The sequence below is a fragment of the Sphingosinicella xenopeptidilytica genome (assembly GCF_042676985.1).
GTDB lineage: Bacteria > Pseudomonadota > Alphaproteobacteria > Sphingomonadales > Sphingomonadaceae > Sphingosinicella > Sphingosinicella xenopeptidilytica.
Window position 1 is genome coordinate 54862 of the sequence record NZ_JBHTIK010000011.1, and the last position, 110067, is coordinate 164928.

At 64.6% G+C, this 110067-nt stretch carries 109 protein-coding genes, 2 tRNA genes and 1 pseudogene (2 of these 112 cut by a window edge); 46 read left to right on the forward strand and 66 right to left on the reverse strand.

All coding sequences use genetic code 11. The features are described from left to right. The 3 genes in view from pgmG to ACFQ00_RS14685 are tightly spaced (at most 38 nt apart) and all read right to left on the reverse strand, a layout consistent with a single transcriptional unit that may run on beyond the window. Positions 1 to 192 carry the beginning of a phosphoglucomutase/phosphomannomutase PgmG gene (pgmG, locus tag ACFQ00_RS14675; RefSeq protein WP_381492356.1) on the reverse strand. The gene continues 1188 nt to the left of window position 1, outside the view, so 192 of the gene's 1380 nt are visible here — the first part of the coding sequence; its start codon is at positions 190 to 192; the stop codon falls past the left edge of the window. A 38-nt stretch (positions 193 to 230) separates the two neighbouring features. After that, complete coding sequence (locus ACFQ00_RS14680) at positions 231 to 635, reverse strand: J domain-containing protein (RefSeq protein WP_381492360.1); 405 nt, start codon at positions 633 to 635, stop codon at positions 231 to 233. Further along, positions 635 to 1432 (reverse strand): division plane positioning ATPase MipZ, encoded by a 798-nt coding sequence (locus tag ACFQ00_RS14685; RefSeq protein WP_374598716.1) that lies wholly within the window; start codon positions 1430 to 1432, stop codon positions 635 to 637. The genes ACFQ00_RS14680 and ACFQ00_RS14685 overlap by 1 nt, the downstream gene beginning before the upstream one ends. 109 nt (positions 1433 to 1541) lie before the next feature. On the opposite strand from ACFQ00_RS14685, the gene panC reads away from it, so the two are divergent. From panC to ACFQ00_RS14705, 4 genes are all read left to right on the forward strand, one after another. Next, entirely contained in the window at positions 1542 to 2366 is an 825-nt protein-coding gene (panC, locus tag ACFQ00_RS14690; protein ID WP_381492365.1) for a pantoate--beta-alanine ligase, read from the forward strand. A 127-nt stretch (positions 2367 to 2493) separates the two neighbouring features. Continuing rightward, complete coding sequence (locus ACFQ00_RS14695; RefSeq protein ID WP_381492367.1) at positions 2494 to 3507, forward strand: sensor histidine kinase; 1014 nt, start codon at positions 2494 to 2496, stop codon at positions 3505 to 3507. Positions 3508 to 3595: 88 nt separating this feature from the next. Next, entirely contained in the window at positions 3596 to 3883 is a 288-nt protein-coding gene (locus ACFQ00_RS14700; protein ID WP_374598723.1) for an SEL1-like repeat protein, read from the forward strand. A gap of 123 nt (positions 3884 to 4006) precedes the next feature. Then, positions 4007 to 5380, forward strand: coding sequence for a diguanylate cyclase domain-containing protein (locus ACFQ00_RS14705; RefSeq protein ID WP_381492370.1), 1374 nt, complete (start codon positions 4007 to 4009; stop codon positions 5378 to 5380). On the opposite strand, the gene ACFQ00_RS14710 is transcribed toward ACFQ00_RS14705, so the two are convergent. The 5 genes from ACFQ00_RS14710 to ACFQ00_RS14730 are packed head-to-tail and all read right to left on the reverse strand — an operon-like array spanning position 5362 to position 8639. Next, the gene (locus ACFQ00_RS14710; RefSeq protein WP_381492373.1) at positions 5362 to 6504 is read right to left on the reverse strand and encodes a GNAT family N-acetyltransferase; all 1143 of its coding nucleotides are present in this window, start codon (positions 6502 to 6504) and stop codon (positions 5362 to 5364) included. The two genes, ACFQ00_RS14705 and ACFQ00_RS14710, sit on opposite strands and share 19 nt — an antisense overlap. Continuing rightward, entirely contained in the window at positions 6501 to 7247 is a 747-nt protein-coding gene (locus tag ACFQ00_RS14715) for a glycerophosphodiester phosphodiesterase family protein (RefSeq protein ID WP_374598729.1), read from the reverse strand. The genes ACFQ00_RS14710 and ACFQ00_RS14715 overlap by 4 nt, the downstream gene beginning before the upstream one ends. 10 nt (positions 7248 to 7257) lie before the next feature. Beyond that, positions 7258 to 7719 (reverse strand): RidA family protein, encoded by a 462-nt coding sequence (locus ACFQ00_RS14720; protein WP_381492375.1) that lies wholly within the window; start codon positions 7717 to 7719, stop codon positions 7258 to 7260. A 33-nt stretch (positions 7720 to 7752) separates the two neighbouring features. Beyond that, the gene (locus ACFQ00_RS14725; protein WP_381492378.1) at positions 7753 to 8364 is read right to left on the reverse strand and encodes an HAD family hydrolase; all 612 of its coding nucleotides are present in this window, start codon (positions 8362 to 8364) and stop codon (positions 7753 to 7755) included. Beyond that, positions 8361 to 8639 carry a DUF3572 domain-containing protein gene (locus ACFQ00_RS14730; RefSeq protein ID WP_381492381.1) on the reverse strand — a complete coding sequence of 93 codons (279 nt, stop codon included), beginning with the start codon at positions 8637 to 8639 and terminating at the stop codon, positions 8361 to 8363. Before ACFQ00_RS14730 ends, ACFQ00_RS14725 begins: the two co-directional genes overlap by 4 nt. Before the next feature lie 104 nt (positions 8640 to 8743). Between ACFQ00_RS14730 and ACFQ00_RS14735 the strand changes: the two genes are divergently transcribed. Further along, complete coding sequence (locus ACFQ00_RS14735; RefSeq protein WP_374598738.1) at positions 8744 to 9106, forward strand: response regulator; 363 nt, start codon at positions 8744 to 8746, stop codon at positions 9104 to 9106. Positions 9107 to 9142: 36 nt separating this feature from the next. Here ACFQ00_RS14735 and rpmG read toward each other — a convergent pair whose 3' ends face one another. Continuing rightward, the gene (rpmG, locus tag ACFQ00_RS14740; protein WP_121047764.1) at positions 9143 to 9310 is read right to left on the reverse strand and encodes a 50S ribosomal protein L33; all 168 of its coding nucleotides are present in this window, start codon (positions 9308 to 9310) and stop codon (positions 9143 to 9145) included. Positions 9311 to 9422: 112 nt separating this feature from the next. After that, positions 9423 to 10202 carry an arginase family protein gene (locus ACFQ00_RS14745; RefSeq protein ID WP_381492386.1) on the reverse strand — a complete coding sequence of 260 codons (780 nt, stop codon included), beginning with the start codon at positions 10200 to 10202 and terminating at the stop codon, positions 9423 to 9425. Positions 10203 to 10256: 54 nt separating this feature from the next. On the opposite strand from ACFQ00_RS14745, the gene ACFQ00_RS14750 reads away from it, so the two are divergent. Further along, positions 10257 to 10505, forward strand: a complete 249-nt coding sequence (locus ACFQ00_RS14750; RefSeq protein WP_381492389.1) for an Hpt domain-containing protein — start codon at positions 10257 to 10259, stop codon at positions 10503 to 10505. A 3-nt stretch (positions 10506 to 10508) separates the two neighbouring features. On the opposite strand, the gene rnr is transcribed toward ACFQ00_RS14750, so the two are convergent. From rnr to aroQ, 9 genes are all read right to left on the reverse strand, one after another. Beyond that, positions 10509 to 12719 (reverse strand): ribonuclease R, encoded by a 2211-nt coding sequence (gene rnr, locus ACFQ00_RS14755; protein WP_381492392.1) that lies wholly within the window; start codon positions 12717 to 12719, stop codon positions 10509 to 10511. Between the two features lie 40 nt (positions 12720 to 12759). Beyond that, a complete protein-coding gene (gene sugE / locus ACFQ00_RS14760) occupies positions 12760 to 13077 on the reverse strand; it encodes a quaternary ammonium compound efflux SMR transporter SugE (RefSeq protein WP_381492396.1) in 318 nt (105 codons plus the stop codon). A 139-nt stretch (positions 13078 to 13216) separates the two neighbouring features. Then, on the reverse strand, positions 13217 to 13396 hold the full coding sequence (locus tag ACFQ00_RS14765) for a hypothetical protein (RefSeq protein ID WP_121047770.1): 180 nt from the start codon (positions 13394 to 13396) through the stop codon (positions 13217 to 13219). Positions 13397 to 13401: 5 nt separating this feature from the next. Further along, entirely contained in the window at positions 13402 to 15987 is a 2586-nt protein-coding gene (topA, locus tag ACFQ00_RS14770) for a type I DNA topoisomerase (RefSeq protein ID WP_381492399.1), read from the reverse strand. A 35-nt stretch (positions 15988 to 16022) separates the two neighbouring features. Continuing rightward, the gene (gene arsC / locus ACFQ00_RS14775) at positions 16023 to 16406 is read right to left on the reverse strand and encodes an arsenate reductase (glutaredoxin) (protein ID WP_381492402.1); all 384 of its coding nucleotides are present in this window, start codon (positions 16404 to 16406) and stop codon (positions 16023 to 16025) included. A gap of 16 nt (positions 16407 to 16422) precedes the next feature. Continuing rightward, positions 16423 to 17916, reverse strand: a complete 1494-nt coding sequence (locus ACFQ00_RS14780; RefSeq protein ID WP_381492405.1) for an amidase — start codon at positions 17914 to 17916, stop codon at positions 16423 to 16425. A gap of 84 nt (positions 17917 to 18000) precedes the next feature. Then, on the reverse strand, positions 18001 to 19350 hold the full coding sequence (gene accC / locus ACFQ00_RS14785) for an acetyl-CoA carboxylase biotin carboxylase subunit (protein ID WP_381492407.1): 1350 nt from the start codon (positions 19348 to 19350) through the stop codon (positions 18001 to 18003). Between the two features lie 2 nt (positions 19351 to 19352). Next, complete coding sequence (accB, locus tag ACFQ00_RS14790) at positions 19353 to 19805, reverse strand: acetyl-CoA carboxylase biotin carboxyl carrier protein (RefSeq protein ID WP_381492767.1); 453 nt, start codon at positions 19803 to 19805, stop codon at positions 19353 to 19355. Positions 19806 to 19859: 54 nt separating this feature from the next. After that, a complete protein-coding gene (gene aroQ / locus ACFQ00_RS14795; RefSeq protein ID WP_381492409.1) occupies positions 19860 to 20300 on the reverse strand; it encodes a type II 3-dehydroquinate dehydratase in 441 nt (146 codons plus the stop codon). A 106-nt stretch (positions 20301 to 20406) separates the two neighbouring features. Between aroQ and thiS the strand changes: the two genes are divergently transcribed. The 3 genes from thiS to ACFQ00_RS14810 all read left to right on the forward strand — a co-directional run bounded on the left by thiS (position 20407) and on the right by ACFQ00_RS14810 (position 22176). Then, entirely contained in the window at positions 20407 to 21396 is a 990-nt protein-coding gene (gene thiS, locus ACFQ00_RS14800; RefSeq protein WP_381492411.1) for a sulfur carrier protein ThiS, read from the forward strand. Positions 21397 to 21490: 94 nt separating this feature from the next. Next, positions 21491 to 21673, forward strand: coding sequence for a CsbD family protein (locus ACFQ00_RS14805; protein ID WP_381492413.1), 183 nt, complete (start codon positions 21491 to 21493; stop codon positions 21671 to 21673). A 92-nt stretch (positions 21674 to 21765) separates the two neighbouring features. Then, entirely contained in the window at positions 21766 to 22176 is a 411-nt protein-coding gene (locus tag ACFQ00_RS14810; RefSeq protein ID WP_381492415.1) for a VOC family protein, read from the forward strand. 43 nt (positions 22177 to 22219) lie between these two features. Here the strand turns inward: ACFQ00_RS14810 and ACFQ00_RS14815 are convergent, their stop codons facing one another. The 3 genes from ACFQ00_RS14815 to ACFQ00_RS14825 form a co-directional block, all read right to left on the reverse strand. Then, positions 22220 to 24001, reverse strand: a complete 1782-nt coding sequence (locus tag ACFQ00_RS14815) for a tetratricopeptide repeat protein (RefSeq protein ID WP_381492418.1) — start codon at positions 23999 to 24001, stop codon at positions 22220 to 22222. A 101-nt stretch (positions 24002 to 24102) separates the two neighbouring features. Further along, positions 24103 to 24585, reverse strand: coding sequence for an RNA pyrophosphohydrolase (locus ACFQ00_RS14820; protein WP_381492421.1), 483 nt, complete (start codon positions 24583 to 24585; stop codon positions 24103 to 24105). After that, positions 24582 to 25568, reverse strand: coding sequence for an alpha/beta hydrolase (locus ACFQ00_RS14825; protein ID WP_381492423.1), 987 nt, complete (start codon positions 25566 to 25568; stop codon positions 24582 to 24584). The genes ACFQ00_RS14820 and ACFQ00_RS14825 overlap by 4 nt, the downstream gene beginning before the upstream one ends. Positions 25569 to 25759: 191 nt before the next feature. On the opposite strand from ACFQ00_RS14825, the gene ACFQ00_RS14830 reads away from it, so the two are divergent. Genes ACFQ00_RS14830 through ACFQ00_RS14840 form a run of 3 tightly spaced genes read left to right on the forward strand, consistent with a single transcriptional unit; the run spans position 25760 to position 28861 of the window. Continuing rightward, on the forward strand, positions 25760 to 27634 hold the full coding sequence (locus ACFQ00_RS14830; protein ID WP_381492426.1) for a 2-oxoacid:acceptor oxidoreductase subunit alpha: 1875 nt from the start codon (positions 25760 to 25762) through the stop codon (positions 27632 to 27634). After that, positions 27631 to 28653 (forward strand): 2-oxoacid:ferredoxin oxidoreductase subunit beta, encoded by a 1023-nt coding sequence (locus tag ACFQ00_RS14835; protein WP_381492429.1) that lies wholly within the window; start codon positions 27631 to 27633, stop codon positions 28651 to 28653. The genes ACFQ00_RS14830 and ACFQ00_RS14835 overlap by 4 nt, the downstream gene beginning before the upstream one ends. A gap of 31 nt (positions 28654 to 28684) precedes the next feature. Next, positions 28685 to 28861, forward strand: a complete 177-nt coding sequence (locus ACFQ00_RS14840; RefSeq protein WP_381492433.1) for a DUF4169 family protein — start codon at positions 28685 to 28687, stop codon at positions 28859 to 28861. Positions 28862 to 28960: 99 nt separating this feature from the next. On the opposite strand, the gene ACFQ00_RS14845 is transcribed toward ACFQ00_RS14840, so the two are convergent. Then, positions 28961 to 29347: a hypothetical protein gene (locus ACFQ00_RS14845; RefSeq protein ID WP_381492436.1), complete on the reverse strand. Its 387-nt coding sequence runs from the start codon at positions 29345 to 29347 to the stop codon at positions 28961 to 28963. A gap of 152 nt (positions 29348 to 29499) precedes the next feature. Between ACFQ00_RS14845 and ACFQ00_RS14850 the strand changes: the two genes are divergently transcribed. The 4 genes from ACFQ00_RS14850 (at position 29500) to ACFQ00_RS14865 (ending at position 32043) form a co-directional block, all read left to right on the forward strand. After that, entirely contained in the window at positions 29500 to 30318 is an 819-nt protein-coding gene (locus ACFQ00_RS14850; protein ID WP_381492438.1) for a hypothetical protein, read from the forward strand. Positions 30319 to 30389: 71 nt separating this feature from the next. Next, the gene (locus tag ACFQ00_RS14855; RefSeq protein WP_381492441.1) at positions 30390 to 30959 is read left to right on the forward strand and encodes an RNA polymerase sigma factor; all 570 of its coding nucleotides are present in this window, start codon (positions 30390 to 30392) and stop codon (positions 30957 to 30959) included. Beyond that, positions 30959 to 31441, forward strand: coding sequence for a hypothetical protein (locus ACFQ00_RS14860; protein WP_381492443.1), 483 nt, complete (start codon positions 30959 to 30961; stop codon positions 31439 to 31441). Before ACFQ00_RS14855 ends, ACFQ00_RS14860 begins: the two co-directional genes overlap by 1 nt. Further along, positions 31438 to 32043 (forward strand): hypothetical protein, encoded by a 606-nt coding sequence (locus tag ACFQ00_RS14865; RefSeq protein ID WP_381492446.1) that lies wholly within the window; start codon positions 31438 to 31440, stop codon positions 32041 to 32043. Before ACFQ00_RS14860 ends, ACFQ00_RS14865 begins: the two co-directional genes overlap by 4 nt. Here ACFQ00_RS14865 and ACFQ00_RS14870 read toward each other — a convergent pair. After that, positions 32040 to 32909, reverse strand: coding sequence for a D-amino-acid transaminase (locus ACFQ00_RS14870; protein ID WP_381492449.1), 870 nt, complete (start codon positions 32907 to 32909; stop codon positions 32040 to 32042). The two genes, ACFQ00_RS14865 and ACFQ00_RS14870, sit on opposite strands and share 4 nt — an antisense overlap. 85 nt (positions 32910 to 32994) lie before the next feature. On the opposite strand from ACFQ00_RS14870, the gene ACFQ00_RS14875 reads away from it, so the two are divergent. Beyond that, on the forward strand, positions 32995 to 34365 hold the full coding sequence (locus ACFQ00_RS14875) for a cryptochrome/photolyase family protein (protein ID WP_381492451.1): 1371 nt from the start codon (positions 32995 to 32997) through the stop codon (positions 34363 to 34365). Between the two features lie 50 nt (positions 34366 to 34415). Beyond that, on the forward strand, positions 34416 to 35678 hold the full coding sequence (locus tag ACFQ00_RS14880; protein ID WP_381492454.1) for a class I SAM-dependent methyltransferase: 1263 nt from the start codon (positions 34416 to 34418) through the stop codon (positions 35676 to 35678). A 66-nt stretch (positions 35679 to 35744) separates the two neighbouring features. Here ACFQ00_RS14880 and ACFQ00_RS14885 read toward each other — a convergent pair whose 3' ends face one another. From ACFQ00_RS14885 to ACFQ00_RS14895, 3 genes are all read right to left on the reverse strand, one after another. Beyond that, positions 35745 to 36722 (reverse strand): NAD(P)H-dependent flavin oxidoreductase, encoded by a 978-nt coding sequence (locus tag ACFQ00_RS14885; protein ID WP_381492457.1) that lies wholly within the window; start codon positions 36720 to 36722, stop codon positions 35745 to 35747. Positions 36723 to 36811: 89 nt separating this feature from the next. Further along, positions 36812 to 38167 (reverse strand): dicarboxylate/amino acid:cation symporter, encoded by a 1356-nt coding sequence (locus ACFQ00_RS14890; RefSeq protein ID WP_381492460.1) that lies wholly within the window; start codon positions 38165 to 38167, stop codon positions 36812 to 36814. A 14-nt stretch (positions 38168 to 38181) separates the two neighbouring features. Next, positions 38182 to 38255: transfer RNA gene (locus ACFQ00_RS14895), tRNA-Gly, on the reverse strand. 78 nt (positions 38256 to 38333) lie between these two features. On the opposite strand from ACFQ00_RS14895, the gene metZ reads away from it, so the two are divergent. Together metZ and apaG are read left to right on the forward strand one after the other, a co-directional pair. Further along, on the forward strand, positions 38334 to 39542 hold the full coding sequence (metZ, locus tag ACFQ00_RS14900) for an O-succinylhomoserine sulfhydrylase (protein WP_381492769.1): 1209 nt from the start codon (positions 38334 to 38336) through the stop codon (positions 39540 to 39542). Next, positions 39539 to 39946, forward strand: a complete 408-nt coding sequence (apaG, locus tag ACFQ00_RS14905) for a Co2+/Mg2+ efflux protein ApaG (protein WP_381492463.1) — start codon at positions 39539 to 39541, stop codon at positions 39944 to 39946. Before metZ ends, apaG begins: the two co-directional genes overlap by 4 nt. Before the next feature lie 2 nt (positions 39947 to 39948). On the opposite strand, the gene ACFQ00_RS14910 is transcribed toward apaG, so the two are convergent. From ACFQ00_RS14910 to ACFQ00_RS14925, 4 genes are all read right to left on the reverse strand, one after another. After that, the gene (locus tag ACFQ00_RS14910; protein ID WP_381492465.1) at positions 39949 to 40335 is read right to left on the reverse strand and encodes a hypothetical protein; all 387 of its coding nucleotides are present in this window, start codon (positions 40333 to 40335) and stop codon (positions 39949 to 39951) included. 86 nt (positions 40336 to 40421) lie between these two features. Beyond that, on the reverse strand, positions 40422 to 41348 hold the full coding sequence (locus ACFQ00_RS14915; RefSeq protein ID WP_381492468.1) for an Hsp33 family molecular chaperone HslO: 927 nt from the start codon (positions 41346 to 41348) through the stop codon (positions 40422 to 40424). Next, a complete protein-coding gene (gene argF, locus ACFQ00_RS14920) occupies positions 41327 to 42256 on the reverse strand; it encodes an ornithine carbamoyltransferase (protein WP_381492471.1) in 930 nt (309 codons plus the stop codon). The genes ACFQ00_RS14915 and argF overlap by 22 nt, the downstream gene beginning before the upstream one ends. A gap of 125 nt (positions 42257 to 42381) precedes the next feature. Next, entirely contained in the window at positions 42382 to 43248 is an 867-nt protein-coding gene (locus ACFQ00_RS14925; RefSeq protein WP_381492772.1) for an ABC transporter permease, read from the reverse strand. 78 nt (positions 43249 to 43326) lie between these two features. Here ACFQ00_RS14925 and ACFQ00_RS14930 point away from each other — a divergent pair, with 78 nt between their 5' ends. Then, entirely contained in the window at positions 43327 to 43920 is a 594-nt protein-coding gene (locus tag ACFQ00_RS14930; RefSeq protein WP_381492474.1) for a GcrA family cell cycle regulator, read from the forward strand. A 278-nt stretch (positions 43921 to 44198) separates the two neighbouring features. Here the strand turns inward: ACFQ00_RS14930 and ACFQ00_RS14935 are convergent, their stop codons facing one another. From ACFQ00_RS14935 to ACFQ00_RS14950, 4 genes are all read right to left on the reverse strand, one after another. Continuing rightward, positions 44199 to 44987: a hypothetical protein gene (locus ACFQ00_RS14935; protein WP_381492477.1), complete on the reverse strand. Its 789-nt coding sequence runs from the start codon at positions 44985 to 44987 to the stop codon at positions 44199 to 44201. A gap of 801 nt (positions 44988 to 45788) precedes the next feature. Continuing rightward, complete coding sequence (locus ACFQ00_RS14940) at positions 45789 to 46745, reverse strand: IS1595 family transposase (RefSeq protein WP_381492480.1); 957 nt, start codon at positions 46743 to 46745, stop codon at positions 45789 to 45791. Between the two features lie 71 nt (positions 46746 to 46816). Next, positions 46817 to 47884, reverse strand: coding sequence for an NAD(P)H-dependent flavin oxidoreductase (locus tag ACFQ00_RS14945; protein WP_381492483.1), 1068 nt, complete (start codon positions 47882 to 47884; stop codon positions 46817 to 46819). 46 nt (positions 47885 to 47930) lie between these two features. After that, positions 47931 to 49703 carry a PHA/PHB synthase family protein gene (locus ACFQ00_RS14950; RefSeq protein ID WP_381492486.1) on the reverse strand — a complete coding sequence of 591 codons (1773 nt, stop codon included), beginning with the start codon at positions 49701 to 49703 and terminating at the stop codon, positions 47931 to 47933. A 131-nt stretch (positions 49704 to 49834) separates the two neighbouring features. On the opposite strand from ACFQ00_RS14950, the gene ACFQ00_RS14955 reads away from it, so the two are divergent. The 8 genes from ACFQ00_RS14955 to ACFQ00_RS14990 all read left to right on the forward strand — a co-directional run bounded on the left by ACFQ00_RS14955 (position 49835) and on the right by ACFQ00_RS14990 (position 59039). Next, positions 49835 to 51049 (forward strand): LL-diaminopimelate aminotransferase, encoded by a 1215-nt coding sequence (locus ACFQ00_RS14955; RefSeq protein WP_381492488.1) that lies wholly within the window; start codon positions 49835 to 49837, stop codon positions 51047 to 51049. A 37-nt stretch (positions 51050 to 51086) separates the two neighbouring features. Then, a complete protein-coding gene (locus ACFQ00_RS14960; RefSeq protein ID WP_381492491.1) occupies positions 51087 to 52379 on the forward strand; it encodes a homoserine dehydrogenase in 1293 nt (430 codons plus the stop codon). A 55-nt stretch (positions 52380 to 52434) separates the two neighbouring features. After that, a complete protein-coding gene (gene glpX / locus ACFQ00_RS14965; RefSeq protein ID WP_381492494.1) occupies positions 52435 to 53412 on the forward strand; it encodes a class II fructose-bisphosphatase in 978 nt (325 codons plus the stop codon). After that, positions 53384 to 55174 carry a single-stranded-DNA-specific exonuclease RecJ gene (recJ, locus tag ACFQ00_RS14970; protein ID WP_381492497.1) on the forward strand — a complete coding sequence of 597 codons (1791 nt, stop codon included), beginning with the start codon at positions 53384 to 53386 and terminating at the stop codon, positions 55172 to 55174. Before glpX ends, recJ begins: the two co-directional genes overlap by 29 nt. Positions 55175 to 55277: 103 nt before the next feature. Continuing rightward, entirely contained in the window at positions 55278 to 55841 is a 564-nt protein-coding gene (ahpC, locus tag ACFQ00_RS14975) for an alkyl hydroperoxide reductase subunit C (RefSeq protein WP_374598827.1), read from the forward strand. A gap of 87 nt (positions 55842 to 55928) precedes the next feature. Continuing rightward, the gene (ahpF, locus tag ACFQ00_RS14980; protein WP_381492502.1) at positions 55929 to 57509 is read left to right on the forward strand and encodes an alkyl hydroperoxide reductase subunit F; all 1581 of its coding nucleotides are present in this window, start codon (positions 55929 to 55931) and stop codon (positions 57507 to 57509) included. 61 nt (positions 57510 to 57570) lie between these two features. Next, a tRNA-Glu gene (locus ACFQ00_RS14985) sits at positions 57571 to 57646 on the forward strand. Between the two features lie 163 nt (positions 57647 to 57809). Further along, positions 57810 to 59039 (forward strand): tyrosine-type recombinase/integrase, encoded by a 1230-nt coding sequence (locus tag ACFQ00_RS14990; protein ID WP_374597806.1) that lies wholly within the window; start codon positions 57810 to 57812, stop codon positions 59037 to 59039. A gap of 11 nt (positions 59040 to 59050) precedes the next feature. Here ACFQ00_RS14990 and ACFQ00_RS14995 read toward each other — a convergent pair. The 3 genes and pseudogenes from ACFQ00_RS14995 to ACFQ00_RS15005 all read right to left on the reverse strand — a co-directional run. Next, positions 59051 to 59182: pseudogene (locus ACFQ00_RS14995) on the reverse strand (AlpA family phage regulatory protein); the annotation flags it as partial. A gap of 300 nt (positions 59183 to 59482) precedes the next feature. Beyond that, the gene (locus tag ACFQ00_RS15000) at positions 59483 to 60697 is read right to left on the reverse strand and encodes an NnrS family protein (RefSeq protein ID WP_374597808.1); all 1215 of its coding nucleotides are present in this window, start codon (positions 60695 to 60697) and stop codon (positions 59483 to 59485) included. Beyond that, positions 60694 to 61212 (reverse strand): hypothetical protein, encoded by a 519-nt coding sequence (locus ACFQ00_RS15005; RefSeq protein ID WP_381492507.1) that lies wholly within the window; start codon positions 61210 to 61212, stop codon positions 60694 to 60696. The genes ACFQ00_RS15000 and ACFQ00_RS15005 overlap by 4 nt, the downstream gene beginning before the upstream one ends. Before the next feature lie 113 nt (positions 61213 to 61325). On the opposite strand from ACFQ00_RS15005, the gene ACFQ00_RS15010 reads away from it, so the two are divergent. After that, on the forward strand, positions 61326 to 62525 hold the full coding sequence (locus tag ACFQ00_RS15010) for an alginate export family protein (RefSeq protein ID WP_381492510.1): 1200 nt from the start codon (positions 61326 to 61328) through the stop codon (positions 62523 to 62525). On the opposite strand, the gene ACFQ00_RS15015 is transcribed toward ACFQ00_RS15010, so the two are convergent. Beyond that, positions 62522 to 63214, reverse strand: a complete 693-nt coding sequence (locus tag ACFQ00_RS15015) for a helix-turn-helix domain-containing protein (protein WP_374597814.1) — start codon at positions 63212 to 63214, stop codon at positions 62522 to 62524. The genes ACFQ00_RS15010 and ACFQ00_RS15015 overlap by 4 nt on opposite strands. Positions 63215 to 63426: 212 nt before the next feature. On the opposite strand from ACFQ00_RS15015, the gene ACFQ00_RS15020 reads away from it, so the two are divergent. The 9 genes from ACFQ00_RS15020 (at position 63427) to ACFQ00_RS15060 (ending at position 76504) form a co-directional block, all read left to right on the forward strand. Next, entirely contained in the window at positions 63427 to 66180 is a 2754-nt protein-coding gene (locus ACFQ00_RS15020; RefSeq protein ID WP_374597816.1) for a nitrate/nitrite transporter, read from the forward strand. Beyond that, entirely contained in the window at positions 66177 to 69914 is a 3738-nt protein-coding gene (locus ACFQ00_RS15025; RefSeq protein WP_381492514.1) for a nitrate reductase subunit alpha, read from the forward strand. The genes ACFQ00_RS15020 and ACFQ00_RS15025 overlap by 4 nt, the downstream gene beginning before the upstream one ends. Then, entirely contained in the window at positions 69911 to 71437 is a 1527-nt protein-coding gene (gene narH, locus ACFQ00_RS15030; protein ID WP_339708237.1) for a nitrate reductase subunit beta, read from the forward strand. Before ACFQ00_RS15025 ends, narH begins: the two co-directional genes overlap by 4 nt. Beyond that, on the forward strand, positions 71437 to 72141 hold the full coding sequence (gene narJ / locus ACFQ00_RS15035; protein WP_374597821.1) for a nitrate reductase molybdenum cofactor assembly chaperone: 705 nt from the start codon (positions 71437 to 71439) through the stop codon (positions 72139 to 72141). Before narH ends, narJ begins: the two co-directional genes overlap by 1 nt. Positions 72142 to 72144: 3 nt before the next feature. Beyond that, positions 72145 to 72846, forward strand: a complete 702-nt coding sequence (narI, locus tag ACFQ00_RS15040) for a respiratory nitrate reductase subunit gamma (RefSeq protein WP_374597823.1) — start codon at positions 72145 to 72147, stop codon at positions 72844 to 72846. Then, a complete protein-coding gene (locus ACFQ00_RS15045) occupies positions 72839 to 73651 on the forward strand; it encodes a peptidylprolyl isomerase (RefSeq protein WP_374597825.1) in 813 nt (270 codons plus the stop codon). Before narI ends, ACFQ00_RS15045 begins: the two co-directional genes overlap by 8 nt. Further along, positions 73648 to 74676: a GTP 3',8-cyclase MoaA gene (moaA, locus tag ACFQ00_RS15050; RefSeq protein WP_374597827.1), complete on the forward strand. Its 1029-nt coding sequence runs from the start codon at positions 73648 to 73650 to the stop codon at positions 74674 to 74676. Before ACFQ00_RS15045 ends, moaA begins: the two co-directional genes overlap by 4 nt. Before the next feature lie 80 nt (positions 74677 to 74756). Continuing rightward, positions 74757 to 75293 carry a molybdenum cofactor biosynthesis protein B gene (gene moaB, locus ACFQ00_RS15055; RefSeq protein ID WP_381492775.1) on the forward strand — a complete coding sequence of 179 codons (537 nt, stop codon included), beginning with the start codon at positions 74757 to 74759 and terminating at the stop codon, positions 75291 to 75293. A 26-nt stretch (positions 75294 to 75319) separates the two neighbouring features. Next, entirely contained in the window at positions 75320 to 76504 is a 1185-nt protein-coding gene (locus ACFQ00_RS15060) for a molybdopterin molybdotransferase MoeA (RefSeq protein WP_381492518.1), read from the forward strand. A 56-nt stretch (positions 76505 to 76560) separates the two neighbouring features. Here the strand turns inward: ACFQ00_RS15060 and ubiM are convergent, their stop codons facing one another. The 21 genes from ubiM to ACFQ00_RS15165 form a co-directional block, all read right to left on the reverse strand. Continuing rightward, the gene (gene ubiM, locus ACFQ00_RS15065) at positions 76561 to 77718 is read right to left on the reverse strand and encodes a 5-demethoxyubiquinol-8 5-hydroxylase UbiM (RefSeq protein ID WP_381492521.1); all 1158 of its coding nucleotides are present in this window, start codon (positions 77716 to 77718) and stop codon (positions 76561 to 76563) included. A 31-nt stretch (positions 77719 to 77749) separates the two neighbouring features. After that, complete coding sequence (locus ACFQ00_RS15070; RefSeq protein WP_374597833.1) at positions 77750 to 78484, reverse strand: anaerobic ribonucleoside-triphosphate reductase activating protein; 735 nt, start codon at positions 78482 to 78484, stop codon at positions 77750 to 77752. 1 nt (position 78485) lies between these two features. After that, positions 78486 to 80507 (reverse strand): ribonucleoside triphosphate reductase, encoded by a 2022-nt coding sequence (locus ACFQ00_RS15075; protein WP_374597835.1) that lies wholly within the window; start codon positions 80505 to 80507, stop codon positions 78486 to 78488. Between the two features lie 303 nt (positions 80508 to 80810). Beyond that, positions 80811 to 81032, reverse strand: a complete 222-nt coding sequence (locus ACFQ00_RS15080; RefSeq protein ID WP_374597837.1) for a helix-turn-helix transcriptional regulator — start codon at positions 81030 to 81032, stop codon at positions 80811 to 80813. Then, complete coding sequence (locus ACFQ00_RS15085; RefSeq protein ID WP_374597839.1) at positions 81029 to 81250, reverse strand: DUF2274 domain-containing protein; 222 nt, start codon at positions 81248 to 81250, stop codon at positions 81029 to 81031. The genes ACFQ00_RS15080 and ACFQ00_RS15085 overlap by 4 nt, the downstream gene beginning before the upstream one ends. A gap of 1 nt (position 81251) precedes the next feature. Continuing rightward, on the reverse strand, positions 81252 to 82346 hold the full coding sequence (locus ACFQ00_RS15090; RefSeq protein WP_381492527.1) for a TrbI/VirB10 family protein: 1095 nt from the start codon (positions 82344 to 82346) through the stop codon (positions 81252 to 81254). Beyond that, positions 82343 to 83131 (reverse strand): P-type conjugative transfer protein TrbG, encoded by a 789-nt coding sequence (trbG, locus tag ACFQ00_RS15095; RefSeq protein WP_381492530.1) that lies wholly within the window; start codon positions 83129 to 83131, stop codon positions 82343 to 82345. The genes ACFQ00_RS15090 and trbG overlap by 4 nt, the downstream gene beginning before the upstream one ends. Further along, positions 83128 to 83892 (reverse strand): conjugal transfer protein TrbF, encoded by a 765-nt coding sequence (gene trbF / locus ACFQ00_RS15100; RefSeq protein WP_381492534.1) that lies wholly within the window; start codon positions 83890 to 83892, stop codon positions 83128 to 83130. Before trbF ends, trbG begins: the two co-directional genes overlap by 4 nt. Positions 83893 to 83911: 19 nt before the next feature. After that, entirely contained in the window at positions 83912 to 85207 is a 1296-nt protein-coding gene (gene trbL, locus ACFQ00_RS15105) for a P-type conjugative transfer protein TrbL (RefSeq protein ID WP_381492778.1), read from the reverse strand. 133 nt (positions 85208 to 85340) lie between these two features. Further along, positions 85341 to 86081: a P-type conjugative transfer protein TrbJ gene (gene trbJ / locus ACFQ00_RS15110; RefSeq protein ID WP_381492539.1), complete on the reverse strand. Its 741-nt coding sequence runs from the start codon at positions 86079 to 86081 to the stop codon at positions 85341 to 85343. Positions 86082 to 86084: 3 nt separating this feature from the next. Further along, positions 86085 to 88520 carry a conjugal transfer protein TrbE gene (gene trbE, locus ACFQ00_RS15115; RefSeq protein ID WP_381492541.1) on the reverse strand — a complete coding sequence of 812 codons (2436 nt, stop codon included), beginning with the start codon at positions 88518 to 88520 and terminating at the stop codon, positions 86085 to 86087. Continuing rightward, positions 88514 to 88786 carry a VirB3 family type IV secretion system protein gene (locus ACFQ00_RS15120; protein ID WP_381492543.1) on the reverse strand — a complete coding sequence of 91 codons (273 nt, stop codon included), beginning with the start codon at positions 88784 to 88786 and terminating at the stop codon, positions 88514 to 88516. Before ACFQ00_RS15120 ends, trbE begins: the two co-directional genes overlap by 7 nt. After that, positions 88783 to 89106, reverse strand: a complete 324-nt coding sequence (locus ACFQ00_RS15125; protein WP_381492546.1) for a TrbC/VirB2 family protein — start codon at positions 89104 to 89106, stop codon at positions 88783 to 88785. Before ACFQ00_RS15125 ends, ACFQ00_RS15120 begins: the two co-directional genes overlap by 4 nt. Further along, a complete protein-coding gene (gene trbB / locus ACFQ00_RS15130; protein WP_381492549.1) occupies positions 89103 to 90092 on the reverse strand; it encodes a P-type conjugative transfer ATPase TrbB in 990 nt (329 codons plus the stop codon). The genes ACFQ00_RS15125 and trbB overlap by 4 nt, the downstream gene beginning before the upstream one ends. Further along, on the reverse strand, positions 90089 to 90487 hold the full coding sequence (locus ACFQ00_RS15135) for a CopG family transcriptional regulator (RefSeq protein WP_374597860.1): 399 nt from the start codon (positions 90485 to 90487) through the stop codon (positions 90089 to 90091). The genes trbB and ACFQ00_RS15135 overlap by 4 nt, the downstream gene beginning before the upstream one ends. After that, entirely contained in the window at positions 90484 to 92490 is a 2007-nt protein-coding gene (gene traG / locus ACFQ00_RS15140) for an IncP-type conjugal transfer protein TraG (protein ID WP_381492552.1), read from the reverse strand. Before traG ends, ACFQ00_RS15135 begins: the two co-directional genes overlap by 4 nt. A 347-nt stretch (positions 92491 to 92837) precedes the next feature. Then, positions 92838 to 94787, reverse strand: a complete 1950-nt coding sequence (gene rlxS / locus ACFQ00_RS15145) for a relaxase/mobilization nuclease RlxS (protein WP_381492554.1) — start codon at positions 94785 to 94787, stop codon at positions 92838 to 92840. A 231-nt stretch (positions 94788 to 95018) separates the two neighbouring features. Then, on the reverse strand, positions 95019 to 95381 hold the full coding sequence (locus ACFQ00_RS15150; protein WP_381492780.1) for a hypothetical protein: 363 nt from the start codon (positions 95379 to 95381) through the stop codon (positions 95019 to 95021). Positions 95382 to 95589: 208 nt separating this feature from the next. After that, positions 95590 to 96189 carry a lytic transglycosylase domain-containing protein gene (locus ACFQ00_RS15155; RefSeq protein WP_381492559.1) on the reverse strand — a complete coding sequence of 200 codons (600 nt, stop codon included), beginning with the start codon at positions 96187 to 96189 and terminating at the stop codon, positions 95590 to 95592. Next, complete coding sequence (locus ACFQ00_RS15160) at positions 96177 to 96761, reverse strand: S26 family signal peptidase (RefSeq protein ID WP_381492561.1); 585 nt, start codon at positions 96759 to 96761, stop codon at positions 96177 to 96179. The genes ACFQ00_RS15155 and ACFQ00_RS15160 overlap by 13 nt, the downstream gene beginning before the upstream one ends. Continuing rightward, complete coding sequence (locus ACFQ00_RS15165; RefSeq protein ID WP_381492564.1) at positions 96758 to 96985, reverse strand: helix-turn-helix domain-containing protein; 228 nt, start codon at positions 96983 to 96985, stop codon at positions 96758 to 96760. Before ACFQ00_RS15165 ends, ACFQ00_RS15160 begins: the two co-directional genes overlap by 4 nt. A 177-nt stretch (positions 96986 to 97162) precedes the next feature. Here ACFQ00_RS15165 and ACFQ00_RS15170 point away from each other — a divergent pair, with 177 nt between their 5' ends. Beyond that, on the forward strand, positions 97163 to 97375 hold the full coding sequence (locus tag ACFQ00_RS15170; protein ID WP_381492566.1) for a DUF5818 domain-containing protein: 213 nt from the start codon (positions 97163 to 97165) through the stop codon (positions 97373 to 97375). Positions 97376 to 97384: 9 nt separating this feature from the next. Here the strand turns inward: ACFQ00_RS15170 and ACFQ00_RS15175 are convergent, their stop codons facing one another. Next, positions 97385 to 98308, reverse strand: coding sequence for a HEPN domain-containing protein (locus tag ACFQ00_RS15175; RefSeq protein WP_381492569.1), 924 nt, complete (start codon positions 98306 to 98308; stop codon positions 97385 to 97387). 99 nt (positions 98309 to 98407) lie between these two features. After that, the gene (locus ACFQ00_RS15180; protein WP_381492572.1) at positions 98408 to 98725 is read right to left on the reverse strand and encodes a DUF736 domain-containing protein; all 318 of its coding nucleotides are present in this window, start codon (positions 98723 to 98725) and stop codon (positions 98408 to 98410) included. Positions 98726 to 99398: 673 nt separating this feature from the next. On the opposite strand from ACFQ00_RS15180, the gene otsB reads away from it, so the two are divergent. The 3 genes from otsB to ACFQ00_RS15195 are packed head-to-tail and all read left to right on the forward strand — an operon-like array spanning position 99399 to position 103242. Beyond that, positions 99399 to 100085 carry a trehalose-phosphatase gene (gene otsB / locus ACFQ00_RS15185; RefSeq protein ID WP_381492575.1) on the forward strand — a complete coding sequence of 229 codons (687 nt, stop codon included), beginning with the start codon at positions 99399 to 99401 and terminating at the stop codon, positions 100083 to 100085. Next, positions 100082 to 101878, forward strand: coding sequence for a glycoside hydrolase family 15 protein (locus tag ACFQ00_RS15190; protein WP_381492578.1), 1797 nt, complete (start codon positions 100082 to 100084; stop codon positions 101876 to 101878). Before otsB ends, ACFQ00_RS15190 begins: the two co-directional genes overlap by 4 nt. Next, positions 101875 to 103242 carry an alpha,alpha-trehalose-phosphate synthase (UDP-forming) gene (locus ACFQ00_RS15195; RefSeq protein ID WP_381492581.1) on the forward strand — a complete coding sequence of 456 codons (1368 nt, stop codon included), beginning with the start codon at positions 101875 to 101877 and terminating at the stop codon, positions 103240 to 103242. The genes ACFQ00_RS15190 and ACFQ00_RS15195 overlap by 4 nt, the downstream gene beginning before the upstream one ends. 630 nt (positions 103243 to 103872) lie before the next feature. Here the strand turns inward: ACFQ00_RS15195 and ACFQ00_RS15200 are convergent. Next, positions 103873 to 105018, reverse strand: a complete 1146-nt coding sequence (locus ACFQ00_RS15200) for a helix-turn-helix transcriptional regulator (protein ID WP_381492583.1) — start codon at positions 105016 to 105018, stop codon at positions 103873 to 103875. A 192-nt stretch (positions 105019 to 105210) separates the two neighbouring features. Between ACFQ00_RS15200 and ACFQ00_RS15205 the strand changes: the two genes are divergently transcribed. Genes ACFQ00_RS15205 through ACFQ00_RS15215 form a run of 3 tightly spaced genes read left to right on the forward strand, consistent with a single transcriptional unit; the run spans position 105211 to position 107139 of the window. Then, positions 105211 to 105798, forward strand: a complete 588-nt coding sequence (locus ACFQ00_RS15205; protein ID WP_381492585.1) for a hypothetical protein — start codon at positions 105211 to 105213, stop codon at positions 105796 to 105798. Positions 105799 to 105853: 55 nt separating this feature from the next. Further along, positions 105854 to 106276: a hypothetical protein gene (locus ACFQ00_RS15210; protein ID WP_381492588.1), complete on the forward strand. Its 423-nt coding sequence runs from the start codon at positions 105854 to 105856 to the stop codon at positions 106274 to 106276. A 53-nt stretch (positions 106277 to 106329) separates the two neighbouring features. Next, the gene (locus tag ACFQ00_RS15215; RefSeq protein ID WP_381492590.1) at positions 106330 to 107139 is read left to right on the forward strand and encodes a hypothetical protein; all 810 of its coding nucleotides are present in this window, start codon (positions 106330 to 106332) and stop codon (positions 107137 to 107139) included. A 266-nt stretch (positions 107140 to 107405) separates the two neighbouring features. On the opposite strand, the gene ACFQ00_RS15220 is transcribed toward ACFQ00_RS15215, so the two are convergent. From ACFQ00_RS15220 to ACFQ00_RS15230, 3 genes are all read right to left on the reverse strand, one after another. Further along, positions 107406 to 108506, reverse strand: a complete 1101-nt coding sequence (locus ACFQ00_RS15220; protein WP_381492593.1) for a sensor histidine kinase — start codon at positions 108504 to 108506, stop codon at positions 107406 to 107408. A 382-nt stretch (positions 108507 to 108888) separates the two neighbouring features. After that, entirely contained in the window at positions 108889 to 109533 is a 645-nt protein-coding gene (locus ACFQ00_RS15225) for an SOS response-associated peptidase (RefSeq protein ID WP_381492596.1), read from the reverse strand. A gap of 58 nt (positions 109534 to 109591) precedes the next feature. After that, a protein-coding gene (locus tag ACFQ00_RS15230; RefSeq protein ID WP_381492599.1) for a DUF305 domain-containing protein crosses the window boundary here: on the reverse strand, positions 109592 to 110067 show its 3' portion. 106 nt of this gene lie beyond the right edge of the window; 476 of the gene's 582 nt are visible here — the last part of the coding sequence; its start codon lies off the right edge, out of view; the stop codon is at positions 109592 to 109594.

Here is a 110067-nt window from a genome sequence, read left to right on the forward strand (position 1 = left end):
CGCCGCTTCCAGCGACGGCGAGGAATGGCGCCCGTCATAGCCGACCGCGACCTTGGTTCCGCCTGCGCGGCGCACGCGCGTGCCGAAGCCGCGCCCGATCGCGTAGGCGTCGTCCTCGCCCAGCGTTTCGCCGATGATGCCGCGGATATCGTATTCCCGAAGCGATGTCGGGTGGAAGTCGTGCCGGTCCAAGATACTGCCCTTGCTGAAAGAATCGCGAAGCTACGCTCTCAACGCTCCTTAGCGCGAAGATGTTTCAGGAGCGTATCCCTCGCCGCGTTGATCCGTGCCGAGGCTTCGGCGGAGCCGCCTTTGTCGGGATGAACCTCGGCGATCATCCGCCGCCACGCCGCATTGATCTCCACCGCGCCAGCGTCAGCCGAAATGCCGAGCAGCCGTCCTGCCTCCTCGGGCGTGATGTCCTGTCCTGAACGGGGCACGCGCTGGCCCAGCGCCAGCCACACCGTCACGCCGCCAACGATGAGCGCGCCCAGCCATTGTCCGATCAGCAACAGGCGCAGCGCGAGAGCAGCACCCGCGGCGATGCCGATCCAGCGCAGCCGCACCGGTGTCAGCGCACCCGTATACCACAGCGCGCCGAGCGCTCCCGCCGCAAGGGCGAGGACCACGATCATCAGCTGGCGAGGCTCTGTGCTTCCTCGGTTTCGGGGAGGGCAAGGCTCGTGATCAGCTCGCGCAGCTCGTTGCGCGCGGCGATGTGGCTCATGTTCACGTCGTCGATGACGCCGATGTCGAGCAGCGTCAGCCCGCGCGGGAAGAGTTCGCGGTAGATGACGCGTTCGGAAAGGCCGGGCGCGATGCGGAAGCCGATGCGCTTCGAAAGCTCGTCGAGCGCGCCGCCCACGCGAATCATATTCTTCGCGGCGAGCGAGGACATGCGGTTCCGCACCACCACCCAGTCCACCGATCCGCCGTCCGTCTTCGCGCGGGCCTTGCGCGCGTCCCAGATCAGCTCGGCATAGAAGCTCGGGCGCTTCACCTTGAACGTGTCCGGGTCGACCTGCCCGATGAGGTCGAAGTCGACGAAGCTGTCGTTCATCGGCGTGATCAGCGTGTCGGCGCGGCCGAGCGCGACGCGCGAAAGGGGGCTGTCGCGGCCGGGCGTATCCACCACGATCACGTCCACCACCGGTGCCCATGCGTCGAGCGTGGTGCGCAGCAGCGTTTCGCCGTGGCTGTCGTTGTCGTCGATCACTTGCAGGCGCGGCGTCTTGAGGCCGAGGCCATGGCCGTCCGAGAAGCTCTGCCGGTTTTCCATGTAGCGCGTGAAGGTGCGCTGCCGCGAATCGAGGTCGATGGCGGCGACCTTACGGCCGCTGTGCATCAGCGCGACGGCGATGTGGACCGCGGTCGTGGACTTGCCTGTCCCGCCTTTTTCATTGCCAAGAACGATGACATGGGCTTTGGCCATAAACGAACGCGCCCCCGATGGCTGGATTCCGTTTGATGGCGGACTGTTTCATTCACGGGCGCCGGGGAGTCAATCGAGGAGAGGCAAGATTCCGGAGGCTTTCGAAACCGTGCGGACGGTCGCGGCGCTTCGCGCGCGCGTACGCGAGTGGAACGCGGCGGGGCAGAGCGTTGCGCTGGTGCCCACGATGGGCGCGCTCCACGCCGGGCATCTCGCGCTCGTCGCGGCCGGTCTCGCCCGCGCCGACCGGGTCGTCGCCAGCATCTTCGTGAACCCCACGCAGTTCGGTCCGAACGAGGATTTCTCCCGCTATCCGCGCCGCGAGGCGGAGGATGCGGCGGCGCTGGCCGGGGCAGGGTGTCACCTCCTTTTCGCGCCCACGGTGGAGGAAATGTACCCGGCGGGCTTTGCCAGCAGCGTTCAGGTTGCGGGCCTCACCGCCGAGCTTGATGGTGCGCACCGGCCCGGCCACTTCGATGGCGTCGCGACGGTGGTTTCGAAGCTGCTCAATCAGGCCGGTGCCGATTTCGCCATGTTCGGCGAGAAGGATTATCAGCAGCTCCTCACGGTCCGCCGCATGGCCGCCGATCTCGATATCCCGACCGAGATCGTCGGCGTTCCCACCGTGCGCGAGGCGGACGGTCTCGCGCTCTCGTCGCGCAACGCCTATCTCTCGGCGGAGGAGCGCGCCCGCGCCGCGCTGTTCCCCAAGACGCTGATGGCGGCGCGCGACGCGATCCGTGCCGGAACGGCGGTCGAAACCGCGCTCGCGGAGGCCGACGCGGCGCTGCGTGCGGCGGGTCTCGTCCCCGATTATGTCGCGCTTCGCGATGCGGAAACGCTGTTGCCGGTGACCGTTCTTGATCGTCCGGCGCGCATCCTGTCGGCAATAAGACTCGGTTCAACGCGTCTTATCGACAATCTGGCTGTCTAAACGGCCTGAATCGGCCCGCGTTAACTTTTCATTAGCAATTCTCAATAACTATTAACGCCGTTGCAGGAGGCCCGGCGGACATCCTCGATTGTGCAGGATTCCAGCCGTTTGCAGCGGAGCATTCTCGATGCAGGACTGGCTGACGGATGTCATGGAACCCCCGGGGGAGGATCTTCCCGGCCGGGCGATCGATGCCGCGATCCGGCCTGCCGAGCTTCTCGCCCGCGCCGACATCGCGCTCTGCCTCACCGGCGGGGTCGCGGTGGTGATGGGGGCGGAGCCGGTCGGACGCATTTCCGGGCCCCAGCTTGCGCAGGTGCTTGCCCGCGCCGTTGGTGCGGGGGAGCGCGAGGCCCGCAGCGCGCGCGACGAGGTGCGCCGTCTCCGCCGCGACCGCCGGATGCTCGCCGCCAATCTCAGCCATGAACTCAAAACCCCGATCAACGCCATCGCGGGCTACAGCGAACTCGTCGCGCTCGGCCTCGAAAGCGGCCGCACTCATGCCGCCGCCAGCCAGAACGCGGTGATCTGGGAAGCCGCGCAGGGGATGCTCTCGACGCTCGATTCCATTCTCGATCTCGCGCGTATCGAGGCGGACGCCGCACCGCTCGACGAAAGCGAGGTCGATCTCCGCCAGCTCGCCGCGTCCGTGCTCCGTATGCTGGCGACCATGGCCGAAGCACGCGGCGCGAGTGTCGCGATCGAGATGGCGGCTGATCTGCCGTTTCTCCATGCCGACGCGCGGATGCTTCGCCAGATCCTCGTCAATCTCGCCAGCAACGCGCTCAAGTACGGCGGCGAGAAGGTGAAGCTCACCATCGCCGCGCGCGTCGACCGTGCCGATCGTATGCTCATCGAGGTGCGCGACAACGGCTCCGGCATGTCGCCCCGCGCGATGGAAACGGCGATGAAGCCGTTCGCGCGCGGGCACGACGACAAGGGTATGCTCGCCGGCAGCGGCCTCGGCCTGCCGCTCGTCAAGGCGCTCGCGGAGCTGCACGAGGCGAGCTTCAAACTGCTCTCGTCGCCGGGCCGGGGCACCCGTGCCGTCGTCACGATGCCGCCCGGCCGCGTCCGTCTGGCGCACGCTGGCCGTCAGGAGGCCTTCGCGTTCCGCCGGGCCAATTCGCTGTTCGGCTGATTCGCATCAGTGTTTCCGCCATTTTTCGGCGTTAACCATTTCTTGAACAAGGCACGCCAAATCTCCCCACGTTGAGGGGGATTTTCGAATGGCAAGTCATCCAGTCACTGAAGTCCAGTTTCTCCACGCGCAGATGGCGGCGGCGATGGCCGGCCAGCCGGACGCGTACTACGAGCTTGGCGTCGCTTATGCGGTCGGCAGCAGCGGCGTCGACATCGATCTTGTCGAAGCGCACAAGTGGTTCAACCTCGCCGCCATGTCCGGCGACGAGCGCGCCCAGCTTGATCGCAGCGAGGTCGCGGCATCGATGACGCCCGCCGAGGTCGCCGCGGCGCAGCGCGAGGCCCGTGCGTTCCTGATGCAGACACGCCACTAACTTTCGCCCGAATCACTGCAAGCCTGAGAAATCAGGCGCTTGGGGCTTGCAAATAAAGCGAAATGGCCGCTTGCTATACCTGCTGTCGTGAGCAGCAGGGGGACTGGCGCCTTGGCGACGCGGTTGTCTGGAAAAGTATCGGAAATCAAAGCATTTCCCGAAAAGTCTTCCGAGTCGCGTGAAGACGAGCTTGCTTGGCTGCGCGCCGAACTGGCGCGCGAGACGGCGCTCCGCCAGCGTTACGAAACCCAGATCAGGCAATTTTCAGCATCTCTGCCCGTCGTGATCTGGATGGCGGATGCGGATCGTCGCGTCCGTTTCGTCAGCGACAGCTGGTACGCGATTACCGGAACAAGCCCCGATCAGCACGAAAGCTGGGTTTTCACGATGCACGAAGAGGATCGCCTCATCGTGCCGGGCGAAATCCATGCCGCAGCGGAGCGGCAGGAGCGGTTCGCGATCGAATATCGTATCCTGAAAGCCGACGGCACGACCGCATGGGTGCTCAACGTCGGCGCTCCGAAGTTCGATGACCGTGGCCGTTACGACGGCTATGTCGGCGCCGTCATCGATGTCAGCGAGCGCCGCGCCGCCACCGAAACGCTGCAAGGCCTCGAAACGCGGCTTTCGCTCGCACTCGACGGCACCCGCGTCGGCGTGTGGGATTGGGACATCGCGTCGGGCGACATCTGGCTCAGCGACAGCGCGCTCGCGATTCAGGGCTATGCGAGCGAGGAGGTGAAGGGTCACGCCGCGGGCTTCGCCGAATATGTTCACCCCGATGATCTCGCGGAGCTTCTGCGCAGGATCACCGCGTGCCTCAAGGGCGAGCAGCCGATGGTGAACCTGGAGCATCGCCTGCGCTGCAAGGAAGGCGGCTGGGTGTGGGTCGCCGAGCGCGGCCGCGTCGTGGAGCGCGATGCGAACGGGCGTGCGCTGCGCATGATCGGCACGCGCACGGACATGACCGAGCAGCGCGAGCGCGATGATCGCCTGCGCTGGCTCGCCGCGCACGACGTGCTCACCGAGCTGCCGAACCGCGGCCGCTTTCAGGAGCTTCTGCTCGCCGCGATGCGGGAAACGGATGCGCGCGGCGGCCGCATGGCGCTGATGCTTGTCGATCTCGATCACTTCAAGGCGGTGAACGACGGCTTCGGCCACGATGCGGGCGACGCGCTGCTGCGCCGCGCCGCCCGGCGCCTGCGCGATGCGTTTACCGCAGGCTCGGTCGCGCGTCTCGGCGGTGACGAGTTTGCGATCATCCTTCCCGATGCCGGGCGGCACGGCGAGGAGGTGATGGCGCTCGCGGCGCAGGCGGTTCATGCCGGAACGACGAGCGGCGAAGACCCGACGGAAAGCACCGCAAGCGTCGGTATCGCCTTCTATCCCGATCACGCGGAAAACGCCGCCGATCTCGTCAAGGCGGCTGATGTCGCGCTCTACGCGGCAAAGCAGGCGGGCCGGGCCTGCGCCCGGCTCTATGAACCGCGCCGGTAGGGCGTGAAGCTCTCCATCGCGCGGATGTCCGCTGCGATCGCCGGGCGCTCGCGGTCCAGATACTCCTCGATCGCGCGCCTCAGCCCCGGGTGCTCGATATGGTGCGCCGAGGTCGTCACCACGGGCACATAGCCGCGCGCAAGCTTGTGCGGCCCCTGCGCCCCCGCCTCGACGCGGGCGAGGCCATGCGCGATCGCGTAGGCGATGGCCTGGTAGTAGCAGAGCTCGAAGTGCAGGAAGGGCAGGTCGCGCACCGCCCCCCAGTAGCGCCCGTAAAGGCAGTCCCCGCCGATGAAGTTGAGCGCGCCTGCCACGGGCGTGTCGCCGTCCATGGCGAGCACCAGCAGCACGCGCTCCGCCATGCGCTCGCCGATGAGGCTGAAGAACGCGCGTGTCAGATAGGGGCGGCCCCATTTGCGGCTGCCCGTGTCCTGATAGAAGTGCCAGAACGCGTCCCAGTGCGCCTCGCTGATGTCCGCGCCGGAAAGCGCGATGATGCGTAGGCCGCTCTCCGCCGCCTCCCGCCGTTCGCGGCGGATGGTCTTGCGCTTGCGCGAGGCGAGGCTGCCGAGGAAATCCTCGAAGCTGCCGTATCCGGCGTTGTGCCAGTGGAACTGCTCGGTATGCCGGATCAGCCACCCCGCCGCGTCGAACAGCGACACCTGCTCGGGCGCGATGAAGGTGGCGTGCGCGGACGAGATCTGCTGGCGTTCGCAGAACTGCTCGATCCCGGCGATCAGCGCGGGCGCGCAGGCTGCATCCTTCAGCAGCAGGCGAGGGCCGGTCGCGGGCGTGAACGGCACCGCCATCTGATACTTCGGGTAATAGCGCCCGCCCGCGCGCTCGAACGCGTCCGCCCAGCCGTGGTCGAACACGTACTCGCCCTGCGAGTGCGATTTCGCATAGGCGGGCGCGATGCCGAGGATGCCGCCGTCCGCATCTTCCAGCACCGCGTGCGCCGACTGCCACCCAGCGGCGGCAACTGCGCTCCCCGAATCTTCCAACGCAGTGATGAAGGTGTGCAGCGTGAACGGATTATTGTCTCCGGCACAGGCGTTCCAGTCGGGCGCGGAAATGTCCGAGGCCGATGTCACGATCCGGAAAGTCGCCGGCGTGCCGGTCATGCGTGTTCCGGGGCGTCCTCGAAAATGATCTGGTCGGCGTACGCCTGTGCCCGCCCGCGCTCCTCGTCGTCGCGCACCGTCCAGGTCAGCACCGGGCGGCCCTTGCGGCGCTGGCGCTCGGCAAAGCCGAAGGGCAGCGCCTTGATATCGCAGGCGATGAAGTGCGGGCGCGTGGCGCGGGCGGCGAGGTTGCGCGAAAGCCAGCCGCGCAGCCCCGCGTTGCCGCTGCCGTCCTTCGTCACCACGAGCCCGCGCACGGTCTGCGGGCTGTGCTCGCGGAACCAGCGCACGATGCGCGGATCGAACGACATCACCGCCGTCCATCCGTTCGAACCCTCCAGCGCCCGGCGCACCGCACGGCACAGGCTGCCATAGCCGCGCCGTCCCGGCGATTTCACCTCCACCAGCGTCGGCGCGCGGCCGCCGATCTCGCTCAGCACCTCGCGCAGCGTGCGGATCGGCTCATCGGTGCCGGAAAGGCGAAACGCGCCGAGTTCGCCCGTCGTCAGGTCGGAGATGCGCCCCCCGGCGTTGGCGAGGCGCGGCAGTTCCGCGTCGTGAAACACCACCGCGTCCTTGTCCTTGGTCAGCCGCACATCGAGTTCGATGCCGTAACCCGCCGCGATCGCGCGTTCGAACGCCGCCCGGCTGTTTTCGGGCACGCCCTTCGTGTCGTGAAGCCCCCTGTGCGCAAAGGGCTGGCGCGTCAGGAAGTCGAGATCGCGGGTCGTGTTTCGCAGCATCCGGTTCCGTTCAGACCTTAACGGCAATCACGGCATCGATCTCGACCGCAACGCCAAGCGGCAGGGCAGGGACGCCGACCGCGCTGCGCGCGTGCCGTCCCGCGTCTCCCAGAACCTCGACCATAAGGTCGCTGCATCCGTTGACAACCTTCGGCTGGTCAAAGAAATTCGCCGTGCTCGAAACGAATGCGCCGAGCTTCAGCACGCGCTCGATACGGTCGAGGCTGCCGAGTGCGGCCTGCGCCTGCGCAAGAATGCCGATCCCGCAGAGCCGCGCCGTCGCCTGACCGGCCGCAACATCCATGTCCTCGCCAAGCCGTCCGAGCACGAGCGTGCCGTCCTCGCGGAAGGGAATCTGGCCGGAGATGTAAAGCATGTTTCCATGCAGAACCGTCGGCACATAATTGGCCGCGGGCGCGGCGGCTTTCGGCAGCGTGATTCCAAGCTCGGCGAGACGGGCTTCAATACTCATGACCGGAGATTCCCCTTCGTTGCATTCAGGTCGTCAGCGCGCCGCCTGCCGCAGCAGGTACGGTAATGCCTGAGACCAGATATCGATCCGTGCGTGCGCATCGTCTGCGGCCGGGATCAGGGGCCTCAGCTCCGGATCGGCGACCATGTGCAGCCGGTGCACGTGCGGCGCGTCCCGCTTTACCGAACTGTGGTGCGGCGGCAAGTCGTCGATGAACACGGCGGCGTCGCGGCCATGTTCGCGCATCAGCGTGGTGACCGCGGGCCCCTTCGGCCCGTCGTTCACATAGACGGGGAAGGGCATCCCGAGCGCGGCGATCTGCGCGCGCCGGCGGTCGCGGTACGCGTCGCGGATGTTGGTGAGGATGACGATCTCGTAGGGATCGGAAAGCGCGGCCAGCGCCTCGACCGCGCCGTCCACGACCGGCTGACCCTCCATCGCGTCTGCGAAGAAGCCTTCGACGAGCGTACGCACGTCCTTCTTTTCGATGAGGCTGCCGTCCGTCTTGCGCCGGATGTTGCCGGAAAGCGCGAAGCTTTCGAAGTTGAGTTCGAGCGCGTGCGCGGTGTCGAGATAGGTGCGAAACGGTCCCGCGAAGTGCAGCAGCACCTCGTCGCAGTCGCAGATGAGAAGCGGCTTCGTCATTGCCCGAGCGCGCCGCGCGCCGCCGCGAGCCGTGCGGGCTCGGCTCCGATCGCTTCGGCGCAGGCGATGAAGTCGGCCTCGTGCGCGGCAAGGAAATCGAGCGTCGCGCCCAGCACTTCGGGGCTTCCGGCGCGTGCGCGCAGCGTTTCTGCGTCGAGTCCGGTCAGCGCCAGCAGGCGCGGCCCGAGCCGTTCGTCGCTTGCAACCCACGCCAGGGCGTGCAGCGCCATCACTTCGGCCTCCTCGCGGGTTAAGGCTGTTTGGTAAGAGGTCATTAACTCTGGACAATTAGGATTGTATCAACCATTCGCCAAGGCGATTGTTCGGCAGGCCGATCCGCGGGGCCATTATGCGCGGTCAGGTTTGCGAAGAGGGGACCATGCAGAAAACCGTCCTCGTCGTCGAGGATAACGACCTCAACATGAAGCTGTTCTGCGACCTTCTGGAAGCGCACGGCTATCGGACGATGAAAACGCGCGACGGGCGCAGCGTGCCCGATCTGGTGCGCGCGGACCGTCCCGATCTCATCCTCATGGATATCCAGCTCCCCGAGGTTTCGGGGCTCGAGGTCACCGGCTGGCTGAAAAGCGACGAGGCGCTGAGCGACATTCCCGTCGTTGCGGTCACCGCGTTCGCGATGAAGGGCGATGAAGAGCGCATCAAGGCCGGCGGCTGCGAGGCGTATATCGCGAAGCCGATCTCGGTGATGCGCTTTATCGAAACCGTCCGCCAGTACGCCTAGAGCGATCGGGCGGGAAGGGAAGGCGGCGGGGCCGCCTTACTTGATCTTCGCTTCCTTGAAATCCACATGCTTGCGCACGACGGGATCGTACTTGCGGAAGGTGAACTTCTCGGTCTGCGTGCGCGGGTTCTTCTTCGTCACATAGAAGAAGCCGGTGTCGGCCGAGCTGACGAGCTTGATCTTGACGGTTGTTGGTTTGGCCATGGCGCGGCAGTCCTTGCGCTTGATCTCAAGAGTTACAAAAAAGAACGCGGCGTCTGAGCGCCGCGCTTACGGGCGGGCTAATGCCGAAAACGTCCGGCAGAGTCAAGCGGCGTCACAGCATTCTGGCGGCCAGTTCCTTGACGAGACGAACCGCAACGCCTGCCGTCAGCATACCGATATCGCGCTCGGGGTTCAGCTCCACGATATCGGCGCCCACGATCTCGCCCGGCACGCGCGCGATCAGCGTCAGCAGTTCTCGCGTCGAAAGCCCGCCGGGCTCCGGGTGGGAAACGCCGGGCGCGAACGCCGGGTCGAGCCCGTCGAGGTCGATCGACACATAGACGGCCCCCTGGAGCCTTTCCCACGGCACGCGGTCGCATTCGTCGGCGCCCAGCATCGCGCCGCCCGCCGCTGCGCTCCGTGCGCGCTGCTCAGGCGTCGCGCTGCGGATGCCGACCTGCACGAGGTTCGCGATGCAGCCGTCGTCGAGTGCGCGGGCGAAGGGGCAGGCGTGCGACCAGCGGTCGCCGCCCAGCTCCTCGTAGAGATCGGGGTGCGCGTCGACATGCAGCACGTTCACCGGCCCGTGTGCGGCCTTCAGGGCGCTGAGGATCGGATAGGTCACCGAATGGTCGCCGCCGATGCTGAGCGGCCGGCGGCCGGCTTTGAGCGCGGCGGCAACCGTGGCGGCAATGATCGCGCGCGCCTCTGCGGCGTCCTCGGGCAGGTCGGGAAAGTGCCGGTCCCCGAACGCATCTGCAAGATCGACGCCGTCGATACTGTAGGGGCTGGAGGCCTCGCTGAACAGTAAGCCCCGCACGACCGCGGGGGCAAGTGCCGCGCCGCGCGCGTAGGAGGAACTGGCGTCCCAGGCGAATCCGAGCAGGCTCACGGGCATGGCAGCTGCTTAACCGTGTTCTAACGACTTTCCCACTAGGCTCGGGGCATGATCGACGAAGACTTCGAATCGCTGCATCAGGAGCTGTCCGACAAGCTGGAGGATATCCAGCTGCTTCTGCTCGCGGGAAGCCACGGCGAGGTGCGGCGGCAGCTGCATTCGCTGAAGGGGCTCGCGAAGGCTTTCGGCTTCAACGATTTCGCCGCCGAGGTCCACGCCGCGGAGGAAACGCTGACGAACGTCACCACGCTTCAGCCGCGCATCGATCGCATGTTCAGCCTGCTCGACGCGGCGTAGTTCCTACCGTTTCCGCCGCACCTTGCCCGTGCCCTTCGGCAGCGGAGGACGACCCTTGCGCTGCGGCGGCGGCCGCTTTCCGGCGCGCGGCGCCGGCCCATCCGGAAACTCGAAACGCAGCGCGCCGCTGATCGGGTTCGCGTCGGCGAGCCGCAGCTCCAGCCGTTGCCCGACATGGTAGGTCACGCCCGTCGTCAACCCCTCGATGGTCTTGGCGCTCTCGTCGAAGTGGAAGCGCTCCGCGCCCAGCATCGACATCGGAATGAGTCCGTCGCCGCCCACGCCCTCGACGCTCGCGAACAGCCCAAAGCGCGTCACCCCACTGATCCGCGTGCGGACGATCTGCCCCACGTGCTGCGCAAGATAGGCCGCAACGTATCGGTCGATCGTGTCGCGCTCCGCCTCCATCGCCCGCCGCTCGGTCATCGAGATATGCTCGGCGGTGCGGGGCAGGGCGCGCATCTCCTCGTCGGTAAGCCCGCCCTCGCCGAGTTTGTAGGCGCGCACCAGCGCCCGGTGGACGAGCGTGTCCGAATAGCGCCGGATCGGCGAGGTGAAGTGCGCGTAGCTGCCGAGCGCGAGCCCGAAGTGGCCGAGGTTGTCGGTGCCGTAGAAGGCCTGCGCCTGGCTGCGCAGCACCTGCTCGGAAACCTGCTCCAGCAGCGCCGGCTCGGTGATCCGCGCGAGCAGCCGGTTGAACGTCGTCGGCGTCACCACCTGACCCAATGACAGGCTGAGCCCGAGCGACTTCACGTAGTCGCCGAGCGCCACCAGCTTTTCCCGGCTCGGCTTTTCATGCACGCGGTACACGACCGGCGAGGCCTTCGCCTCAAGCGCCTTCGCCGCCGCGACGTTCGCCGCGATCATGAAGTCTTCGATCAGCTGGTGCGCGGGAAGCTGCTCGCGTACCCGGATTTCCGCGATGCGACCCTTCTCGTCGAGGATCACGCGCCGCTCCGGCATGTTGAGCGCCAGCGGATCGCGCCTGTCGCGCGCGGCCTTGAGCGCGGTCCAGGCCGTCCACAGCGGTCGCAACACGCTCTCCGTCAGCGCGTGCTCGATCTTCCCGTCGATCGCGTCCTGCACGGTCTCATAAGCGAGGTTCGCGACCCCGTGCATCACCGCCCGCGTGAAGCGCCACGCCTTCACAGTACCGTCCGCCGCGATCGTCAGGTGGCAGGCGAGCACCGCCTTGTCCGCGTTCGCGTTCAGCGAGCAGGCGTCGGTGGAGAGCGCCTCGGGCAGCATCGGCACGACGCGGTCGGGGAAGTAAACGCTGTTCCCCCGCTCGCGCGCCTCGCGGTCGATCGCGCTGCCGGGCCGCACGTAGAAGCTGACGTCCGCGATCGCCACGATCGCCTTGAAGCCGCCGGGATTGGCGGGATCGTCGTCTGACGCCGCCCACACGGCGTCGTCGTGGTCGCGCGCGTCGGCGGGGTCGATGGTGAGCAGCGGCAGGTTGCGCAAATCCTCGCGGTCCCCCAGCGGCAGTTTCGCCGCTTTCTCCGCCTCGGCCTCGGCCGCTTCGGAAAAGACGTTCGGAATGCCTTTTTCGTGGATCGCGATCAGCGAGAAACTGCGCGGCGCCATCGGGTTGCCGAGCCGCTGGACCACACGACCCGTTGCCCGCGCACCGCGCCCGGATTGCTCTGCGAGCACGAGGTCGCCCGCATCCGCCTCGCCAATATCCGTGATCTTAAGGTCGAAGCGCAGCTTCTTGTCGGTGGGCACCAGGTACCAGCCGGAAGGATCACGCCTCAGCACGCCGAGCAGCGCGTCTTCGGACGACGCGCCGATCTTCTTCATCACATGCGCAAGGTGCCCGCGCCCCGTCTCCTCGATGCGCGCGAGGATACGGTCGCCCATGGCAAGCGCCGCGCGCTTGCGCCCTTCGACGACGCGCACCTTCGGCGCGGGCGTATCGTTCGCCCAACTTTCCGGCACCGCCACGGCGCGCCCGCCTTCGATGCCGACGACCTTCAGCACCGTCACTTTCGGCAGCCCGCCGCCCTTGTGGAACGCACGTCCCGGCCCGCTGTCGAGCAGGCCTTCGTTCGCCATATCCTTCAGCATGGCTTTCAGCAGGATCTTGTCCTGCGCGGTCAGCCCGAAGGCCTTGGCGATCTCGCGCTTGCCGACAGGGGAGGAGGACTCCTCGACGAAGCTCAGGATCTGTTCGCGGGTGGGGAGGCCGGGGGTGGGACGTTTCGCCATTCCCACCCATGTCGGGCCTCGCGCTCCTCGCGGCAAGCCCTTACCGCGTCGAAAGCTTCATCAGCACGAGCCCGCCCACGATCATCAGGGCGGCAAGCACGCGCATCGGGCTGATGCTTTCGCCCAGCACCGCGACGCCAACCAGAAACGCGCCCACCGCGCCGATCCCCGTCCAGACGGTGTAGGCGGTGCCGAGCGGCAGCGACTTCATCGAGATGGACAGCAAGGCGAAGCTCGCGATCATCGCGACGATGGTGACGACGCTGGGCGTCAGCCGCGTGAACCCCTCCGACTGCTTCATCGAGAAGGCCCAGACGATTTCCAGAAGTCCCGCAATTCCAAGATACACCCAGGCCATGACGGCGCTCCTCTTCCAAAGAGCCGGGCCGTCCCGGACTTGATACCCATGAAGGGGGAGGACGTGGCCTCGCGGCGCCTATGTGGCGAGCGGCGAGGGGAGGGTCAAGCCACACATGCCCTGCACCGCCGGAATAGCGCTACCGCAACCGCGCGATGCTGAGTCCGTCCGCCTTGGCGCGGTCCTTCACCGATTCCTCGCTGCGGGTCAGCGCTTTCGCGATGGCTTTCAGCGCCATGCCCTTCTTGGCCAGCGTGTGCAGCTTGTCGATCTCGGCGGCGGTCCAGGGCTGTTTGTGACGTTCGAAGCGTTCAGCCATCGCCGCTACTTCGCCGCCTTCTTCTTCGCGGGGGCTTTCTTCGCCGCCGTCTTGGCCGGCGCCTTCTTTGCCGCGCCGCTCTTCGCCGGGGCCTTCCGCTTGCCCTTGCCTTTCGCTGGGCCTTTGGCGGCCTTCTCGTCGATCATCGTGGCGGCGGCTTCCAGGGTGAGCGCCTGCGGGTCGGTGCCCTTGGGCAGCGTCGCGTTGGTGGTGCCGTCGGTCACGTAAGCGCCGTAGCGGCCATCCATCACCTTGATCGCCGCGCCCGATGTGGGATGCGCGCCGAGTTCCTTCAGGGCTGCGGGCGCCTTGCGCTCGAAGCCCTTCTTCTGCTCGGCAAGCTTCACGACCGCGGCGTTCATGCCGACTTCGAACACCTCGGCGGTCGACGTCAGGCGCGCATATTTGCCGTCGTGCATCAGATAGGGGCCATAGCGCCCGATCGAGGCGGTGATCGGCAGCCCCGTCTCCGGGTGCGTGCCCACCTCGCGCGGCAGCGCGAGCAGCTTCACCGCCATGTCGAGTTCGATCGTCGCTGCGTCCACATCGCGCGGGATGGAGGCACGCGGCGGCTTTTCGCCTTCGCCGCGCTGGATGAACAGGCCAAAGCGGCCCGAGCGGATCGTGATCGGCTCGCCCGCGTCCTCGCCGAGCAGGCGCGGCTGGTCGCCGCCTTCGCCCGTGCCGTTGCCGTTTCCGTTCTCGCTCGCGAACGGCCGCGTGAAGCGGCACTCGGGATAGTTCGAACAGCCGACGAACGCGCCGAACTTGCCGGTCTTCAGGCTCAGCCGCCCGTTGCCGCACACCGGGCAGACGCGAGGGTCTTTCCCGTCGCCGGTATCCGGGAACAGCAGCGGCGCGAGGAACTCGTCGAGCGCCGTCGTCACCTCGGAGGGTTTCAGCTCCAGGATCTCGGAGGTCTTCGGCTGGAAATCCTTCCAGAAGGCGTGCAGCACCGCCGTCCAGTCGATACTCCCGGCCGAAATCTCGTCTAGCTGTTCCTCAAGCCCCGCCGTGAAGTCGTAGCTCACATAGCGCTCGAAGAAGCGTTCGAGGAAGGCGGTGACGAGCCGGCCCTTCTCCTCGGGGTGGAAGCGCTTCTGCTCGATGCGCACATAGGCGCGGTCCTTCAGCACCTGAAGGATGGAGGCATAGGTGGAGGGGCGCCCGATGCCGAGCTCCTCCATCTTCTTCACGAGGCTCGCTTCCGAATAGCGCGGGGGCGGTTCGGTGAAGTGCTGGTCGGCGTGCGCACCTGTGATCGCTGGCGTATCGCCCTTTTCGATCTTGGGCAGGCGCTTGCCGTCCTCGCCCTCTTCGTCCTCGGGGTCGTCGGCGGTTTCCTGATAGAGCGCGAGGAAGCCGGGGAAGATCGTCACCTGCCCGGTGGCGCGAAGGTCGGCGCGGCCGTTCTTGTCCTTCAGGTCCACGGTCGTGCGTTCAAGGTTCGCGGCCGCCATCTGGCTTGCGAGCGTGCGCTTCCAGACCAGTTCGTAGAGCCGGGCCTCATCGCCCGAAAGCCCGGCTTTCGCGGGGCGTCGACGCATGTCGACGGGGCGGATCGCTTCGTGCGCTTCCTGCGCGTTCTTCGCCTTCGTCGTATAGAAACGCGGCTTCTCGGGCAGGTGGCGCCCGGTAAAGTCCTCTGCGATCACGTCGCGCGCCGCGGCAATGGCCTCGGGCGCCATGTCGACGCCATCCGTCCGCATGTAGGTGATGAGCCCGCTTTCGTAGAGCGTCTGCGCGGTGCGCATCGTCTGCGTCGCGGAAAGCCCCAGCTTGCGCGCGGCCTCCTGCTGCAGCGTCGAGGTGGTGAAGGGCGGGGCGGGGTTCCGCGATACCGGCTTCTTCTCGACCGACGCGACCACGTAGTCGCCCGCCGCCACGTCGGCGCGCGCCTCGTTGGCCAGCGCCGAGTTGTTCAGCGAGAACTTGTCGAGCTTGTTGCCCTGCCAGTGCGTCAGCCGTGCCGTGAACGCCTGCCCCGCTGCGGTCTGGAACTGACCGTCCACCGTCCAGTATTCGCGCGTCTTGAACGCCTCGATCTCGCGTTCGCGTTCCACCACAAGGCGCAGCGCCACCGATTGTACGCGCCCCGCCGATTTCGCGCCCGGCAGCTTGCGCCACAGCACGGGCGAAAGCGTGAAGCCGACGAGATAGTCGAGTGCGCGCCGCGCCCGGTAGGCGTCGATCAGCGGCGTATCGAGCTCGCGCGGGGCGGCCATCGCCTGCGTCACCGCGCTCTTGGTGATCTGGTTGAAGGTCACGCGCTGCACCTTGGGCGGCAGCGCCTTCTTCGCCTTCAGATGTTCATAGAGGTGCCAGCTGATCGCCTCGCCTTCGCGATCGGGGTCGGTCGCGAGGATCAGCGTGTCGGCGCTCTTCGCGCTGTCGGCGATCTCTTTCAGCTGCCGCGAGCGGTCGGCGGAAACCTCCCACTTCATGCGGAAGTCGTGGTCGGGCTCGACCGATCCGTCCTTCGCCGGCAGGTCGCGGACGTGGCCGTACGAGGCAAGGACCTTGTAGTCCGAACCCAGATACTTGTTGATCGTCTTTGCCTTCGCCGGGGATTCGACGATCACGAGTTGCATACGAAACCCTCACCGACCTCAATGGGTCGGGGCCCTTACAGTGCTTTGCCGGGACGCCGCAAGTCCGGCGGCGGAAGAAACTCGGCGATCACCTCGGAAGGGCGGCAGAGTTTCGCGCGGTTTCCGTCGATCACCACGGGCCGGTTGATGAGGATCGGGTTCTCGTGCATCGCGGTGATGATATGCTCCTCGGAAACGCCGGGTTCGAGGAGGCCGAGCTCCTTCGCCAGCGGCTCCTTGGCGCGCAGGAGCTCGTGCGCCGCCATGCCCGATTTCCGCAGCACGTCCTCGATTTCCGTGCGGCTCGGCACGTCTTCCAGATACTCGCGGAGGTCGAAGGGGATGGCGTGCTCGTTCAGATAGTCGCGCACATTGCGGGCGGTGCTGCAGCGGGGATTATACCAGACGATAACGCGCATCACGCCTCCACTTCACTCAGATTTCGCCCGCCCAAACACCGGGCCTGCGATCATACCATAAAAGTTCGCGCTCGAGTTCATAGGCAAGCGCGATGAGCCGCGCTTCGCCGCCCGGCGCCGTCGCGAACTGGATGCCGATGGGGATGCCGTCCTTCGATTCGCCGATCGGCAGCCCGATCGAAGGCACGCCCGCCACGTTCTCCACGCCGGTGAAACCCGCGTAGGCGATCAGCCGCTCGCGCTGCTCGGGCCAAGGGATCGTCGGCGCGATATAGCCGATGGGCGCGGCGGGCTGGCCGAGCACCGGCGTCATGTAGATGTCGATGTCCTTGAACTGGGCGCGGTAGCTCGCCATCGCCTCGTCGAGCGCTGCGGTGGAGACCTGCATCTGCTCGGGCGTATAGGTTGCGGCCTGCGCCGCCATGGTCAGCGTCAGCGGTTCAAGGATTGTCGAAGGATCGACGCCGGGCGCCATTTTCGTGATCTCGGCAACCGCCTGTCCCGCGCCCGATTCCCACAGCGCCATGAAGGCGGGGATCACCACCTCGCCCTTGTAGGGCGCCGGCACGTCCTTCACCTTGTGGCCGAGCTTCTGGAGCAGCGCGGATGCCTCGCCGAAAACGCGCTGCACCTCTTCGTGGGGCAGACCGCCCGACGGGTGATTGAGCCGAAGCCCCACGCGCAGCCGGTCCTTCGACGGGCCGGTGACGAGCGGCGCTTCGGCGAAAGCCGCGCCTTCGCCCTTCGCCTGCGTCGCATGAAACCACGCCGCCGTATCGCGCACGGTGCGGGAAACGCAGCCCTCGACGCCAAGGTGTGTGGCGATATCCGGCGAGGCCGCATCGCCCGCCATCCGCCGCCGCGAGGGCTTGAGGCCGACGAGGCCGCAGCAGCTCGCCGGGATGCGGATCGATCCGCCGCCGTCGTTGGCGTGCGCGACCGGCACCACGCCCGCCGCCACCGCCGCGGCGCTTCCGCCCGAGGAACCGCCGGTCGAATGGTCGAGATTCCACGGGTTGCGCGTCACGCCCGTCAGCAGCGGTTCGGTGGTCGCGGTGATGCCGAACTCGGGCAGCGTCGAGCGGCCGATGGAAACGAAGCCCGCCGTCTCGATCGCCGCAGGATAGGCATCGGTCGCGTCGGCGACCGTCGCGGCAAGTGCCCGGCAGCCCTGCGTGTACGGCAGGCCCTTCTGGTGGACATTGTCCTTGATCAGCGTCGGCACGCCCGCAAGCGGGCCTTTCACGCCGTTCGCGGCGATTTCGCGCGCCCGCTCCAGGTTCGGGAACTTGACCGCGTTGATCTTGCCGTTCACCGATTCGAGCCGCCGGATCGCCGCCTCGACAAGCGCGGTGGGCTGCGTCTTGCCCTCGGCTACTGCCTTCGCCTGCGATACCGCATCGGTCCACTTCGTGGGCGGGGTCTTGGCCGCCGTGGTCTGGCGACAGGCGGAAAGCGCGGCAAGCGCCGCGCCCGTTTCAAGAAAACCGCGGCGTGAAACAAAGGCCATACGAAACCTCCCCCCGAGTCGGATGGCCGACTGTCTCAGCCGCCGCGTCGGGATGCAATCTGGCAGATTGGGAAGGTGGGCCGCTCAGCCCTCGCGCCGCTTCTCCAGCCAGCTTTCCAGCCACTTGATCGTGTAGTCGCCGTTCTGGAACTCCGGGTCTTCGATCAGGGCCTGATGGAGCGGGATCGTCGTTTTGGGGCCGGAGATGATGTATTCCTCCAGAGCCCGGCGCAGCCGCATCAGGCAGTCGTTGCGGCCCGATCCGTAGACGATCAGCTTGGAGATCAGGCTGTCGTAGTTCGAAGGGATGCGGTAGCCGTCGTAAAGCGCGCTGTCGACGCGCACGTGCAGCCCGCCCGGCGCGTGATAATGCTCCACCTTGCCGGGCGAAGGCGCGAACGTCGCCGGGTCTTCGGCGTTGATGCGGCACTCGATGGCGTGGCCCGAAAAGCGGATGTCGTCCTGCTTCACGGAGAGCGGCAGCCCCGCCGCCACGCGGATCTGCTCGCGCACCAGGTCGATGCCGGTGATCATCTCGGTGACGGGATGCTCCACCTGCAGCCGCGTGTTCATCTCGATGAAGTAGAAGCGCCCGTCCTCGTACAGGAACTCGATCGTGCCTGCGCCGCGATAGCCGAGGCCGGCGATCGCCTTGCGCACGATCTCGCCCATCTCCTCGCGCTGCGCGGCATTGAGCGCGGGCGAGGGGGCTTCCTCCAGCACCTTCTGGTGGCGTCGCTGCAGCGAGCAGTCGCGCTCGCCGAGGTGCACGGCATTGCCGTGCGTGTCGCCGAACACCTGGAACTCGATGTGGCGCGGGTTGCCGAGATACTTTTCAAGGTAAACGGTGTCGTCGCCGAACGCGGCCTTCGCCTCGGCGCGCGCCTGCGCGATCAGCGTTCCGAGCTTGTCGGGGCTGTCGACGACCTTCATGCCGCGCCCGCCGCCGCCCGACGCGGCTTTCACCAGCACCGGATAGCCGATCTCGAACGCGACCGTCTCGGCTTCCGAAAGGTCGGTGATCGGCCCATCGCTGCCCGGCACGAGCGGCAGGCCGAGGCGCGCCGCGGTGCGCTTCGCCTCCACCTTGTCGCCCATCATGCGGATGTGTTCGGGGCTCGGCCCGATCCACGCGAGCTTGTGCTCTTCCACGATCTCGGCGAAGCGCGCGTTCTCGGAAAGGAAGCCGTATCCGGGGTGGATCGCGTCCGCCCCCGTGATCTCGGCCGCCGAGATGATCGCGGGGATGTTGAGGTAGGATTCCGCCGCGCTCGGCGGGCCGATGCACACGGCCTGGTCGGCAAGGCGCACGTGCATGGCGTCGGAATCGGCGGTCGAGTGTACCGCGACCGTCTTGATGCCCATTTCATGGCACGCGCGGTGGACGCGAAGCGCGATTTCGCCGCGGTTCGCGATGAGGATCTTGTCGAACATCGTTATTCGATGACCACCAGCGGCTGGTCGTATTCCACGGGCTGTTCGTTCGCCACGCAGATCTTCACGACCTTGCCCGATTTCGGCGCCTGAATCGGGTTCATCACCTTCATCGCCTCCACGATCACCAGCGTATCGCCGGCGGAAACCGCAGCGCCTTCCTTGATGAAGGGGGCGCTGCCGGGCTCGGCGGAGAGGTACACTGTCCCCACCATCGGCGATTTCACCGCGCCGGGGTGGGACTTGAGATCGGTTTCAGCCGGCGCTGCAGCCGCCGGTGCCGTTGCGGCGGCCGCCGGAGCTGCTGCCACCGCCACCGGCGCCGCGGCGACAACGCCGCTGATCTGCCGCGCGACGCGAATCTTGCGCCCTTCGTCCTCCACCTCGATCTCGGTGAGGCCGGTTTCATCCAGCAATTCCGCGAGCTGGCGCACCAGCTTCGTATCGACGTTCATGCCCGTCTTACCATTGGTCACGTTGCGTCCCCGATGTTGTTGTTCTGTAAGGTCTTAAAGTTGTGCGGCGGCGTCCAGCGCCAGCGCATATCCGTGGATACCGAAACCCGTGATCGATCCCTTCGCGACCGGCGCCACATGGCTCAGGTGCCGGAAGGTCTCACGGGCGTGAGGGTTTGAAATATGGACTTCGATGACCGGAACCGCAATCGCCTTGATGGCGTCGCGGATCGCGATCGATGTGTGCGTATAGGCTCCGGCGTTCAGGATCACGGCCTTTGCCCCCCGCGAAGCCGCCTCGTGAAGCCAGTCGACGAGGTGCCCTTCGTGGTTCGATTGGCGCACGTCAATTTCAAGGCCGAGCTCTTTGGCGCGGTCCTCCAGCATCACCGCCACGTCATCGAGCGTGTCGGCGCCGTAGATCTCCGGCTCGCGCGTGCCGAGCAGGTTGAGGTTCGGTCCGTTGAGGACCAGCACCAGCGGCGTTTCTGCCATTCAAAGCCCCTTTGCCGTCCAATGCTCCCGAGCACTGGCCTGCGGCGAAAGCGGCCCTTATATGGACGCTCCGCGCGACAGGGAAGCCTGAGAAGAATAAGGACCGATGACCATCAGCATCACCGTGAACGGCGAACCGCGCCGCATCATCCCCGGCGCCAGCATCGCGGCGCTTGTCGCCGAGCTGGATCTTGATCCCAGGACCGTGGCCGTGGAGCGGAACCTCGAGATCGTGCCCAAGTCTGCCTACGCCGAAATCGCACTCGCGGACGGCGACCAGCTGGAGATCGTGCATTTCGTGGGCGGCGGCAGTGCCGGCGGCAGCGAAGACGATAGCTGGGAAGTTGCCGGACGCCGTTTCACCTCGCGGCTGATCGTGGGCACCGGCAAGTACAAGGATTATGCGGTGAACGCGGCGGCGGTCGAAGCCTCGGGCGCGGAGATCGTCACCGTCGCGGTGCGCCGCGTGAACCTCACCGATCGTTCGCAGCCGCTTCTCACCGATTATGTCGATCCGAAGCGTTATACCTATCTGCCCAACACGGCGGGCTGTTTCACGGCGGAAGACGCGATGCGCACGCTGCGCCTCGCGCGTGAGGCGGGCGGCTGGAATCTCGTGAAGCTGGAAGTCCTGGGCGAAGCGAAAACGCTCTACCCGGACATGGAGCAGACGCTCCGCGCCACGAAGGAACTCGTGAACGACGGCTTCGATGTCATGGTCTACTGCGCGGACGATCCCATCGCCGCGAAGAAGCTCGAAGACGCGGGTGCGGCGGCGATCATGCCGCTCGGCGCACCGATCGGCTCGGGTCTCGGTATCCAGAACCCGGTGATGATCCGCCTCATCGTCGAGCAGGCGAAGGTGCCCGTGCTCGTCGATGCGGGTGTCGGTTCGGCGTCGGACGCTGCGGTGGCGATGGAGCTCGGCTGCGACGGCGTCCTCATGAACACCGCGATCGCCGAGGCGAAAGACCCGGTGATGATGGCGCGCGCGATGCGCCACGCTGTGGAGGCCGGGCGGCTCTCCTACCGCGCAGGCCGGATGCAGCGGCGCCTCTATGCCGATCCGTCGAGCCCGCTCGGCGGCCTGATCTGACGCTTGCGACGAGCCGCGGAACTCCTCCGCGATCCCAAGCATTCTCCTGATGTGCGTATCCCCCGGCGCACAGGCAATTTCAGGAGTTAAAGTGATGGGCGAACTCAAGGATCGCGCGAAAGGTCTCGCCAACGAGGCTGCCGGCAACGTCAAGCAGGCCGTCGGCAAGGCCACCAAGAATCCGCGGCTCGAAGCCGAAGGTATCGCGCAGGAGCGCAAAGGCGAGATCCAGAACGCGAAAGGCAAAGTGAAGGGCGCCCTCGGCGACCGTCTCTGAAGCCTTTGTGCGTGAGGGAGGCGGCCGGGTCCACTCGGACCCGGCCGTTTTCCATGATATGATGCACGCTGCAAACACTTGCGGAGGCAACAATGACGGGCGCACCAGAACTTGTCGGCGTCACGCCCCACCTTACAATCCGGGACAACAAAGCCAGCGCCGCCATCGCGTTCTATGAGAAGGCGTTCGGCGCAAAGGAACTGTCGCGCCATCTCGACGACGACGGCGTGCGGCTGATGCACGCGCATCTCTCGCTTTTCGGCGGTGCGCTGATGCTGCACGACGATTACCCTGAGATGATGGGCGGCAAGCCGTCGGAGCCCCCGACCGGCGTCGTGCTGCATGTCGAGGTGCCCGATGCCGACGCGGCGTGGGAGCGCGCACTCGCGGCCGGTGCCACGGTGCGCTTCCCGCTCGACAACCAGTTCTGGGGCCAACGCTATGGTCAGCTCGCTGACCCGTTCGGTCACATCTGGTCGATCGGCGGTCCGCTGAAGCCCTGAGCCACGCTCTCCCTCTCCCCGTCGGGGAGAGGGGTTTAACCGGCTAAAGCTTCGCCATCGTCAGCCAGTCCTTCTTCCCCATCCACGCCTGAGTGAACGCTGCGCGCGTCGCGGTCGCGCCTGCCGCATCGCCCGTGCGCGCCTGCGTCTCGCCGAGTCCCCACAGCGCCCACGCATTGCCCGGATACTGCACCAGCGCCTTCTGGAACGCCGCCTCCGCGCCCTTGTAGTCGCCCGCCATGTAGAGCGCGCCGCCCAGCGACTGGTTCACCGGATAGTACCAGTAAGGCGGCTCGGTGTAGTTCACCCGCGTCTCCGCCTCTGCCCCCTTGCGGTAGAAGGCGACAGCCTCCTTGTAGCGCTTCTTCGCCATCGCCTGCCGCCCCAGTGCGACGTTCTCGGCGACCTCCAGCAGTGCTGGCACCGGCACCAGCCCGTCGGTCAACGGCTTCCAGTCGGTCTTGCGGCCGATCTCACGCATCGCATCAAGTTCCACCTTGAAGCCTTTGTCATTCCTTGCATCCGCCTGCGCCACCGCGCGCGCATAGCGCCACATCGCCTGCACATAGGGTAGGCGCGCGTCGGGTGCGGGCAGCGCCATGATCTCGCTCGGCGTCGCGAAATGCGCGTAGGCGAGATAGGGCGCCGCATCTACCGGCTGCACGAACGGGATCGTCACGGTCACGTCCGGGTTCAGGATCTCGCGCAGCTTCGTCGCCTGCGAAACCGCCGTCTCCATGTCGCCCGCCATCTGCGCGGCGCTGACGATGAAGTGGACGTTGTGCGGATAATAGCCGAACCGGTAGATGCCCGCGAGCGGCGAGGATTTCAGATAGTCCTCGTCCACCTTCGCCGCATCGACGTTGACACGGATCGCATCGGCATAGCGCCCGACGCGGTAGAAGAGGTGCCCCGGCATGTGGACGAGGTGACCGGCAGCGGGCACCAGCGGCTTCGAAAGCCGGTCCGCCGCCGCCTCCGCCTGCGCGGGCCGCGCCGAGGCTTCGAGCAGGTGGATATAAAGATGCGCCGCCTGCGGATGGTAGGGATCACGCGCCATCACCTGCTCGACGAGCCGGATCGCGGGCACGATGTGCGGGTAGGGCGTCAGCCCGCCCGGCTCCCAGTAATCCCACGGCGAGGAGGTCATCGCGGACTCGGCCGCGAGCACGCCGATGTCGTTGTCCATTGGATAGTCGGCGGCCACCTTCATCATCGCGGCGGAGAAGTCCTTGTCGAGGCTGCTTCTGTCGGCGGGTGCGTTTTCGGCGTAGCGGGTCTGCAGCGCCTCGATCAGCGCACGCTCGCGCGGGCTCGCCTTGTCCTTGACGGCCACGGCTTTCTTCAGCGCGGCCCACGTCGCCTCGTTCGTGGACGGGTCCATCGGTGCGTTGATGTTGGAGCCGTGCGCGTAGGCCTCGCCCCAATAGCACATCGCGCAATCGGGATCGCGGCGGGCGGCGGCACGGAAGGCGCGGATCGCCTCCTGATGGTTGAAGCCGTACACCAGCATCAGCCCCTGGTTGAAAAAGGCCTGCGCCTCGGGGTTCTTCGTGGTGATCGGGAAGTTGACGTTGCCCAGCCCCTTGTAGAGCGGCGGCTCGCTGTCGAACTGCGGCAGCGTGTTTGCCATCGCGTACTGGATGCGCTGCGGCAGCAGCGAGCGCTTCTTGCCCTGTCCGCAGGCCTGGCTGAAGGCAGTGGCCGGGTTCAGCAGGCGCAGCGCCTCGGGCGTCAGCGTCGCGGAGGCGGGAACGGCGGCGGGAATCGCAGCAAGGGCGGCAAGCGAGAAAACGGCGAAAGGAACGCGAGTGGATATGCTCACGGCAAATCTCCTGTCTGCGCGGGTTGCCCCGCACTGCTCTTCCTCGCGTTCCGACGAATACAGGATTACGTCCGACGGATCAATTCCGCCGCCGCTGCCGCTCACGCGAGAATGGGTTCGAACTCACGCAACACATCAATGTAAAGCTGCCGTTTGAACGGCACGATCAGGTCGGGAAGCATGGCGGGCTTCGCCCACTTCCATTCGCTGAATTCGGGATGCTCGGTCTCGATATCGATGTCGCTGTCCTTGCCGGTGAAGCGCATCGCGAACCACTTCTGCCGCTGCCCGGCGTAACGGCCCTTCCAGATCTTGCCGATCAGCTCGTCGGGCAGGTCGTACCAGTACCAGCTCGCGCTTACGGCGATGATCTCGGCCTTGTTGGTGCCGATCTCCTCGCCCAGCTCACGGACCGCCGCGTCCACCGGGTCCTCGCCGGGATCGATGCCGCCCTGCGGCATCTGCCACGCCTCCGCGATCATATCGAGCCGCTTTGCGACGAAGACGTGCTTCTTCGGATTGAGCAGCATGATGCCGACACAGGGCCGATACGGGAGCCCGGAGGGGTGAACGCGTTCGGTCACTCGGCGGCCGCTTTCATCATGGTGAGGTCGGCGCCCGCCTCGTTGATGATGTCCTTCAGCGCCGCGAGGCATCCGGCGAGGTCGCCCTGCGCCGATGGAATCGCCTGCCGCAGCGTGATGCTGCCGTGAATTTGTCCCTTCGCCTCGCGGAACACGGTCGGCACGCCGCTTGCGATCAGCTTCGCGGCATAGGCGCGGCCCTGATCACGCAGCGGATCGAGCCCGCAGGTGAAGACGAGTGCGGCGGGCTGGTTGTCGAACGCAGCCGCGTGCAGCGGCGAGGCGCGCGGGTCGGTGGGGTCGGGGAGGTTGCCGATGTAGTGGCGCATGAACCATGCCATGCTCTCGGCGGTCAGCAGGTAGCCGTCCGCGAAGTCCTCCATCGATCCCGTGTTCGCGGTCATGTCGACGCCGGGGTAGATCAGCCACTGCGCGATGATCGGCACGGCGAGCTTGCCCGCCAGTTCCTGCGCGGTGATCGCGGCGAGGTTGCCGCCTGCGCTGTCGCCCGCAACGACGATGCTGGTCACGGCGTGCCCGATTTCCTTCGGCGAGGCCGCGGCCCAGCGCGTCGCGGCAAGGCAGTCCTCGCCCGCCGCCGGAAAGGCGTGCTCGGGCGCAAGGCGGTAGTCGACCGAGACCACCGTGATATCCAGGCTGCGCGCGATCTCGGCGCAGAGGCCGTCGTGCGTTTCAAGGTCACCGACCACCCAGCCGCCGCCGTGGAAGAACATCAGCACCGATTGCGGCGCACCGCCCGCCGCGCGTGCGCTATAGAGACGCAGGGGGATGCGGTCGCCGTGCGGCCCGTCGATCGCAAGGTCTTCCACCCGCGCGATCTCGCCGCGCGGCACTTCGGCCATCTGCACCATCATGCCCATCATCTGGCGAGCCGTGCCGGGTTCCAGCTCATGCAGCTTGGGCCCGGGCTGCGCGTTCAGCATATCGAGGAACGCCTGCACGTCTGGACGAACGAAACTCATCGCCGATTCTCCCTCCCTTGCGGATTTGGTGCGGACTATCCGCCGAGGCCGGCTTCGCCGCAAGTCGCGCTATCGAGAGGATGGTCAGGCAAGCCTGACCTTGGGAGCCTCACATAAAATCTACTTTGCGGGTACGGGCTCGCGGGCTTAGAGATTCCATCGAACAAGCATACACAGTCCCGGGACCGCCAATGGCAACCAAGCTCAAAGACCCCCTGCCCACCGAGGGCGAGGCCATCGCGCGCGACGCAGTCGTCGTCCGTTTCGCCGGAGACTCGGGCGACGGTATGCAGCTCACCGGCGGGCAGTTCACGCTGTCCACCGCGCTTGCGGGCAACGACCTCGCGACCTTCCCGGATTTCCCGGCGGAAATCCGCGCGCCGCAGGGCACGACCTTCGGCGTCTCGGCGTTCCAGATCAATTTCGGCTCAACCGCGATCGAAACCGCGGGCGACGCACCCGACATCCTCGTCGCGATGAACCCGGCAGCCTTGAAGACGAACCTGTCGGCGCTCCGCCCCGGCGGGCTCATCATCGCCGACACCGGGGAGTTCAACGCCCGCAACCTCAAGAAGGCGGGTTACGAGGTCAATCCGCTGGAAGACGGCAGCCTTGCCGACTATCAGGTCGTCGCCTTCGATATTTCCGCGCGCACCATGGAGTCGGTCGCCGCCTTCGGCCTCGGCAACAAGGAGGCGCTGCGCTGCAAGAACATGTGGACGCTCGGCCTCGCGCTCTGGATGTTCGATCGCGACCGCCAGCCGCTCGTCGACTGGCTGAACGCCAAGTTCTCGAAGAGCCCCGTTCTCGCCGACGCGAACATCGCCGCGCTCAACGCCGGTCACGCCTACGGTGAAACCGCCGAAATGGGTACGTTCGCGCGCTACAAGGTCGATGCGGCGCCCGCGGAAGCCGGCCTCTACCGCACGGTGACCGGTGCGGAGGCGCTGAGCCTCGGCCTCGTCGTCGGCGCGAACCTCGCGCATCTTCCGCTGTTCTTCGGCTCGTACCCGATCACGCCCGCCTCCTCGATCCTGCACACGCTCGCGCGCCTCAAGGAGTACGGCGTCACCACCTTCCAGGCGGAAGACGAGATCGCCGCGATCTGCGCCGCGATCGGCGCGTCCTACGCGGGTCAGCTCGGCATCACCTCGTCGTCCGGCCCCGGCATTGCGCTCAAGGGTGAAGCGCTCGGCCTCGCGATCATGACCGAACTGCCGCTCGTCATCGTGAACAGCCAGCGCGGCGGGCCATCGACCGGCCTTCCCACGAAGACCGAGCAGTCGGATCTCTATCAGGCAGTTTACGGCCGCAACGGAGACGCCCCGCTCGCCGTGATCGCCGCCCGTTCGCCGTCTGATGCGTTCGACGCCGCGATCGAGGCCTGCCGCCTCGCCGTGCGCTACATGACCCCGGTGATGCTGCTGACGGATGGCTACATCGCCAACGCCGCCGAGCCGTGGAAGGTGCCGGATATCAACGCCTACGAGGAATTCCCGGTCACGTTCCACGAGGAACTGCCGCCCGAAGGCGTGGAGCTGAACCCCTATGCCCGCGACGAAAAGCTCGCCCGCGTCTGGATCAAGCCCGGCACGCCCGGCCTGATGCACCGCATCGGCGGCATCGAGAAGAGCTACAATTCGGGCCACATCGATTATTCGCCCGAAAACCACCAGAAGATGACTGACACGCGCAAGGCGAAGATCGACGGCATCGCGAACGATATTCCGGAGCAGGACGTCTGCCTCGGCGGCCCGGGCGAAAAGCTCGCCGTCGTCGGCTGGGGTTCCACCTTCGGCCCGATCCATCAGGCCGTCCGCCGCGCCCGGGCGAACGGCGCGAGCGTTGCCCACATCCACATCCGCCACATCTGGCCGCTGCCGAGAAATCTGGGCGATCTTCTGAAGACTTACGACCACATTCTCGTACCCGAGATGAACACTGGTCAGCTGAAGACCGTGCTGCGCGATCAGTATCTCGTGGACGCGAAGCCGCTCAACAAGGTCTCCGGCCAGCCCTTCAAGATCGCCGAGATCGAGGCCGCTATCGAGGGAGCCCTCGCATGAACGTCGTCACCCCCCTGAAAGCCGCCGACTTCGCCACCGATCAGGAGGTGCGCTGGTGCCCCGGCTGCGGCGACTACGCCATCCTGAAGGGCGTGCAGCGCACGATGGCGGAGCTTGGCGCGCGGCCTGAAAACACCGTGTTCGTCAGCGGCATCGGCTGCTCGTCGCGCTTCCCGTACTACATGGCGACCTACGGCTTCCACACCATCCACGGCCGCGCCCCCGCGATCGCGACCGGCGTGAAGCTCGCCAATCCTGAACTCGACGTGTGGCTCGTCACCGGCGACGGCGACGGGCTTTCCATCGGCGGCAACCACATGCTGCACCTCCTGCGCCGCAATCTCGATTGCCAGGTGCTGCTGTTCAACAACGAGATCTACGGCCTCACCAAGGGCCAGTATTCGCCGACCAGCCGCGTCGGCACGCGCACGCCCACTTCGCCGTTCGGCTCGGTGGACCGTCCTGCGAGCCCCTGCGCCTTCGCGATCGGCGCCGGCGCCCGCTTCATCGCGCGCTGCATCGACACCTCGCAGAAGGAAATGCCCGGCATCCTGAAGCGCGCCCACGCGCACAAGGGCACCAGCTTCGTCGAGCTCTACCAGAACTGCATCGTGTACAACGACGCGGTGTTCGAGCCGTTCACCGCGAAGGCGAACGCCGCCGAAAACCAGCTCTGGCTCGAGCACGACAAACCGATGCTGTTCGCGGGCGGCACCAAGGGCCTCACGCTCAACCGACAGGAACTCCGCCTCGAAGTCGTCGAGGTTGTGGACGGCAACTGGGAAGCCGCGGGCGTCATCGTCCACGACGAAACCAACAAGGGCGTCGCGCAGATGCTGGTGGACATGCCGTTCCCCGGCTTCCCGATCGCGCTCGGCGTCATCTTCTGCTCACCCGCGCCCAGCTACGAAAGCGCGCTCGTCGAACAGACGAAATCGCTCACCCAGGGCAAGATCGCCGACCTCTCCGCGCTGATCCGCAAGGGCCAGACGTGGGAAGTCACCGAAAAGCGCGACTGACCGCAGCGGGCCGGGAAGAGGGCAGGCCCGCATGGCCGAACTCATAAACCTCCGCCAAAGGCGCAAGGCAAAAGCCCGCGCCGAGGCGGAGGCAAAGGCCGCAGAGAACCGTCACCTCCACGGAAGAACCCTCGCCGAGAAGCGCGCGGCGAAGGACGAGGCTGTGCGTCTGGAAAAGCACGTCGAGGCGCACAAGCGCGAGGACTAACCCGGCGTCCACACACCCGTCATACCGGCGAAGGCCGGTATCCATGCAACGGTCAAATGGACCCCGGCCTTCGCCGGGGTGCCTCGTGGAAGGTCGCTGCTAACGGGAAGACGTGAATGGAAGGATGCCCATTCCGTACTTTTTTAAACGCAGCAGCAGTCTGACAGAGAGGATAGTCGCTATGATGGTCGGTAGGATGAGTAATAGCGATAATGGAAAAAGCTCAATAAACGATAATAACCCTACTGTTGAATAAAAGGAGTTCGTAATGAGGGAGCTAATAGTTCCTTCAAATGGAATTCCCCTGCAATCAACAAGCCATATCATAACGTCTGTAAAGAAACATCCATTATAAGAACTTCCTATATCTTTCCGATAAGGGATGTGATCCGCAATAAAAAATCCGGATATTATGGTGGTCAGCAAAAAGGGGGCTGAAACGTATCCTGCCCAATCAAAGACTTTTGCCGTCGGAATTTTTTTCATGATACCCATTCCTTGAACATGTTTCCAAAAAATGGACGAGGGTCAAGTGCGCATGGGGTGTTCAATCTGTTCGGCACATCCTCATTGAATGATGCTAACGCCCCACCTTCCATAATAGGATCACCTGTGCCTCCCTCCGGCACATGACCCAATTGCCCGCACCCCCTTCGCCCCGCACGGCAACCCAACGCCACAACGGCTGGACGCCCGAACGCCAGCGCATCTTCCTCGAAACCCTCGCCGAATGCGGCGTCGTGCAGGATGCGTGCCGCACCGCCGGGATGAGCCCCGCGAGCGCCTATGCGCTGCGTCATCGCAAGTCCGGCGCGCTGTTCGCGCTCGGCTGGGCCGCCGCGCTCCGCCATGCGCGCGAGCGGCTGGCGGACGAGCTTCTCTCCCGAGCCATGCACGGCTGCACCGAAACGGTGGAGCGTGGCGACGCGGTCATCACGCGCCACCGCTTCGACAATCGCCTGTCGATGGCCATGCTCACCCGGCTCGATCGCGAGGCGGAGAAGTTCGACGACGCCGCGCGCACCGTCACCACCGTCGCGGAGGATTTCGAGGCGCTGCTCGATTGCGTGGAGGCGGGCGATGCCGAGGCCGAAGCGGCGTTCGTCGCGGCGCACCGGCCGCCGCCGTTCGCGCCGCCGAAACCCACGCTCGCGGAAACGGAACTCATGCTGGCGCTGGCCGAAGCGGATCGGCGAAAAGCCTATGCCGCGATGCGCCCCGAAGACATCGACACGTCCGATCTCGATCCGGACGATTTCGCTGACTGGACGGATGACCAGTGGGAACGCGCCTATCGCAGCGGTCTCGTCGATGCGGTAGAGCAATTCGATGCCGAGGACGACGACGAGGACGATGAGGACGGCGATGAAGAGGTCGCTGGCGCCGATCGTGGCGGAACGCCCCGGCATGTCTCAACTTCGTCAACTTTGCACGACGATGATCGTCCCGCGCCCTGAAATCGCAGTGCGGTACAAATCGCTGCGGGGGACTTCGCCGCCGCCGTGCGTATCCCTTCACGATGCTGCAGGTGAATAGGGGCGTCGAGCGATCGGACGAGCCCGGGGGGCTCATGGTTGCCGTGCAGAACGGCGACGAGGATGCCTTTCGCCTGCTGACAAGGCGCCTTTACGGGCCTGCCATCGGCATCGCGACCAAGGTTCTCGGCGACCGCAGCGAGGCGGAGGACGCCGTGCAGGCCGCGCTTGTGAAGCTGTGGCGGCAGGCGGCGTCGTTCGATGCGGGCAAGGCGAAGGTGGAAACGTGGTTTCGCCGCATCGTCGTCAACGCCTGCATCGATCGGAAGCGGTCGTTGAAGCCCGTGCAGCCGCTGGAACTGGTGGCGGAGCGGGCGAGCGACGATCCCGATCCGGAGGCGCTTGCCGGGCAGAGCGCCCGCTCGCGGCGGATCGCGGAGGCGATGGCGCATCTGCCGGCGCGGCAGCGCACCGCCATCGCGCTCTTCTACGGGGAGGGCGCGACGATGAACGAGATTGCCGAGGCGCTGGAGACGACGCCGAAGGCGGTGGAAGGATTGCTTGCGCGCGCGCGCGTCGAGCTTGCGGAGCGGCTCCGGCCGCTGGCCGAAGAGGTGATGTGATGGAACGGGGAAGAGTGATCGAGATCATCGAGGCTTACGGCGGTTCTCCCGCCGCTTGGCCCGAGGATGAACGCGCGGCGGCGGAACGGCTTGCCATGTCGGATTCGGCACTCATCGCCATGATGAACGATGCGCGGAGCGTGGATCGCCTGCTGCGCGACTGGGCGTGCGAGCTCGTCCCGGTGACCGATGCCGACGCCGATGCCGCCGCGGAGCGCGCGCTTGGCGAGGCTTACCGGTCGGGTGCGCCGCGCCGCTGGTGGATGCGCGCTGCGTTCGGCGGTGCGATTGCCGCGTCGCTGGCGATCGGCGCGGTGCTCTTGTCGCGGCCCGATGCCGTGCCCGGCCCCGCGCCGGTGGCACAGCCGAAGGTGCAGGTCGCGCTCGGCGATCTTTCTGGAGAAGACGCCCAGGCGGCGCATGACATGCTTGTGTGGGGGAACGTGTTCACGCCCACCCCCGAAGAGGAGATGGTGTTATGAAAATGGCGTTTGCAGGCGTGATGCTCGCTGTCGCCATGTTGGGCGCGACGGCTGCGTCTGCGGGCGAAGACCCGCGCGGGCAGCGACAGACCAGGCTGGAATGGAAGGCGCCGTTCGCGGACATGTCCCCGCAGGGCGCGGCGATCATCGCCGAAGCGATGCAGGCGCAGCGCATCCCCTCGAACGCGGAGGAGGTTCGCAAGGCGCGGCAGAAGGTGCTCGATCTCATTTCGGCGGAGAGGCTGGATATCGAGGCGATCCGCAGGGCGCAGGCCGAGGAGCGGGCGCTCGCGATCAAGGAACACGCCCGCGCGCAGGAAAAGATGCTGAAGGCTTACCAGCGGCTTTCGCTGCAGGATCGGCGCGCGTTCGCCGAGGGGATGCGTGAGCAGGAGGAGCGCATGATGCAGCACCTCGCCCGCGCCCGCGAGCGGATGAAGGACGCGCAGGAACGCAGCCGCATGGATGCGGATCGCATGAAGCGCGAGATGGAAAAGATGCGCAAGGAGATGCTGCGCAACACCAAGGAAACCGGCAGCCTCTGGATCGTCGTTCCGCCGGTCCCCCCGGCTGCGCCGTCCGAGCCGGTTGATCCGTCCTAACGGCGCCAGCCGGTCTGGCGCTCGATCTCGGTCCAGAGAGCCTCGGCCAGCCGGGTCGTCACCGGGCCGGGCACGCCCTTGCCGACCGGATTGCCGTCGATGCTGACGATCGGAAGGCACGGCGCGGTCGTCGAGGTCAGGAACGCCTCGGCGGCGTCCAGCGCGTCGGCGGTGGTGAACGGCGCTTCCTCGACACGCAGCTGGTGCTCGCGGGCAAGCGCGAGCAGCGTGCCGCGCATCACGCCGTGCAGGATGTTTTCGGATGCCGGGTAGGTGACGATGGTGCCGTCCTTGCGGACGATCCAGGCGTTGGTGGAGGAGCCTTCGGTGACGGTGCCGTCCGGGTCCACGAACCACGCCTCGAAGGCTTTCGCTTCACGGGCCGATTGTTTGGCGAGCACGTTCGGCAGCAGCGCGATCGACTTGATGTCGCGGCGCTGCCAGCGGATTTCGGGGTGTGTGATCACGGAAATACCGGTTTTCTGCTGCGCGACCCGTACCCGGAAATCGAACGGCCGGGCGGTCATCACCAGCGTCGGCACGGCATCGGCAGGGAAGGGGTGGTCGCGCCGTGCGGTGCCCCGCGTCACCTGCACATACAGCAGCCCGTCGCGAATCCGGTTGGCGGCAAGCACGCGGCGGGCAACGATCGAAAGCGCCGCGTCGCTCATGGGCGCCGCGATCGAGAGTTCCCGAAGGCTGCGGCCGAGCCGCGCGACGTGCTGCGGCCAGTCGAGCATTCCGCCGTTCAGAACGGCCGCGACCTCGTAGACGCCGTCGGCAAACTGGAAGCCGCGATCCTCGATGTGAACCGTGGCATTGGCGAGCGGAACGAGACGGCCGTTGACGTAGGCGAGGCGGGACATTCTATCGTTATGACTCCGGGGCGTTTTTCGAGCTTGTGAGTAGTGGCCGGGGCAGGGAAGAACAAGCGGCGATGAAGGGAAAAGCATGACCGCTACGATCGTCTGGCTGCGCGAGGATCTCCGACTCGCCGACCAGCCCGCCTTTGCCGCGGCGGCGCGGGAAGGCGGTGTGATCCCCGTCTACGTCCTCGACGACGAAACACCACGTCACCGCCGGATCGGCAGTGCGCAGCGCTGGTGGCTGCACCACAGCCTCGCCAGCCTCGATGCCGATCTCCGCAAGCGCGGCTCCCGCCTCATCCTGCGCCGTGGCGTCGCGGCGGACGTGCTCGCCGATCTCGTCGCCGAAACCGGCGCTGAGCGCGTTCACGCGCTCCGCCACTATGCACCATGGTGGCGCAATGCCGAACGCGCGCTGGGCGGCAAAGTTGATCTCGTCCTCCACGACGGCGTCTGCCTGCTGCCGCCGGGCGAGGTGCGGACAGGTGCGGGCGATCTCTACAAGATCTTTACGCCGTTCTGGCGCGCACTCCGCGACCGGATGCCGCCCGCCGCATCAATCCCCGCACCTGAACGCCTCACGGTAGCGGAAGCTTGGCCCGCGTCCGACACGCTTGAGGACTGGGCTCTACTCCCCGCCCGCCCTGACTGGGCAGGCGGCTTCAATGTCTGGACGCCCGGCGAAACCGGCGCATTGGAGAGGCTGGAGGCATTCTTGCCGAATGTCGCTGCCTACGATGCAACACGAAACCTGCCGTCGGAGGAGGGCGTCTCGTACCTGTCGCCGCATCTGCATTTCGGAGAGATTTCCGTCGCCGAGGTCTGGCGCCGCGCCGCCGCCCGGCCCGGCGCGGAGCCGTTCCTGCGCGAGCTTGCGTGGCGCGACTATGCGCAAAATGTCATCCTCGCCCGCCCGGACTACGGCAAGGCGAACGGCCTGCCGGCGTTCGACCCTTTCCCCTGGCGCGACATTGCGGACCCCGATGTCGCTGCGGATTTCCGCGCATGGTGCCGGGGCGAGACGGGCTACCCGATCGTCGACGCCGGGATGCGCGAGCTCTGGGCGACGGGGTGGATGCACAACCGGGTGCGGATGATCGCGGCGAGCTTCCTCGTGAAGCATCTCCTCATCGACTGGCGCGAAGGTGAGCGCTGGTTCTGGGATACGCTCGTCGATGCCGATTACGGCAGCAACAGCGTCAACTGGCAGTGGACGGCGGGCACCGGCATCGACGCGAACATGTTCGTGCGCATCATGGCGCCGCTCACCCAGTCCGAAAAGTTCGGCGCGGCGGACTATATCCGCCGTTGGGTGCCCGAACTTTCGGACCTCGGCGACGCCGTGATCCACGATCCGGACGACCACGATGCCCGTCCTGCGGCCTATCCCGAAAAACGCATCGGACACCGCGCTGCGCGGGAGCGTGCGCTCGCTGCCCTCTCCACGATTCGCTAGGCTTTGAATTCGCTTGGAAATGCCGCATACTCACCGCTTGGGAGAGGCGGATGGCGACACATCCGGAAACGCGCGGCGCACACGTCGTCGAAGCAGACCGCCGGTTCTGGATCGGCGGTGTTCCTGCACGATTGTTCGCCGGCAGCCGCCAGCGCCTCATCGAACGCGTCGACGCGGGGCTCGCTCGTGGCGCACTGACGCTTGTCGAGCCGGATGGCCGCGTGCAGCGGCTCGGCGGCCGTGCACCGGGCCCGCAGGCCGAGCTTCGCCTCAGCAACTGGCGTCCGTTCCTACGGCTTGCGGCGGGCGGATCGGCGGGGTGGGCGCGGGCGTATTTCGATGGGGACTGGACGAGCCCCGACGTTCCCGCCTTTTTCGAAGTGATGATGCTGAACCGGCGCGAGCTTGGCCGCACTGGGCGTGGCGCGCTTCCGGGGCGCCTGTTCAACCGGCTGATGCGAGCGCTGCAGGCGAACACGCTCACCGGCGCGCGCCGCAACATCCAGTTCCACTACGATCTCGGCAACGATTTCTACGCCGCCTGGCTCGACGAGACGATGACCTACTCGTCGGCGATCTTCGGAGCGCCCGAAGAACCGCTCGCCGAGGCGCAGCGCCGCAAGGTGCGCGTGCTGCTCGACCGGCTGGAGATGAAGCCGGGCGAGCGCCTGCTGGAGATCGGCTGCGGTTGGGGCGGCCTCGCCGAGATCGCTGCGAAGGAATACGGTGTCCATGTCACCGGCATCACGCTCAGCCGCGAGCAGCTGGAGTATGGGCAGCGCCGGATGGCGACCGCCGGACTTTCGGATCGCGTCGACCTGCGCATCGCCGACTACCGCGAGGATATCGGCCGTTTCGATCACATGGCGTCGGTAGAGATGTTCGAGGCGGTCGGAGCACGCTACTGGAAGACCTTCATGCGCTCCGCCTTCCGCGCCCTGAAACCGGGCGGGCGAGCGGCGATGCAGGTTATCACGATCGATGAGGCGGTGTTTCCCGCCTACCGCTCCGGCGCGGACTTCATTCAGACCTATATCTTCCCCGGCGGCATCCTGCCGAGCGAACCACGCTTGCGGACATCGGCGGAAAACGCGGGCTTCCGGTGGGAGCGCGCGGAAGCGTTCGGACAGCACTATGCCGAAACGCTGCGCCAATGGCGCGTTCGCTACGATGCGGCACGGCAGGAAGGGCGCCTCCCGCCCGGGTTCGACGCCGCCTTCGATACGATCTGGCGCTACTACCTGATGTATTGCGAAGGCGGCTTCCGGTCGGGCGGGATCGACGTCGTGCAGACGCTTTTGAGGCGGCCGTGAAAGCGCTTTCCAAATAGGGAAAGTCGTGGGACGAACCCCGTGTTCTTTGAAAACCCGGGGTCGCGGCTACGCCGCGAGGAAACCTGCGAGGCGCTTGCTGATGATCGCGTCCGCTTCGGCCATGATGCGATCGATCAGCTCTTTGCAGGTCGGGATGTCGTGGATCAGTCCGGCGACCATGCCGCAACTCCACGCGCCCGCATCCATATCGCCGTCGATCATGATGCGCGGATAGACGCCAGCGACCTCTTCGATGATGTCTTCGAACTTGAGGTTCGCGCCCAGAGTCTTCTCCTTTTCGAGCAGGCGCTCGACGGCGGCATTGCTGAGCACGCGTTCGGTATTGCGCAGCGGGCGCATGACGAGGCGCGTATCAAGCTCGCTCGCGGCAACGAGCGCCTGCTTCACCCTTTCATGCACGGGCGCTTCCTTTGTGGCGATAAAGCGCGTGCCCATGTTCATGCCTTCCGCGCCGAGCGCAAGCGCGGCGACGAGGCTGCGCCCGTCCGCCATACCGCCTGAAGCAACGAACGGAATCTCAAGCTCATCGGCGGCGCGCGGCAGCAGGATGAAGTTCGGCACGTCGTCTTCGCCCGGATGGCCGCCGCACTCGAAGCCGTCCACCGAAACCGCGTCGCAGCCGATCGATTGGGCCTTCAGCGAATGGCGCACCGAGGTGCATTTGTGGATCACCTTGATGCCTGCATCCTTGAGGTAGGGCAGCACCTGCTGCGGATTGTTGCCCGCCGTTTCGACCGCCTTGACGCCGCCTTCGATGATCGCGCGCACATAGCCCGGATAGTCGGGTGCGTTCACGGTGGGGAGGAAGGTGAGGTTCACGCCGAAGGGCTTGTCGGTCATGTCCCGGCAGCGCGCGATCTCGTTCGCGAGGTCGGCCGGGGTGCGCTGGGTGAGCCCGGTGATGAGGCCGAGACCGCCGGCGTTCGAAACCGCCGCCGCCATTTCCGCGAAACCGACGAAGTGCATACCGCCCTGAATGATCGGGTGCTGGATGCCAAAAAGCTCAGTGATGCGTGTTTTCATCAAGTACTCCTCGTATTTGTCAGGAGAATATGACTTTTAGATATATGCGGGCAAGCCGCGATTTTGGACAGGCGCCGAGCGGGTCCGGATCAGTCCTCGGTAACGGCGGTGTCGTCGCCGGGGCCGGCTGCAGGATCAGGCTTGGCTGCAATCGGAAGCGATGGCCCCGCGAGCGCAGCGTCCAGCGCGGCGCGGTCGAGTTCGCCTTCCCAGCGCGCGACAACAATCGTCGCCACGGCATTCCCCACGAAGTTCGTGAGCGCGCGGCATTCGCTCATGAACCGGTCGATACCGAGAATCAGCGCCATGCCCGCGACAGGCACGCTCGGCACCACCGAAAGTGTTGCGGCGAGCGTAATGAAGCCTGCGCCGGTAATGCCTGCGGCACCCTTCGAGCTCAGCATCGCCACGAGCAGCAGCAGCACCTGCTCTTCAAGGCTGAGATCGATGTTGAGCGCCTGCGCGATGAACAGCGCCGCCATCGTCATGTAGATGTTGGTGCCGTCGAGGTTGAACGAATAGCCGGTCGGCACGACCAGCCCGACGACGGATTTGGAAGCGCCCGCGCGCTCCATCTTGGTGATCAGGCTGGGGAGGGCGGCTTCCGAGCTCGATGTGCCGAGCACGAGCAGCAGCTCTTCCTTGAGGTAGCGGATCAGCTTCAGGATCGAGAAGCCGTTCGCGACCCCGACCAGCCCGAGGACGCCGAGCACGAACAGCAGCGAGGTGAGGTAGAAGGTAGCGATCAGGGCGGCGAGGTTCGCCACCGTGCCGATGCCGTACGCGCCGATCGTGAAGGCGAAGGCGCCGAACGCCCCGATCGGCGCGGCCTTCATCAGGATACCGACCAGCCGGAACACCGCGGCGCCGAGCGCTTCGAGAAAGCTGACGACCGGCGCGCCGGTGTCGCCGACGAGTGTGAGTGCGATGCCGAACAGGATGGAGACGAACAGCACCTGCAGGATGTCGCCCTCCACGAACCCACTGATGAGCGTGTTCGGGATGATGTGCATCAGGAAGCCTACGATACTGCTGTCGTGCGCCGCGTTCGAATATTGGGCTACGGCACTGCCGTCGAGCGTCGCGGGGTCGATGTTGAGGCCTCGTCCTGGCTGGATGACGTTGGCGACGATAAGGCCCACGATGAGCGCGAGCGTCGAGAAGACGAGGAAGTAGATAAAGGCCTTCGCCGCCACCCGCCCGACCCGCCCGAGGTCGCGCATCCCCGCGATGCCGGTGACGATGGTAAGGAAGATCACGGGCCCGATGATCATCTTCACCAGCTTGATGAAGGCATCGCCAAGCGGCTTCAGGCTCTCGCCGAATTCCGGCCAGATGTGGCCGATGGTACCGCCGAGCACGATGGCGAGGAGAACCTGGAAATAGAGGTGCGCGTAAAACGGCCGCCTCGCTGCCGGAGTCGGAACCGATTGCGGCTGGATCAAGGGCGTTCTCCGGATGGAGCGGGTGAAGGGAATCGAACCCTCGTCGTAAGCTTGGGAAGCTTCTGCTCTACCATTGAGCTACACCCGCACGCCGCCCATTTGAATGGCGCGCCTCTGCTGGTCAAGAGGCGTTGACGTGGACGCGCCCGGCTGCGATGCACGCGCCATGAAACGGATGAGCGGAGCAAACAGGGAAGAAACCAAAGGCTGGCGTCCGGCCACGCGCGCCGTGCGCGGCGGCACGATGCGCAGCGAGTTCGGCGAGACCTCGGAGGCGATCTTCCTGACCTCCGGCTATTGCTACGACGACGCCGAGACAGTGGCGGCGCGTTTCCGCGGCGACGAGAAGGGCATGACCTACTCGCGCCTGCAGAACCCGACCGTGGCGATGTTCGAGGAACGGCTCCGCCTGATCGAGGGTGCCGAGGCGTGCCGGTCGATGGCGAGCGGCATGGCGGCGATGACGGCCGCGCTGCTCTCGCAACTTCGCGCCGGCGATCATGTCGTCGCGGGCCGCGCGCTGTTCGGTTCCTGCCGCTGGCTCGTCGATTCGCTGCTCCCGAAGTTCGGTGTCGAAACCACGGTTGTCGATGGACGCGAGGTCGATGACTGGAAGGCGGCGGTGCGGCCGAACACGAAGCTGTTCTTCATGGAAACGCCTGCGAACCCGACGCTCGACATCTGCGATATCCGCGCCATTTCGGACATCGCGCACGATGCCGGTGCCGTCGTGGTGGTGGACAATGCCTTCGCGACACCCGTTCTCCAGCGCCCGCTCGAATTCGGCGCGGATGTCGTTGCTTACTCGGCAACGAAGATGCTCGACGGGCAGGGCCGTGTGCTCGCGGGCGCCGTGCTCGGTTCGGAAGAATTCATCGAAGGCGAACTGCTCGCTTTCACGCGCAACACCGGACCGACTCTCTCCGCGTTCAATGCGTGGGTGGTGCTGAAGGGCCTCGAGACGCTCGAACTCCGGATGGCGAAGCAGTGCGAGAACGCGCTCGCGGTTGCCCGCTTCCTCGATGCGCGTGTGCCGCGTCTGCTCTATCCCGCGCTGCCTTCGCATCCCCAGCACAATCTCGCGATGGCGCAGATGTCGGGCGGCGGCACGATCATGAGCCTGTTCGTTGCAGACGGGCGCAAGCAGGCACATGGCTTGCTGGACGCGCTCAGCCTCGTCGACATCTCGAACAACATCGGCGACTCCCGCACTCTGATGACGCATCCGGCCTCGACGACCCATGCAGGGCTCGACGAGAAGGTGCGCGAGGAGATGGGCGTCACGGAGTCGATGCTGCGCCTCTCCGTGGGGCTCGAAGACCCGGCCGACGTTATCGACGATCTCGACCGTGCGCTTTCGGCGGTGGGGTTGTGAAGGAGTTCTTCGCAGCCTCCGCTACGACCGGCGGTGTCACCGTGCGTGCGAACCCGTCGTACCTACCGGAGCGCTCGCTGCCGGAGCGCGACCATTATGTGTGGACCTACCACATCCGCATCGAAAACGGTCGCGACGCGCCCGTTCAGCTCATCAGCCGGCACTGGATCATCACCGACGGGACAGGCAATGTCCACGAGGTGCGCGGTGCGGGGGTGGTCGGTGCACAGCCGGTGATCGCGCCGGGCGAGGCCTATGACTACGTCTCGGCCTGTCCGCTCGAAACGCCGATGGGCACGATGGCGGGTTCGTTCCAGATGCTCGACGAAAAGGGGCAGGGCTTCGACGTTGCGATCCCGCTGTTCCTGCTGACGAGCCCGGCGGCGGCAGGCGCCGCACACTGACCTCAGCAGTTGCCGACGCGCTTGAATTCCTGGCGCACCGCGAAGGGCTCACGCCCGCGAATGCCTTGGGCATCGATCGTGAAGTGGTTGCGGTTGTCCTTCACGATCGTCGTGCGACCGCTGCCAAGACCGCGGCAGCTGTAAGCCACCGTGGCGCGCTCTGCGGTATCCTCGACGATGGTGTGGACGCAGCTCTTGCCGTCGGCCGCTTCAAGGCCAACGTGCATCAGCGATTCCGGCGAGATGATGCAGCGGTTTGCACCGCCCGAAACGCTGAAGGAACCCGGCTGGAAATCACCACCGCCGAACAGCGACAGCGTCACCGGCTGTGCGAACGCAGCCGTCGCCACCACAAGGGCACCACCAGAAAGAACCAGACTACGGCGCATGAGCGCGTAACTCCCTGTCAAACCTCCGGCGATCCGGAGATGGTCACACTATAAAGATGACAGATGAATAAGGCATATCCGGGACGTTAATCTCGCATTTCGATTGGGAACAGGCGCGAGCAGAACTCGCAGTTTACATCGATCGTACCTGTTGGTCCGCGCATTTCGGCGAGTTCTTCGGCCGGGAAGCGGCCGAGCACCTCGCGGAAGTGCTGCACCGTGCAGCGGCAGCCGCGCGTGAGGCCGATGGGCGGTGAAACGCGTACCTCATCCTCGTTGAACAGCCGCCAGAGCAGGGTTTCCTCGCTCAAATGACTGTCGGTCAGCTCCGCGTCTGTGATCGTGGAGGCGAGGGCGAGCACATGTTCCCAATCCTGATTGTCGGTGCGCGCGGCCAGACGCGGACCGCCGGTTTCGCCGTGGGGAAGGTGTTGGACGAGAAGCCCACCGGCTTCCCACGCGCCGTCCTCGGCCTGCCGCAATGCGCCGCGTACGAGCGTCGGCACCTGTTCTGAATCGGTGAAATAGTGCTCCACCGCGTGGCACAGCGTGTCGCCTTCCAGCGGCACAATACCCTGATAGCGCTCGTCGGCGGCGCTCTGCTCGATGGTGATGGCGAGGTAGCCGGCGCCGAACAGGTCCGGGAGCAGCGCGCCGGGCGTGATCTCGCCGAGCCGCTCGGGATCGAAGCGGAGGTAGCCACGAATCTCGCCGGCGCGGTAGTCGCAGACGAGAAGGTCGATCGGGCCGCCCTTCGACTGCGCCTGCACGGTGGTTTGCCCTTCGCCCTTCTGCACGGTGGTGCCGATGAGCACGGTGAGGATCAGCGCCTCGCCGAGGAGCTGGCAAAGTGGGGCAGGATAGTCGTGCGCGCCGAGGATCGCGGCGAGCGCCGGGCCAAGTCGCGCGACGCGCCCGCGCGCACTGCGCGCCGGGATCGTGAACGGCAGTACGCGCCCCGTCTGCGGGGTGCCTGCCGAACCGTTGCCGTTCAGCCGAGCTTGTTCAGACACCAGAGCAGGATCGCTTTCTGTGCATGTACGCGGTTTTCGGCTTCGTCCCACACGGCCGACTGCGGCCCGTCCATCACGGCGTCGACAACCTCCTCCCCGCGGTGCGCGGGAAGGCAGTGCAGGAAGATCGCCGAGGGGTTCGCCTTCGCCATCAGAGCTTCGGTTACCTGATACGGCCCCATCGCGACCATGCGCTGCGCCGCACCGGACTGGCCCATCGAAACCCACGTGTCGGTGACGATGACGTCCGCGCCCGCGACCGCCGCTTCCGGGTTGCGCTCGACGACGATGCGTGCGCCGCGCGCCTCGGCGCGGGCGACGACGGCATCGTCCGGATCGTAGGCGGCGGGAACTGAGAGGCGCATTTCATAGCCGAGCAGGCCAGCAGCCTCGATCAACGACTGGCAGACGTTGTTGCCGTCGCCAAGCCACGTCCACACCGTGCCGGTGACGCTGCGGCCGAGGCGTTCTTCCACGGTCATCAGGTCGGCGACGATCTGGCAGGGGTGGCCGCTGTCCGTCAGCATGTTGATCACCGGCACGCCGCTGGCGGCGGCGAGCGCTTCCACTTTGTCGTGCCCGTTGGTGCGCAGCGAAATGGCGTCGACGAAGCGGGAAAGGACGCGCGCGGTGTCTTCGATCGTCTCGCCGCGGCCGAGCTGCATGTCCGCCGAGGACAGGATCATCGCCGAGCCGCCGAGCTGGCGCATCGCCATGTCGAACGAGACGCGCGTGCGGGTGGAGGACTTCTCGAAGATCGCGGCGAGCATATGCCCGGCGAGCGGGACGTCGTCGTCGGCCGCGCCTTTCGGCCGTCCGGCGCGGGCCTGCTTGCGGCGCTTCGCCTCGTCGAGGATCAGCCGCAGGGCTTCGGCGCCCGTGCTTTCGAGATCGAGAAAATGCCGCATCGCCCTTCAAACCTTACGTTCGTGGATGGCCCGAAACCGGCCTTCGAAACGGAAAAAGGCGGCCAATCCTGACCGCCCTTCGGACTCGCGCGCCTCCATGACGCACGCGAGGCTTCAAGTCAATGTTACTGGCGGGTGCGCCAGCCGGTGCGAAGCGCCCAGTAGCACAGCGTCCACAGCACCGCGTTGATTGCGATGAGCGCGATGGCGCCGCCAAGTGCGGGGCCGTCGTGGATGCCGATGAAGCCCGAGCGGAAACCATCGATCACATAGAAGAACGGGTTGAAGTGGCTCGCGGTGTTCCACACGCCCGCCAGCCGGTCGATCGAGTAGAAGGTGCCCGAAAGCAGCGAGAGCGGCTGCACGACGAAGTTGGTGACGGCGGCGGCATGATCGAACTTGTCCGCCCAGAGGCCGGTGAGAACGCCGAGGAGGCCGAGCATCACCGCGCCCATCGTGCCGTAGAAGAACACGGAGAGCGGGTTGTGGATCGCCACCGAAACGCCCGGCCACAGCACCATCGCACCCCACACCGCGAGCCCGACGAGCCATGCGCGCGTCACGGCACCCGCGACGAACGAGACGAGCAGCTCTCCCGGCGACAGCGGCGGCATCAATATGTCCACGATCGTGCCCTGGATCTTGCCGATCAGGATCGAGGACGAGGTGTTGGCGAAGCTGTTCTGGATCATCGCCATGACGATGAGGCCGGGGGCGAGGAAGCTGTTGAACGGCACGCCGAGCACGGTGAGATTGCCGCGCCCGAGCGCGACGGTGAAAATGGCGAGAAACAGCAGCGTCGTGATCGCGGGCGCCCACACGGTTTGCAGCTGGACCTTGAAGAACCGCCGCACCTCCTTCACATAGAGCGTCCGAAGGCCCGGCCAGTTGACGCGTCCGATGATCGGCACGCCGGGTTCGCTGTGGGCGGGTTCGCTGTGGACCGGCGTGGCCGGTTTCGCTACGGAAGGCTTTGCAAGCTGATCGTGCATCTGCGTGGGAGTAGTGGCTGTCGCCATGCCCCGCAAGCCGGTCGGCTCTTTTGTTTGAAGACAGGAAGTGGGAACGCGATGTCCTGGACGGACGAACGGATCGAGACGCTTAGGAGCCTCTGGGAAAAGGGGCTGACCGCGAGCCAGATCGCCGACAAGCTCGGCAATGTGAGCCGCAACGCGGTGATCGGCAAGGCGCACCGGCTGGGGCTGAAGGCGCGCCCGTCTCCCGTGAAGGGCGACAGCGACGGCACGCCGCGCGAGACCGCGAAGAAGGCCGCAGCACCCGCCGCGCCGAAACCGAAGCCCGAGGCCGCAGCGCAGGAGGCATCCGCGCCGCAGCCGCGTCCGGCTCCTGAAGCCAAGGTGCCGCCGGTCCCCGCCGCTGCCGCGCCGAAGCCGGCGATGCCCGTCCGCGCCGCGATGCCCGCCGCGCCGGTGAAGCCGCGTGCGCCCGGCGAGAAGGTGACGCTGCTCGACCTCAGCGACAAGATCTGCAAGTGGCCGATCGGGCATCCCGGCGAGCCCGACTTCCAGTTTTGCGGCCGCCCGGTGAACCCCGGCTTCCCATACTGCACCGCGCACTGCGCCGAGGCCTATCAGGCCCAGCTCCCCCGCGACCGCAGCCGGCCTTCCAGAGCGCCGATGCCCCCGCTACCGCGCGTCCGCTGAGCCACCTTCGGCGCGGCTCTGTCCGCGCGAAGTCGGCGAAGTAGAGGCCAAAACGCGTTTTTCAAAAAACGCGGCGCTGACGGCTGCCCGCCGCGCGCGGAAGGGCGTGCCGGGGCGAGCATTTTCTGTATTTTTCAGATGCGCATCTGCGATGTCCGCCGCGCTTCAAAGAGCACGGTGAGGCTTCCATAGTTTTTCCTATTTAGGGCATTAATATACTTGACTCAGTAACGTCGTGCGCCACCTCTCGATAGAGAAGGGCGCACTTGAGCGACGAACTATTCGCTATACTCGATCCTGATCGATCCCTTGCTGTCGCTTTTGTAGATCACCTGAAACATGGTGGCGAGCGCCTGTAGCCAGTCAGCCTGATCCTCTTTGCTCCATTCTGTCTTTGGAGCCGGTAGCTCCTCCAGCATTCCCAGAATAGACCGATGGAGGGCGGGGACGGGCTGGGCTGGCGGTGGTGGCGGATTTTCCACCGGATCGGCTGATGGCGCTTGTGCAGGATTCTGACCATCTGGCGCAGGCGGGGGCGGGCCAGCCTGACCAAAGGGCATGACTAGTCTGTCCTCGTTGCCGCCGGGATAAAAACCTGCCATCCGCGCCGACTTCTCGAACGCCAAGCGTGCTGCCTTCACATTCTTCGAGGTAACGCCGAAGTTGATAAAGGCGGCTTCCAAGCCATGCGGACGTGGCGGAAGTAGCTTGCCGCGAAACTCATCGTAGGCTCGCTTATAGAGTTCTACGTTGAGGAAAGCTCTAACTCGCGCGTCCTGCTGACGGGCGGCGTCAATGATTTCATGGCCAAGCTCTGTGAGCTGGTACTTGCCCCCAACGGCATCCAGTACGCCAAATATTCTCGCGGTAGAAATCTTCGTAGCAAAACCTCCCCCACCGGGAGCGAGCCCCATAGCGGCGGCGAGCTGATCGCGCGAAAGTGCAACACCTCCGCCCTTTAGCATCCCATCGGCCACCGCGATTGCGTCGCTCATGTCCGTATAGGGAAACTGGATTTTTGACGGGACGCGTTCGAATTTTGGCTTCTTTTCCATCAAGTCCGACATGCCCTATTCCTCAGGGTTGGGCGCGGTGGAATCCCCACCGCGCCGCAGTCGTTATAAGCAATGTTGCGCGCTATCCGCGCCTAGCGCCGTCACAGCCTCAGCGGCTGAAACGGCCTTGGCGGATAGCAGCGAAAGATGCGGGGTTTTGGCCCGCGCCGCCGCTGTTTCTTCATAGCTGTCACCTCAGGACAAGGATGACCCCTTGATTCCGAGGCGGATTTCGGCCATATATCTCACACGAAGGGCGTGAGGCGTCGGGTCCGAATCCCGCCTCATCCTCGACCCGGGGGTCTAGGCTTTGGCCGAGACCCCTCCCCGCCAGCGGTTCCCGCCGGATGTGCAAGATCCGGACGCGGGGCCGCTGGTGCGAAGGGGCTCCGAACCCTCGATACAATAAAGCGTCCAGTAGGGAAAGATGAAATCTTTCAGCGCGCAAATTTTCTGCGCGGCGCGGTTCCCGTCAAGTCGATCTACTCTCCGAGTGTTTCCGGCAGTTGCGGATAGATGTCTATATCATATTGATTTAAAAGATTTTTCTAAATTCCCCCTGTCCGGGAATGCCAGATGGCCCGGAGTCTTGGTGTCGGCTCGCGGAAAGTTCTAGCTCGGCTTCCTTCGCTTCCAGGTCCACTGACCGCGAGAAAAGGTCACTGACCACGTCTTGCGCGGCGCTCTTTCTCGTCTTTGAGTCGGGCCTCCCGGAAGGCTTCCGGGTCCACCGCAAACAGGCCGCTCGCCAATCGCCGGAATCTCGCCAGCGATCCCGGCTCCACCTCTTCGTCCACGGCCTTGGCGGGGCTTTCAGGCTGCGCTTGCGATGGCTCCATTGCCAGTCAACTCCCGGTAGGTAAGCCGCTTTCCAGTCACTGCGCGAAGCGCAGCGGTGAAGCGGTCTGCGTCGGAACCATTCCGCTCATTGAAGCGGAAGACCTGCTCATCAACGTACCGGCCAAGATGGAAAGGCTCAACGCTGATATAGGTGCCTTTGATTGACCGCTTCAAAAGCGACCAGAAATTCTCGATGCCGTTCGTGTGAACGCGACCGTTCACGTACTCAACAGCGTGGTCGATCATGGAGTGAACGTATCCCGTCAGTTGACGGTAGCCGTGCCAGCGATCGGTATAAAGCGTGGCGCCTTCCTGTACGGCATCACGAATACCGGCGTGAAGGGTGACGCGCTGCACGTTCGGAATGACATGCGCGTGGATGCGGGAGGGGTTTTCACGGCGAGAACGCTGGAGGATGCCAAGAACAGCCGTCTTGCCCGCGCCTCCGGTCCCGGTGATTGCCTTGGCCCGGCGGCGAGGGTGCATGTTCTTGGCGAGACCTCCGATAAAACTCTCGTCGGCCTCAACCTCGCCGTCCATCTTCTCGATGGTGCCGAGCTTCATGGCGAGGCGAATGCGGTGGTTCATGTGCCACGCGGATTTCTGCGTAATGCCGAGTGACCGCGCCAGCTCGTAAGAGCTGATGCCGTTTTTGCAGTTGGCTACCATCCAGATCGCCACAAACCACTTGTCGAGCGGGATAGCGCTGTCCTCGAAAATGGTGCCGACTTTGGCCGAAAACTGGCGCTTTGCGTGCTTTTCCTTGCATTCCCAAATGCGGCGGGTCGGAATGAACCGCGCGTCGGTGCGCCCACAAGTCGGGCACGTCACACCGTTCGGCCAACGCAGGTTGACCATGTGCTGCAATGCTACGTCCGGGTCCGAGAAGTACCGGACGGCTTCCATAAGAGTGCGCGGTTCGTGTGGCATGCACGCTATCTACCGACATCATGTTACTGAGTCAAGTATATTAATGCCCTATTTAGGAAGAGGGTGGACTTTCAAACGCTGTCGCTTCGGCAGCGTTGGAGTTCGCTGTGCAATGTGTTGATCAACGCGGCGGCAGGCATCGCGCGCGAGAGCGGGGCGCCTTGCCCGGCCCATTGCGCGCCGAAGCCGGACTCGCCTTTCGCCTTCGCTGCCGCGTGCAGGGCTTTGCCTGCGTCGTAGGCGATGGGGTAGTCGGGAGGTTCGCAATCCGAGAGGGGCGCTTCCAAGCCGCTGAAACGGTTGGCAAGCACACGGGCGGGCCGCCCGGAGATGATCGGTGTCAGCGTGGTGTGGTAGGCTCCCGGTCCCGTAAGTGCGGTTCGATACGCTTCATCTGCCGCGGATTCATTGCAAGCGATGAACGCGGTGCCGAGCTGCGCGGCAACAGCGCCGAGATCGAGCGCGGCCGCGATACCTGCCCCATCCATGATGCCGCCTGCCGCGATGACGGGACGTCTGCATTCCTTGACCAACAGGCGGGTGAGTGTGGCCATGCCCAGCGCGTCGTCAGGTGCAGAAGGATCGAACATGCCGCGATGGCCGCCAGCTTCGATGCCCTGTGCCACGATGGCGTCGACCCCCGCGTCTTCGATGACGCGCGCTTCCTCAATGCTGGTGGCGGTAGCCATCAGGAGAATGTTTCTCTCCTGCAAGGCGCGGATCGTCGAAGCGGGCGGCAAACCGAAGTGGAAGCTTACCACCGGCGGCGCTGTTTCCAGCAGCATTGCCAGCATGTCGGCATCTTCGGCGAAGCTCTTGTAGATCGTTTGAAGCGTGTTCGGCGGCTCGGCGCCAAACTCGGCGAACAGTGGTGCAAGTCGATCCAGCCACACGGCTTCGCGCACCGGATCGGCCTTGGCGGGGCCATGGACGAAGAGATTGACGTTAAAGGCGCGGTCGGTGCGCGCGCGTAGTTCGTCAATCATCAAGCGTGCGTGATGGGCGTCCGTCGCGCCCACACCGATCGAGCCAAGCGCCCCAGCGTTCGAGACCGCAGCGGCAAGCGTGGGCGTGGATACGCCCGCCATGGGAGCCTGGATTACCGGAACCGATATGCCGAGCCGATCAATGAGAGGCATGGGCAACCTTTCTACAAGGACGCGATCTCCGCCTTCGGCCTCATCTCTACCCAACCCGCTCCCGCACATAGCGCCCCGGCGCGTCCTCGATCACCTTGAGCGTGCCGCCTTTGGCGCCCTTGCCGGGGGTGCGGGCGGGGACTTCCTTGCCGGATTGGGCGGTGAGCCATGCGATCCAGTCGGGCCACCAGCTTCCGGGGTGTTCGGTGGCGGTGGCTGCGAAGTCTTCGAAGCGGGCGGGGAGGGTGTCGTTTGTCCAGTGCTGGTACTTCTTCGCGTCGGGCGGATTGACGACGCCCGCGATGTGGCCGCTGCCCGCGAGCACGAACCGAACCGGTCCGGCGAAGTGCTGAGTGAGTTTGTAGGAGGATCGGGCAGGGGCGATGTGGTCTTCCTTGCCGCCCTGGATATAGACCGGCGTGTCTACCTTGGTGAGATCGATGGGCGTGCCGTCGATGACGATGGCGCCGGGCTGGATCATCCTGTTGTCGCGGTAAAGGCCTTCGAGATACTCGGCGTGCCATTTGGCGGGAACGTTCGTTGCGTCCGAGTTCCAGTAGAGCAGGTCGAAGGGGAAATAATCCTTCCCGAGCAGATAGTTGTTGACGACGTAGTTCCAGATGAGGTCGTTCGCACGGAGCATGTTGAAGGTCGTCGCCATGTAGCGGCCGTCGAGATAGCCCTTGCCTTCCGAGAGTTCCTTCACGGCTTTCAGGTGATCCTCATCGACAAAGACGCCGAGGTCGCCGCATTCGGAGAAATCGACCTGCGCAGTGAAGAATGTCGCCGTCTTCACCTTCTCCGCCTCGCCGCGCGCGGCCATGAAGGCCAAGGTCATCGCAAGGGTGGTGCCCGCGACGCAGTAGCCGATGACGTGCGTGGACTTGATGCCGAGGCCTTTCAGCACCGCATCGATCGCGGTGATGAAACCCTCCTCGATGTAGGTCGCGGTGGTCGCGTCGGCGATGCTGGCGTCGGCGTTCTTCCATGACACGACGAACACGGTGAGGCCCTGCGCGACCGCCCAGCGGATGAAGCTTTTTTCGGGCGTCAGATCGAGGATGTAGAACTTGTTGATCCACGGCGGGAAGATGAGGAGCGGGGTTTCGTAAACGTTCGCGGTGCTCGGCGAATACTGGATGAGCTGGAACATCCGGTTTTCGAACACGACCTTGCCGGGGGTGACGGCGACGTTGCGGCCGACCTCGAACGCTTTCTCGTCGGTCATCGTCATGCGGCCGCGCTGAAGATCGTCCAGCAGGTGCTGCGTGCCTTTCAGGAGGTTCTCGCCCTTGCTCTCCACCGTGGCCTTCAGCACTTCGGGATTGGTGAGCAGGTAGTTCGAGGGCGACAGCGCATCGATGAACTGGCGCGTGTAGAACATCGCCTTGTTCCGTTCCTTGTCCTCAAGCCCATCGAGCCCGCCGACGAGCTGCAGGATATACTGGCTGGCGAGAAGGTAGGAGGACTTCAGGAAGTCGAACGCGGGCATTTCGGACCACGCCTGCCCCTTGAAGCGCTTGTCGGCGGGGAGCTGCGGCGGCTGCACCTCGCCGGGGGTGGCGAAGGCCTGCCAAAGCGTCATCGCATCGCGCCAGTAATCCGCCTGAAGCTGGACGAGGCGGGCCGGATCGGTCATCGCGGCGGTTGCCATCTTGCTCCACGTCTCGACAAGGCCGAGCGGATCGGGACCGAGAACGATGCCGTCCGTGGCCTCTTTCGCCATGAATTCCATCATCATCTGCTGCATCTTGCCCGCAAGCCAGGTCCAGCGCTGGGCGTGCTCGGCAAGACCTTCGATGTCGGCGGCGGCAACCATGACGATCTCCCCGGGAGCAGCAACTGGCGCCGACGATAAACAAGCGCTCGCCAAGCGCCAAGGGCGGTCGCTATAACGGCGGCCGCCGCGATCCAGCGGCCCATACACGGGAAAGACCCGAAGAGGAGACAATGTCAGACTTCTACCGCATCAAGCGCCTGCCGCCCTACGTGATCGCCGAAGTGAATGCGATGCGGGCAGCAGCACGTGCGGCAGGCGAGGACATCATCGACCTCGGCATGGGCAACCCCGATCTGCCGCCGCCCGAACATGTGATCGAAAAGCTGTGCGAAGTGGCGCGGAAGCCCGATGCGCACGGCTACTCGGCCTCGAAGGGCATTCCGGGACTCCGGAAGGCGCAGGCGGGCTACTATGCGCGGCGTTTCGGCGTCGAGCTCGATCCCGAAAGCGAGGTCGTGGTGACGCTCGGCTCCAAGGAGGGGCTGGCCAACCTCGCGCAGGCGATCACGGCGCCGGGCGACGTGGTGCTGGCGCCGAACCCGAGCTACCCGATCCATACGTTCGGCTTCATCATCGCGGGCGCGACGATCCGCAGCGTGCCGACAACGCCCGACGAGCGCTATTTCGCGGCGCTGGAACGCGCGGTGAAGTTCACTGTGCCGAAGCCTTCGGTGCTGGTGATGGGCTATCCTTCGAACCCGACGGCGGAGGTCGTTGACCTTGCTTTCTACGAGCGCGTCGTCGCGTTCGCGAAGGAGCATGGGCTGTGGATCCTCTCGGACCTCGCCTATTCGGAGCTTTACTACGACGGCGTGCCGACGCCCTCCATCCTGCAGGTGCCGGGCGCGAAGGACGTGGCGGTGGAGTTCACCTCCATGTCCAAGACCTATTCGATGGCCGGATGGCGCATGGGCTTCGCGGTCGGCAACAAGACGCTGATCGCGGCGCTGACGCGCGTGAAATCGTACCTCGATTACGGCGCGTTCACGCCGATTCAGGCGGCGGCCGTGGCGGCCATCAATGGCCCGCAGGATATCGTCGAGAAGAACCGCGAGCTCTACAAGCGCCGCCGCGATGTGCTCGTGGAGAGCTTTGGTCGTGCGGGATGGGACATTCCGGTGCCGCGCGCCTCGATGTTCTGCTGGGCGCCCTTGCCGCCCGCGCTCGCGCACCTCGGCAGCCTCGAGTTTTCGAAGCAACTCCTCACGCACGCAGGTGTCGCCGTGGCGCCGGGTGTCGGCTATGGCGAGGAAGGCGAGGGCTTCGTGCGCATCGCGATGGTGGAAAACGAGCAGCGCATTCGTCAAGCGGCGCGCAACGTGAAACGCTATCTTCAATCGATGGGTGTAAACACGCCGGGCCAGCAGAAGGCCATCGGCGAGTAAGCGCCTGTCGGAATGTCTTGAGAATCGGGGTTAAGCAGTGAACTCTCCCTTGCGCATTGCGCTTGCCGGGCTCGGTACGGTCGGCGCCGGCGTCGTGAAACTTCTGGACGAAAACCGCGACCTCATCGCGCGCCGCTCCGGGCGGCCGATCGAGATTGTCGCGGTTTCGGCGCGGGACCGGTCGCGCGACCGGGGCGTCGATCTTGGCCGGTTCGAGTGGGTGGACGATACCTCGTCGCTTGCCGAGCGGGACGATGTCGATGTCGTCGTCGAGCTGATCGGCGGGTCGGACGGGCCTGCCGTGGCGCTGGTGCGCGAGGCGATCAGCCGGGGCAAGGGCGTCGTCACCGCCAACAAGGCGATGATCGCGCACCACGGCCTCGAACTCGCCGCTGCCGCCGAGAAGGCGGGAACGCCGCTGAAATACGAGGCGGCGGTGGCGGGCGGTATCCCGATCATCAAGGCGATCCGCGAAGGCGCGGCGGCGAACCGCATCGACCGCGTCTACGGCATCCTGAACGGCACGTGTAACTACATCCTCACCGAGATGGAGGAGAAGGGCGCGGCGTTTGCCGACGTGCTCGGCGAGGCGCAGCGGCTGGGCTATGCCGAGGCCGATCCCACCTTCGACATCGACGGCATCGACGCCGCGCACAAGCTTGCCATTCTTGCGAGCCTCGCGTTCGGCAGCGAAATCGACTTCGCGAGCGTTCGCACCACTGGCATCCGCGCTGTCGCGGCCACCGACATCGCGCACGCTGCCGAACTCGGCTTCCGCGTGCGCCTCGTCGGGGTCGCCGAGGTGGTGGGAGACCGCATTCACCAGCGCGTGCATCCGTGTCTCGTGCCGCTCGCCAATCCGCTCGCCAAGGTCACGGGCTCGCTGAACGCCGTGGTCGCGGAAGGCAATTTCGTCGGTCGGCTGTTCTTCGAAGGCCGCGGCGCAGGCGAGGGGCCGACGGCAAGCGCCGTCGTCGCCGACCTTATCGACATCGCGCGCGGCGAGGCGGGGCCTGCCTTTGCCATGCCTTCGCATCACCTCGAGCCGATCGGTGCGGGCGAGGCGGGGGACTGGCGCGGGCGCTATTACCTGCGCCTTTCGGTGGCGGACGAAACGGGCGTGCTTGCCGAACTCGCGGCGATGCTGCGCGACGCGGGCGTTTCGATCGACAGCCTGATCCAGCGCGGTCAGGCCGATGCGGGCGGCGTCTTTATCGCCATCGTCTCGCACGAAACCGATGAAAGTGCGGTCCGCAACGCCATCAAGGCGATGCGTGCAAGCAGCAGCGTGCTCGGCGAGCCGATGCTGATGCATATTCTGGACTTTTGAGGCGAGGGGGCTACCAGCCTTTCCGCATGTTCGAATCAAGGGGAGTTCAAGGCCGATGGTGAAACGCAGCGACGTGCTGGAGCGCGTGCTCGTTCTGGAAATGGTGCGCGTGACGGAATACGCCGCGATGGCGGCCTCGCACCTCGTGGGACGCGGCGACGAGAAGGCGGCGGATGCTGCCGCGGTCGATGCGATGCGCGATGCGCTGAATGAACTCGCCTTCGACGGCACCATCGTAATCGGCGAGGGCGAGCGCGACGAGGCGCCGATGCTCTACATCGGCGAGAAGGTGGGCGCGGCGATCGGCACGGGCCCCAAGATCGACATCGCGCTCGATCCGCTGGAAGGCACGACGATCACCGCCAAGGCCGGACCGAACGCGCTCGCAGTGCTCGCCATCGCGGAAGAGGGCTGCCTGCTGAACGCACCCGACGTCTACATGGAAAAGCTCGCCATCGGGCCGGGCTACGCGAAGGACCTCGTGAGCCTCGACAAGAGCGTGACCGAGAATGTCGAGGCGCTTGCCAAGGCGAAAGGCGTGAAGCCTGCCGAGATCATCGCCTGCGTGCTCGATCGCCCGCGCCACGAGAAGCTGATCGCCGAACTGCGCGCGATCGGCTGCGGCGTCGTGCTGATCCCGGACGGCGACGTGGCGGGCGTGATCGCGGTGACGAACCCCGAGACGACGGTCGACATCTACCTCGGCCAGGGCGGCGCGCCGGAAGGCGTGCTCGCGGCTGCGGCGCTGCGCTGCGTCGGCGGCCAGATCCAGGGCCGGCTCGTGTTCCGCAACGACGACGAGCGCCTGCGCGCGGCGAAGTGGGGCATCACCGACCTCGACCGCATCTACGACACCGAGGACATGGCCAAGGGCGACGTGATCTTCGCGGCGACGGGCGTGACCGACGGCTCGCTGCTCGACGGCGTGAAGCGCTTCAAAGGCGGGCTGGTGACGACAGAATCGGTCGTGATGCGCGCGTCTTCGGGCACGGTCAGGTGGGTGCGTGGCGAGCATCGCCGTTCCGAATCCTGACGCCTTCGTCTTCGGCGTCAGCCGCTCGGTCTCCGGGCGGCAATGGCGCTGGCGGGGCGGCCCGCCGGGTGATGCCGCTGACGCGCTGAGGCTCGGCATCAGCGACGTGACCGCGCGGCTGTTCACGGCGCGCGGCGTGCGGGTGGAGAACATCGCCGCCCTCGCGCAGCCGACGATCCGCGATCTGCTGCCCGACCCTTCGATCTTCCGCGACATGGACACGGCGGCCGCGCGCATCGCCGACGCGGTGACACGCGGCGAGGCCGTGGTGATCTTCGGCGACTACGACGTCGACGGCGCGACGAGCGCGGCGGTGCTGATCCGTTTCATCCGCGCCGTGGGCGGCACGGTTTCACACTATATTCCCGATCGGCTTCTGGAAGGCTACGGCCCCTCTGCCGAGGCGTTGGTGGCGCTGAAGCAGGCTGGCGCGGACCTCGTCGTCTGCGTCGATTGCGGCACGCAGGGTTTCGAGGCGCTGGAGGCCGCGAAGGGCGCGGGGCTCGACGTGATCGTGGTCGATCACCACAAGGCCTCGACGCTGCTGCCGCCCGCCGTCGCCATCGTGAATCCCAACCGTATCGACGAGGATGAGGGTGCCGCGTTCGGGCACCTTGCGGCGGTCGGCATGGCGTTTCTCGTGGCTGTGGCGGTGAACCGGGAATTGCGCGTGCGCGGCTGGTTCTCGGGTCGGCCGGAGCCGAAGCTCACTGAACTGCTCGATCTCGTCGCGCTCGGCACCGTGGCGGACGTGGTGCCGCTCACGGGCCTCAATCGCGCCTATGTTTCGCAGGGCCTCAAGGTGATGGCGACGCGGCGCAACGCGGGCCTTGCCGCGCTTGCCGCCGCCGCGCGGCTGGAGCGCGCGCCGCGTGCATCCGACCTTGGATTCGCGCTCGGGCCGCGCATCAACGCGGGCGGGCGCGTCGGGCAGGCAGACCTCGGCGTGCGGCTGCTGACCGGGGAGGGGGATGAACTCTCCGCGCTTGCGGACGAACTCAACCGGCTGAACGACGAGCGCCGCGCGATCGAGACGCTGGTGACCGAAGCCGCCATCGCCGCGTGCGAGCGCGCGGGCAATGCGCCGATTGCGGTGATCGCGGGGGACGGCTGGCATCCCGGTGTGATCGGCATCGCCGCAAGCCGCCTCAAGGATCGCTTCGGTGTGCCCGCGCTCGTGATTGGCGTTGATGAGGCGGGCACGGGCAAGGGTTCGGGGCGTTCCATCCCCGGCGTCGATCTCGGCGCGGCGGTGCTCGCGGCGCGCGACGCGGGGCTGATCAGCGCGGGCGGTGGCCATGCGATGGCGGCGGGCGTTACCGTGGCGCGCGAGCGTGTCGACGACCTCGCGCGTTTCCTCTGCGAGCGGCTGGAGGGGGACGTGGCGCGCGCCCGCGCCGTCGATGCGCTCTCTTTCGATCTCGCGCTCGCGCCTGCGGGTGTTACGCCCGCACTTGCCGAAGCGCTGGAGGCTGCCGGGCCTTACGGGGCGGGATGGCCCGGGCCGCGCGTGGCAGCGGGGCCGGTTTCGGTGGTGAAGGCCGATATCGTCGGCACCGGCCATGTGCGTGTGATTCTGGCGGGCGCGGACGGCGCGCGCGTGAAGGCCGTTGCGTTCCGCAGTGTCGATACGCCGCTCGGCGCGGCGCTCATGCAGGCGGGCGGGCGGCGGCTCTGGGTGTCGGGGCGTGTCAGTCAGGATGATTGGGGATCGACCCCGCGCGCCGAACTCCACCTCGATGACGCGGCTTGGGCGGATTGATCGATAAAATCAATCTGTCTGTCTCAAAAAAGTAATTTTGCCTTCGCTCCGTGCGTTGCTAAAGGGTCGCCATCCCCCAGTAACCCACAGCAACGGAGTGCACATGTCCCTCGTTAATACCCCGATCAAGCCGTTCAAAGCGCAGGCCTTCAAGCAGGGCAAGTTCGTCGAGGTGACGGACGCGGACGTGAAGGGCAAATGGTCGATCTTCTTCTTCTACCCGGCGGACTTCACCTTCGTGTGCCCGACCGAGCTTGAAGACCTCGCCGACATCTACCCGACGCTCCAGAGCATCGGCGTCGAGGTGTACTCGGTCTCCACCGACACGCACTTCTGCCACAAGGCATGGCACGACACGTCGCCAGCGATCGGCAAGATCAACTACTACATGCTGGGCGACCAGAACCACGACATCTCGAACAACTTCGAGATCCTGCGCGCCGGCGTCGGCCTCGCCGATCGCGGCACGTTCGTCGTCGATCCCGAGGGCACCATTCAGCTCGTCGAGATCACGCCCGAAGGCGTGGGCCGCAACGCCGCCGAGCTTTTGCGCAAGATCAAGGCGCTTCAGTACTGGGTGAGCCACCCGGGTGAAGTGTGCCCGGCGAAGTGGGAAGAGGGCGAGAAGACGCTCGCCCCGTCGCTCGACCTCGTCGGCAAGATCTAAGCACCCCTGGGTCGCAGGGGTCTCCCGGGGGCGGTTCGCGCCGTCCCCCGGGAGCTCGCGGCCACATTGAATTTTTTGGAGTGAACCATGCTGGACGCCAATCTGAAGCAGCAGCTCGCCGCCTATCTGCAGAACATCACGCAGCCGATCGAGCTCGTGGCGTCGCTGGATGATGGCGCGAAATCCGTGGAGATGAACACGCTCCTCGAAGAGATCGCAGCGCTTTCGGACAAGGTGAGCGTGGTCCGCAAGGATGACGACAAGCGCAAGCCGAGCTTCATGATCCGCCGCGCAGGGACCGACATCGGCGTGCGCTTCGCGGGCCTTCCCATGGGGCATGAGTTCACTTCGCTGGTGCTTGCTCTGCTGCAGGTCGGCGGGCACCCGTCCAAAGCCGCGCAGGACGTGATCGAACAGGTGAAGGCGCTGGACGGCGACTTCGAATTCGAAACCTATTTCTCGCTATCGTGCCAGAACTGCCCGGACGTGGTGCAGGCGCTGAATCTGATGGCGGTGCTCAATCCGCGTATCAAGCACACGGCGATCGATGGCGCGCTCTTCAAGGGCGAGGTCGACGAACGCAAGGTGATGGCGGTGCCGACCGTGTTCCTGAACGGCGAGCCGTTCGCCTCGGGTCGCATGGAGCTGGAGCAGATCGTCGCGAAGATCGACACCGGTGCTGCGGCGCGCGCTGCGGAGAAGATCAAGGGCAAGGCGCCGTTCGATGTGCTTGTCGTCGGTGGCGGGCCGGGTGGTGCGGCGGCGGCGATTTATGCCGCGCGCAAGGGCATCCGCGTGGGCGTGGCGGCCGAGCGTTTCGGTGGGCAGGTGCTCGATACGATGGGCATCGAGAACTTCATCTCCGTGCAGCACACCGAGGGCCCGAAGCTCGCCGCGCAGCTCGAGCAGCACGTCAAAGAGTATGACGTCGACATCATGAACCTGCAGAAGGCCGAAAAGCTGATCCCGGCGCGCGTGCCGGGCGGGCTGCACGAGGTTCGGCTGGAAAACGGCGCATCGCTGAAGGCACGGACTGTGGTGCTCGCCACCGGCGCGCGCTGGCGGCAGATGAACGTGCCGGGCGAGAACGACTATCGCAACAAGGGCGTGGCGTATTGCCCGCACTGCGACGGGCCGCTGTTCAAGGGCAAGCGCGTTGCGGTGATCGGCGGCGGCAACTCGGGCGTTGAAGCCGCGATCGACCTCGCGGGGATCGTCGCGCACGTCACGCTGATCGAGTTCGACAGCCAGCTCCGCGCCGACGCGGTGCTGCAGCGCAAGCTCGCCAGCCTGCCGAACGTGAAGATCATCACCTCCGCGCTCACCACCGAAGTGCTGGGCGACGGCGAAAAGGTGACGGCGCTCACCTACAAGGATCGCAACAGCGACGATCTGCACCAGATCGAGCTGGAAGGCATCTTCGTGCAGATCGGCCTCGTGCCGAATACGGAGTGGCTGAAGGACGCGGTTGCGCTCTCTCCGCGCGGCGAAATCGAGGTCGATCACCGCGGCGAGACGAGCCAGCCGGGCATCCTTGCGGCGGGCGATTGCACCACCGTGCCCTACAAGCAGATCGTGATTGCGATGGGCGAAGGATCGAAGGCGGCGCTCTCCGCATTCGACTATCTGATCCGCACGGTGCCCGCCGAGGAAACTCAGGCGGCCTGAGCCTTCACATGCGGCTTGACCGGCCGGGGCGACCCCATTAGTGGGAGCGCCTCAGCCGCGCGGCCCCATCGTCTAGCGGTCTAGGACGTCGCCCTTTCACGGCGAAAACACGGGTTCGAGTCCCGTTGGGGTCACCACGAAGCCTTCCCAAGGCATCCCAAGGCGCACCATAAGTGGCTGTTTTCCGCCATTTATTCTGCTATAATGCCCCCAAGTCATCCCGCTCTAGACCGCCACATGCCATCAATCTGATGGTATTTTTGATGGTACATCGCGCGGGTCGGGAAGGGAGATACCATCATGGGTCTGAGCACCGTTGCCATCAAAGCCGCGAAGGGGCGGGACAAGCCGTTCAAGCTGACGGATGGCGATGGCCTCTATCTGCTGGTCCTGCCCTCGGGCGGGCGGTACTGGCGCATGAACTACCGGTATCTTGGCAAGCAGAAGACGCTCGCGCTCGGCGTCTGGCCCGGAACCGGGCTTGCCGAAGCACGTGAGCGCCGGGACGCCGCGCGCAAGGTGCTGGCTGACGGGAACGACCCCGGAGAACACATCAAGCTCGAACGCATCGCCGCGAGCGTGGCCGCCGCGAACAGCTTCAAGGCCGTTGCCGATGAGTGGCTGATCAAGGTCGAGCGGGAAGGCCGCTCGGTGGTCACGATGAAGAAGTTGCGCTGGCTGCTCGACTTCGTGTGTCAATCGATTGGAAAGCGACCCATTGCATCGATCACAGCTCAAGAATTGCTGCTGATGCTTCGGAAAATGGAGGTCAAGGGCCACTATGAGACGGCGCGACGGCTGCGCAGCACCTGCTCGCAGGTTTTTCGATACGCCATTGCCACGGCGCGTGCCGACCGCGACATCGCGTCCGATCTGAAGGGAGCGCTTATTACGCCGAAGCCTGTTCACCGCGCGGCGATCACCAAGGCCGATGAGGTAGGAGGCTTGTTGCGGGCGATCGACGCGTTCGCGGGTCATGCGAACACGAAAGTGGCCCTACGCCTCTTGCCGCATGTTTTTGTCCGGCCCGGCGAACTCAGGTATGTGGAGTGGACCGAACTCGATCTGGACGCTGCTGTCTGGACCATTCCTGCGCAGAAGATGAAAATGCGCCGGCCCCACGCGATTCCGCTTTCGCGTCAGGCAATCGATATCATCCGCTCGATCCAGCACGATGCGCGCTACTGCCGGTTTCTCTTCCCGTCACTGCGATCCGCCAATCGGCCGATGTCGGAAAACACGATCAACGCGGCCTTGCGGCGTATGGGCTTCGCGCAGACCGAAATGACGGGTCACGGCTTTCGCGCGATGGCAGCGACTCTGCTCAATGAAATGGGGATATGGCATGCCGATGCCATCGAGCGGCAGCTCGCGCACTGTGACGGAAATGCCGTGAGGCGGGCTTATGCGCGGGGCGAGTATTGGGAGGAACGCGTGCGAATGATGCAGCATTGGTCCGACCATCTCGACACGCTGCGGAGGGCATCTCCCGCGCCAACCGGGGTCAGATATCTCCGGATAGCGGTATAAGGACGGGCATTCTACCCATTGGTTGAGGTCGGTTCGCGCCTTCCGATGCAGCGCAGGCCCAAAGTCACCTGCTTCGGAAACGTGCTTTCATCGATCTTGCGGTAAAGCGTCGTTCGGAAGAGCCCGCTCCGCCTAAGGGCTGCAGGAAGCCGAACTCAGCATCCCGCAATCTTTATGATCTGCTCCGCTGTATAATTCTTCCGTACTATTCGCCGCTCCTGCCAAGCACGAAATAGCCGAAACTCTTACTTTCAATCCGGACCAATTTGTTGGCGAAGGTCACGATTGCGCGCCTGCCCGAATGTTGCTGAGGTTTGATTGCTCCTGAGATGGGCCTTACAAGTTGGGGCTGGTCAGTTGGTAGATCGCAACGTACGAGCGACACCCCAAACCATTGGCAGCTTCGGCTGCGTCGTGGGCTGCCAAAAAAGTAGTACGAGTGATCATCCGGGTCGGCCATCCTTTCGGGGGCTGAGATAGATGGTGCCGCCCCGCAATACCCAGGGGAACACGCCTAGCGTTAGCAGCAGGGCGGCGATCAGGAGCAGAGAGGAATGCTCGAACGTGAGGGCCGCTCCGAGCCGTGCCAGCGCCGCCGCCTGCACTGCTCCAAAGGCAAGCCATGCCACCGCAGGCATGGTCAGCGGTCGTCCGCTATGCCCCTGGGTGACGCGCGTCACCATCGCCACGAGCAGACTTGCGCCCATGCCGAGCAGCAGGGCGTGAATGGCGGCGATAGGAGGGACAGGAGCCACGGTGGCCAGCGCGGCAAAGAGGAAGCTGGCGGGCGCCCAGGCAAAGCCCCACAGCAGCACCATCAGCAACCCCGGCACAGGCCTGCGCGGAGTCCAGCGCCACAGCATCATCAGCAATAGCAGCGTCATCGCCGCGGCTATCAGCCCGCGCAGCGGTGAACCACAATGGGTCGCCACGATGTCTGCCAGTAGCAGCGGCCAGAACAAACCAAGCAGCCAATAGGGGCGCCAACTGACGTAGCCGGCCACCACATTGCCGGCGAAAAAGGGGATCATGCGGTGGCAGACGGTGACGAAGATGGCGGCGGTTAACCCATGCGTGCCGAGCAGGATCGAAGCCGCTCGGCCGGGTGCCCACTCACCGGCGGTAAAGGCGAGCAACAGCGCGAGGCCGGCAAGCGCGAGCAGCCAGCCCGCCAAAGCCGAAAGGCCGTGCCAGTGTGGCTTGCGGGTGGCCTTGCAATGCGCCAGCAGCACGCTGGCGAGCAGCACGGCGCCGATGCCCCATCCAGCCAGCATCAGCGCCAGCGCGGCATTGAGCAATGCCAATTGGTCGCTCCACAGTGCCGCGGCGAGGAGCAGGCTGCCGAGCATCATCGGGATGGCAGCGGGTAGAAAGCGCCGGGATGGCAGGTCGTCCAACCCCATCCAGCGCGGAAAGACGGTTGCAAGAAAGCCGAGGATGAACGGCATGAACAGCGCATAGACAGTCACCGGTCCATGCAGTGTCGCGTGGAGCGCATCGCCCTGTGGGAGACCAAGCGGAAACCAGTGCGCGTCCGTCAGCCGCGCCAGCCACCACAGCGGCAGCATCAAGAGATTGAACACGCCGGTCAGGAACGGCAGGCGATGGGGTGCGGCGCCAAGCAGGCGGAAGGGGCTTCCCTTTGCGGCGTGGTTCATTGTGCCCAGCCATGCGATCCCGCGACGGCGCCCGCTATGGTCACGAAGCCGGCCAGCGACAGCACGACGTGCACGATCTGCAGCCGGCGGTGCCAACGCCCTTCGGGATCGCCTCCCCGTAGCAGAGGATGGATGACCAGCGGTTCGAGTACGAACAGGATCAGAACGAACACTAGCCAGACAAGCAGCATCGCCCACATCCACCAATAGGCCGGATCAGCAAAGCGCCACCACAGGTCCATTCGCCTGACGAGCCAGAAGCCGCTGGCCCCTGTGAGCAGCACCCAAAAACCCGCTTGCGGGGCAAACCGTCCCTCGATCCGGTGAAAGGCGCTGATGCGGCGCTCGGGCGGCTCGGCCCGGCGGATAGCAGGCAGCACCACCAACGTGACAAACCATACGCCGCCAAACCAGGCCACGACACCGATCACATGCACAGCGCGCGCTATAAGCAGGTCATCCATGGCACCGATCTCCAAGCGAATGAAACACTCACTAAAGTTGATATCGATCATTACTATTGATTTATATCAATTGAAGCCACAATGACCGGGCTCAAATGGCGTGCATGTCACACGCTTGCATCGGCCTGCCCATAGCTCTCTCCGCCTCTGCACTGTTTGCGCTGATGCCGGCAGCCAGCGCCCTTGCGCAGGTATCCGCGCCGCCAACCCCCGCCCCGGCCACGGAAATATCCGATGCGGTTACGCCCTATCTCAACGCGCGATACCGGCTTGAAACCGTGGATCAGGAGGGCATTGCCAAATCGGCGACGGCATCCACGCTGCGCCTGCGCGCTGGTGTGCGTACCGCTGCCTGGCATGGTTTCAGCGCAGTGGTCGAGGGCGAGGCGATCCTACGCGTCGGACCGAAAGATTATAATGACACGGTGAATGGACGGGCGGCCTTTCCGGTGGTCGCGGATCCATCCGACATATTGCTAAATCAGGCCTATGTCCGCTGGCAGCCCGCGCGCCAGTTGGAGGTGATCGGCGGCCGTCACGCCATCAATTTCGACAATCAGCGCTGGGTCGGCAGCGTCGACTGGCGGCAGAACGACCAGACGCTCGACGCCGTGCGCATCGGCATCGTGCCCGCCGCCGGCACGCGCATCGATTATGCATACAGCTGGCGCGTCAATCGGGTGTTTGGGAAGGATTCGCCGCAGGGCATCTGGCCGGATTCAGATATTCATCTGCTGCGCGGATCAGTCACGCTCGCGCCGTTCGGGACGCTGATCGCCTATGGCTATTGGCTGGATATACCGGCCGCTCCGGCACTTTCATCGCGCACGCTCGGCGGGCGCCTGACAGGCGAACAACCGCTGAGCGACGGGCTGCGCATTCACTATGCCGCCGAATATGCCCGGCAAAGCGACCTGAGTATCAATCCGCGCGATTTCGCACACGACTATCTGTTGTTGGAGCCCGGCATCGGCATCGGGCCCGTGACGATACGAGTTGGTTATGAGCGGCTGGAAGGCGATGGGATCACAGCCCTGCAAACGCCGCTTGCGACCCTGCACGCCTTCAACGGTTGGACCGATCGTTTCCTGACGACGCCGCCGAGCGGTCTTCGCGATCTTTATGCCGACGTGCAGTGGCGCATAGGTTCGCTGTTCACAAGCACTCCGGCAACGCTGCGATTTCAACTGCACGATTTCAATGCCACGCACGGCGGTGCCGATTATGGTCGCGAAGTGGGCGCGTGGCTAACCGTGCCTGTCACGCGACAGATCAGTGCCGCGTTCAAACTCTCGCACTATGAGGCGGACGCTTTTGCAACCGACACAACCAAATCCTGGTTCTCGGTCGAGGCCCGTTTCTAAAGATCATCAACCACCGGATCAGGCCGGGCGAGTGCGATCAGCTTCGTACGGTCGATGATCTGTACTGTGGGCCCGCTGATAAGCACGCCGTGCTCTGCCAGCGTTCCACAGGCGCGGGACAGATTCTCAGGTGTCATGCCCAGCAACGAAGCAATCACGCGCTTTTCGGCAGGTAGCTGGAATTGCACGGTATCTCCCTGCCGCTGGCTTTCCAGAAACAGGAAATTGGCCAGCCTTTCGAGAGTCTGCCTGAGCTTGATATCCGTCAGCGAGCGCACCAAATTGCGGTAGCGTAACGCAATTTCGGTCATCGCCGCGGCGGCAAGCGCACCGTCCTTGGCGATCGTTGTTCTCAGCAGCGGCGATGGGATCATCAGGATACGCGAAGCCGATAGCGTCCGCGCCGACATCAGATAACGCTGATCGGTGTACGCTGCGGCGAGAATGAAGCTTGAAACGGGGCGCACCAACTGCATCGTGACTTCGCGCGATCCGTTGGTCGTGAACAACTCTACCAGCCCGTCCAGGAGCACGTGCAGGAAATCGGCACGACCGCCGGTTTCGATGAGCGTAAGCGCTGGCGGAAAGACCTGCAGGAACGAAGCGTGAAAAATCTCCCCGCGCATCCTCTCGTCCATGGCAGCGAACAATGGCAGAGCCGCGATTTCAGGAATCTCTTCGGTGCGCATGACTATAGCACTAACAGTCGCGATGATGATTATCAAGAGTTTGATTGATATATATCAATCATATAATTGATTATTATGAAATCGCGTTCATCTGCAAATCAAGTCGAGTAAATTCCAGTGTTGCCGCCCTCGCTTTTTTTGATCGGCATCAATAATCTCTTCCCTAACCTAAGCATGGTCGGTCTCATCATTTTGCTGTGCAGGGTAGAATCATGGACGCGACAACGGCGGCCCAGCCGACCAAAGGCCTTCAAGCCAAAGCGTTAAGCTTGAGCACTCTTGCGTTCACCACATGCTTCGCGGTTTGGACGATCTTTGCCATCATCGGTATCGAGATCAAAAGCCAGTTGGATCTCAACGACACCCAGTTCGGTCTGCTGGTGGGGACACCCATCCTGACCGGGTCGCTCGTGCGGGTCTTCCTTGGCATCTGGACGGACCAATTCGGCGGTCGTCTGATGTTCACGCTCACGATGTTGGCGTCGGCAATTTCTACCTGGCTGCTGTCGACCGCCGAAAGCTATTCCCTCATGCTTCTCGCCGCCCTGGGGCTCGGGCTTGCCGGCGGAGGATTCGCTGTCGGCGTTGCCTATGTCTCCAAATGGTTCCCGCCCGAGAAGCAGGGGACAGCGCTCGGTATCTTCGGCATGGGCAATGTCGGCGCGGCGGTGACCAAATTCCTTGCGCCCTTCGTGATGGTAGCGATGGGTTGGCAGGCGGTTGCCCAAATTTGGGCGATCGGCTTGGCGGTTGCGGCAGTGCTGTTTTTCCTCTTTGCCCGTAACGACCCCGCGTTTGAAGCGCGCAAGGCGCGCGGTGAGAAGCCGCGCAGCTTGATCGAACAGCTTGAGCCACTTCGCCATCAACAGGTCTGGCGCTTCTCGCTCTATTATTTCTTCGTGTTCGGCGCCTTTGTCGCACTCGCCCTGTGGCTGCCCAACTATCTGGTCGGGGTTTATGGCGTCGACATAAAGGTCGCGGGTATGCTCGCGGCAACCTTCTCCCTCTCGGCCAGCCTGTTCCGCGCCTATGGTGGGATGTTGTCCGACCGCTATGGCGCGCGCAAGGTGATGTACACGACCTTCGGCGTGTCGCTTCTCTGCCTGTTCATGCTCGCCTATCCTTCGACTGATTATGTCATTCACGGCATTGACGGGGACATCCACTTCTCGACCTCGATGGGGTTGGTTCCGTTCGTGATCGCGGTGTTTGTGCTCGGCTTCTTCATGTCGCTGGGCAAGGCGGCGGTCTACAAGCACATCCCGGTCTATTATCCGGAGCATGTCGGTGCTGTCGGCGGCATGGTCGGCATGGTCGGCGGCCTGGGCGGCTTCATCCTGCCGATCGTGTTCGGCGCGGCCAACGATCTCACCAACATCTGGACCAGCTGCTTCATGGTGTTGTTCGCGCTCGTCGGCGTAGCGCTTGCCTGGATGCACATGGCGGTACGGCAGATGGAGCAGAGCGCAAGCGGGCTCGATCATCGCACCCTGCCGCAGTTCCCGGAAATGGCCTCGATCCACGAGGAGGGGCGCCATGCCGCCGCCCAGCCGGCGAAGGTGATCACGGAATGGCGTCCGGAAGACAAGGATTTCTGGGAAACGACCGGCCAACGTATTGCGCAGCGGAATCTCACAATCTCCATTCCCGCATTGCTGCTCGCCTTCTCGGTCTGGATGGTATGGTCGATGGTGGTCGCGAAATTGCCGGCGATCGGCTTCAATTATACCACTGACCAGCTGTTCTGGCTGGCCGCCCTGCCTGGGCTGTCAGGTGCGACCTTCCGCATCTTCTACAGCTTCATGGTGCCGATCTTCGGCGGACGGCTGTGGACGACGCTGTCGACCGCGTCGCTGCTGATCCCGGCTTTCGGCATCGGCTATGCCGTGCAGAACCCGGATACACCCTATCTCATCTTCCTCGTGCTGGCATTGCTGTGCGGCTTCGGCGGCGGCAATTTTGCCTCGTCGATGTCGAATATCAGCTTCTTCTTCCCCAAGGCGCAAAAGGGCAACGCGCTGGCGCTCAACGCGGGCCTCGGCAATCTGGGCGTCTCGGTGATGCAGTTCGCTGTGCCGCTGGTAATTACCGCGAGCGTATTCGGTGCCATTGGCGGCGATCCGCGCCCATCGAGCGAGGGCGGGCAGCTGTGGTTGCAGAACGCTGGCTTCATCTGGGTGCCATTCATCATCGCTTCAACGCTCCTCGCCTGGTTCGGGATGGATGATATCGCCGATGCCAAGGCGAGCTTTGCCGAACAGGCCGTGATCTTCCAGCGCAAGCATAACTGGCTGATGTGCTGGCTCTACACCGGCACCTTCGGTTCGTTCATCGGCTTTTCCGCCGGCCTGCCGCTGCTGGCCAAGCATCAGTTTCCCGATGTCGATGTGCTCAAATTCATTTTCCTCGGCCCGCTGGTCGGCGCGCTGAGCCGCGCAGGCACCGGCTGGGTGTCGGACCGCTGGGGCGGCGCCCGCGTCACCTTGTGGGTATTCGTGCTGATGATGGTCGGCGTGGTCGGTGTGATCTATTTCCTTGAAGCTGCCAATTGGTGGGGCTTCCTTGGCATGTTCATCTTCATGTTCTTCATGACCGGGGTGGGCAATGCCTCGACCTTCCAGATGATCCCCAACATCATGCGCCTCGAGGTGCCGCGCCTTATGCCGCAGCTGTCTGCAGCGGAGCAGGTGCGGCAAGCAGAAAAGGAATCGGCGGCGATTGTCGGTTTCACGTCGGCTATCGCGGCCTACGGTGCCTTCTTCATCCCCAAAAGCTTTGGTTCATCCATCGCAGTGACAGGCTCGCCGATGGCGGCACTGATCAGCTTTCTTGTCTTCTACGCCAGTTGTGCTGCGCTGACGTGGTTCATCTACACCCGGCGCGGTGGGCTCTTGCACGACATTGAGCGTGGTCGTGTGCCTGCCCCCGCCGGTACCCCCACCTTCATCCAGGGAGTTGCCGCATGAGCCAGCTACTCGACCGCCTGACCTTTTTCCGGCAGGCCAAGCAGTCCTTTTCCAAAGGTCACGGCATCACCACCAACCAGAACCGCGACTGGGAGGATGGCTATCGGAAGCGCTGGCAGCACGACAAGATCGTGCGCTCCACCCACGGCGTGAACTGCACCGGCTCCTGTTCCTGGAAAATCTACGTCAAGGGCGGGATCATTACCTGGGAAACACAGCAGACCGATTATCCCCGCACCAGGCCCGATCTCCCCAACCACGAGCCGCGGGGCTGCCCACGCGGCGCGAGCTACAGCTGGTACATCTATTCGGCGCAGCGGCTGAAATATCCGATGGTCCGCTCCCGCCTGCTCAAGTTGTGGCGCGAAGCGCGGGTCATCCGCACGCCCGTCGCGGCCTGGGCATCGATCGTCGAGGATCCGGTCAAGCGCAAAAGCTATACCGCTATTCGCGGCCACGGCGGCTTCGTGCGCGCGACTTGGGAAGAGGTGAACGAGATCATCGCTTCGGCCAATGCCTATACCGCCAAGACCTATGGGCCGGATCGGGTCATCGGCTTTTCGCCTATCCCGGCCATGTCGATGGTCAGCTATGCCGCCGGATCGCGCTATCTGTCGCTGCTCGGCGGCACCTGCATGAGCTTTTACGACTGGTATTGCGACCTGCCGCCGTCGAGCCCGCAGACCTGGGGAGAGCAGACCGACGTGCCGGAGAGCGCGGATTGGTACAACGCCGGATTCCTGATGATGTGGGGTTCGAATGTTCCGCAGACGCGGACTCCCGATGCTCATTTCATGACCGAGGCTCGCTATCGCGGTGCCAAGGTGGCGGTGGTGTCACCCGACTACGCCGAGGCCACCAAGTTCGCCGACCTGTGGCTGAACCCCAAGCAGGGTACGGACGCTGCGCTCGCGATGGCGATGGGGCATGTTATTCTCCGCGAATTCCACCTCGATCGGCAGGCGGAATATTTCGAGGATTATTGCCGAAAATATTCGGACATGCCGATGCTGGTGCGGCTGGTGCCCGGCAAGGGCGGACTGGTCCCCGAACGGCTGCTGCGCGCGTCCGACTTCAAGGATGCGCTGGGTGAGACGAACAACCCGGAATGGAAGACCGTCGCCATCGACGCGAAGAGCGGCGAACCGGTGGTGCCGCTGGGCTCTGCCGGCTTCCGTTGGGGCGAACATGGCAAATGGAATCTGGAAGAGAAGGATGGAAAAGGCGAGGAGACCCAGTTGCGCATGACCGCGATCCTTGGCGGCGACCATGATGTCGTCGTCGATGTCGCCTTTCCCTATTTCGGCAATCGCGAACACGATCATTTCCAGGGCACGGACCATGCCGATGTGCTGAACCGGCGCGTGCCTGTCCGTGAGATCGCGCTCAAGGACGGCAAGGCACTGGTCGCGACGGTGTTTGATCTGTTCTGCGCGAACTACGGACTCGACCGAGGCCTTGGCGGCGGCAATGTCGCGCGGGACTACAGTCTTAACGTGCCCTACACGCCTGCCTGGGCGGAAAAGATCACCGGCGTACCTGCGGATCACATCATCACTGTCGCACGTGAATTCGCGCACAACGCAGAAATCACCAAAGGCAAGTCGATGGTGATCCTGGGGGCCGGTCTCAACCACTGGTATCACATGGACATGAACTATCGCGGCATCATCAACCTGTTGGTGATGTGCGGATGTGTTGGCCAGTCGGGCGGTGGCTGGTCGCACTACGTGGGGCAGGAAAAGCTGCGACCGCAGACCGGCTGGGCCGCGCTCGCCTTTGCACTCGACTGGAACCGGCCACCGCGCCACATGAATTCGACCAGCTTTTTCTATGCACACACCGACCAGTGGCGCTACGAAACGCTGGGTGTTGATGAGATCTTGTCCCCCACTGCACCGGAAGGGGATTGGGACGCCAGCCTGATCGATTACAACGTGCGCGCCGAACGCATGGGCTGGCTGCCGTCCGCGCCGCAGCTCAAGACCAATCCGCTCACCGTCGGCAAGGCGGTGAAGGCGTCCGGCAAGGAGGCAGGGCCCTATCTCGCCGCCGCGCTGAAAACGGGCGAAATCGAGCTTTCCTGTTTCGATCCGGACGATCCTGCCAACTGGCCGCGGAACATGTTTGTCTGGCGCTCCAATTTGCTCGGGTCGTCGGGCAAGGGCCACGAATATTTCCTCAAGCATCTGCTCGGTACCGCGCATGGCGTGCAGGGCAAGGACCTCGGCGAAACCGGCGCGCAGAAGCCGAAGGATGTGAAGTGGCACGAGGATGCACCGAAGGGTAAACTCGACCTGCTCGTGACGCTTGATTTTCGCATGTCGACCACCTGCGTTTATTCGGACATCGTGCTGCCAACCGCGAGCTGGTACGAAAAGGACGACCTCAACACGTCCGATATGCACCCGTTCATTCACCCGTTGTCGGCGGCGGTTGATCCGGTGTGGGAATCGCGCAGCGACTGGGACATTTACAAGGGTATCGCGAAAACATTCTCCGAAGTCGCGCCCGAAGTTCTGGATATCGAGCATGATGTCGTGCTGACCCCTATCCAGCACGACAGCCCTAACGAGATCGCTCAACCTTTCGACGTTGCCGACTGGGGCAAGGGCGAGGTTGAACCGATCCCGGGCCGGACGATGGCGACCGTGGCGCTGATCGAACGGGACTACCCGAACCTTTACAAGCGCTTCACGGCGCTGGGGCCACTGATGGAAAAGCTTGGCAATGGCGGCAAAGGGATCGGTTGGAATACCGATCACGAAGTCGAGAATCTCCGCCGCCTCAATGGCCCGGTGCTTGAAGACGGTGTGACGAAAGGACGACCGCAGATCGAAAGCGCCATCGACGCAGCCGAGGTGATCCTGATGCTGGCGCCTGAAACCAATGGCGAGGTCGCGGTCAAGGCCTGGGCGGCGCTATCAAGGAATACCGGCCGTGACCACACGCACCTGGCGCTGCCCAAGGAAGACGAGAAGATCCGATTCCGCGACATTCAGGCACAGCCGCGGAAGATCATTTCCTCCCCGACCTGGTCGGGCCTTGAAAGCGAACACGTCTGCTATAACGCGGGCTACACCAACGTCCACGAACTGATCCCCTGGCGCACGCTGACCGGCCGGCAGCAACTCTATCAGGATCACAAATGGATGCGCGCTTTTGGCGAAGGCTTTTGCGTCTATCGACCGCCGATCGACACGAAGGCCGTCAAGCCGATGCTGGATGAGGCTAAAGACGCACCGCACGTCATCCTCAACTTCATCACGCCGCACCAGAAATGGGGTATTCATTCGACCTACACCGACAACCTGCTGATGCTCACGCTATCACGCGGTGGGCCGATCGTCTGGATGAGCGAGGTCGACGCCGCCAAGGCGGGTTTGGTCGACAACGACTGGGTCGAGGCCTTCAACAGCAACGGCGCGCTGGTTGCACGCGTGGTGGTGTCGCAGCGGATGAAGGAAGGCACGTTGTTCATGTACCACGCGCAGGAAAAGATCGTGAATGTCCCCGGTTCGCCGCTTACCGGTCAGCGGGGCGGTATCCACAACAGCGTTACGCGCGCGGTGCTGAAACCGACGCATATGATCGGCGGTTATGTCCAGCTCGCTTACGGCTTCAACTATTACGGAACGGTCGGGTCCAACCGCGACGAATATGTGATCGTCCGTAAACTGCAAAAGGTCGATTGGCTCGAGGGGGCTCTCGCCGATGGGGAGGCCGCAGCATGAAGATCCGTGCCCAGATCGGAAAGGTGCTCAATCTCGACAAGTGCATCGGCTGCCATACCTGTTCCGTCACCTGCAAGAACGTGTGGACCAGCCGCGAAGGCATGGAATATGCGTGGTTCAACAACGTCGAAACCAAACCCGGCATCGGTTATCCCAAGGACTGGGAAAACCAGAAGCGCTGGAACGGCGGCTGGGTTCGCGATGCCGGTGGGTCGATCCGACCGCGCATGGGCGGCAAATGGCGGCTGCTCGCAAAGATTTTTGCCAATCCAGATCTGCCTGAGATCGACGATTATTACGAGCCCTTCACCTTCGATTATGCCCATCTGCAAAAGACGGGCGAGAGCAAGGCTTTCCCTACGGCGCGGCCGCGCAGCCTGGTGTCGGGCGAACGAATGGAAAAGATCAACTGGGGTCCCAACTGGGAAGAAATCCTGGGCGGTGAATTTTCCAAGCGCTCGGAGGATTACAACTTCGAGGGCGTGCAGAAGGAAATATACGGCCAGTTCGAAAATACTTTCATGATGTATCTGCCCCGGCTGTGCGAACATTGCCTCAACCCCACCTGCGTCGCGGCTTGCCCCTCAGGTGCCATCTACAAGCGTGAGGAAGATGGCATTGTCCTCATTGACCAGGAAGCCTGCCGGGGTTGGCGGATGTGCGTCTCGGGCTGCCCATACAAAAAAATATACTACAACTGGAAAACCGGAAAATCGGAGAAGTGCATCTTCTGCTATCCGCGCATCGAGGCCGGGCAGCCGACCGTGTGTTCGGAAACCTGCGTCGGGCGCATCCGGTATCTGGGGGTCATGCTCTATGACGCGGATCGGATCGAGGAGGCGGCAAGCGTCGCCGATGTCGAGGATCTCTATCAGGCGCAGCTGGACATCTTCCTTGATCCCAATGATCCCAAGGTGATCGAGCAGGCCCGCAAAGACGGGGTTCCAGAGGCTTGGCTGGAGGCCGCCCGCCATTCGCCCGTCTACAAGATGGCGATGGAATGGAAGGTCGCCTTCCCGCTCCACCCTGAATATCGCACGCTGCCGATGGTGTGGTATGTGCCGCCGCTGTCGCCGATCAATGCAGCGGCGAGCGCGGGACAGATTTCAGTCAACAACGGAATGCCTGACATCCGCAGCTTGCGCATTCCGCTCAAGTATCTCGCGAACCTGCTGACGGCAGGTGACGAGAAACCGGTGGCGCTTTGCCTCGAGCGGATGCTCGCGATGCGCGGCTACATGCGTTCGAAAACGATCGAGGGCGTGCAGAATGACGCCATAGCGGAAGCGGTAGGCCTGACGGCGAAACAGATCGAGGAAATGTACAAGGTCATGGCGCTGGCGGACTATGAAGATCGCTTCGTCATCCCGACCGGACACCGCGAGGATGCCGAGGACATGTTCGATGAGCGCGGTTCCTGCGGCTTTTCCTTCGGCAATGGCTGTTCTAGCGGCACCACCAGCAGCAACATGTTCGGCGCGCCGGCACGCAAGAAGCTGCAAACGCCGACGGAGGTGTTCTGATGCACAATCTGCACCTTTTCTCGCTCCTGCTCAGCTATCCGACGTCCGATCTCCAGGCGGTATGCAGCGAAATCCGCGAACGGCTGGCGACGGATCCGGCATTGCCGCGCGATACGGTGAGGCGGCTGCACCCGTTGCTGACCCGCCTTGCCGCCAGTGACATCTATGCCGCGCAGGAAGCCTATGTCGAGCTGTTCGATCGGGGGCGGGCACACAGCCTGCACCTGTTCGAGCACGTCCATGGCGAGAGCCGGGACCGCGGCCAGGCGATGGTCGATCTGCGCCAGCGCTATCTCGATGCAGGACTTGAACCGGCGGGCAACGAATTGCCCGATTATCTGCCGCTGTTCCTCGACTATTGCTCCACATTGTCCGAAGCGGCTGCGCGCGAAACCCTCGCCGAACCCGGCGTGGTTCTTGTCGCGCTCGCCGCGCGGCTGGCCGAGCGCGGCTCGGATTATGCCCCGCTGCTGGCGCTGCTTTGCGAGATCGCAGAGGTCGAGCAGGACGAAGAGGCGCAAAAGGCGCTCTCCCCGGTCGACGATCCCGATGATCTGGAGACGCTCGATGCACAATGGGCAGAGGAAGAGATCCGTTTCACAGCAGAGGCAGTGCCTGATCCAGCGGCCTCCTGTCCGCAGGTGAGCGCAATTCTGGATCGCATGTACGATCCGGCGCCGGCCACAAAACGCCCGAGGAACTGAGCCATGGAAGCTTTCGTCCATCATCTGCTGTTCGGCATCTATCCCTACATCGCGCTTGGGGTGCTCGCCATTGGGTCGATCATCCGCTTCGACCGCGAGCCTTACAGCTGGCGCTCCGGCTCCAGCCAGCTGTTGCGGCGCAAGCAGTTGATCTGGGGATCAGTACTCTTTCACATCGGGGTTCTGTTCGTCTTTTTCGGTCATCTTGTCGGCTTGTTGACCCCGATTGCGCTGTTCGATGCACTGGGTATCAGTCATGGTGCAAAACAGCTTCTGGCCATCATCGCAGGTGGTATTGCAGGTGTGATGGCAATCATCGGCGCCACCCTGCTCATCCATCGCCGTTTCTTCGATCCCCGTGTACGTGCGGCGTCCAATGTCAGCGACAATATGATTATCCTGATCCTGTGGGTGCAGCTGGCGCTGGGGCTCGCAACCATTCCGCTATCGGCCGGGCATCTCGATGGGCATGAAATGGTCAAGTTCATGAGCTGGGCCCAAGGTATCTTCACCTTCCGCAGCGACGCCGCCAGCTCTATCGCGGACGTCCACATCATCTTCAAACTACACCTGTTCCTCGGCCTCACCATTTTACTGATCTTCCCGTTCACGCGTCTGGTCCACATGCTATCGGCACCAGTGCGTTACCTATGGCGGGGTGGTTACCAGATCGTCCGTTCGCGGCGGAATCTCAGCCATGGTTGAACTCGCCGAGCGCGCGGCCGTAAGGGTCGGCGGTGTAGAGATTCCGGCCGGAGCGATTGCCGCCGAAGTACAGAATCATCCCGCCCCCGACGCTGATGCCGCCTGGCAGGCCGCTGCCGAAGCCTTGGTGATTCGTCAGCTGCTGCTGACCGAGGCGGATCGGCAAGGCATCGTCGCGCAGGAAAGTCGCGATGCCGAAGGACGGTTGCTGATCGAGGAAGATGCCCGCATCGACGCCCTGCTGACTTCGGCAGTCAAAGTGCCCAGCGCCACGACCGAAGAGGCACGACGCTTTTACGAACGGCACCGTACCCGCTTTGCCAGCGAAACGCTGATCGAGGCAGAGCACATCCTGATCACGGCGGACCCGTCAGACCGGCTCGCCTACAGTCTTGCGGTCGGCGACGTGCGGATGCTGATCCGCAAGATCCAAGCCGATCCATCGCGGTTTGCGGATTTGGCACGCGAACATTCAGCCTGTCCTTCAAAAGCGCAGGGCGGCAACCTCGGACAGATCGGGCGCGGCCAGACCGTTGCAGCGTTTGAGGCTGCGTTGTTTGCGCTTGGCGAGGGCGAGCTCTGCGTTGAGCCTGTACGCTCTCCCTATGGTGTCCATGTCGTGCGTACGGGTCGCCGGATCGATGGGCAACCTCTGCCGTTCGAGGTCGTGGAACCCACCATCCGCGACTATCTGGAAGAAGCGAGTGCGCGCCGCGCGACGGCGCAATATCTCGCCATCCTGGCGAGTGAAATGCCTGTCGAAGGTGTGACTCTGCCCATCGCCGAAGGACCCCTGGTCCAGTGACCATCGCGCGCACTCCGGATCAGATCTTCGTGGGAATGGACGAGAACCGGGGCCTGACCGATGCCATCGGACGCCGCTTCGAATATCTGCGCCTGTCGCTGACCGATGTGTGCAATTTCCGCTGCACCTATTGCCTGCCAGAAGGCTACCGCAAGGTGCACGGAAGGCCACACCCACTGTCGATCGCTGAAATGATCCGCGCGGTGCGGGCCTTTGCGCGGCTTGGTTTGTGGAAAGTGCGGTTGACCGGGGGTGAGCCGACGCTACGCAGCGATTTCACACAGGTCGCGCGCGCCATCGCAGCGGTGCCGGGAATTCGCCACTTGGCGATGACGACCAACGGCTATCACCTTGCGGAGCGCGCACGTGCGTGGCGGGACGCCGGGATCAGCACGATCAATATCAGCGTCGACTCGCTCGACCCGGCGCGTTTCGCGGCGATCACCGGGCACGATCGGCTGGCAGAGGTCTTGCGCGGAGTATCGGCGGCGCGGGCGGCCGGGTTCGACAACGTCAAACTCAACGCCGTGCTAATGCGCGGTGTCAATGACGATGAACTGGCAGCCATGATTGATTTCGTGGCCGCGCACGATCTGTCGCTCCGTTTCATCGAGGTGATGAGGACCAACGACAATGTCGCCTTTTTCGGGAAGCACCATCTTGCTGGGGCGGCCGTGGCCGATCAGCTCAAGGCGGCGGGCTGGCAGCGGCTGCCGCGCCTCCCCGGCGCCGGGCCGGCGGTCGAATATGCGCACCCGGCGGCCAAGGGGCGCATCGGCATCATTGCGCCGTATTCGCGGGATTTCTGCGCGAGCTGCAATCGGCTGCGACTATCCTCCGAAGGCAAGTTGCATCTCTGCCTGTTCGGCGACGGCGGCATCGACCTGCGTCCGCTGCTGCAGGGGGATGACGAGAATGCGCTGGTCGCGCAGATCGTGACGCTCACCGCTACCAAGGCACCCGCACACCGTCTGAGTAGGGGCGACAGCGGCGCGACCCCACATCTCGCTTCGATCGGAGGTTAGCGTGACAGCGATCATCAGATCGAACACATCACAGCGGACCGGGAGATATTGCCGATCGGGTGAGCAAACAGGACTGGCTCATGTCGGGAATTGACGAGAGGTTGACCTTCCACCCCCTAAACATCGCAGTGCTGACCGTGTCTGATACGCGCAATCTGGATACCGATACGTCTGGTGCGCTGTTGGCTGGGCGGTTGACCGGAGCGGGGCATATGTTCGCTGCACGAGCAATTGTTACAGACGATGTCGAACCGATCCGTGCACAGATGCGTGCGTGGATTGCCGACCCCGGTGTGGACATCATCGTCAGCACGGGCGGCACCGGATTTACACCGCGCGACGTGACGCCGGAAGCCGTGATGCCGCTGCTGCGGCGAACAATGGACGGGTTCAGCGTGGTGTTCCACCAGGCAAGCATAGGTACAATCGGCATCTCGACCCTGCAATCGCGCGCCTTTGCGGGGCAGGCGGAAGAGACGTTTGTCTTCTGCCTGCCGGGGTCGACCGGCGCCTGCCGCGATGCGTGGGATCTGGTGCTGGGCTTTGAATTCGACAGCCGCTATCGCCCCTGCTCGATTGCCGGGCAAGTGCCGCGTCTGCGGGGTCTATGCGTATGAGCGGGCCACCCCATGATGGCGACGACATGATCGGATTCGAAGCGGCAATCGCGCTTATCGCGAGCGCAGCCGGTCCGCTGGAAACCGAAACGGTGCCGCTGGCTGAGGCTGCGGGGCGCGTCCTTGCCGAACCGCTACACGCCCGCAGCGATGTTCCGCGCCGGGCGGTCGCCGCGATGGATGGCTATGCAGTGGTCGATGCAGGGACGCAGGCTGGAGAAGCGCTGCGGGTGGTCGGGGAAAGCTGTGCCGGGGCAGGCTTTGCCGGACCGGTCGCACCCGGCGAAGCAGTGCGCATCTTCACTGGCGCTCCGATGCCGGAAGGGTCTGACCGCTGCATCATGCAGGAGTATGCGACGCGCGAAGCCGATGTGGTGTGCTTCAACCGCGGATATGGCCCTGCCTGGCATGTGCGGGCCTCGGGCAGCGATTTTTCTGCCGGCGCCTTGCTGCTCGATGCCGGGACGAGGCTGACTCCGCGCGCAATGGTCGTGGCAGCCGCAGCGGACGTGGCGGACATTCTCGTTGCTGCGCGTCCGCGCGTCGCGATCATCGGTACGGGGGATGAACTCGCCGCGCCGGGTGAAGCCTATCAACGCGAGGACGCCATTCCGGAAAGCGTAACCTTCGGCGCTGCCGCCATGGTACAACAGGCTGGTGCAGCCTTGGTCTACCGCGCAACCGGCATAGACCAGCTCCCGGCCCTGGAGGCATTGGCGGCGGCAGCGCTCGATATGGCGGACCTTGTGATCGTTACCGGCGGCGCTTCAGTGGGAGCGCGCGATTTTGCGAAGCCGATGTTCGCTGCGCACGGGCTGGAGCTGCTGTTTGCCAAAGTCGCGATCAAGCCCGGAAAACCCGTATGGCTGGGCCGTGCACGAGGAAAATGGGTGCTCGGCTTGCCGGGCAATCCCACCTCGGCCATGGTCACCGCGCGGCTGTTTCTGTTGCCGTTACTGGCCCGATTACAAGGTCGGAGAGTCGACGATGAGCTGCGCTGGCGCACCCTGCCGCTTGCTACTGCACTCGGCGCGGCGGGCTCTCGCGAATCCTTTGTCCGAGCGCATTGGGATGACGCAGGGCTCACTGCGCTCGGCAACCAGGACAGCGGAGCGCAAGGCGCGCTTGCTGTCGCCGACTGGTTGATCCGCTGTCCGGCGGGCCAACCGGCGCTTGGCTGCGGTGCTCTGGTCAGCGCCCTGTCATTTTAGGATATACGGGCCTCAGCTCAGGATACGGCAGGCCAATCACGACCGTGCACTCTCATTCAAGCCGCTTGCATCAGCAGCCGGGAGATCATGCGCCGTGCCGGAGTAACGTGTGCCGCTCTGATGCCCATGTGCCGCGCGATGCGGCCCGTCATTCGCTCATCGGTGTAAAGCCCGACAATGGCATTGGTTGCAGCATAGAGCGGCCAGGTCGCGACACGATGTCCGATTTCATAGCGCTTTAGGAGAGACGCCTCACCCAGATCGCCCGCCCGACGGAGGAGTCCCGCCAGGCGTGCGGTGCCCGATAGCCCAAGATTGAATCCATGCGCCGTAACCGGATGCATCCCCACTGCCGCATCGCCAACCAGCGCCGCACGCGCGACAGCGAACCGCCCGGCATAGCTGGTTGTCAGTGGATAGCGGTGCAGCGGCGTCAGCATTTCCATGGCCCCAAAACGCCGATGAAAGCGCCGCGTAAGCTCCGTGCCGAGCGCGCGTCGATCCATGTCGGCCAATGCTGCCGCCTGCCCATCGGGCAATGTAACGACCGCGGAAGCAACGCCGGGAGCAAGCGGTAATAATGCCAACGTCTGCCCATGGTCGAACCATTCGGTGGCAATCCCGCAGTGATCTTTGTCCAATCTAACGCGTCCGACCAGCATCGATTTTCTCAAACGATGCATCCGCGCCGCAATTCCCAGCTGGCTGCGGAGCGTGGAAAAGCGCGAGTCTGCGGCGACCACCAACGGGCCCGACAGGGTCTGCCCGTTGCCAAGCGTGATCCGGCCTTCCGTTGGCGTCGAGATCACATGATCAACGCTGACGCCCGCCATCAATTTTATGTTCGAACGCGCGGCGGCGCAGTCGAAAAGCGCCCTGCGGATGTCGCAGTTCGATACCATCGAACCAAGTTGGCCACCTTTGTTCGCATCCGGCGTGAACGCCAGCGCGAGCGGTGAATGCCCGTTGTAGACCTTGGCTCGGGTCAGCGGATGCACGGCATCGGCGGCCAATCTCTCCCATGCACCGAGACGGCGCAAGATTGCCGTCGATTTGTGTGTCAGGGCGATCTCGCGGCCGTCGAAAACGGGCTCGGCAAGCGATCTTTCCTCGCTTTTCTCGATCAGGACAACATCGATGCCTGCCAGCGCAAGATCGTTCGCCAGTGCCAGCCCGGCGGGACCGGCCCCACAGATCAGAACGGAATTCAGCATCGAACTGCTTCCTTCTACTTCATACCAGGGATCAGCGAAACGACATCGCCATCGGACTTGATGCGGCAAGACGCACCATATCGAATGGCCGTGCGGCGTGCGCCAGGTTACCGAGCGTAGGCCGATCGGGGCCTGCAATCGCCCGCTGCACGGTGTAATTGCCACGGTAACCGCGGGCGGCCAGATCACCCGCTATGTCGAGCACATCTTGCTCTTCGAGAAGCGCGTGATGCACCGTGGTGCGCACTTCGAACGGCACGGCCTGTTGCGTGCACAGCAGGTCGAGTGTTGCGGAAAATTTTCGATAGGCGCAGGTGCTGGTCACCGCCCGAAACTTTTCCGGTGGCGCCTTGTAATCGAGCGCGATGCGATCGACGAGACGGGCAGCGAGCAGCCGGGCGACCACATCGGGCCGCAACCCATTGGTGTCGAGCTTCACGGCAAAACCCATTGCTTTCACCCGCGCCGCGAAGGCGATGAGACCGGGCCACGCTGTCGCCTCCCCACCCGAAAGCACGACCCCATCCAGAAGCCCTATGCGACGGTACAGAAAATTCATAACATCCGCTTCCGACAAAACTCCTTTACCCAGCACGATCTGCGGATTGTGACAATAACCGCAGCGCATGTTGCATCCCGCCACCCACAGGATGCAGGCGGTGCCGTTCGGAAAATCCTGCATGGTGAAAGGGGTGATGGCGTGGAACGGGCGGGGGCGCCCCGCTCGCCTGACAGCGCTGTCCCTTTTTGGCTCGCGCCCCGACATTTCAGCGCGTGGGAGCGAACAGGTTGGCTACCATCGCCGCATCTTCGGTAAAATGGCGGCGTTGGCGATGTTCGCCAACCTTGCCTTTATTAAAACTGTCGACGGGGCGGAAATAGCCCATCACTCGCGTCCACACCTTGGTCTGCGTGCCGCATTGTGGGCATTCCGGCTGCTCGCCTGCCAGATAGCCATGCGTATTACAGACCGAGAACACCGGCGTCAGCGTGACATAGGGCAAGCGATAGTTGGTCAGCACTGTCTTCAGAAAGCTGCGCGCTGCAGCAGCGCTCGACAACTTCTCGCTCATGTAGAGATGCAGCACCGTGCCGCCGGTATATTTGCATTGCAGATCATTCTGCAGGTCCAGCGCTTCGAACGGATCTTCGGTGTGATCGACCGGGATCTGCGAGCTGTTCGTGTAGTAAATATTCTCGCCGCTGCCCGCTTGCAGGATATCGGGAAAGCGCTTCCTGTCCTCCTTGGCGAAACGATAGGTGGTTCCTTCGGCCGGCGTTGCCTCGAGATTATAGAGATTACCGGTGCGCTCCTGATAGCTGATCAGCCGGGCACGCATATGATCCAGGATGCCGAGCGCCAGTTCGATGCCCTGCCGTTCGGTCAGGTCATGATCGTCGCCCGTAAAATTGCGCACCATCTCGTTCATGCCATTGACCCCGATGGTGGAGAAATGGTTGCGCAGGAACGGCAGGTAGCGCGCCGTATAGGGATAGAGGCCACGATCGTACATTTTCTGTACGAATGCGCGCTTCTTTTCGAGCGTCGAACTGGCGATATCCATCAGCCGGTTGAGCTCGGTCATCAAACCTGTCAGATCACCTTTGAAGCGATAGCCCAAAGCTGCCATGTTGATGGTGACAACGCCGAGCGAGCCGGTCATCTCCGCCGAGCCGAACAGGCCGTTCCCGCGCTTAAGCAATTCACGCAGATCGAGTTGCAGGCGACAACACATCGAGCGCACCGCGCCGGGGGTATAGGCTTCCGGATTGGGGCGGCGTTCGCCAGTCTCGGGATCCCGCACATACTGGCTACCGATGAAATTCTGGAAATAGGAGGAACCGACCTTGGCCGCATTGTCAAAAATGACCGTGGCTACCCCGCTCTCCCAGTTGAAATCCTCTGTGATGTTGACTGTAGGAATGGGGAAGGTGAAGGGCTGACCGGTGGAATCCCCTTCGGTCATCACCTCATAATAAGCGATGTTGATCTGTTCCATTTCCGGTGCGAAATGCGAAAATCTCATGTCTTCGAGGCAGCGAATGCCCATGTCGCGTGCCCGTGCGCGCGCAAGCAGAGCCTCATCGTTCAGTCCTGCGAACAGGTGCCGGTCGCGATAAGTCGGGTAAAGAATGCGCAGGTCCTCGGGTACGGTGATGTCGAGCGTGATATTGGTGAAGGGGGATTGCCCCCAGCGCGCGGGCACATTGAGATTGTAGACAAACTGGCGAATGGCCTTCTTGATCTCCGGAAAACCGAGAGAGTCGAGAAACACATAGGGCGCAAGGTAGGTGTCAAAACTGGAAAAGGCCTGTGCTCCTGCCCACTCGGATTGGAGGATGCCAAGAAAGTTGCTCATCTGACCCAGCGCTTCACGGAAATGACGCGGGGGGCGAGAGGACACCCGGCCGGCCACGCCGTTGAAACCGTCATTGAGCAGCCCGCGCAGTGACCAGCCCGCGCAATAGCCGGTCAGGCAGTCGAGATCGTGGATATGTAGATCTCCCTGCCGATGGGCCAAACCCTCCTCCGGCGCGTAGATCGTATCGAGCCAAAAGTTGGCGATTACCTTACCTGCAACGTTGCTGATCAGACCGGCGTGGGAATAGCCTACATTGGCATTCGCCTTGATCCGCCAGTCGGCGCCGGAGATGTATTCGCCGACGGCATCCGAACAATCGATGTTTCGCCGGCCTGCCAGCGGCACAGCCGGAGTAAAATTCGGTGGCAATGCCTCGGAAGCCGCGATCAATCCTGACATCTGATCCACTACGTCCGCCACCTGCATTGTCATTCCCATACAATATTTGGTGTTCCATTTAATCCAGTGCACCAGATATGGATTTGTGATTTGATTTACATCAATATTGCCTTTAAAGGGCTCTTGGCCTCGCCCTATCGATAGCTTCGGAGTGGCGGCAGCGATGCTGCCCGAGCATCGATAGTGCTTTCATAACCTGTGATCAGCTCCGATGGCGCTGCCGTGGCCGTATATCCACGTGCAAAATCAGAGTTCAGGCCACTGTAAGAACGCGTGTGTATGGTGCCGCACTGGCCTGACCATCTCGATACGTGGCGATCTTCGCCGGCACTAACCCGGATCAGACATCTCCTGGTAGCGGTATGAGGACGGGCATTCGGCCCATTGGTTGAGGTCGGATTCGCGCCATCCGATGCAGCGCAGGCCAAGCGTAACCTGTCGCGGAAATGTTCCCTCATCGATCTTGCGGTAAAGCGTTGATCGCGTAAGCCCGCTTCGTCTGAGGACTTCTGGAAGCCGCAGAAATCGATCTGCGCGCGGGGCACCGCTCATGATGGTGTCCTCGTTCGTGTGCGCACGAAGGCCTTGTCGGTTTCGAGGAACAGCCGAAGCATGAACGGGATCAGCTCGGTGATGGATTCGGTGTCTCCGTAATGCTCGCGGTAGAGGTCGGCGTAGGTGGAGAGATGCCTATGGAGATCGGGTGCCAGCGTGATGGTGATCTTGACCGGACTGCGATCCGGCAGGCGGGGTAGACGCAGCGCACTCATCCTAACGGCTCCTTGCAGGCGAAGGTTCGATGACGAGATCCTGATGAACGAGCAGTCTGATAGGCGTACCCGGCCTGACGATGATGGTCGGACGTATCCCAAGACCGCGTGAGACGATCTGATCACCGGCTCGATTGCTGCTCGACTGGACCGCGGAGCGCAGGGCATCGGCGACCTCGTTGTTCCCTGAAATGGTGAGCTCCGATCCGATGCCGAGAAGTGTGGACATGGCTACGGCTTTCAGAACTTCGCCACTGTGTCGATCGACACGGTCACTGATGCCAGCATAGCCGCCGGCGTCGGTCGCGGGGGATTCTGGAAGCGCCAATGCGCGACCATCGGGAAAGATGAGCCGCTGCCAGACCACGAGTGCGCGTGCCTGACCAAACGCGATATTGCTTTCGTAGCGTCCGAGCAGCCGTGCGCCCTGCGGAACGAGAAGAATGCGTCCTGTCGGACTGTCGAAGGCATTCTCGGTGACCTGCGCGGTGACAAGCCCGGGAAGGTCTGAGTTGAGGCCGGTGATGAGGCTCGCGGCGATGACGCTGCCAGCTGACAGGAGATAGGGGGAGGGCGCTTGACGCGTACCACCGGTGTCTGTTGGAGGCTGTGGTCTTGACGGTGCGACGTCATCCCCATCGGTTTGGGATCGCGTTCCCGACAGGCGAACCAGGATGGGCGCGTTTGCCGCCCGCGTTCGCGCATCGCCTGCCGCGTCCGGTTTGATGATCCCTGCCGCTGCGGAGGCGTCTTCTTCCGCGATCTCGCGCTGACGTTTGAGGATCGGACGTCCGAGATCGCCGGGCAGCGCTGGGCCGAGTTTCGGGATCTCGTCGTATCGCTCGGGCAGACCGGATACGGCGTCGGGCAATCCCGGGAGGCGGGGTGCCGGTTTTGCTGTTTCGTCAGCCGGCAGGCCGCGCTCGCCCGGAGAAAGCGCGAACCAGCTGACACCGGCGAGAAGCGCGAGAACCATGCCGGTGAGCCCGACGATGAGGCGCTTGCGGAAGCGGACGACCGGCTCCGGCTTTGCACGGAGAACGAATGTTTCCGGATCCTGCTTGCCGGGGACGGAGGGCTGTATCGGCGCCGTCATTTGCAGACCTGCGCGCGGTCACCGCGCGTCCAGGTGATGCGGACGATCATCTGCTTCTTCTGGCCGAGCCGCAGCTCGGCCTGATCGAACAGCCTGTCGATGATGTAGAAGCGGCCGCGCATCCGGTAGTTGACGAGTGCGGGTGCCTGGTCCGGTCCGGTGATGAAGAACGGCGGCGCTTCACGCGTCGCGATCGTGTCAGGGAATTCCACATAGGTGCGCTGGCCGTCATCGAATGCCCGCACCGGGCGCCATGGCGGGGCGTCTCCGGAAATCGTGTAGCCGAAGCACAAGGTCCCGACGTCGAACGCCGGACGCACCGTCTCGGCGGCTTGCGGCCGCTCTGTCCCGGGTTTCCCCTTCACCGAAATGAGGGCGCCTGGCGGATAGGTCCACGACAGCGCGACCGCGGCAGCCGCACCGCTCGTAAGCTGGAGATGGTAGACCCGCCGGTCTGTCGTGACGACGAGATTGGTGGTGAGGCCCGCCGACACGGGCTTCACGAGAATATGCGTTCGCCGCGTGCCTTCCGAGCCGCTTTCGGTGTCGCCGATGATCCACCGGGCCGTGTCGCCGCTTGCAACGGCGATGAGGGCCTCGCCGGGCTCAAGCGCGATGTCGGTGATCGTGCCGGGGCTCGTCCGGACCCTGTAGACGCGCCCCTCGGCCCAGGGATGCACCTCAATGGCGTTCACGAACACGGGCGTCTCGGTGTTCGCGGAGGGGCCGGCCACGGCGGGGAGGGCGGCGCCAACAAGAAGCGCGGCGGGCAGGAGGTGGTTCATGGGCGATCGCTTTCGGCAGGAGGTTCGGGGTCGGGATCGAGCACGGCGGCGGTCGGCATGCGCGTCTGCGCTGCTTCGCTCGCGTCGTATTCGCGGCTCCAGTCGATACCATCGACGTAGATGCCGAATGGATTGCGCCGCAGCGTTTCGATATCGGGGGGCGGGCGCTCGGTGATCGACAGGATCGCGGTCCATCGCTCGGAGCCGTCTTCGATGCCGTTTGTGTAGGTGCGTTCGCGCCACTTGATCTGGAATGCGCGGTCGGACGCGCGGACCACGCTCGACACATCGACGGCGATGGTGCGGACGCCGAGATCGGCGAACGGATTTGCTGATCGGGCATGCGCGTGGAGGAACGTCGTCGCCTGACCGGTCGCGAATCCGTAGGCTTCGAGCCACGACCGGCGCATGAGCACCGGGTCGAGCGATTTCGCGCGGACGTTGGTGATGAACCGTGCAAGCGCCCATCCGACTTGGGCGTCGGTCGGCCGGGCCGTTTCCGCCGGCCCCACGGCTTGCGGCATGCCGTGCCTGTCGATCTCGACGATGTAGGGCACGACGCGGCTCTGCGCCGACTGCCAGAGGAGCCCACCGCCGAGCGCGGCGGCGAGGCCGAGGCTGGCGAACGCCATGAGACGCCAGTTCGCCGCCTGCACGCGGGCTGAACCGATACGGTCGTCCCAGACCTGCCCCGCCCGCTGGAACGGGGATTCCGGTTCGGGTGTGCGTCCGTAGCGCTGCTGGGCGCGCCTAAAGATCATGATGTCTGAAGACGGTCATTCAATCGTCCCTTTCCCTGATGTCGGGCACGAGGCTGCCGCCGGCGCGGTCGCCGTCGTGAAGTGCCTGGACGGCAATGTGCCGCCGATGGCGCTGCGTCTGCTCGGCGCGCAGCGCCTTCGCCCAGCGCGGTGCGGGCTCGGCACTCACACTTGCGGACGTTTTTCCGCCGCCGGTCAGGGCGTGCCAAGCGGCGAGGCGGCCTTCGGAGACGGCGGCGCCGAGTCCGGCGGCGTTCGCCGCGCGGTGCCCGAGCGCATTTGCGGCCGCGCCGGCCACGGTTTTGAGCCCGGCGCCGATCGTGGGCTTCTCGGCGGTTTCGCGGCCGAGAGCATAGGCGGTATGGGCGGCCGCACCGATCGACGTTCCCGCGCGGACGGCACCGAGCGTTCCGGCTGCGGCCGCATACGCCGTGCCGGCGAGCGCGCCGCCGGCGAGGACAGCGCCGCCTGCCGCGCCTGCGACCGTGCCGATCGCGGCGCCGGCGCCCAGCTGCGGGCCGCCCGATACGAGACCGGCGGCGATGCCGGGTCCGAAGATACCGAGCCCGAAGAGTGCAAGGCTTGCAAGCACGAGGCTCATGGCATCCTCGATCGTCGGTTCGCGTCCCGCGAACGCCGAGGTAAACTCAGCGAAGATGCCCGTGCCGATGCCGACGATCGTGCCGAGGACCATCACCTTGATTCCGGATGCGACGACGTTTCCGAGAACGCGCTCGGCAAGGAACGCCGTACGGTTCCAGAGTGCGAAGGGCACGAGCACGAACCCGGCGAGCGCGGTCAGCTTGAATTCGAGGATGGTGACGAACATCTGGACGGCGAGGATGAAGAAGGCCGCGAGCACGATTGCCCAGGCCAGCATGAGCACGGCGATTTGCAGGAAGTTATCGAAGAAGCTGGCAAAGCCGAGGAGATCGCTGACCTGATCCAGGAGTGGCGCCGCGGCCTCGAAGCCGGTGCCGGCGAGGCGGCCGGGGCGGAGGAGGTCCGCCGCGCTGATCGAACCGCCGCCGGCGGTGACGCCAAGTCCGGCGAAGGATTCGAAGATGATGCCGGCGAGCGTATCGAAATTGCCGAGGATGAAGGCGAACGTGCCGACGTAAAGGATCTTGCGCAGAAGCTTCGCGATCACATCGTTCTCACCCCCGAGCGCCCAGAACAATCCGGCGAGCGTGATGTCGATGCCGATGAGGACGCGCGTCAGGAATGCGACGTCACCGCCGAGGAACCCGAATCCGCTATCGATGTAGAGGATGAAGGTTTCCAGGAACCGGTCGATGACATTGAGATCGTCCATCATAGCCTCTGGCAGAGCCTGGCGATTTGCCGCGGCGCTTCCCGCGCGATGCTGGAGAACGGGAAGCGCCGCAGCGGGGCAGACGTCGGGCCGTTGGGGGGTGGACCCTGCTGCCTGCCCAAGCGAAAATCTTTCAGCGCGGCGTGTAGGCCTTGCCGTCGCCGAGGAAGCGCTGCGTCGCAGCGCGAGCTTCGGCTGCGGCCTGATCGTCGCGTGCGCGTTCGAGCGAGTCGCTTCGGTACTGCGCGGCGGTCATCTGCTGCATCTGCAATGCCTGCTTCGCGGCGAGGATCAGCAGCTGGTTGGTTGCCTGCGCGGCCTGAAGGCTGCCTTCGGCCGCGTCGCTGCGCGCGGCGATCTCGCCGAGCGTGCGGGCATCCTCGCGGACCGATGCGACAATCTCGGCCTGAAGCCGGACCGTGTCGCGGAATGCCTCGCGGCTTGCCGTCATGCGGGCTTCGGCGCGGCGCAGGCGATCGCCGATGCCGCCGTCGGGCAGATCCTCGGGAAACAGCGTCCGCATGGCGGCCTCGGCCTCTTCGATGCGGTAGCTGATCGCGCGTGCTTCGGACATCAGGCGGTCGATCGCGTCGAGGCGCGATTTGAGTGCAGCGAGTTCGGGAAAGTCGAACGACGAAAGATTGCGGGCGAGGCCGACGAGCATCTTCGCCTCGTTCTGCAGCGACTGGATCTGGTTGTTCACCTGCTGCAGCGTGCGCGCCGCGATCAGCAGGTTCTGCGCGTAGTTGGTGCTGTCGAACACGGGGATGGCCATCGCCGGTTTCGAAAACAGCATGAACGCGGGCGGAAGCGTGACGGCGCTCATCCCGATCGCGAATGCCAGCAGATGATGCCGGGTTTTGAGGATGGGCATGGCTTACTCCTTCATGGGTTTCGGAAAATCGGCGGCAAGTTCGGCGGCCCAGGCGAGGCCGCAGGACGCGAGGAAGCGGGCAGCGAAATCCGCGGTTCCGCCCTCCGCGAGCAGCGCATCGATCTTCGCCTGCGTTCTCGCGCCTGAAGCGCCGCAGAGCACGATGGCGATAGGCCCGAGGCCCAACTCGAACAGGCGGTTGCCGCGCGCGGACTGGAGGTAATAGTGCCGCTTGGGCACGGCCTGCGCGATGAGGTCGATCTGGCGTGCATTGAGCCCGAGCCGGGCATAGGCCTCGCGGGATTGCGGTTCGGCGGCGCGATCGTTCGGCAGAAAGATGCGCTGCGGGCAGCTTTCGAGCACGGCGGGGGCGACCGGGCTTGCGATGATGTCGGCGAGGCTTTGCGTTGCGAAGACGACCGCGACATTACGCTTGCGCAGCACCTTCAGCCATTCGCGGATGCGCTGGCTGAACAGCGGATGGTCGAGGAAGAGCCAGGCCTCATCGAGGACGAGGAGGGTGGGCCTGCCGTCGAAGCGGCTTTCGAGACGGTGGAAGAGATAGGTGAGAACGGCGCCGGCGGCGCCCGGCTCGCGCATCAGGGCTTCGGTCTCGAAGCCGTGTACGTCGGCGATCTCGAACGTGTCGGTGTCGGCATCGAGCAGGCTGCCCCACGCGCCGGCGAGCGTGTACGGGGTCAGCGCCGTGCGGAGCGCTGGAACGGCAAGCAGCAGGGCAAGCCCTGACAGGGTGCGTTGCTGCACGGGCGCCGAGGCGAGGCTGCCGAGCGCCGACCATACGGCATCCTTGACCTCGGGGGTCAGCGCGAGGTTCTCCTGGAGAAGCAGGGCGTGAATCCAGTCGGCGGCCCAGCTTCGTTCGTCGGGCCTGTCGACATGCCGAAGCGGCTGAAGTGACGGCGGGTCGGTGCCGTCGCTCGCGAGGCCAAGGGCATGATGGCTGCCGCCGCAGGCCAGAACGGCGGCGCGCGCGGACAGGCCCTTGTCGAACATGAACGCCTGGGCACCCGGATAGCGGCGGAACTGCAGCGCCATCAGGGCGAGCAGCACGGACTTTCCGGCGCCGGTCGGGCCCACCACGATCATGTGGCCGACGTCGCCGACATGGTTCGAAAGCCGGAAGGGGGTCGTGCCTTCCGTTCGCGCGATAAGAAGCGGCGGACCGTCGAGATGCGCATTGCGTTCCGGGCCCGCCCATGCGGCGGATAGCGGCATCAGGTGCGCGAGGTTGAGGGTGTGGACGAGCGGCTGGCGGACGTTCGCGTAGACATGGCCGGGCAGGGTTCCGAGCCACGCCTCGACGGCATTGACCGTCTCGCGGACGACGGTGAAGCCGAGATCGTGAAAGGTGCGTTCGGCGCGGCGCAGCCGCTCGGCGGCGATCGCGGCATCGGGCGCGAGAATCGCGAACGTCGTGGTGAAATAGCCGAAGCCTGCGTGGTTGCCGCCCGCGACCTGCAGGGCGGCATCGACCTCGTCCGCCTTGTTGCCGGCATCGCTGTCGAGGAGCTGCGCGGGCGTGCTGTAGAGCACCTCGCGAAGCAGCGCCGTGAGCGACTTGCGCTTGTTGAACCATTGCCGCCTGAGGCGCGTTAGCATCTTCACGGCATCGACGGTGTCGAGCGGAATGAACCGCGTCGACCACCGGTAGGGAAAGTCGAGCGTGTTCAGCGCGTCGAGAATCGCGGGGTGGCTCACGTTGGGAAAGCCGGTCACGGTGAGCAGGCGGAGAGCGCTGCTGCCGAGCCTTGGCTCAAGGCCGCCAAGGAGCGGCGTGTCACAGAGCAGCGCATCGAGGTACATCGGCGTGTCGGGGACGGCGACGCCGTGGTGACGCTCCGAGACCGTACCGTGAAGATAGGTCAGCGTTTCGGCCGCGCCGAGCGGCCTTGCCATCGGCATGAACGCGGCGAGGAGATCGGACGCGCGATCGGTTGCAGTGACGAAGGATGCGAGCGCCGTGCGCCAGTCGCGCGCGGACTGCGGGTCAGGCCGGCTGAGGAGCCGGCGTCCTGCGCCGTCGGCAGCGTCCGCGGGGGGCATCCAGCAGAATGTCAGAAAATATCGGCTTTCGAACTGGGCATCTTCGGCGAGGAAACTTGCGCGCCGCTCCGCGTCGACGAGCCACGAGGCCGCGTCCGGAAAGCGGCTCTCGGGATAGGTTTGCACGGTCCGGCGCTGCGCTTCGATGAACAGGGCCCAGCCGCTCCCGAACCGCCGGAGGACATTGTTGACGCGCGCGCAGGCGCTGACGAGTTCGGCTTCGGTCGAGGACTCGAGGTCCGGTCCGCGAAACGCGATCGTGCGCTGGAAGCTGCCGTCCTTGTTCAGCACCGCGCCGTCGCCGACGAGGGCTGCCCAGGGGAGGTGGTCGGCAAGTCGGTCGGCAGTGCGGCGGTATTCGCGGAGGTTCAGCATGAAAGCCATGCCTTCTGACGGAGGTGGCGGAGCAGGATCGGCGCGAAATCGGGATCGCGACGCGCGGCGATGCAGAGCAGGCTGTGAGCGGTCGCCCAGAGACCCAGGCCCGCGATCCATTGCTGGAGGCCGAGCCCGACGGCGGCGGCAAGCGTGCCGCTGACGATGGCGAGACCGCGCGGCGCGCCGGCGAGGAGCAGGGGCTGGGAAAGCGCGCCGTGGAGCGGCACCTCGAACCCCTCGATATGTCGGCCGGCGGCGATCACGGGATGAGCGCTCCGCCGCCGAAGCTGAAGAAGGAGAGGAAGAACGACGAGGCCGCGAATGCGATCGACAGGCCGAAGACGATCTGGATGAGGCGCCGGAAGCCGCCGCCGGTATCGCCGAACGCGAGCGTGAGGCCAGTGGCGATGATGATGATCACCGCGACGATCTTGGCGACGGGCCCCTGGATCGATTCGAGCACCTGCTCGAGAGGTTCCTCCCAAGGCATGCCCGAGCCTGCGGCATGCGCGGCGGTAGAAACGAGCATGGCGCCGAGGCTCGCGGCCGCGCCGTGCAGGGTGGGTATCAGGGTCGGCTTCATTTGAGGTCTCCGTTGCAAGGGGGTGAGAGCAGTTCTTCGAGTGCATAGTCGCCGCTTGCCGTGAGGCCCTGGACGCGCGCGAGCGAGGTGAGGCGGCGCGCAGGGCCGCGGCCGCTGACAAATGCGATGATGTCGACGGCATCCGCGATCAGCCTGCGGGGCACCGCGGCGATGCATTCCTGGACGAGCTGCTCGAGCCGGTAGAGCGCGGCGCGGCTGCCGTTCGCGTGGACGGTGGCAAGCCCGCCCGGGTGGCCGGTGTTCCACGCCTTGAGGAGATCGAGCGCTTCGCCCCCGCGGACTTCGCCGACGATGATCCGGTCGGGACGAAGCCGTAATGCCGAGCGCACGAGATCGGCCATGCTGACGGCACCGGTCCGGGTGCGGAGCGCCACCGTATCGCGCACGGGCGACTGGAGCTCGCGCGTGTCTTCGATGAGAATGACACGTTCGTGGCTCGCCGCCATTTCGGCAAGCAGCGCGTTGGCGAGCGTGGTCTTGCCCGAGCCGGTGCCGCCGGCGATCAGGATGTTGCGGCGTTCGACGACGGCGAGGCTGAGGAGGCGCGCGGCGTCCGGCGTCATGATGCCGGCCTCGGCGTAGTCTGTGAGCTTCAGGTCCCGCACGGCGGGAACCCGGATCGCGAAGCAGGGCGCGGTTGCGACAGGGGGAAGCACAGCTTCGAAGCGTTCGCCCGCGCGCCCGTCCGCATGGACCGGCAGATCGGCGGAGAGGATGGGATGGTGCGGCGATGCTTCAACGTCGAGGTGTGCCGCGACGAGCCGGATGATGCGTTCGGCCTGGACCGCATCGATGCGGTGGCTTGTCTCGCGAAGCGGTTCGCCGGAGCGTTCGATGCGCAGCACGCCGTCGGGATTGAGGAGGATGTCGGTGACTGCGGGATCGGCCAGAGCCGCCTCGATCTCCGGACCGAAGGCGGCCGCGAGCATGGCGCGGCGCCGCGCAGCGATGCGATCGTCGATCATCGGGCGGTGTCTCCGCTGCTGAAGGTGCGCTGACCGCTTGCGACGGCCCTTGCGACGCGAACGACGAAGCTTTCGAAGCGGGCGCGGGCGTCCGCACGGCCCGCATCGTCGTCGGCCGAGAGCGGCAGATGGACGGCGAGTTCGTAGCGGACGAGAAGCGCGAGGGTTTCCATGAGAATCTGGAGATCGCGTTCGATGCGCCCCAAGGCGAGGCTCATCCGGTCGAGCCGGGGACCGTAGCGGTCCTCGAAGGCGAGACGGCTCCGGCGGTCCAGCCAGTCGCCGAGCGCGGCGGCGAGGATTCCCGATTTGGTGGCGCCGGGCTGGCCTGCGAGTTGCTCGAAGCGGGTGCTGAGCGCTGCGTCGAGGAACAGCTGGTAGCGGACCTTGCTCATCGGGGGAGCTCCAGCTGCAGCTGCGCCGGGCGGCGGGATGCGGCGAACGTTATCCGGGCCGGTCCTGTCTGGGTCAGCGCCCTGGGGTCCTGTGCGAGATCGTCGTCATCCGGTCCGAGGTTGAGCGTGTCCGTGCGGTCCTGCGCGGGTGAGCGCCGCGGTGCCTCGTCTCCCGGCGTCCGGTCGAGATCGCGGTCGCCGGAGGATGCTTGCGGTGAGGACGCAGGGGCCGTGACCTCGACGGGGCTGCAGGCCGCGTTCGCCCAGACATTGTTGCGCGCCGGCGGAAGGTCCTGAAAGCGTGTTTCGTCGAGCTCCGGGGGCGGGAGCAGGCGGGCCTTGAGCGCGGGATCCTCGTAGTAGCGCAGTTTCTGCGCACGGATCGGCGGCGCGCCGGCGACGAGGATCAGTGCGTCGTCTGCAGGCATCTGCATGACCTCGCCCGGGGTCATCAGGGGCCGCGCGGTCTCCTGCCGGCTGACCATGACGTGGGCGAGCCAGGGCGCGAGCCGGTGGCCGGCGTAGTTGCGCATCGCGCGCTGTTCGGTTGCGGTCCCGAGCGCGTCCGAGATCCGCCGCGCCGTACGTTCGTCGTTCGCTGCGAAGGCGATGCGGAGGTGGCAATTGTCGAGAATGGAATTGTGCTCGCCGTAGGCCTTCTCGATCTGGTTGAGGCTCTGCGCGATGAGGTACGCACGCACGCCGTAGCCCGCGAGAAATGCGAGACTGGTTTCGAAGAAGTCGAGCCGACCGAGCGCCGGGAACTCGTCGAGCATCAGGAGCAGCGCGTGGCGCGCGCCGGTCTCTTCGCCGGGGAGCGTTTCGGTGAGGCGCCGCGCGATCTGGTTGAGGACGAGGCGGATGAGCGGCCGGGTGCGGCTGATGTCGGACGGCGGTACGACAAGGTAGAGTGAGACCGGATGGCGGCCCTGGGTGAGGTCGGCGATGCGCCAGTCGCAGGCCGAGGTCACGGCGGCGACGGTCGGATCGCGGTAGAGGCTGAGCAGGCTGATCGCGGTTGAGAGAACGCCCGACCGCTCGTTCTCGGATTTGTTGAGGAGTTCGCGCGCGGCCGAGGCGACGACGGGGTGTACCTGCGGCTTGTCCCGCGTGCCGAGATGGTTGGCGCTCATCATGACCGCGAGCGTTTCGGCGAACGTCCGCGCGGGATCGGAGAGGATCGTGGCGACGCGTGCCAGCGTCTTTTCCTCTTCCGCGTAGAGGACGTGGAGGATGGCGCCGACGAGCAGCGCATAGGCGGTGTTTTCCCAGTGATTGCGCCGCTCGGCTGTACCTTCGGGATCGACGAGAATGTCCGCGATGTTCTGGGTGTCGCGGACCTCGTTCTGGCCGCGGCGGATTTCAAGGAGCGGATTGTAGCGCGCCGAGCGAAGATCGGTGGGGTTGAACAGGATGCTGTGCGAGAAGCGGGACCGCCAGCTTGCGGTCAGCAGCCAGTTCTCACCCTTGATGTCGTGGACGATCGTCGAGCCGGTCCACGAGAGCAGCGTGGGGATGACGAGGCCGACGCCCTTGCCGGAACGGGTCGGCGCGAAGGCGAGCACATGTTCGGGCCCGTCATGCCGCAGGTGGCGGCGGCCGAGCCGACCGAGAAAGACGCCGCGCCCTGCTAGCAGACCGCACGCGGCGATCTGCCGGCGTGATGCCCAGCGTGCCGAGCCGTAGGTCGTGACGTGGCGCTTGTGCCGTGCGCGCCGCAGCGAGCCTACGACGGCGGCAAAGAGACCGGCGAGGCTTCCGCTCGTGGCGATCAGCCCCGCCGTATCGAACACGGCCGGGGCATAGGCTTCGTAGCGGTACCACCAGAGGAAGAGCGACCACGGCGCGTAGAGGGGAACGCCCGACACCGTTGTGAAAGGTGCGCCGAGCGCAGACTGGTGGCCGAGCGCCGCTGCGGTCCACTGCGTGGCGCAGCAGAGGCCGACTACCATGATGGCAAGGACAAGAACGACCTGTCCGACAAGGAGCCGCGACGGAGACATGGATTCCCTCGTTCGGGCAGCGGAGCCGTTCCGCTGCGTCAGGGACTATCATTCGCGGATTTCAGCGGTCTCGCGCAGAGCCTGTCCGGTGACGCAGGCTACCTTTCCGGTGCATTTCGGACCGCGAGGTTGGCGAGCGTTAAAGGTATCGCGCAAGACCTACACGGCTCAGGGGTGCAGCGTGCCAAACCGGACATTTGTCCGGGTGTCGGCTATGTGGAAAGGCGCGTAACGCGTTGAGAATCCGGGAAGTGCGTGATTTATGAAACGGACTTCAAAGCGGACATCGACCGTGCCAGGTCGCGGTCAAGCTGCCGACACGATGTCGCCATCGTGCAGCGCACAGCTTACCGTTCCAGTCCCCGTGCCCGTCCGCGCCGCCAACTGAACCCGTCGTCGCGGACGATGCCGCCGATCTCCTTGCCGATCTGATGCTCGAGCGATCGTTTCCAAGGAACGAGCGAGAATTCGCGCTCGGTTTCGATGAGCGCGAAGCGGCCGCTCATGAGGTCGATGGGTCCCGTCAGCCGGCCATCGACGGCCTTGCCGACGGGTGCCCCGACGAAACTCTTGTCCAGCGCCTCGGCGAGTTCGCCGCCGGCGCGTTCAACCTCGCGGCGCTGAAGACGGGCGAGCGCGCTCACGCGCAGGCGCACACGGTCGCCCTCGGCGTCGGCGAGCTGCTGGTCGATCAGCCACTGGCCGCGCACACGCAACGCGGCCAACACGTCATGTCCGAATCCGGTGTCACGGATGGGCGGGCGCGGACCCTCGGCAAGTGTGTGGTCAAGCCAGGTTGAGGCCTCCGCCCAGGGCAACCGCTCAAGCGGAACATTGGACAGCACCTCGATCGTGACCGGCCGATCGCGTGCTGTGTGTGCGGCGTGTTCGATCGTCCGCTTTTCGAAATCTGCGGGGATCGTCCAGTTTCCGTCGGCATGGCGTTCGGGGCCGACGCCGGCACGGCGCAGCGCTTCGAGGCGCCGGATATGGGCGGCAATGTAAGCCGGATCGGCGGACGGATCGTGGAGAATATGCAGGGCTTCGGAATAGCGGCCCTGATTGGCGGCGGCGATCATCGTGATGGTTCGGTCAGCGGGTCTGGCCTGCGGCACGGTCCGTGCGACACGGACGATGGCCTCATCGGGCAGGGGTTCGGTTTCGCTGCCGCGGCCGATCTCGATGTAGTGGACGCGTCCGTCGATGCTGTCGACGATCAGGTAGTGCCGGTCACGAAGCTCGTCCGCGAGGCCGCGTGCGAGCAGTCGCCCCTCGACTGGAACCGAGGGACCGTGTACGCGGTCGGCGATGACGGGATCGGGTTCGCGCCCCTCGAGCCGGAGGCGCGTCATCTCGCGCTGGAGGGTGCGGATGATATCGCCGCGTTCGCCCATCTGGCGCAGCGTTGGTTCCAGCGCGGCGCTCAGCTGCCAGATACCGCCGCCGCGGTCGTTTGCGAGATCGAGGTGCGAGAGATGCTTCAAACGCCCTGCGATCAGCGATTGGCGGAACGGATTGCTGTCAGCCGCGACAAGACGGCGGCCCTCGTCCATGCGGCGGATGAGATCGCGGTCGATCGCGGTGAACCGGTCCTGCCCGATATCGCGGCGCAAACGCTGCTCGATCTCGATGGCGGTGCGGGGGCCGAGGTCGAGCGTGAGCAGTTCGGCGGCGCGGGCGCGAAAGCCGTGTGCGACATAATCCCGGGCGATGACGAGGTTCTCGCCGCGATCGTCGACGCCGCGAAGCAGGAGATGCGTGTGCGGCTGGCCGGTGTTGAAATGGTCGACCGCGACCCAGTCGAGCCGGGTGCCGAGATCCGTCTCAACCTGCGTCATCAGGCGGCGGATGAAAGGCTTGAGGTCGGGCATGAGGTCGCCGTCCTCGGGCGAGACGATGATGCGGAACTGGTGGCGGTCGCCTGCGCAGCGCTCGACGAACGCGCGTCCGTCGACGATCTCCTCGCGCGCCGAATAGAGCGTGCCGGGGAGGCCTTCACGGGTGACGCCGTCGCGCTGGATGTAGCGGAGGTGGGCGTGCGCCGCGGCGAGGGTGCGGGACGCAAGCCGGACGAGATGCGTCTTGACGATGACGCGCCGCATGGCTGCGCGTGTGCCGAGCAGCCGGCCGATGCCGGCGCCGCGGCCGATGCGGCTGCCATCGAAGCGGCGATTGCGTGCGCCGGATTTGAGCCCGTGCAGTTTCGCGGCGGCGAGGACCTTGCGCGCATAGGGTCGCGGGCGCCGGCCGCGATTGCCGATGCGCCCCGGCCGCGGTTCGAAAGGGTCATCGGTCACGCGTGCGTTCCCGCGAGGATCCAGCGAAAAAGCAGCAGGAGACGGTGGGCTCGTGCCCCGGCACCGCAGTCTCGCGTGAAATCGACGTGCAGGCGCGGGTCCAGAGGATCCCGCGAGACTCCGCCTTTCTCTTGCTTTCCTCTTCCCCCGCCCTCCTTTCCCTCTTCCGGCATGAAAAGGGCCGGGACACGATGCCGATCCGGCACCGCGCCCCGGCTGAGATAAAAGACGTCAGTGCGCTTCGTTGAACGCGCGCCGGGCTTCGCTGAAGTCGCTGAAGCGTCGCCGTCCGATGAGGCCGTCGGGATGGCCTTCGCCATCGACGATGACGATCGCGACGAACCAGTCGCTTGCCAGTTTTCCGATGATTGCGAGCCGGTCGAGATCGGCCTTCGGGTCGCCGTCGAGGCTCTCGTAGCGGCCGATCCAGCGTTCGGCGAGGCGCGCCTCCCAGAGCACATCAGCCTCTTCGGCCTCGAGGAAGCGGGCGGCAAGGACTGTTGCCGCAGCGGTTCCGACGGTACCGGCAAGGCCGCGAACGAGCGTTGAGACGATACGGTCGTGATGCTCCGGAACGTACGAACGGGTGGGCATGAGGATCTCCTTCGTGCTGCGTTTCCGGGATCGGAAACGTGGCCCCCGGGGATGCCTGGCGGCGCGGCTGTCAGGGCCGCGGCGCCCGGCGCCGCGCCGCGCAGCGGACGCGGGAGGAGCCGATTTGCGCAGCAAATCGGAGGGCACCCGCGGGCCTTGAGAGGCGTGCCGCCAGGCGTCATGCTGGGCCGGTGCCTTCGAACACCGCTCATCTTGGTGCGAGCGGCGGACTGCGCCGGACGGCAAACAGCGCGTTCGCAGGTAAAGCGTCTGGAGGTAAAAACGCCGTCCTTCGCACGATGAACAGCGTCTCCGGCGGAGGCGGGGGCAACCCCTCGGACGTGGTAAGACCGCGCGTCACGGCAGCGGTGTAGGCGATGGTTTCCGGGGGGAGGGGGCGCCCGGCGAGATGATCGGCGTAGCGTGCGGGGCCGGCGTGATAGGCCGCGAACAGCGCGGGAAAGCCGAAGCGATCGTACATGATGCGGAGGTAGGCCGCGCCGCCGAGGATGTTGGCGCGCGGGTCGTCGGGATCGTTTCCGAGACCGTGCCGCGCGGTCATGTCGGCCCATGTGCCGGGCATCAGCTGCATGAGCCCGATGGCGCCGGCGGGCGAACGGATCGGCAGACCGCCGCGCGTCGCATGGCCGCCGCTTTCGGCGCGCATGACGCGGGCGATCCAGTCGGCGGGGATACCGGAACGGAGCGCGGCTTCGTCGATGAAGGGCTGCCAGCGGCGGATGGGATCGGCGTGAGCGGGCGCGGCAAGCACGACCGCGAGGGCGAAAGCGGCTCTCAGCGGTGCCATATCAGCCGCGCGCGGCCGAGTACGTCGGCGGCCTCCGTCACCCCGAAATAGCGCCCGTCGAACGAGGCGGGATTGCCTTCCATGAGCAGGAAGACCTGCCCGTCGCGAAGGTGAACGCAGTCCTCCCATGCGGGCAGCCGGCAGCCGAGGCTGTCGGCATCGCGGCGCAGCGCGCGCGCCTGGCCGTTGACGGTGACGACAGCGCCGAACGCACAGACGCTGTCGCCGGACAGTGCGGCGATGCGTTTGATGAGCGGGACGCGCGCGGGGAGATAGCGGCGCTCGGCGGCGAGTGCGCGCCACCGCAGAGGCAAGCGCGCGGCGACCATGTCACCGCGCTGCAGCCGCGCGGACGGATCGAGCAGATAGAGGCCGCGCGGGGCGCTTGCCGAGATGTTCCAGACGAGGCTCGGTGTGGGCCCGGCGCCGAGAAACAGGCAGGCGAGTGCGCCGGCAAGCCCGATCAGGACGCGTTCCCGCGCGCGCCGGAGCCGGGATTGGCGCGTACGGGCGAGCGTCTCGCCCCAGGCGCGCAAGGGTGCAGCGGCGCTGCTCGAATGGTGCCGGGTCATGACCGGGAACCTTTGCCGGAGCCTTCCGACCAGGCGTCGAGGTCGTCGATATGATACTGGATGAAGCGACTGTGGTGCCGGAAGGTCGGCCCGGTTCCTTCTTTCCGCAGCTGCTTCAGAAGCCGGCTCGAGATGCGCAGATAGGCGGCAGCCTGGTCGGTATTGAGGAAGGGGGAGCCACGCCGCGCGTGCGCGGCGCGCGCGATATCGTCGTCGGTGGTCATGTGCGGTTTTCCTAGCGGTGGCAGCATCGAAGCCGCGTCTGGCAGCACCGACCATGCAGCGGCCGGCACCAGGCCGGGAGGCTCGAAAACGCGTGCGCGCGAAATCGAGCCACCTGCGGCGCGCGATGCGAATTTTCATTGCGGAAAGGGGAGGGGCGACCTTACATCCGCATCGTCATGAGCATTGGAACACGGATCGATGAGGCGGGCACGCTGCTCGCCGAGGGAGAGGACGTGCTGCTACGCCGCGATGCCGGCGGGCGCTACCGTCTGGACCTCAGGCGGGTATCCGCGCCGCCGCACGGCGCGCGCGTGCGGGTGACGGGCGTGCTGGTGGAGGCCGATCTGGTGGATGTCGACGCGGTCACCGCCGAACGCAGCGCCGCCTGAACGAAAACCTTAGATTTTCGCCGCCACTTCGAGCTCTGCGATGCGCTCGCTGCACACGGCATGGACGACGCGGCCGAGCTCCTCGACCTGGGCGCCGAGCCACTCCAGCTCTTCGGCAGAAATACGGTAGTGCTTCGAGTAGCGGGCCTTCACATAGGCCTCCTTGAGCTTCTCGAAGAGCGCGCGTTCCTTCTTCGTATCACGTGGCCACACATTGAAAAGGCGCCGGTCCAGGCGCTCGGCCTGCGTGCGCAGGAAGCCCAGATTGTGGACGTGGGGCGTATAGAAGGTGCAGACGAGAAGGACGCAATGATAGAGCCGTTCGGTGGCTTGGTGCAGGTCGAACGCGGCGTCCTTGGCGTAGCCTTTTCCGATATGAAATTTGGCGCCTTCGTAGCGCTTTTGCGCTGAAGGAAACCACTCCTCGAAGTACTCCCTGGCCATGGCGAGCGCCTGTTCGGGCGTCTTGGGCTTCGGCGTGTGAAACGGCGTGTCATCGCTCTGGTAGAGCGCAATGCCGTCCTTCGCGACGTCCATGAAGAAGTAGCGGCCGTGGGCGAGGCCGTCATTCACCTCCTGCAGCGTGTGCACGATGAAGTTGACCGGGGTCTTCAGGGTCTTGGTGATGCCGTACTCGCGCATCAGCTGGTCCTCGGCCTTCTCCCAGTACGGGATACGGTCGGTGAGGCGCTTGTCATTGACGACGACGAGCAGGTCGAAGTCGGACTTGTAGCCCTTGGCGGTGTGCGGCTCGTCGACCCAGCCGCCGCGCGCGTAGCTGCCGTAGAGCACGATCTTGAGGATGCGGCCCTTCTTCTTCCATGCCTGCGTTGCAAGCGCGGTGGCTTCCTCGAACCCTGCGAACAGCACCTCAAGGACGCGCTCAAGCTCGCGCTGCTTGGCTGGCGGCAGATGATCGAGGTCGGTGCGCATGGCCTATCCTAGCAGTCAGGGCGTGCAAATCCACAGCGATATCAGCGCGCTGCAAGGCGGAAAACCGGCTCCCGCAGGGATGCGGGAGCCGGGTGGCGGTCAGTCCGCCGGGTTCCAGATGATGGCGAAGCTGTTCTCGTCTTTGCCTGCGGCGCGGCCGAGGTTGGCGTAGATGCGGCGGGGGCCGAACTCCGGCGCGGCCATGACGAGCGCGACATATTCGTTGCCGGACGTCTCGCCGATACGCTTCCAGCCGGCGCCGACCTCGATGCCTTCGGACGACACCCGGTAATCGGGATGGCTGTCGCTGGCCTTGGACGGGTTGGGCGTGATCTCGATCGCGGCGCGGATCGTGAGGGTGCGAAGCTGGCCCTTGAAGCTGTCGCCTTCGCGGGTGACGTAGCCGATTGCAGACATGATTTCTCTCCTGTGTCTCGCCGGCGACCATTCGCGGGCGATGGCCAGCCTGAGGAACGGCGTCAGCGCCCTTGCCGAACCTGCAAGGCCGAAGCGAACGCGAAGGACCGGAGACGGGGCGCGGATTTGAAGAGCAAGCATCCGCGAGGAGGACGGCAACGCCGGCCGGGGAAATCCGTGACCGGGCGATGGTTGGGGCAAGAGGGCGGCCGGTCCAGGCGCAATGGCCTGCCCGCCATGTGGTTGCCAGATACGGAGAGGTCAGCTGGAAGTGGCTGTTTCCCGGCGCGGCTAAGAATGGCCGTGCTACCCGGAAGTATCTGGAACGTCATCCTGTCGTTCCAGCAGCGGAGAGGTCTTTCCGATCAATTCCGCCGAGAGGAACGGCGGCTAGGTTGGACATTTGCGACTGTCTGGAATCATAAAGACAGGTCTGGTAAGCGGACATTCGCCTGCTTAGCCAGCCATCGGCTGTTTGCGACCAGGCCCGGTCGTTCACCACAGCCGCCGTGAGTGGCCACCATCCTCGCGGTCGAGCGCTTTTTCCCCTCTGACAAGGCCGGGTACGGTTCGCATTTGGCCGTTTGCGGCTAAAAGGTTGCCAATGCCTTCCCCATCTTTCCCCGAAGCGGTGCTCGCACCGCCGCCGCCGCTGATCCCGCGGCGACACACCGTGCTGCTCGATTTCGACGGCACCCTGGTCGAACTGGCCGGACGCCCCGATGCCGTCGTCATCGATCCCGCGTTGAAGGCGCTGATCCGTCGATTGGCGGGAACTTTTCGGGGTCGTGTTGCCTTGGTAAGTGGTCGGTCGATCGCACAGCTGGAGGGATTTCTGGGTGAAACGCTAGAAGGCGTGGCTCTGATCGGCAGCCACGGCGCCGAAATCCATATCGGGCCGAGCCGTGCGGCGCCTGTGCGCCCGGCGGCTTTGATCGAGGCTGAACACGCCATACGGGCGACGTTCGCCGGCCAGGAAGGGGTCGTCGTGGAAGTGAAAACGCTGGGCGTCGCGGTGCATTACCGCCTTGCCCCCGAAGCCGAACCTGCAGCGCGCAGGCTCGTACAGAGTCTGGTGATCGATAACGGCCTGGCGGTGCAGGAAGGAAAGATGATGATCGAACTACGCGCCGCGGGGCACGACAAGGGTAGCGGGATCGCCGCACTGATGGCAAAATCTCCCTTTGCGGGAACTGTGCCCGTCTTTGTGGGCGATGACGTTACCGACGAAGCGGGCTTCGTCGCGGTTGCGGCGCTGGGAGGATTTGGCGTGCTGGTTGGCGCTGAGCGCGCGACGGCTGCGCGGTATCGCCTGCGTGATGTCCCGGCTGTGCGGGCATGGCTTGAGCAGCCTGCATGACGGCTACGCTCAATCTCTGGCCAATCGGTAACTGCCAGGTCTCCGCGCTGGTCGATCGCGCGGGCCGCTTCGTTTGGGGATGCACCCCACGGGTGGATGGAGACCCGGTCTTTTGCTCGTTGCTCGACGATGCCCCGGCCGCCGGGGACGACGCCTACGGGTTCTGGGAAATCGATCTGGACGGGGTTGTGGAGACGACTCAATCGTATCTGCGCAACACCCCGGTGCTCGTCACCCGGCATGTCGATGACCAGGGCAATGTGATCGAAGTGATCGACTTCTGTCCCCGCTATAAGCGCAATGGCCGGATGTATCGGCCTGTCGCCTTCGCCCGGATCGTCCGCCCGGTGGCGGGCAGCCCGCGCATCCGTATTCGGCTGCGCCCGGCGCGACAATGGGGTACCTCGCAGGCGGCCACAACGCGCGGGTCGAACCATATCCGCTATCTGGTCGAAGACTGCGTGCTGCGCCTGTCGACCACGGCAGCGGTGGGTTGGATCGAGGATGAACGGCTGTTCCGCGTCGAGCGCCCGGTCTATTTCTTCCTGGGACCCGATGAGGGTTTCTCCGACGAGATCGGCGTCGCGCTCGAAAGCATGCTCGATCACACCATCGACGAGTGGCGCCATTGGGTGCGCGGGTTGGCCACACCGTATGAGTGGCAGCAGGCGGTGATCCGATCCGCAATCACGCTGAAGCTGTGCCAGCATGAGGAAACCGGCGCGATCGTCGCCGCGCTGACCACCTCGATCCCCGAACATTCGGGATCCGGACGCAACTGGGATTATCGCTATTGCTGGGTGCGCGACGCCTATTACACCGTGCAGGCGCTCAATCGCCTCGGCGCGCTCGACGTGCTCGAAGGCTATCTCGAATATCTGCGCAACATCGTCGACAATGCGGCGCGGGGGCACATCCAGCCGCTGTACGGGGTCGGCGGCGAGACGACGCTGATCGAGGGGGAGGCGACCGCGCTCAACGGCTATCGCGGGATGGGCCCGGTGCGCGTCGGCAATCAGGCCTATGAGCAGGTCCAGCACGATGCCTATGGTCAGATCATCCTGTCGAACGCCCAGGCCTTTTTCGACCATCGCCTGTTGCGGATCGGCGGTGTCGAGGATTTCAAGGCGCTCGAGCCCGTGGGCGAGCGCGCCTGGGAGAAATTCGATCAGCCCGACGCCGGATTATGGGAGCTGCGGACCAAGAGTCATGTCCACACTTATTCTGCCGCGATGTGCTGGGCGGCATGTGACCGGCTGGCCAATGTCGCGGAAACGCTGAGGCTTCCGGAGAGCGAAGTCTTCTGGCGCGAGCGGGCGACCATGATGCGCACGCGGATCGAGGAGGCTGCGTGGCGCCCGGATCTGAACAGCTTGTCGGCTACCTTTGCCGGAGACGACCTCGATGCCAGCCTGCTGCAATTGCTGGATCTGCGCTTCCTCGCGCCGGACGATCCCCGTTTCCGCGGGACATTGGCGGCCGTGGAAAGCGGGCTTAGGCGGGGATCGCACATGCTGCGCTATGCGACCGAAGACGATTTCGGCCTGCCGCAGACGGCGTTTAATGTTTGCACGTTCTGGCTGATCGAGGCGCTGCACTTCACCGGCCGCAATGCGGACGCACGGGGGCTGTTCGAGGAAATGCTCTCGCGTTGCACGCCCGCGGGATTACTGTCGGAAGACATCGATCCGGTCACCGGCGAATTATGGGGCAATTATCCGCAGACCTATTCGCTGGTCGGCATGATCAATTGCGCCGTGCTGCTGAGCAAGCCGTGGAGTGCGGTCCGTTGAGCCGGCTGATCGTCATCTCCAATCGTGTCTCGGTCCCCACGGCGGATCAGCCCGGTACGCAGGGTGGCCTGGCCGTGGCCCTGACCGCGGCGCTGCGGGAGGCCGACGGCATCTGGTTCGGCTGGTCGGGCGAAACCGGCGAAACCGGCGACCTGAAGTTCGCATCCTATGACGGCGTCACCTCGGCGACAATCGACCTCCCCGAGCAGGATGTGGAGGAATATTATGACGGATACGCCAATCGCACCTTGTGGCCTTTATTCCATTATCGACTGGACCTGGCCGAGTTCGAGCGCGATTTCCAGGGCGGTTATGAGCGGGTCAATCGCGTGTTCGGCGACGTCATCGGGCCACATATCCTGCCCGACGATCTGATCTGGGTGCATGATTATCACATGATCCCGCTCGGCTGGGTGCTGCGCCAGCGCGGGCTGACCAATCGGCTGGGCTTTTTCCTGCACATTCCCTGGCCGCCGACGCGACTGATGACCGCCTTGCCGCAACATCGCCGCCTGGTGGAGGCATTGTTCGCCTATGACGTGCTCGGATTCCAGTCGGATGAATGGCTCGAGACCTTCCACGATTATGTCGTCCGCGAAATGGACGGTTCGATCGGGGAGAATGGGCAGGTCACGGTGGGCGGACGCACGATCCGAGCGATCGCCTGCCCGATCGGAATCGACGCGCAGGAGTTCGTCGCCAGCGCGAGCAGTCCTTCGGCAATCGCAACCCATGGCCGGATGGTCGAAAGCTCGATCGGGCGTAGTTTGATCGTCGGCGTCGATCGCCTCGATTATTCTAAGGGGCTGGAGGAGCGCTTCAACGGGTACCGGCGCTATCTCGAGACCCGGCCCGATGCGCATGCCAATGTCTATCTGCTGCAAATCGCGCCGCCATCGCGCGCGACAGTGCAGAATTATCAGGACATTCGTGCCCAGCTCGATGCTCTGTCGGGGAGGATCAACGGCGCCTTTGCCGATATCGACTGGGTGCCGCTGCGCTACGTCAATCAGGGCTTCCCGCGAGACGTGCTCGCGGGAGTCTATCGGGCAGCGCGCGTCGGTCTCGTCACTCCTTTACGCGACGGCATGAATCTCGTCGCCAAGGAATATATCGCATCCCAAAACCCCGAGGATCCGGGTGTCCTCATTCTTTCGCAATTTGCGGGTGCCGCCTCCCAGCTCAGCAACGCTTTGTTGGTCAACCCATACAGTCCCGACGATATCGCGGACGCAATCGAACGGGCGCTTGCGATGTCGCTTGAGGAGCGGATCGCGCGTTGGAAGCCGATGTTCGAAAACGTCCGTGATCAGGATGTGATCTGGTGGCGCAAACGTTTCACGAACAGTTTGATGCGCGTTTGAAGGTCGCAAGGCGAGGGATGCTGCGATTATCCGTACACGATCTCCCGCAGGCCCCTGGAATGGCCGCGACACGCGAGTCAATTCAGGTCGACGGTTATGTTGGTTTGACAGCAGGAATCAGGCTTAGAACTCTCGGCCCCGTAACTGTTACCGATTAAGCGCTCCGTTTGCACTGCGAGAGTCTACGGCTCGAATGCCGGCTTGCCGCAATCTTCGATCCAGAAGCCGCCGGTCGGGAATCGGCCCAGTTGCAGTCACGGGGTAAGGCAAGTCGGCTGAAAACAGAGAGTCGGGTTTTGGCGCGGAACCTACCGTTGAACATAGCGCGAGGGAAATACGGTTTTGTCCCAAAGCAGGTCGCCCATGCCAATGGTCAGCTGGATGATCGAACGGAAGGTTTCAGGGCGCAGATGAAGACTGCTGAATGTCAGCCTATGTTGGCGGCATCTGCCGGTCAACTGTAGCAGTTGCACGATAGTGGCAGCTATTCACGACCCTCGCCATTCGCACGTCATCGCGCAGAGCGAAGGCAGTGTGCTCCAAGCAGTCGTCAGCCGTGAGGGTCAAACATCCTTTAGGCCACTGCAGTGACCGGGCACCCAACCCGGAATGCCGGACGCGTCCATATTGTCAGTGATTGGAAACCGTCGGAACGCTACGCGCCAGCAACGCCGCCGCTTCCGCTTGCCTATGTGTTCCGGTCTTGGCGAGGATACGTTTGAGATGGGTGCGCACGGTGGCTAATCCGATGCCCATGCCTGCCGCGATATCCTCCAGCGAGGCTCCCCGTCCGAGAGCGGCAGCAACCACTCCCTCTGTTCGCGTGAAGCCGAATAACTCACGCAGCCGCGCCACGGCGATCGGCGCTTCGGGATCACGGATGAACACCAGCACGCAAGGACGCTGCTCCCCAAAGGCAGAGACTGCCGGACGCAAGGGCGCAACCTCAAGGGCCAGCGGCATGCGATCCGGACGCGGAATGGCGAGCGCAGCGCCGGATTTGGCAATCTGTCCCCGTGCGGTGGCCATTGCCCCGCGTACCAGTTCAGTTAGCTTGTCGTGAAGGGCTGGCGAGCGCAGCGCTAGCCGCCCGCAAATAAACGCAAGCTCCGCGTTATCACGCAGCAGGCGCTCCGCTATGCTGCTGGCCTGAATGACGCGGCCTGTGCCGTCCACCATCAGCACGCCCGTATCCATCTTGTCGAGCGCCTGCAATGTAGCCGCATGGGCATGGGATACCGCCGCAAAGCGCTGCCCGAGACGCAGCGCCCGCTGCAAATGCGGCAGCACCAGCGCCGCCTGCCGCCGCTCCGTTGCACGATAGGCTCCGGCACCTTGCGGCCTGTGGATGCCGAGCACTCCGATAGCCCCGTCGGCTGCGGGGAACACCGCGCCAATCATGTGATGGATATCAAGGTGACGTAGCCATTCCTGATAAAATCCGCTCCGCGCTTGCTCCTCGCGCGTCACCAAATCCTCGTCGGTGATGATGCGTGACATGCCGTAGGCGACGCTGCGGTCCACCCATAAATCCTTGCGGTGCCAGTCATGCGCCCATGCCTGTTCCCGCTCGGACACCATGAGGTTGTCCGTGCATTCGAGAAGGTTCACGCGGGCATTGTCGCCGTGCAATTTAAGAACGGTGCTGGTCGAGCCGAGCGTTTCCGCGATGCGTGTCGCAGTGCCTGACCACAAGGCGTCGTCTATGGCTGCATCGTAAAGATGCGCAATCAATCCCGAGACGCGGGACGATTCATAGAGTTCTTGCGACGGCATGGCCGTGTAACGCCCCCTCATTCATCTGGCAGTGCGGATTAACTTTATCTCCGCACCAACAACCTCGCATGAACAATACGGCGGGATGGTGCTCTGCCGTCCTGCCGTGCCTGTTTTCTCCCCTGTTTAGGGGACGAATGCCCGCCCGCGCCACCTTAACCATAGAGGGAAGGATTTTCACGCGGAGATGTAATGAGCAAAGCCCGTCACCTTATCGTACCCCTGCTGCTCGCGGCGGGGCTTGCCGCCTGCGACCAGAACGCTGCGACGGCAGAGAATGCCGCCGCCACAGACGGGGCCGAGGCAACGGAGTCCGGCAACACGGCTGGGATGGCCACCGCCGAAGCTGATATCGCCGCCGCAAACCAAGCCGCCGCGCCCGCTGCAACGGAAGCCGCTCCGGCCAAGACGCAAGCGGCCACCATCGCGGCCTTGCCGCTCAAGCGCGGCTATTACGTCGAGAGCGATACGCCGTGCGGCCAAGCCTCGAACGCCACCACGACGCTGCTGCGCCGGAACGGCATCGGCGGCGCACGGGATTTCTGCGAGTTCAAGAAAATCGAGCAAACAGGGCCGAATACCTACCGCGTGACGGAAGCCTGCGGGGATTTGCAGGACAACGCGCCGCCGGAAACCAGCACCTCCGTCTATTCTCTCACGGGGGATACGGCCTTCACCGCCAAGAGCGAGCATGGCTGGGAACGTAGCGCCCGCTACTGCGCCCAATCGAGCATGCCGCCCGACTGGCGCGGCAACGATATCAGCGATGTGACGGGATAGCGCCTCGCGCCGTCATTTGCCGCCTGTCCCGTTTCTTCCCAACGAAAGTAACCGCATGTCTCTCACTACGATAACAGGAGTTGTCTCCGGCATTCGCCATGCACCCGTGACCGAGGGGCATATCGGCAAAAATGGCGGGTCTGTCCGCACAGGCCACGCGCTGGCCTTCCGCGTCGATGACCGCTCCGTGCAGATCAAGCTTCCCAATATGCCGGACGTGCAGGACGGCGAGACGGTCACGCTGGCCGGACGGATCAAGAACGGCACGTTTCAGGCGCTGGCGCTGCGGAATGACCGCACCCGCGCCATCTACGCCACGCCTGCCATTCCGGGCTACATCATGGGCGGCCTTATGACGGCGGTGGGCTTCCCGCTGCTGTTCATCCTCGTGGGCGTCTTTTTCATCGGCTTCGGCGGCTACACGCTCTGGCAGGCGCACAACTACGCGCAGGCGGCGAAGCTGCTGCAAGGCACGTGAATCCCCTCCATCCACAAAAGGCAGGTAATCACATGAGAAGAATGCGAAGTATTGTGCTGGGCGGTGCATTGGTGTTGGGCGCGGTGTCCGGCATGACCGCATCGGCGCAGACGCAAGGGGTTTCGGCGGATAAGCTGGATATCACGGGCATCAAGCTTGGCATGACCGAGGCTGAGGTCACGCGTGCCATCAAGGCGTTCGACCCGAACGCCCAACTCGTGAACAAGCGCATGGCGCGTTACCCTTACTCGGATGGCGTCACGGGATTTCAGACGCCTGCGTTTCTCGATGAACTCGAATTTCGCGCGGGCGATTCACGGTTCAGGATTTGGTTCGCCAGTCCGCCAGCGGAGCCGCGCGTCTATGCCATTCACCGCTATTCGCGGGGTAACAAGACGCCGCCGACGCGACAGCAGTTCGTCACTGCCCTGACCACAAAATATGGTCCCGCCCAAACCCATTATCTGCCGAACACAGGCACCACCCTCGTGCAATGGACTGAACAGGGCAAGCCTGTCTGCGCGGTCAGCACCAATGCCAGAATTGCCGTGGACGGCGGCAACGAAACGCTGCTGCCCCCGCGTGCCGTTGAGGTGCTCGAAGGCATGGGACGCACCCAGCATCCTAATCTGCGCCGCACGATGGGAACCTCCGTCGATGTGGCGCGATGCGGCACGGTGCTCCGCTATACGTGGGGCGGGCCCGCGAACGATCCCGCGTTTCCGATCCCGGAGTTCTATGTCTGGTTGGTCGATCAGGGCGGCATGGTCGCCAAAGATCGCCAGTCCGCACGGTGGGTTGAGCAATTGCGGACAGAAGCGGTGCGCAAGCGCCAAGGGCAAGGCGTCACCCCGAAGCTCTGACAGCGGCAAAACGCGGGTCCAATGCGCCCCGCCATCCTGCTGGCGTGATCGGGGGGCATGAGGCCGTGCTGGTTGCGGCCTCAAGCAACAGGACACAAATCCATGCGCCTCATCGTCGTCGCCGAACTCGATCACTGTCCTTCCTGGACGTCTGAACAAACGTCCGCCTTCAGGAAACCACGATCGTCTGCTCAACGTCCCCTTTGTCGGCGATAGCAGCCTTGGGCGCTGATTGATAAGATAGATTGCCCCAACCGGCAGGCTTTTCAGCTTGAGAGTTCGGAACACCGTGTCTGGACGTCAAGTTGGAACCCCTCCGCGTCGAAACGCCTCCGGACCCTGCTCCCCCGCGCCATGCCCATGTTTATCAAGCGCGTGCCGAACCCCTTTCGCTGAGGTTCGGCGGCGGGCGGACCGCCTGTTTCACGCCAATGAAGGCTCAGATGATCGTCCTCGATCACCCAGGACAGATGGATGCGGCCGGTCGGCGAAGACAGCGCGCCATACTTGACCGCGTTCGTAGCGAGTTCATGCAGCATGAGCGATCCGGCTATGGCTGCGCGTGAGCCGATCTGCATGTCGGGTCCGTCTATCGCGATACGACCGTCCGCGTTGTGCGGTTCGAGCGATGCCGAAATGACTTCCCAAAGGGAAGCACGCGACCAATCCTTACGCAGCAGGATATCCTGGGCATGGCCCAGCGCTGAAAGGCGGCTGGAAAAGTCGTTCATCGCGTCCGTATCGACGGCGCCGCGCAAGGTCTGGGCGGCAATCGCCTGGACGAGAGCCAGCGTGTTTTTCAGGCGGTGCCCGAGTTCCTGATTGACGAGGGCCAGGTCGGCCTGCATCAGCACCTTGCCGGTGGTCTCGATGACGGTGTCCATCATGCCCGCGACGCTTCCGTCGGCAAGACGCAGCGGGCTGTAGCAAAAGGTGAACCACGCCCGCTCGTCCCGGCCTGATCGGTTGATGGTAAGCGGATAGTCCTCGATGTAGGTGGGCGTGCCCGCGTAGGCTCTGGCGGCGATCGGACCGATCTCATCCCAGACTTCAGACCAGATGTCCGCAAACGAATGCCCGAGCGCATCGGACTTGGCGCCCAGGATGGGCAGAAAGGCATCGTTGAAGATGGTGGTGAATTCATCTCCCCACACGATGGCCTTGGGAAAGCGGGAGTCGAGGATTTGCTGAACGACGATTTCAAGTTCGGATGGCCAGGCGGCGCGCGGTCCTAAGGGGGTGATGCCCCAGTCGAAAGAATCGACGCGCGAACGCATGCCACCGTTAACTGCCCCCAAATCTGGGAAATTCGGTTCAGAAGTGACGCCTTCTGCCTCAAACTGCGGGATGGCTTGTTCCTGGCCCATACCCCCGGCTCCAATTCCGCAAGCGGGAGCGCGGAGCTCTCTGTCGGGGGCGTGCTCACGATAGGGAAATTCATCGCCCGATGTGCCAGGCTATCATGCCGTTGCCGGATGTCCACACGAGAACCTGTCCAGGAGCTGAACAGGCGGTGAAAATTATGGTCCAACGCGCAGATCCGGCGGCAGTACGCTCTATATTTCCGATGTAATGCGCGCTTCAAGCTGGGAGCGAATCCCTTCGCCCCCACGCATAGGTAACGGCAAACTGCTGAATGAAGGGCAGCTTTTGATCAACGAACTCGAGGCGGCGAACGACGGCTTAGTCGGCGCGAGGCGGCATCGGCAAGTGCATGCCCGCCAATGGTCAATGTCCAGATTCACTGTCTTAGACGTGAGATATGGGGCGTATTTGCCTGATCCAAGGCTCCGCCGTCCGCTCGATTTCGGTAAGTTCAGGCGGGAAGCACCGGTCCTGAAATGCCTGTACGTCGTCGAGCGACCCGTGAAGCCAGCGCTCCCACTCATCGGGTAGCAAGAGAACCGGCATCCGATGATGCACCGGCTCAACCGTCGCGTTGCAATCGGTCATCAGCCCCGAGTAGACCGCGTCCCACTCGGTGCTGTCCTTCCACATCCCGGCCCACGCGAACACGGGCTGACCCTTCACCCGAAACCACGTCCGCGTCTTGGCGCCTTGCTCGCCTTCGGCTTCGGCAAAGCCGGTCAAGGGGATCAGGCAGCGATTTTCGGGACGCGGGGCGATATGGCGCCACATGAAGCTCGACAGGTCGGCAATGTTGTTCACTGGCTTGGGCTTGATCGGCAGTCCGGTTTTCTTGCTCTTTTGCGGGAGCGGGAAGCCCCACGTCATCGCCTGCACCACGCGCCCGCCGTCCGCCTCGCGCACCACCATGCCGGGAGCGCCGGGATACACGTCGCCCTGCGCGGCGTTGAAGCTCGTCGGCATCCGGGCCTTGAACGCGTCGGCGATGTCGGCCGCGCTCACGTTGACAGTGTAGAGGTTGCACATGCCGCGAGCGTATCACGAGGCGCGCGTGCAGCAATGCGTGAGCAGGCCGCCAAGGGCTTCAGAGGGGCTTTTCGACGAGCAACCTGCCGCTCACCAAGTCTACTGCCTCCCTCGCGCCTTCGGGCTGCAACGTCGCGGGTGCGGCTGGCAGCGGCTGGTCTGCGCGCCTGCCGTGCTGCTCGATGTCCCGGATCAGCATTTTCATTTCCGCGATTTCCTTCACCTGATCGCGCGTGATCCGGTCTGCAAGATAGCGCACGCGCGGGTCGCGAATGTCGGCTTTGCGTGCATTGTTGATGGCAATCGAGTGATGCGGGATCATGGCTTTCATGAAATCCCTATCGCCAATCAAGGCTTGGCTGCGGTTCACGGCTAGGAGCGCCACGCCGCCGATGACAGCAAAGGCAAGCACTGCAATCTTCGCGGCGTCTGGCCGGTACATGCGCCACATGAAAACCAGCATCACCGCCGTCATGACGCAGCCCATAACAAGGGCGCCGACAAAGCGGGTGAGGCTGAACAGGGCGTGATCCC

Excerpts from the sequence above, each read along its gene's own strand:
- ACFQ00_RS14680 (WP_381492360.1), bottom strand. The coding sequence starts at position 635 with ATGATCGTGGTCCTCGCCCTTGCGGCGGGAGCGCTCGGCGCGCTGTGG.
- ACFQ00_RS14685 (WP_374598716.1), bottom strand. The coding sequence starts at position 1,432 with ATGGCCAAAGCCCATGTCATCGTTCTTGGCAATGAAAAAGGCGGGACA.
- ACFQ00_RS14695 (WP_381492367.1), top strand. The coding sequence starts at position 2,494 with ATGCAGGACTGGCTGACGGATGTCATGGAACCCCCGGGGGAGGATCTT.
- ACFQ00_RS14700 (WP_374598723.1), top strand. The coding sequence starts at position 3,596 with ATGGCAAGTCATCCAGTCACTGAAGTCCAGTTTCTCCACGCGCAGATG.
- ACFQ00_RS14710 (WP_381492373.1), bottom strand. The coding sequence starts at position 6,504 with ATGACCGGCACGCCGGCGACTTTCCGGATCGTGACATCGGCCTCGGAC.
- ACFQ00_RS14715 (WP_374598729.1), bottom strand. The coding sequence starts at position 7,247 with ATGCTGCGAAACACGACCCGCGATCTCGACTTCCTGACGCGCCAGCCC.
- ACFQ00_RS14720 (WP_381492375.1), bottom strand. The coding sequence starts at position 7,719 with ATGAGTATTGAAGCCCGTCTCGCCGAGCTTGGAATCACGCTGCCGAAA.
- ACFQ00_RS14725 (WP_381492378.1), bottom strand. The coding sequence starts at position 8,364 with ATGACGAAGCCGCTTCTCATCTGCGACTGCGACGAGGTGCTGCTGCAC.
- ACFQ00_RS14730 (WP_381492381.1), bottom strand. The coding sequence starts at position 8,639 with ATGACCTCTTACCAAACAGCCTTAACCCGCGAGGAGGCCGAAGTGATG.
- ACFQ00_RS14735 (WP_374598738.1), top strand. The coding sequence starts at position 8,744 with ATGCAGAAAACCGTCCTCGTCGTCGAGGATAACGACCTCAACATGAAG.
- rpmG (WP_121047764.1), bottom strand. The coding sequence starts at position 9,310 with ATGGCCAAACCAACAACCGTCAAGATCAAGCTCGTCAGCTCGGCCGAC.
- ACFQ00_RS14750 (WP_381492389.1), top strand. The coding sequence starts at position 10,257 with ATGATCGACGAAGACTTCGAATCGCTGCATCAGGAGCTGTCCGACAAG.
- rnr (WP_381492392.1), bottom strand. The coding sequence starts at position 12,719 with ATGGCGAAACGTCCCACCCCCGGCCTCCCCACCCGCGAACAGATCCTG.
- sugE (WP_381492396.1), bottom strand. The coding sequence starts at position 13,077 with ATGGCCTGGGTGTATCTTGGAATTGCGGGACTTCTGGAAATCGTCTGG.
- ACFQ00_RS14765 (WP_121047770.1), bottom strand. The coding sequence starts at position 13,396 with ATGGCTGAACGCTTCGAACGTCACAAACAGCCCTGGACCGCCGCCGAG.
- topA (WP_381492399.1), bottom strand. The coding sequence starts at position 15,987 with ATGCAACTCGTGATCGTCGAATCCCCGGCGAAGGCAAAGACGATCAAC.
- arsC (WP_381492402.1), bottom strand. The coding sequence starts at position 16,406 with ATGCGCGTTATCGTCTGGTATAATCCCCGCTGCAGCACCGCCCGCAAT.
- ACFQ00_RS14780 (WP_381492405.1), bottom strand. The coding sequence starts at position 17,916 with ATGGCCTTTGTTTCACGCCGCGGTTTTCTTGAAACGGGCGCGGCGCTT.
- accC (WP_381492407.1), bottom strand. The coding sequence starts at position 19,350 with ATGTTCGACAAGATCCTCATCGCGAACCGCGGCGAAATCGCGCTTCGC.
- accB (WP_381492767.1), bottom strand. The coding sequence starts at position 19,805 with ATGAACGTCGATACGAAGCTGGTGCGCCAGCTCGCGGAATTGCTGGAT.
- aroQ (WP_381492409.1), bottom strand. The coding sequence starts at position 20,300 with ATGGCAGAAACGCCGCTGGTGCTGGTCCTCAACGGACCGAACCTCAAC.
- thiS (WP_381492411.1), top strand. The coding sequence starts at position 20,407 with ATGACCATCAGCATCACCGTGAACGGCGAACCGCGCCGCATCATCCCC.
- ACFQ00_RS14805 (WP_381492413.1), top strand. The coding sequence starts at position 21,491 with ATGGGCGAACTCAAGGATCGCGCGAAAGGTCTCGCCAACGAGGCTGCC.
- ACFQ00_RS14810 (WP_381492415.1), top strand. The coding sequence starts at position 21,766 with ATGACGGGCGCACCAGAACTTGTCGGCGTCACGCCCCACCTTACAATC.
- ACFQ00_RS14825 (WP_381492423.1), bottom strand. The coding sequence starts at position 25,568 with ATGAGTTTCGTTCGTCCAGACGTGCAGGCGTTCCTCGATATGCTGAAC.
- ACFQ00_RS14830 (WP_381492426.1), top strand. The coding sequence starts at position 25,760 with ATGGCAACCAAGCTCAAAGACCCCCTGCCCACCGAGGGCGAGGCCATC.
- ACFQ00_RS14835 (WP_381492429.1), top strand. The coding sequence starts at position 27,631 with ATGAACGTCGTCACCCCCCTGAAAGCCGCCGACTTCGCCACCGATCAG.
- ACFQ00_RS14840 (WP_381492433.1), top strand. The coding sequence starts at position 28,685 with ATGGCCGAACTCATAAACCTCCGCCAAAGGCGCAAGGCAAAAGCCCGC.
- ACFQ00_RS14845 (WP_381492436.1), bottom strand. The coding sequence starts at position 29,347 with ATGAAAAAAATTCCGACGGCAAAAGTCTTTGATTGGGCAGGATACGTT.
- ACFQ00_RS14860 (WP_381492443.1), top strand. The coding sequence starts at position 30,959 with ATGGAACGGGGAAGAGTGATCGAGATCATCGAGGCTTACGGCGGTTCT.
- ACFQ00_RS14865 (WP_381492446.1), top strand. The coding sequence starts at position 31,438 with ATGAAAATGGCGTTTGCAGGCGTGATGCTCGCTGTCGCCATGTTGGGC.
- ACFQ00_RS14870 (WP_381492449.1), bottom strand. The coding sequence starts at position 32,909 with ATGTCCCGCCTCGCCTACGTCAACGGCCGTCTCGTTCCGCTCGCCAAT.
- ACFQ00_RS14875 (WP_381492451.1), top strand. The coding sequence starts at position 32,995 with ATGACCGCTACGATCGTCTGGCTGCGCGAGGATCTCCGACTCGCCGAC.
- ACFQ00_RS14880 (WP_381492454.1), top strand. The coding sequence starts at position 34,416 with ATGGCGACACATCCGGAAACGCGCGGCGCACACGTCGTCGAAGCAGAC.
- ACFQ00_RS14885 (WP_381492457.1), bottom strand. The coding sequence starts at position 36,722 with ATGAAAACACGCATCACTGAGCTTTTTGGCATCCAGCACCCGATCATT.
- metZ (WP_381492769.1), top strand. The coding sequence starts at position 38,334 with ATGAAACGGATGAGCGGAGCAAACAGGGAAGAAACCAAAGGCTGGCGT.
- ACFQ00_RS14910 (WP_381492465.1), bottom strand. The coding sequence starts at position 40,335 with ATGCGCCGTAGTCTGGTTCTTTCTGGTGGTGCCCTTGTGGTGGCGACG.
- argF (WP_381492471.1), bottom strand. The coding sequence starts at position 42,256 with ATGCGGCATTTTCTCGATCTCGAAAGCACGGGCGCCGAAGCCCTGCGG.
- ACFQ00_RS14925 (WP_381492772.1), bottom strand. The coding sequence starts at position 43,248 with ATGCACGATCAGCTTGCAAAGCCTTCCGTAGCGAAACCGGCCACGCCG.
- ACFQ00_RS14930 (WP_381492474.1), top strand. The coding sequence starts at position 43,327 with ATGTCCTGGACGGACGAACGGATCGAGACGCTTAGGAGCCTCTGGGAA.
- ACFQ00_RS14935 (WP_381492477.1), bottom strand. The coding sequence starts at position 44,987 with ATGTCGGACTTGATGGAAAAGAAGCCAAAATTCGAACGCGTCCCGTCA.
- ACFQ00_RS14940 (WP_381492480.1), bottom strand. The coding sequence starts at position 46,745 with ATGCCACACGAACCGCGCACTCTTATGGAAGCCGTCCGGTACTTCTCG.
- ACFQ00_RS14945 (WP_381492483.1), bottom strand. The coding sequence starts at position 47,884 with ATGCCTCTCATTGATCGGCTCGGCATATCGGTTCCGGTAATCCAGGCT.
- ACFQ00_RS14950 (WP_381492486.1), bottom strand. The coding sequence starts at position 49,703 with ATGGTTGCCGCCGCCGACATCGAAGGTCTTGCCGAGCACGCCCAGCGC.
- ACFQ00_RS14955 (WP_381492488.1), top strand. The coding sequence starts at position 49,835 with ATGTCAGACTTCTACCGCATCAAGCGCCTGCCGCCCTACGTGATCGCC.
- glpX (WP_381492494.1), top strand. The coding sequence starts at position 52,435 with ATGGTGAAACGCAGCGACGTGCTGGAGCGCGTGCTCGTTCTGGAAATG.
- ahpC (WP_374598827.1), top strand. The coding sequence starts at position 55,278 with ATGTCCCTCGTTAATACCCCGATCAAGCCGTTCAAAGCGCAGGCCTTC.
- ahpF (WP_381492502.1), top strand. The coding sequence starts at position 55,929 with ATGCTGGACGCCAATCTGAAGCAGCAGCTCGCCGCCTATCTGCAGAAC.
- ACFQ00_RS14990 (WP_374597806.1), top strand. The coding sequence starts at position 57,810 with ATGGGTCTGAGCACCGTTGCCATCAAAGCCGCGAAGGGGCGGGACAAG.
- ACFQ00_RS15000 (WP_374597808.1), bottom strand. The coding sequence starts at position 60,697 with ATGAACCACGCCGCAAAGGGAAGCCCCTTCCGCCTGCTTGGCGCCGCA.
- ACFQ00_RS15005 (WP_381492507.1), bottom strand. The coding sequence starts at position 61,212 with ATGATCGATATCAACTTTAGTGAGTGTTTCATTCGCTTGGAGATCGGT.
- ACFQ00_RS15010 (WP_381492510.1), top strand. The coding sequence starts at position 61,326 with ATGCCGGCAGCCAGCGCCCTTGCGCAGGTATCCGCGCCGCCAACCCCC.
- ACFQ00_RS15015 (WP_374597814.1), bottom strand. The coding sequence starts at position 63,214 with ATGCGCACCGAAGAGATTCCTGAAATCGCGGCTCTGCCATTGTTCGCT.
- ACFQ00_RS15020 (WP_374597816.1), top strand. The coding sequence starts at position 63,427 with ATGGACGCGACAACGGCGGCCCAGCCGACCAAAGGCCTTCAAGCCAAA.
- ACFQ00_RS15025 (WP_381492514.1), top strand. The coding sequence starts at position 66,177 with ATGAGCCAGCTACTCGACCGCCTGACCTTTTTCCGGCAGGCCAAGCAG.
- narH (WP_339708237.1), top strand. The coding sequence starts at position 69,911 with ATGAAGATCCGTGCCCAGATCGGAAAGGTGCTCAATCTCGACAAGTGC.
- narJ (WP_374597821.1), top strand. The coding sequence starts at position 71,437 with ATGCACAATCTGCACCTTTTCTCGCTCCTGCTCAGCTATCCGACGTCC.
- narI (WP_374597823.1), top strand. The coding sequence starts at position 72,145 with ATGGAAGCTTTCGTCCATCATCTGCTGTTCGGCATCTATCCCTACATC.
- ACFQ00_RS15045 (WP_374597825.1), top strand. The coding sequence starts at position 72,839 with ATGGTTGAACTCGCCGAGCGCGCGGCCGTAAGGGTCGGCGGTGTAGAG.
- moaB (WP_381492775.1), top strand. The coding sequence starts at position 74,757 with ATGTCGGGAATTGACGAGAGGTTGACCTTCCACCCCCTAAACATCGCA.
- ACFQ00_RS15060 (WP_381492518.1), top strand. The coding sequence starts at position 75,320 with ATGATCGGATTCGAAGCGGCAATCGCGCTTATCGCGAGCGCAGCCGGT.
- ubiM (WP_381492521.1), bottom strand. The coding sequence starts at position 77,718 with ATGCTGAATTCCGTTCTGATCTGTGGGGCCGGTCCCGCCGGGCTGGCA.
- ACFQ00_RS15070 (WP_374597833.1), bottom strand. The coding sequence starts at position 78,484 with ATGTCGGGGCGCGAGCCAAAAAGGGACAGCGCTGTCAGGCGAGCGGGG.
- ACFQ00_RS15075 (WP_374597835.1), bottom strand. The coding sequence starts at position 80,507 with ATGCAGGTGGCGGACGTAGTGGATCAGATGTCAGGATTGATCGCGGCT.
- ACFQ00_RS15080 (WP_374597837.1), bottom strand. The coding sequence starts at position 81,032 with ATGAGCGGTGCCCCGCGCGCAGATCGATTTCTGCGGCTTCCAGAAGTC.
- ACFQ00_RS15085 (WP_374597839.1), bottom strand. The coding sequence starts at position 81,250 with ATGAGTGCGCTGCGTCTACCCCGCCTGCCGGATCGCAGTCCGGTCAAG.
- ACFQ00_RS15090 (WP_381492527.1), bottom strand. The coding sequence starts at position 82,346 with ATGACGGCGCCGATACAGCCCTCCGTCCCCGGCAAGCAGGATCCGGAA.
- trbG (WP_381492530.1), bottom strand. The coding sequence starts at position 83,131 with ATGAACCACCTCCTGCCCGCCGCGCTTCTTGTTGGCGCCGCCCTCCCC.
- trbF (WP_381492534.1), bottom strand. The coding sequence starts at position 83,892 with ATGATCTTTAGGCGCGCCCAGCAGCGCTACGGACGCACACCCGAACCG.
- trbL (WP_381492778.1), bottom strand. The coding sequence starts at position 85,207 with ATGGACGATCTCAATGTCATCGACCGGTTCCTGGAAACCTTCATCCTC.
- trbJ (WP_381492539.1), bottom strand. The coding sequence starts at position 86,081 with ATGCCCATCCTCAAAACCCGGCATCATCTGCTGGCATTCGCGATCGGG.
- trbE (WP_381492541.1), bottom strand. The coding sequence starts at position 88,520 with ATGCTGAACCTCCGCGAATACCGCCGCACTGCCGACCGACTTGCCGAC.
- ACFQ00_RS15125 (WP_381492546.1), bottom strand. The coding sequence starts at position 89,106 with ATGAAGCCGACCCTGATACCCACCCTGCACGGCGCGGCCGCGAGCCTC.
- trbB (WP_381492549.1), bottom strand. The coding sequence starts at position 90,092 with ATGATCGACGATCGCATCGCTGCGCGGCGCCGCGCCATGCTCGCGGCC.
- ACFQ00_RS15135 (WP_374597860.1), bottom strand. The coding sequence starts at position 90,487 with ATGAGCAAGGTCCGCTACCAGCTGTTCCTCGACGCAGCGCTCAGCACC.
- traG (WP_381492552.1), bottom strand. The coding sequence starts at position 92,490 with ATGTCTCCGTCGCGGCTCCTTGTCGGACAGGTCGTTCTTGTCCTTGCC.
- ACFQ00_RS15150 (WP_381492780.1), bottom strand. The coding sequence starts at position 95,381 with ATGCCCACCCGTTCGTACGTTCCGGAGCATCACGACCGTATCGTCTCA.
- ACFQ00_RS15155 (WP_381492559.1), bottom strand. The coding sequence starts at position 96,189 with ATGGCACCGCTGAGAGCCGCTTTCGCCCTCGCGGTCGTGCTTGCCGCG.
- ACFQ00_RS15160 (WP_381492561.1), bottom strand. The coding sequence starts at position 96,761 with ATGACCCGGCACCATTCGAGCAGCGCCGCTGCACCCTTGCGCGCCTGG.
- ACFQ00_RS15165 (WP_381492564.1), bottom strand. The coding sequence starts at position 96,985 with ATGACCACCGACGACGATATCGCGCGCGCCGCGCACGCGCGGCGTGGC.
- ACFQ00_RS15170 (WP_381492566.1), top strand. The coding sequence starts at position 97,163 with ATGAGCATTGGAACACGGATCGATGAGGCGGGCACGCTGCTCGCCGAG.
- ACFQ00_RS15175 (WP_381492569.1), bottom strand. The coding sequence starts at position 98,308 with ATGCGCACCGACCTCGATCATCTGCCGCCAGCCAAGCAGCGCGAGCTT.
- ACFQ00_RS15180 (WP_381492572.1), bottom strand. The coding sequence starts at position 98,725 with ATGTCTGCAATCGGCTACGTCACCCGCGAAGGCGACAGCTTCAAGGGC.
- ACFQ00_RS15190 (WP_381492578.1), top strand. The coding sequence starts at position 100,082 with ATGACGGCTACGCTCAATCTCTGGCCAATCGGTAACTGCCAGGTCTCC.
- ACFQ00_RS15200 (WP_381492583.1), bottom strand. The coding sequence starts at position 105,018 with ATGCCGTCGCAAGAACTCTATGAATCGTCCCGCGTCTCGGGATTGATT.
- ACFQ00_RS15205 (WP_381492585.1), top strand. The coding sequence starts at position 105,211 with ATGAGCAAAGCCCGTCACCTTATCGTACCCCTGCTGCTCGCGGCGGGG.
- ACFQ00_RS15210 (WP_381492588.1), top strand. The coding sequence starts at position 105,854 with ATGTCTCTCACTACGATAACAGGAGTTGTCTCCGGCATTCGCCATGCA.
- ACFQ00_RS15220 (WP_381492593.1), bottom strand. The coding sequence starts at position 108,506 with ATGGGCCAGGAACAAGCCATCCCGCAGTTTGAGGCAGAAGGCGTCACT.
- ACFQ00_RS15225 (WP_381492596.1), bottom strand. The coding sequence starts at position 109,533 with ATGTGCAACCTCTACACTGTCAACGTGAGCGCGGCCGACATCGCCGAC.